The organism is Escherichia sp. E10V10, assembly GCF_004211985.1.
Taxonomy (GTDB): domain Bacteria; phylum Pseudomonadota; class Gammaproteobacteria; order Enterobacterales; family Enterobacteriaceae; genus Escherichia.
The window spans coordinates 1-102141 of record NZ_RHJO01000016.1; the positions used below are offsets into that span (position 1 = coordinate 1).

Below are 102141 nucleotides of genomic sequence, written 5' to 3' on the forward strand. Positions count from 1 at the left end.
GTAGGGAACTGCCAGGCATCAGATAAAGCAGAAGGCCATCCTGACGGATGGCCTTTTTGCGTTGGTGCAAAAAAAATGCCGGGTGCGACGCTGGCGCGTCTTCTCCAGCCTACTCTTGCTTATCCGTTCTGCTTTTGCATCCACTCCACCACAAAATCAGCCAGCCCCTCAACATCATTAATATCCAGTAATGCGACATCAAGATTAAGCGGCACATCACTGGCTACAGCAATAACATGCCTGTCTATCACTAATTCTTCAGGTCGATGTCCGGCTCCATCGCGAAACAGCACAATCTTTGCGATCTCTTCATGCTTAAACCCTTCGACCAGAATCAAATCCAGCTTTGAGGTATCCATTCGACTTGCGAGAAACTGTAGATCCAGCTCTTCTTCGTCTGGTGTTTCCGTCATCAAGGCCCATCGTTGCTGGCTGGCAACGATGGTTTGTGCCGCGCCAGCCTTGCGCAGCTCATAGCTATCTTTGCCTGGCTTATCAACATCCATATCATGGTGCGTATGCTTAATCAGCCCTGGACGGATCCCTCTGGCGCATAATGCCGGGATCAGTTTTTTCAAAAGCGTAGTTTTTCCGGTACCACTCCACGCGGCAAAGGCGAGTAACGGTATCATCGTTTTTCCTGCCATCGGGCAAGCTCCTCTGGCGTATTAACGTTAACAAATGCATCTTTATGATCGCTGAAATCAACCGCATGACCACCAGCCAGACGCATAAATGCCATTACCCGGCGTTCTCCTGCTTGCAGATATTCCAGTAATAAAGGCTCAATAGCGCGGTTTACCAGAGCAATAGTCGGGTGATCGCGTTCACCGTCATGGACCCACACGACAGGCGCATCTTTGCGCTGATGATTAAGCCGGGCTGCTAAATCAGGGGGAATGTAAGGCGTATCGCACGGGCAAAACAAAAACCACTCACCAGCTTCCTGCTGCATTACTGAAAGCATTCCTGCCAGAGGGCCTGGGTAATCCGCCAGTGAATCTTCAATCACTTTCAGACCGCCTGCCTGATAGATTTCCTGATGACGATTAGCATTAACCACGACGTGAGAGAGCTGCGTCATAAGCGCGTCAGCGACATGTTGCCATAATGGTTTGCCGTTTAATTCAAGCAATCCTTTATCTACGCCGCCCATTCGTCTGGCTTTACCGCCTGCCAGCACAACGCCTGTTATCGTCGTCATCAGATTCACCGATATCGCCTCTTTTATTGTGGGATTGACCCTGCTAACGTGTCTGTCTCAAGAGTAAGGAGCATTACTATGAAATGTAAACGTCTGAATGAAGTTATTGAACTCCTCCAGCCAGCCTGGCAAAAAGAGCCAGACCTTAACCTGTTGCAATTTTTGCAGAAACTGGCGAAAGAGTCAGGTTTTGACGGCGAACTGGCGGATTTGACGGATGACATTCTGATCTATCACCTGAAAATGCGTGATTCCGCGAAAGATGCGGTGATCCCGGGTTTGCAGAAAGATTATGAAGAAGACTTCAAAACGGCGCTGTTACGCGCTCGCGGCGTAATTAAAGAGTAAAAGCTTGTAAGCGGTGCCACCAAAATCATCGTGAAATGATATCCTTCATCATTCGTAATGTTTTCCGGATGATGGGATGAACAACAGCGCTTTTACTTTCCAGACACTACACCCGGATACCATCATGGATGCTCTGTTTGAGCAAGGGATCCGGGTGGATTCCGGTCTTACCCCGCTTAACAGCTATGAAAACCGTGTCTATCAATTTCAGGACGAAGATCGTCGACGTTTTGTCGTCAAATTTTATCGCCCTGAACGTTGGACAGCCGATCAAATCCTCGAAGAACATCAATTTGCGTTGCAACTGGTAAATGATGAAGTTCCGGTCGCAGCACCTGTGGCCTTTAACGGTCAGACTTTATTGAATCATCAGGGATTTTATTTCGCTGTTTTTCCAAGCGTCGGTGGTCGCCAGTTCGAAGCTGATAATATCGATCAGATGGAAGCGGTTGGGCGTTATTTAGGGCGTATGCACCAGACGGGGCGCAAACAGCTTTTTATCCATCGCCCGACCATCGGTCTGAATGAATATCTCATTGAGCCTCGAAAGCTGTTTGAGGAGGCTACACTGATACCTTCCGGGTTGAAAGCGGCATTCCTGAAAGCGACAGATGAGCTGATCGCCGCCGTTACAGCACACTGGCGGGAAGATTTCACCGTTCTGCGGCTACATGGAGACTGCCACGCCGGGAATATTCTCTGGCGCGATGGTCCAATGTTTGTTGATCTGGATGATGCTCGTAATGGTCCAGCCGTTCAGGATTTGTGGATGTTGCTCAATGGCGATAAAGCTGAGCAGCGGATGCAGTTAGAAACTATTATTGAAGCTTATGAAGAATTTAGCGAGTTCGACACCGCTGAAATCGGACTGATTGAACCTTTACGCGCCATGCGTTTGGTTTATTATCTTGCCTGGCTAATGCGGCGTTGGGCTGATCCGGCGTTCCCGAAAAATTTCCCGTGGTTAACCGGGGAAGATTACTGGCTGCGACAGACGGCAACTTTTATAGAACAGGCAAAAGTTCTACAAGAACCCCCTTTGCAATTAACACCTATGTATTAATCGGAGAGAGTAGATCATGAAAAAGATTTGGCTGGCGCTGGCTGGTTTGGTTTTAGCGTTTAGCGCATCGGCGGCGCAGTATGAAGATGGTAAACAATACACCACGCTGGAAAAGCCGGTTGCTGGCGCACCGCAAGTGCTGGAGTTTTTCTCTTTCTTCTGCCCACACTGCTATCAGTTTGAAGAAGTTCTGCATATTTCTGAGAATGTGAAGAAAAAACTGCCGGAAGGTGTGAAGATGACTAAATACCACGTCAACTTCATGGGCGGGGAGCTGGGGCAATCTCTGACACAAGCGTGGGCTGTGGCGATGGCGCTGGGCGTAGAAGATAAAGTGACTGTACCACTGTTTGAAGGCGTACAGAAAACACAGACCATTCGCTCTACGGCCGACATTCGTGATGTCTTCATCAACGCAGGTATTAAAGGTGAAGAGTATGATGCAGCATGGAACAGCTTTGTTGTTAAATCTCTGGTCGCTCAGCAAGAAAAAGCGGCTGCAGATGTACAATTGCGTGGCGTTCCAGCGATGTTTGTTAACGGTAAATATCAGCTGAATCCGCAGGGTATGGATACCAGCAATATGGATGTTTTTGTTCAGCAGTATGCTGATACAGTGAAATATCTGTCTGAGAAAAAATAATTTATTGTAATTCACATAAAGCCCGTGAATATTCACGGGCTTTTTTTGTTGTTTAATCAATATAAATACTTTCTGATAATTCACCTCGTTTCTGGACATTTTAATATCAAGCGCGGATATTAAAAGTTTTGTTGTTTTATCAGGGAATAATAGAAATGATACGTAAGTCAGCCACAGGTGTTATTGTTGCATTAGCCATTATCTGGGGCGGTGGAACATGGTATGAAGGGACTCAAATCCAGTCTGGCGTCGAAAAATTTATTAAAGATTTTAACGACAGTAAAAAGAAGGGAGAGCATGCCTATGATATGACCGCCAGCTATAAAAACTTTGACAAAGGTTTTTTTAGCTCTCATTTTCAAATGCTTATTACCTTTGATAAAGGTGCGTCAGATCTCAATATCAAGCCAGGACAAGGTATTGCATTTGATGTGGATGTCGATCATGGTCCCTTGCCGCTATCAATGTTAAAAAGCGGCAATATCTTACCTGCTATGGCGGCAGCAAAAGTTAAATTAGTCAATAATGAACTGACACAGTCGCTATTTATTGCTGCAAAAGATAGAGCGCCCGTCGAAGCGACATTGCGATTCGCCTTTGGCGGTTCTTTCTCTACAACTCTGGACGTTGCCCCTGCAGAGTATGGAAAACTCTCCTTTGGTGAAGGTCAGTTTACTTTTAATGGTGATGACAGTTCATTGTCTAATCTGGATGTTGAAGGCAAAGTCGAAGATATTGTTCTGGAATTATCGCCAATGAACAAAGTCACGGCGAAAAGTTTTACCATTAATTCTCTGACGCGATTAGAAGAAAAGAAATTTCCGGTTGGTGAAAGCGAGTCGAAATTTAATCAGATTAGCATTGTCAATCACGGTAACGAAGTTGCCAAACTCGACGCTTTTGTCGCGAAAACCACACTAGAACGCGTAAAAGATAAAGATTATATCAATGTCAATCTGACTTACGAAATTGATAAGTTAACAAAAGGGAATCAACAACTCGGTAGCGGTCAGTGGTCATTGATTGCTGAATCTATTGATCCCTTAGCAGTTCGCCAGTTTATCATCCAGTACAACATTGCGACGCAGAAGCAACTTGCTGCACACCCCGAGTTAGTAAATGATGAAGATGCACTGGAAGCAATGAATACTGCATTGTTCAAAGAGTATTTACCGTTATTACAAAAAAGTGAGCCGATCATTAAACTACCTGCAAGCTGGAAGAACGCTGTCGGCGAACTAAATGCTAATCTGGATATTAGTATTGCCGATCCAGCCAAATCTTCATCATCCATAAACAAAGATATTAAATCGTTCAATCTGGATATGAATGTACCGATTAAAGTCGCCACTGAAATAGCTAAACAGCTTAATTTATCTGAAGGAATGGATGCTGAAAAAGCTCAAAAGCTGGCTGATAAACAAATCGGCGGAATGGCAACATTAGGTAAGATGTTTCAGTTAATCACAATTGACAACAATATTGCCTCGCTGCAACTGCATTATTTGCCAGGTAAAGTTGTTTTTAACGGTCAGGAGATGAGCGAAGAAGAATTTATGTCTCGTGCCGGACGTTTAGTGCATTAAAATGATAACTCGCCTCTGCTAATACGGAGGCGAGTTATAACTACTTATCCTGATGCCGTGATGACATCAGTGAAGTCAGAAGTCGGTCTTTTTCCTGCCACAGTGTGTTCAGCCACTGCTGAAAATGACGTTTGAAGCTTTTGTCATTGATATAGTCGCCATGCAACTCTTCAGCAATAGGTTGTAAATCCACATGCACGACAATCCGCGTCAGTTTGCCACTTAACATATCGAAGAATGGCTGGTGGTTATTGTCCGGATAACACAGCGTAACATTAAGTAGTTTATCGAATTGTTTACCCAGCACATTCAGCGCCATCGCGATACCGGCGGCTTTGGGAGGTAGGAGATTTTTAAATGTCGAGTGGGTTTGCTGGTGTTTCTGTTCAGTAAAACGGGAGCCTTCAACAAAATTCACAATCGTGGTGGGATGCAGGCGAAACTTTTCGCAAGATCGGCGAGTGGTTTCAACATCTTTACCGCGCCGTTCCGGATGACGTATCAAATAAGCGCGGGAATAGCGCTTCATAAATGGCATATCCAGCGCCCAGCATGCCAGGCCAAGGAAAGGCACCCAGGCCAGTTGCTGCTTGAGAAAATATTTGTTCATTGGAATATGCTTACGAAACAACACGCACAGTACAACAATATCAGCCCAACTGCGGTGGTTACAAATAAGCAGATACCAGTTCTTCTTACTTAGTTCTTCCAGTCCGCGAACTTCCCATTGCAGGTGCGGGTTAAGGTGCAGTAATAGCGCTAATCCTTCACACCAGCAATACATCATAAAATCACAAAAAAGCGATACCTTTCGCCAAATCACTGGCACAGGTAACAATAGTTTTACGATCCCGGCAATGATGATCGGGACAGAACAAAAAATGGTGACCAAAATGGTCAATACGATACTCACCAAAAGTGTTATCGCAGCGAGTATTCTCGTCATAATTAAATTATTCAAAAGGTTAGCCATAGACAGTGCGCTAAAGAAGCGCAAGGCGCAGATTTTAGCAGAAAACGGCCCAAATAACGGATGATCCTTAGATAGAAAAATAATTCATATCTATCCACATTAGAAAAAATCCCTATTACTCAATCACCAGCAATGTTTTTATTATTAACTTTATGAAAAACAACAACAAATATAATGCTGTAACAAGCATGATAATAAATTAAAAGTGATGTAAATAATTTATACACAAAGTTATCCACATGACGATTTGCGAGCGATCCAGAAGATCTACAAAAGATTTTCACGAAAAGCGGTGAAAAACTCATGTTTTCATCCTGTCTGTGGCATCCTTTACGCATAATCTGATAAACAGGCACGGACATTATGGTTCAGATCCCCCAAAACCCACTAATCCTTGTAGATGGTTCATCTTATCTTTATCGCGCATATCACGCGTTTCCGCCGCTGACTAACAGCGCAGGCGAGCCAACCGGTGCGATGTACGGTGTCCTCAACATGCTGCGTAGTCTGATCATGCAATACCAACCGACGCATGCAGCGGTGGTCTTTGACGCCAAGGGAAAAACCTTTCGTGATGAACTGTTTGAACATTACAAATCACATCGCCCGCCAATGCCGGACGATTTGCGCGCGCAGATCGAACCCCTGCACACAATGGTAAAAGCGATGGGGCTGCCTCTGCTGGCCGTTTCTGGCGTAGAAGCAGACGACGTTATCGGTACTCTGGCACGTGAAGCAGAAAAAGCTGGGCGTCCGGTATTGATCAGCACCGGTGATAAAGATATGGCGCAGTTGGTGACGCCAAATATTACGCTTATCAACACCATGACAAATACTATCCTCGGCCCGGAAGAGGTGGTGAATAAGTACGGCGTACCGCCAGAACTGATCATCGACTTCCTCGCGCTGATGGGCGACTCTTCTGATAACATTCCTGGCGTTCCGGGCGTCGGCGAAAAAACCGCGCAGGCACTGCTACAAGGTCTTGGCGGCCTGGATACGCTGTATGCCGAGCCGGAAAAAATTGCTGGATTGAGCTTCCGCGGCGCGAAAACAATGGCGGCGAAGCTTGAGCAAAATAAAGAGGTGGCCTATCTCTCTTACCAGCTGGCGACGATTAAAACCGACGTTGAACTGGAACTGACCTGCGAACAACTGGAAGTACAACAACCGGCGGCTGAAGAGTTGTTGGGACTGTTCAAAAAGTATGAGTTCAAGCGTTGGACTGCTGATGTCGAAGCGGGCAAATGGTTACAGGCCAAAGGGGCAAAACCAGCCGCGAAGCTGCAGGAAACCATTGTTGTCGACGAAACACCCGAAGTGACTGCAACAGCGATTTCTTACGATAACTACGTCACTATTCTGGACGAAGAAACTCTAAAAGCATGGATTACGAAGCTGGAAAAAGCGCCTGTATTTGCGTTTGATACCGAAACCGACAGCCTCGATAACATCTCTGCCAACCTGGTAGGGCTTTCTTTTGCTATCGAACCTGGCGTAGCGGCCTATATTCCGGTTGCTCATGATTATCTTGATGCGCCCGATCAGATCTCCCGCGAGCGCGCACTCGAGCTGCTAAAACCGCTGCTGGAAGATGAAAAGGCGCTGAAGGTCGGGCAAAACCTGAAATACGATCGCGGCATTCTGGCGAATTACGGCATTGAGCTGCGGGGGATTGCGTTTGATACCATGCTCGAGTCCTACATTCTCAACAGCGTTGCCGGTCGCCACGATATGGACAGCCTCGCGGAACGTTGGTTGAAGCACAAAACCATCACTTTTGAAGAGATTGCCGGTAAAGGTAAAAACCAACTGACCTTTAACCAGATTGCCCTCGAAGAGGCCGGACGTTACGCCGCTGAAGATGCGGATGTCACCTTACAATTGCATCTGAAAATGTGGCCGGATCTGCAAAAACATAAAGGGCCACTGAACGTCTTCGAAAACATCGAAATGCCGCTGGTGCCGGTGCTTTCACGCATCGAACGCAACGGTGTGAAGATCGACCCGAAAGTGCTGCACAATCATTCTGAAGAGCTCACCTTGCGTCTGGCTGAGCTGGAAAAGAAAGCGCATGAAATTGCAGGTGAAGAATTTAACCTTTCTTCCACCAAGCAATTGCAAACTATTCTTTTTGAAAAACAGGGTATTAAGCCGCTGAAGAAAACGCCGGGTGGTGCGCCGTCAACGTCGGAAGAGGTACTGGAAGAGCTGGCACTGGACTATCCGTTGCCAAAAGTAATTCTGGAGTATCGTGGTCTGGCGAAGCTGAAATCGACCTACACCGACAAGCTGCCGCTGATGATCAACCCGAAAACCGGGCGCGTGCATACTTCCTATCACCAGGCAGTAACTGCGACGGGGCGTTTATCCTCAACCGATCCTAACCTGCAAAACATTCCGGTGCGTAACGAAGAAGGCCGCCGTATCCGCCAGGCGTTTATTGCGCCACAGGATTATGTGATTGTCTCGGCGGACTACTCGCAGATTGAACTGCGCATTATGGCGCATCTTTCACGAGACAAAGGCTTGCTGACCGCATTTGCAGAAGGAAAAGATATCCACCGGGCAACGGCTGCAGAAGTGTTTGGTTTGCCACTGGAAACTGTCACCAGCGAACAACGCCGTAGCGCGAAAGCAATCAACTTTGGTCTGATTTATGGCATGAGTGCTTTCGGTCTGGCACGGCAATTGAACATTCCACGTAAAGAAGCACAGAAGTACATGGACCTTTACTTCGAACGCTACCCAGGCGTACTGGAGTATATGGAACGCACTCGTGCTCAGGCGAAAGAGCAGGGATACGTTGAAACCCTGGACGGACGTCGCCTTTATCTGCCGGATATCAAATCCAGCAACGGTGCACGTCGTGCTGCGGCTGAACGTGCAGCCATTAACGCACCAATGCAGGGAACCGCCGCCGACATTATCAAACGGGCTATGATTGCCGTTGATGCCTGGCTACAGGAAGAGCAACCGCGCGTGCGTATGATCATGCAGGTACACGATGAACTGGTGTTTGAAGTTCATAAAGATGATGTCGATGCGGTAGCGAAGAAGATCCATCAGTTGATGGAAAACTGTACCCGCCTGGATGTGCCGTTGCTGGTGGAAGTGGGTAGTGGCGAAAACTGGGATCAGGCGCACTAAGATTTGCCTTAACAAGCCTTTTTTTCGTAACTAAGCAACATAACCAGCCACGATTTGTGATGGGTATTAGAAATTCCTATGCAACAACTGAAAAAAAATTACAAAAAGTGCTTTCTGAACTGAACAAAAAAGAGTAAAGTTAGTCGCGTAGGGTACAGAGGTAAGATGTTCTATCTTTCAGACCTTTTACTTCACGTAATCGGATTTGGCTGAATTTTTTAGCCGCCCCAGTCAGTAATGACTGGGGCGTTTTTTATTGTGCGAAAGAAAAGATCCGTATTGCCGGATACGTTGTGCTTAACAGGCCTACGGTAGGAAAATAGCTCATTGAATTTGCATGATTTTATGTGCCAGATACGCGATATCCGGCACATGCGTAAGGGCTAGAAAATTATTCGCCGCCCTGCGTTTCTTCTACAGGCTGCATCTCGCTGAACCAGGTATCCAGTTTCTGCCGCAGCTTATCCACACCTTGCTTCTTCAGAGAAGAGAATGTCTCTACCTGCACATCACCGTTAAACGCCAGCACTGCTTCACGCACCATATTCAATTGCGCTTTACGTGCACCGCTCGCCAGTTTATCCGCTTTGGTCAGCAACACCAGTACGGCGATATTGCTGTCCACCGCCCACTCAATCATCTGCTGGTCGAGATCTTTCAGCGGATGGCGAATATCCATCAGCACGACCAGGCCTTGTAGACTCTGACGTTTTTCGAGGTACTCACCGAGCGCGCGCTGCCATTTGCGCTTCATCTCTTCAGGAACTTCCGCGTAGCCATAGCCAGGCAAGTCGACCAGACGTTTGCCCTCAGCCACTTCAAACAGGTTGATAAGCTGGGTACGTCCTGGTGTTTTCGAGGTACGCGCCAGGCTTTTCTGGTTAGTCAGCGTGTTCAGCGCGCTGGATTTACCTGCGTTGGAACGGCCTGCAAAAGCCACTTCGATCCCGGTATCGGAAGGTAAGTGGCGAATATCAGGCGCACTCATCACAAAATGCGTCTGTTGATAATTCAAATTAGTCAAAGCGGTCGTCTCCGTCAGTCAAAGCTTTGCGGCGATTATACCTGAACCACAATAAAAGACGGATTTTTCGGCGTGAACGGTGTAAGTAAATACCATGTACTTTGTGAGACATTGCCGATTGTTTTTATGCGAAATCGAAGAGAAATTTCTGCGACACATGTCAAATAGGCTAAATAAATCATGTGATTAGTTTTATACAATAATCTGAAAATGAGTAAATACTGATGATAGTTTATTGTTTGTTTAACACAGAAGCGTAAAGTAGCACCCATAGAGCGAGGACGCTAACAGGAACGATGACTCAGGATGAGGGTCAGGAGCGCCAGGAGGCGAAGACAGAGGATTGTCAGGAAGACAAACGTCCGGAGACGTCACTAAAGGGAAATGGAATCAACACGGAATGTTCCGGCTAATGGAAAAACAGGGTGTGTTGGCGGCCTGCAAGGATTGTAAGACCCGTTAAGGGTTGTGAGTCAGGAAAAAAGGCGACAGAGTAATCTGTCGCCTTTTTTCTTTGCTTGCTTTCTGTTAGATTCCGCCGCAAATCTATACTAAATAAAACGGCTAAAAGACGAATTGATATGAAACCATCATCTTCAAACTCACGCAGCAAAGGTCATGCAAAAGCGCGTCGTAAAACCCGCGAAGAGCTGAATCAGGAAGCTCGTGATCGCAAGCGCCAGAAAAAACGCCGTGGTCATGCACCAGGCAGCCGCGCAGCGGGCGGTAGCGCTACTTCGGGTAGCAAGGGCCAGAATGCACCGAAAGATCCACGTATTGGCAGTAAAACCCCTATTCCATTGGGCGTGACTGAAAAAGTCACCAAACAGCACAAACCGAAGAGTGAGAAACCTATGCTTTCACCGCAGGCGGAGTTGGAGTTACTGGAGACGGATGAGCGTCTGGATGCGCTGCTGGAACGTCTGGAAGCAGGCGAAACCCTGAGTGCCGAAGAGCAATCCTGGGTAGATGCCAAGCTGGATCGTATTGATGAGCTGATGCAGAAACTCGGCCTCTCTTATGACGACGACGAAGAAGAGGAAGAAGACGAGAAGCAAGAAGACATGATGCGTCTGCTGCGGGGCAACTAACGGATTGCCGCCGTGGGCCTTCCCGTTCTGCTGATAACCCTTCCGGTTATATGTTATCTGGTGTGGTTATTCGTTAAACTACAGCGGTTGTCGCGGCGACAAAAGTGGCTGCGCAACCGGCTGATGACCCGAAACGGGCATCCGCCGGTACGCCGTAGCCGCCAGAGACGCCATCGGAAGGAGTGAGCATGTCTGTACAGCAAATCGACTGGGACCTGGCCCTGATCCAGAAATATAACTATTCCGGGCCACGATACACCTCGTACCCGACCGCGCTGGAGTTTTCAGAAGACTTCGGTGAACAGGCGTTTTTACAAGCCGTGGCGCGCTACCCAGAGCGTCCCTTATCTCTCTACGTACATATCCCGTTCTGCCACAAACTTTGCTACTTCTGCGGTTGCAACAAGATTGTGACTCGTCAGCAGCACAAGGCCGACCAGTATCTGGACGTGCTTGAGCAAGAAATCGTTCATCGTGCTCCGCTTTTTGCCGGGCGCAAGGTGAGCCAACTGCACTGGGGCGGCGGTACGCCGACGTATCTGAATAAAGCGCAAATCAGCCGCCTGATGAAGCTGCTGCGCGAAAACTTCCTGTTCAATGCCGATGCGGAGATTTCGATCGAAGTCGATCCGCGCGAAATCGAACTGGATGTACTCGATCATTTACGCGCGGAAGGCTTTAACCGCCTGAGCATGGGCGTGCAGGACTTCAACAAAGAAGTACAGCGTCTGGTTAACCGCGAGCAGGATGAAGAGTTCATCTTTGCGCTGCTTAACCATGCGCGTGAGATTGGCTTTACCTCCACCAACATTGACCTGATTTACGGCCTGCCGAAACAGACGCCGGAGAGTTTCGCCTTTACCCTGAAACGCGTGGCGGAACTGAACCCTGACCGTCTGAGCGTCTTTAACTACGCGCATCTGCCAACTATTTTTGCCGCCCAGCGCAAAATCAAAGATGCTGACTTGCCGAGTCCGCAACAAAAACTCGATATTCTGCAGGAAACCATCGCCTTCCTGACACAATCGGGCTATCAGTTTATCGGTATGGATCACTTTGCCCGTCCGGATGACGAGCTGGCGGTGGCCCAGCGTGAAGGCGTGCTGCATCGTAACTTCCAGGGCTACACTACTCAGGGCGATACCGATCTGCTGGGGATGGGCGTTTCCGCCATCAGCATGATTGGCGACTGCTACGCGCAGAACCAGAAAGAGTTGAAGCAGTACTATCAGCAGGTGGATGAACAAGGTAATGCGCTGTGGCGTGGTATTGCGCTAACGCGCGATGATTGTATTCGTCGCGATGTGATTAAGTCGCTCATCTGCAACTTCCGTCTGGATTACGCCCCCATTGAGCAACAGTGGGATTTGCACTTCGCTGATTACTTTGCGGAAGATCTCAGGCTGCTGGCCCCATTAGCAAAAGACGGGCTGGTGGATGTGGATGAGAAGGGGATTCAGGTGACGGCGAAAGGTCGCTTGCTGATCCGCAACATTTGCATGTGCTTTGATACGTATCTGCGCCAGAAAGCGCGAATGCAGCAGTTCTCACGGGTGATTTAAATAGTGAATGGCGCTTCGTTTACAACGGTGATAAACGAAAGCGCCATCAATGTGCTGAGAACAAGGTTGCCTGATGCGCTACGCTTATCAGGCCTGCAAAACCTGTTGAAATTATTGCTTTTGTAGGCCGGATGCGGTGTTCACGCCGCATCCGGCATGAACAAAGAGCACTTCATCAGCAATCTGAAACTCAGCTAAACAGCCCAATCATTGCGGCACACAGCACGGCAGCAACGGCAGTTTGCGGCGTGTGGCTGTTAACTGCGCCACTTGATAGCAGATTAATTATTGATTCCAGCATAATGACACTCCCCCCGTTTTTCGGGCATGATCATACTGAACTTACCGGAACAGTAAAGCGCAAAATACCAGCAATTTGCGCTCAATAATCAATCTTTACATGGCGAGCCTGAATCACTCCATCCCCAGCTCTTTTAACTTACGCGTCAGGGTGTTACGCCCCCAGCCAAGTAAGCGCGCTGCTTCCTGTTTATGCCCCTGCGTATGTCGCAACGCGGTAGTCAGTAACGTCCGCTCCAACTCTGGTTGCGCTTCAGACAGCAAGTTTTGATGACCGGAACGTAGCGCCCGATCTGCCCACTGTGCTAACAGCGTTGCCCAACTGTCCGGCTGCATTTGTGAAGTGCTTTCCGGTACGGTTGATTCAAACAGTTCGCCAGGCAAATCCTGAATCAACACTTCCTGTCCGGCAGCCATTACCGTTAGCCAGCGGCAGGTGTTTTCCAGCTGGCGCACGTTGCCTGGCCACGCCAAACGCGTCAGAGCGGCTTCAGTTTCCGGATGCAGCAACTTTGCTTCTACGCCCAGCTCGCGAGCGGCAACTTGTAAAAAATGGCGTGCCAGACGGGGAATATCTTCCCGACGCTCACGCAGCGGCGGCAGATGAACACGGATAACGTTCAGGCGGTGGAACAAATCCTCACGGAACTTGCCTTCCTGCACCCGCTGTTCGAGATTCTGGTGAGTGGCAGCGATAATCCGCACATCCACTTTCACCGGCGCATAGCCGCCAACGCGATAAAACTGACCGTCTGCCAGCACGCGCAGCAAACGCGTCTGCACATCCAGTGGCATATCGCCAATTTCATCGAGAAATAACGTGCCGCCATCGGCCTGTTCAAAACGCCCCTGACGAATGGTATTCGCGCCGGTAAACGCGCCTTTCTCGTGACCGAACAGTTCTGATTCGATCAAATCCTTCGGGATAGCAGCCATATTGAGCGCGATAAACGGCGCTTTGGCTCGCGGGCTGTGGCGATGCAGGGCATGAGCAACCAGTTCTTTACCAGTGCCGGATTCGCCGTTGATCAGCACGCTAATGGAAGAGCGCGAAAGCCGACCGATAATACGGAACACGTCCTGCATGGCTGGCGCTTCGCCGATGATATCGGTCGTTGGGCCGTTAAGCTGAACATTACGCGGCTGCTGCTGTTCCTGGTAATGACTGATGGCGCGCTCAACCAGCGCCACGGCTTCGTCGATATCAAACGGTTTAGGCAGATAATCAAACGCCCCTTGTTGATAGGCGCTGACGGCAGCATCCAGATCGGAATGTGCGGTCATAATGATGACCGGAAGCATCGGATGGCGCTGTTTAATCTGCTTGAGCAGCGCCAGCCCGTCCATTCCCGGCATACGGATATCTGAAAGCAGCACATCCGGCGTTTTGCTCGCCAGCGCCTCCAGTACCTCCGCACCGTTCTCAAACGTCGTACAGGTTAAACCTGCCCCAGCGAGCGCACGTTCAAGCACCCAACGGATGGAACTATCGTCATCGACTACCCAGACTATCCCTCGTTGCATAAACGTCACCTTTATTTCCTGATAGGCAGGTAAACCGAGAACTCGGTATGACCTGGCCAACTGGTAAATTCAATTTTGCCTGAATGCTGATCAATCAAATTACGGGCGATGGATAAGCCAAGCCCGGTGCCACCTTCGCGGCCGCTGACCATCGGGTAAAACAGCGTATCCTGCAAATGAGGCGGAATGCCCGGCCCGTTGTCTTCCACATCAATCCGCGCCGCCAGCCGATAGCGTTCGCCGTGTAAGGTCAGTTGAAACGCGGTGCGGGTACGCAGAATGATTTCACCACCTTCCGGCCCCAGCGCCTGTAGCGCATTGCGCACAATATTCAGCAGCACTTGCTCAATTTGATCCGGGTCGTGCGCCAGTTCCGGCAGGCTGGGGTCGTAATCACGAATCAACCGCACGTTGTCCGGCAGTTCCATCGACACCAGCGTCACCACGCGTTCAGCCACTTTGTGAATACTTTCGGTAACGCGCGTACCGGGCAGCTGCGGCCCCAACAGACGGTCGACCAGATTTCGCAGCCGGTCCGCCTGTTCGATAATCACTTTGGTATATTCCAGCAGCGACGGGTCAGGTAACGCTTTGCTGAGCAGCTGCGCCGCGCCACGTAAACCGCCAAGCGGATTTTTAATCTCATGCGCCAGGCCGCGCACTAAATCACGGGCAGCAACCTGCTGGGCGTGCTGTAGCTGTTCCTGACTTAAGCGGCGCTGGTTATCCATCGGTGCCATCTCCAGCAGGATCATGCCGTCTGGCATGCGCTGAGCCGTCACAGAAAGGATATGCGAGCGACCGTCGATGACCAGCGTCACTTCGTTATCGGTAAAACCTTGCCCCGCCTCCAGACTTTCTTGCATCAGCTCGATATTTAATGAGAAGTAGCTCAATAGTTCCGGTAACGGTGTACCAAACAATTTGCGGGAGCTTTGGGCGAGCAGTTGTTGCGCGGCGGGGTTGGCGTAATGGATCGCCAGGTTGTCATCAATTAACAAAATACTGTTAATCAGCGAGTTGAGGATCTGCCCAGCATCGGGCTGCGTGCCTGTTGCCATAAAGCAGTCTCCTGAACAGGTTGCACCATTTTAGTGCATTATAGCTTTTTACGGATAAAAAGCGCGAAGCATCACAGAAGTTACGGAGAAAAAAGCCCATGCAGAGATGGGCTGAAAGTTTCCACGGCAACTAAATCCCGGCGTTGTTCGCGCCGGGTAGTACAACTTCAACTATTAGACGCTGTAGTACAGCTCAAACTCTACCGGATGCGGAGTCATACGCACGCGGTCATCTTCTTCGCGACGCAGAGCGATGTACGCATCGATCGCTTCATCAGTGAACACGCCACCGGCTTTCAGGAACTCGCGGTCCAGATCCAGTTCGTTCAGTGCTTCTTCCAGAGAGCCTGCAACCTGTGGGATCTCTTTCGCTTCTTCTGGCGGCAGGTCATACAGGTTTTTGTCCATGGCTTCGCCCGGATGGATCTTGTTTTTGATGCCATCAAGACCGGCCATCAGCAGGGCAGCAAAGCACAGGTACGGGTTAGCCGCCGGGTCCGGGAAACGCACTTCGATACGACGTGCTTTCGGAGAAGAAACCACCGGAATACGGATAGACGCAGAACGGTTACGCGCAGAGTAAGCCAGCATTACCGGTGCTTCGTAACCCGGGACCAGACGCTTGTAAGAGTTGGTGGTCGGGTTTGCCAGGGCGTTAATTGCTTTAGCGTGTTTGATTACGCCGCCAATGTAGTACAGCGCCTGTTCAGACAGACCTGCGTATTTGTCGCCCGCGAACAGGTTAACGCCGTTTTTAGACAGCGACATGTGGCAGTGCATACCGGAGCCGTTATCACCGAACATCGGTTTTGGCATAAAGGTCGCGGTTTTGCCGAAGCGGTGCGCCACGTTGTGCACAACATATTTGTAGATCTGAATTTCGTCAGCTTTTTTGGTCATGGTATTGAAGCGGGTAGCCACTTCGTTCTGACCTGCAGTCGCTACTTCGTGGTGATGTGCTTCAACCACCAGACCCATCTGTTCCATCACCAGACACATTTCAGAACGAATATCCTGAGCAGAGTCTACCGGCGGCACCGGGAAGTAACCGCCTTTCACTGCCGGACGGTGACCTTTGTTACCACCTTCGTATTGGGTGGAGGAGTTCCATGCGCCTTCGATATCGTCGATAGCAACGTGGGAACCGGAGATAGATGATCCGAAACGGATGTCATCGAACAGGAAGAATTCAGGTTCTGGCCCGAACAGTACGGTGTCGGCAATGCCAGTGGAACGCAGGTAATCTTCGGCGCGCTTCGCAATAGAGCGCGGGTCACGGTCATAGCCTTGCAGGGTGCCAGGTTCAAGGATGTCGCAACGGATAATCAGGGTAGAGTCGGCGAAGAACGGATCAATCACTGCGGTGGATGCGTCTGGCATCAGCACCATGTCGGATTCGTTAATGCCTTTCCAGCCGCCAATCGAGGAGCCGTCAAACATTTTGCCTTCTTCGAAGAATTCAGCATTCACCTGATGAGCAGGGATAGTGACGTGCTGTTCTTTACCTTTGGTATCGGTGAAGCGCAAATCAACAAACTTCACTTCGTGCTCGTTCAGCATCGTCAGTACGTGTTCAGCGGACATACTTTAACTCTCCTGGATTGGTCATTGTCGTCGTGGTAACGAAATCTGCAATTATTTTGGCCGTGTCGCCGTAAAAAAGATAAAGCGAAATCTGTGCCAACTTTTAAATTGCCCCTAAAAGGCGTTATCATGCTTAACATCGTGCAAAAGGGCTGCACCATGATGTGAATGTTGCACCAATATAGTGCTTCAATGGAAACATTAAGCACCATGTTGGTGCAATGACCTTTGGATAACCCTTTTTATGCTCCGTGAAAGCGATCACAAAGGGACTCTGCAATACTTGTTTGCGGAGGATGTTTGTGATCCTGTTTTGTAGTGCGATTAATCCGTGTACAATAACGCGCTATTTCTAATGCCTGAGGCAAAGTTGTGATCGAAAAATTGCGTAATATCGCCATCATCGCGCACGTCGACCATGGTAAAACCACCCTGGTAGACAAGCTGCTCCAACAATCCGGTACGTTCGACTCTCGTGCCGAAACCCAAGAGCGCGTGATGGACTCCAACGATTTGGAGAAAGAGCGTGGGATTACCATCCTCGCGAAAAACACCGCTATCAAATGGAATGATTACCGTATCAATATCGTTGATACCCCGGGGCACGCCGACTTCGGTGGTGAAGTTGAACGTGTAATGTCCATGGTAGACTCAGTGCTGCTGGTGGTTGACGCATTTGACGGCCCGATGCCGCAAACGCGCTTCGTAACCAAAAAAGCGTTTGCTTACGGCCTGAAGCCGATTGTTGTTATCAACAAAGTTGACCGCCCTGGCGCGCGTCCTGACTGGGTTGTGGATCAGGTATTCGACCTGTTCGTAAACCTCGACGCGACCGACGAGCAGCTGGACTTCCCGATCGTTTACGCTTCTGCGCTGAACGGTATCGCGGGTCTGGACCACGAAGATATGGCGGAAGACATGACCCCGCTGTATCAGGCGATTATTGACCACGTTCCTGCGCCGGACGTTGACCTTGACGGTCCGTTCCAGATGCAGATTTCTCAGCTCGATTACAACAGCTATGTTGGTGTTATCGGCATTGGCCGCATCAAGCGCGGTAAAGTGAAGCCGAACCAGCAAGTTACTATCATCGATAGCGAAGGCAAAACCCGCAACGCGAAAGTCGGTAAAGTGCTGGGCCACCTCGGTCTGGAACGTATCGAAACCGATCTGGCGGAAGCTGGCGATATCGTGGCGATCACGGGCCTGGGCGAACTGAACATTTCTGACACCGTTTGCGACACGCAAAACGTTGAAGCGCTGCCGGCACTCTCCGTTGATGAGCCGACCGTTTCTATGTTCTTCTGCGTTAACACCTCGCCGTTCTGCGGTAAAGAAGGTAAGTTCGTAACGTCTCGTCAGATCCTGGACCGTCTGAACAAAGAACTGGTACACAACGTTGCGCTGCGCGTAGAAGAAACCGAAGACGCCGATGCGTTCCGCGTTTCTGGTCGTGGCGAACTGCACCTGTCTGTTCTGATCGAAAACATGCGTCGTGAAGGTTTCGAACTGGCGGTATCCCGTCCGAAAGTTATCTTCCGTGAAATCGACGGTCGTAAACAAGAGCCGTATGAAAACGTGACTCTGGACGTTGAAGAACAGCATCAGGGTTCTGTGATGCAGGCGCTGGGCGAACGTAAAGGCGACCTGAAAAACATGAATCCAGACGGTAAAGGCCGCGTACGTCTCGACTACGTGATCCCAAGCCGTGGTCTGATCGGCTTCCGTTCTGAGTTCATGACCATGACTTCCGGTACTGGTCTGCTGTACTCCACCTTCAGCCACTACGACGACGTACGTCCGGGTGAAGTGGGTCAGCGTCAGAACGGCGTACTGATCTCTAACGGTCAGGGTAAAGCGGTAGCGTTCGCGCTGTTCGGTCTGCAGGATCGCGGTAAGCTGTTCCTCGGTCACGGTGCAGAAGTTTACGAAGGTCAGATTATCGGTATTCACAGCCGCTCTAACGACCTGACTGTAAACTGCCTGACCGGTAAGAAACTGACCAACATGCGTGCTTCCGGTACTGACGAAGCCGTTGTTCTGGTTCCGCCTATCCGCATGACTCTGGAACAAGCTCTGGAGTTCATCGATGATGACGAACTGGTAGAAGTGACTCCGACCTCTATCCGTATTCGTAAACGTCACCTGACGGAAAACGATCGTCGTCGCGCTAACCGCGCACCGAAAGACGATTAATTTCGTTTTTTAGTCATAAAAAACCTGCCAGCGATGGCAGGTTTTTTTTTGCCTGTCGTGAGCACTCACCAATGAGAGTATCTCCCTTATAAGTCTGTGGTTACGTCAATAGAGAGCTTTGTCACAATTATCTGCAAAGTCATACGCCGTTAATTGCTTTCTTTTTTGGCGTAAGCGTAAGATGCCTCATCTGGTTTAAACCAAAAGGATTAAACAATGACGGGAAATCAATCCACCGTAGAAAATGCAAAAGAGAAACTGGATCGGTGGTTAAAAGATGGCATCACTACGCCGGGTGGAAAACTCCCTTCAGAAAGAGAGCTGGGAGAGCTGCTGGGCATTAAACGTATGACGCTGCGCCAGGCGTTGCTGAACCTCGAGGCAGAATCCAAAATCTTCCGTAAGGATCGTAAAGGGTGGTTCGTGACTCAGCCGCGATTTAATTACAGCCCGGAGCTGTCGGCGAGCTTTCAGCGGGCCGCAATTGAGCAAGGGCGGGAACCTTCCTGGGGGTTTACCGAGAAAAGCCGTACCAGCGACATTCCCCAGACGCTTGCGCCACTGATTGCAGTGACGCCATCAACCGAACTCTATCGTATTACCGGCTGGGGGGCGCTGGAAGGACATAAAGTTTTCTATCACGAAACATATATTAATCCTGAAGTTGCCCTAGGTTTTATTGAACAACTTGAAAACCACTCATTTTCTTCAGTCTGGGAAAAGTGCTACCAAAAAGAGACGGTAGTAAAAAAATTGATTTTCAAACCCGTCAGAATGCCGGGCGATATCAGCAAGTATCTTGGCGGTTCTGCGGGTATGCCTGCGATCTTAATTGAAAAGCATCGCGCCGACCAGCAAGGCAATATTGTCCAGATAGATATTGAATATTGGCGATTTGAGGCCGTAGACCTCATCATTAATCTGTAGGTGTTTTATGGTGACAACAAATAACGCAAGAAAGATTCTACAACGTGTCGATACTCTTCCTCTTTATTTACATGCTTATGCCTTTCATTTAAATATGCGGCTGGAAAGAGTATTGCCTGCTGATTTACTTGATATCGCGAGTGAAAATAATCTGCGGGGCGTCAAAATTCATGTTCTGGATGGAGAGCGTTTTTCTCTTGGCAATATGGACGATAAAGAACTCTCTGCCTTTGGTGATAAAGCCCGCCGTCTGAATCTTGATATTCATATTGAAACCAGCGCCTCAGATAAGGCATCTATTGACGAAGCCGTCGCCATCGCGTTGAAAACCGGGGCATCGTCCGTACGTTTTTATCCACGTTATGAAGGTAATTTGCGCGACGTATTATCGATCATCGCTAACGACATTGCCTATGTACGGGAAACGTATCAGGACAGCGGCCTGACTTTTACGATCGAGCAGCATGAAGATTTAAAAAGCCATGAGCTGGTGTCGCTGGTCAAAGAAAGTGAGATGGAGTCTCTTTCCTTACTGTTTGATTTTGCGAACATGATCAATGCAAATGAGCATCCCATCGACGCTTTAAAAACGATGGCGCCACATATTACCCAGGTGCATATCAAAGATGCATTGATTGTTAAAGAACAGGGTGGTCTGGGCCATAAAGCCTGTATTTCAGGTCAGGGAGATATGCCATTCAAAGCGTTATTAACGCACCTTATCTGCCTGGGCGATGATGAGCCGCAGGTGACGGCATATGGCCTGGAAGAAGAGGTTGATTATTATGCTCCGGCGTTCCGCTTTGAAGACGAAGATGATAATCCGTGGATCCCTTATCGCCAGATGAGTGAAACACCACTACCAGAAAATCATTTACTGGATGCGCGGTTACGTAAAGAAAAAGAAGATGCGATTAATCAGATAAATCATGTGCGTAACGTACTACAACAAATCAAACAAGAGGCAAGCCATCTTCTGAACCACTAATAAGTTTTAACTCATACGCAGTTAATAAAACCATTCCATAAGAATGGTCGATATCTTATTGCCTTTAAAACAGTGATTTTAAAAATCGCTTAGGGGATGTTATGCTCACGAAAAAGAAATGGGCGTTATTTAGTCTATTAACACTGTGTGGCGGTACAATTTATAAATTACCGTCGCTGAAAGATGCGTTTTATATCCCGATGCAGGAATATTTCCATTTGACTAATGGTCAAATTGGTAATGCTATGTCGGTAAACTCATTTGTCACCACAGTGGGCTTTTTTCTGTCTATTTATTTTGCTGATAAACTACCGCGCAGATACACCATGTCACTCTCACTCATTGCGACGGGATTACTGGGTGTTTATTTGACAACAATGCCGGGGTATTGGGGCATCCTCTTTGTCTGGGCGCTATTTGGCGTTACCTGCGACATGATGAACTGGCCGGTCTTGCTCAAGTCAGTAAGTCGATTGGGCAATAGCGAACAACAAGGTCGGTTGTTTGGCTTCTTCGAAACAGGGCGTGGCATTGTCGATACCGTGGTGGCATTTTCTGCGTTGGCAGTATTTACCTGGTTTGGCAGTGGCTTATTGGGCTTTAAAGCGGGTATCTGGTTCTATTCCCTTATTGTGATTGCCGTGGGTGTTATCATTTTCTTTGTCCTCAATGACAAAGAAGAGGCACCGTCCGTGGAGGCGAAAAAAGAAGACGAAGCATCGCAAAACACCAGTATGACCTCGGTGCTGAAAGACAAAACCATCTGGCTTATCGCTTTCAACGTTTTCTTCGTTTACGCGGTTTACTGTGGCCTGACGTTCTTCATTCCATTCCTGAAAAACATCTATCTACTGCCCGTTGCGCTGGTGGGGGCTTACGGCATCATTAACCAATACTGTCTGAAAATGATCGGAGGACCGATTGGTGGCATGATTTCAGATAAGATCCTGAAATCGCCGAGTAAATATCTATGCTACACCTTTATCATCAGTACCGCTGCGCTCGTACTGTTGATTATGCTGCCGCACGAAAGCATGCCGGTCTATTTAGGGATGGCCTGTACATTGGGCTTTGGTGCGATTGTCTTTACTCAGCGCGCCGTATTCTTTGCTCCTATTGGCGAAGCAAAAATTGCTGAAAATAAAACAGGCGCGGCGATGGCGTTGGGTAGCTTTATCGGTTACGCCCCGGCGATGTTCTGCTTCAGTCTGTATGGCTACATTCTGGATTTAAATCCGGGGATTATTGGCTACAAAATCGTGTTTGGCATTATGGCCTGCTTCGCATTCTGTGGTGCGGTGGTTTCCGTAATGCTGGTTAAGCGAATTAGCCAACGTAAGAAAGAGATGCTGGCGGCTGAAGCTTAATTAATGGCCGGATGTGCTTAATCCGGCCAACGAAAACCGTATCAACCGTAGGCCGCATCCGGCAAAATAAAATCCGCTGAATCCCCAGCGGATTTTTCGAAGTTTCAATTTCAGGAAACTTCCTGCTCGGCAACCACCAGTTCAACATTCTCTTCACTTAACAACTGGCAGAAAGAATTGGGAGGCGGGGCATCAGTAAAAAAAGCCCTGACATTCCGCGCATTGCCAATTGAAACCGCAGCCGAAGCGGCAAACTTAGTATGATCTGCCACTAGCAATGTATTCCGCGCATGTTTAATCATCGTTCTCGCGACTAACGCTTCATTGACATCAAATTCCAGCAGGGTGCCGTCATGCTCAATGGCACCAATACTGGTGATTAAATAGTCTGCGCGAAAACCTTCAATAAAATCCACGGCTCCAGGGCCGATAATCCCACCGTTATGGGCGCGTAAAGTGCCTCCCGGCACCATCACTTCAATATCCTGATTCTTATAAAGAATCTGTGCCACACGCAGGCTGTTAGTGATAATGCGTAAATCACGACGGTTGAGTAATGCCCTGGCAACGGCTTCTACGGTTGTACCGATGGTGATGAAGACAGTACAGCGTTCGGGAAGGTAATCGGCGACCGCCTCAGCGATCGCCCGTTTCTCGGCGGTGAGCGAAAGTTCCCGTTGCTCAAAAGCGGTATTCATGACGCTGGAGACGCGCCCGGCTCCTCCATGATGACGGGTGATCAACCCCTGCTCACTGAGTTTTCGGATATCCCGGCGCACGGTTTGCGTTGAAACATCCAGCAGTTGTGCCAGTTCTTCAATATTCATATAACCGCGTTCTGCGATTAGATGAACGAGTTGGTCATGGCGTGGATTACCTGTCACTTCGATGATACTCATGAATACTCCCTTGCCCCTCCTCGGTAGATGTTTACCATTTTACGCATAAAGTGACAAAAATGATTCGGTTTGCTCACGATTAGGAATGCCAGCCCGACCGCCAGGCTGGGTACATTTCATCGCGGCAACCGCACTGGCAAAACGAATAGCCTCTTTTGTTGGCATTTTTTCTGCCAACGCTACCGCGAGTGCACCGTGAAAAACATCGCCTGCTCCAGTGGTATCAACCACATTGACAGAAAATGCCTCCTGTTGACACAAATGATCATCTTCAATCCACAACGAACCTTCAGAACCCAGCGTGACATACACTTTACCTGCTGTTTGTGTCGTTGCCTGGTACAAGCTTTCTTCAGGTGACTGAAGGCCAGTCATACGTTTCAGGCCTGGCGTAGAGAACACAGCATGATCGGCAAGCGCGACAAGTGGAGAAATATCCTGCGGTGTCATATCGGCGTCTAAAAGCGTTGTCACCCCCGCAAGGCGCGCTAGCGAGAATGCTTTTTCAGTACCGCTATGCCAGCGAACATCGGCCAGAATCAGATCATAACGAGAGAAATCGATCGCTTCTAACCATTCGGCATCAGTACCGAGATCGGGACTTGGATAATTAACGATAATCCGTTCGCCATGCTGATCAACGAGGATCGCTGATTGCGACGAACGGGCGTTAGGATATCGGCGGCAAAATGCGGTATTGACGCCCCAACCCTCAAGTTCTGCAAGTAAGGTATTTCCACAACTGTCATCGCCGACGCGACCGATGAAATCAACCTCCACGCCAAGTTTTGCGATTGCAACACCGGCTGTTGCTGCCGGGCCGCCACCAATCTCAAGATAATGATTTGCCTGATATTTCCCGCCGCCCTCCGGCAGAGTGGGCAAAGAATAAATCCTGTCCTGAACTGTGATACCCACGCATGCAATCCTGGTCATATTTGTCTTGTCCTGTTTAATTTTGTCGTCTTTGGTCAATTTAAATGACACAAATGATCAAATTAGTGATGCGTGTCGTGTTTTTGAACATAAATTACAAATATGCTCAAAAACAGACGAAAACGAATTTTCAATTGTCATTATTTTGTCAATGTCAGACAGGAGAGCATTCATGGCAACCATTGCATTTCTCGGGCTGGGGCAGATGGGTAGCCCTATGGCTAACAATCTATTGCAAAAAGGGCATTCATTGCAGGTATTTGATGTCAATGCACAGGCCGTCGATGCGCTAGTTACGCAGGGGGCCACTGCGGCACAAACCCCAGCGGAAGCGGCAGCAGGCGCTGAATTTATCATCACTATGCTTCCCAATGGTGACATTGTTCGACAGGTGCTGTTGGGGGAAAAAGGCGTCTGTGAAACTGTTTCATCTGACGCGTTATTGATTGATATGTCGACTATTCATCCCTTACAGACCGATGCATTAATACGGGAATTACAAGAAAAAGGCATCAGTATGATGGACGCCCCCGTGGGCAGAACGTCCGTGAATGCGATTGATGGCACATTGCTGATTTTAGCGGGTGGCACTGATGAGCAGATTGCGCGTGCACGCCCGATTCTCATGTGCATGGGTAATGAGCTGGTCGAGGCTGGCGGCCCAGGAATGGGGATCCGCGTGAAGCTAATTAACAACTATATGAGCATTGCGCTTAATGCGCTGTCCTCCGAAGCCGCTGTGTTATGTGAGTCACTGGGATTAAATCTTGATGTCGCAATTAAGGTGATGAGTGGTACGGCAGCAGGGAAAGGACATTTTACGACCACCTGGCCTGGCAAAGTGCTGAAAGGCGATCTTTCTCCCGCCTTCATGGTGGACCTGGCATTGAAAGATCTGCGTATTGCAGTTGACGTCGCTCGGGAAACGGGGGCGCCGCTCAATATGGGGATTGCAGCAGAAAGTTATTACGCCGCAGCAAGTCAAGACGGCAAAGGGCGGCAGGACTGGAGCGCCCTGCTAAATCAGGTTCGCCAGCAGGCTGGTCTTTAATTTTATCTATTAACAGGAGTTTCTATGTCATCCCACTTCACCCCATTTACGCTGAAAGATATCTCCCGCCCAGGTGGTGGATTCGCCATGTTAGCTGTCGATCAGCGTGAGGCCATGCGCCTGATGTTTGCGGCAGCAGGGCAGCCCAAACCCATTGCCGACAGTGTACTCACCGATTTTAAGGTTGCCGCGACCCGAATCCTTTCTCCTTATGCTTCTGCCGTTCTGGCGGATAAACAATTTTGTCTTGAGCAAATAGTCGAGCAGGGCGCTGTTGCTAATTCTTGCGGCCTGATTGTCGCTGCCGATCTTTTTATCCCAGGTAATGGCATCCCGGTTGATAGCGTTGAAATAGATATGTCCGTCGACCCGCATAAAGCCCGTGAAATGGGGGCTAAGGCAATGAAATTACTTGTACTCTGGCGTGAAGATGAACCCGCAGAGGAACGTCTGGCAATGGTTGATAAATTTGTTCGTCGCTGCCGTAGTGCCGGGCTGGTTAGCATTATTGAACCTGTGGTGCGTCCACCTCGTCGCGGTTGGGACTTTGATCGTGAAAGCGCCATTGTTGCCGCCGCCGCAGAGCTTGGTGGAACAGAGGCTGATCTTTACAAAGCCGAGATGCCATTAGGGGGCAAAGGCGATGAAAAAACCTTACTTGCCGCCTGTCAGCAACTTAACGATCAGATGAAGATGCCGTGGGTAATTCTTTCTTCTGGCGTTGATGCCGATATTTTTGGCCGTGCAGTAAGTATTGCCATGAAAGGTGGTGCGTCGGGCTTCCTGGCTGGACGAGCGGTTTGGGCGTCGGTTGTTGGTGCACAAGATCCACAAACTATGCTGCGCGATGTCTCTGTTCCTCGTTTACAACGGTTGGCAGAAATTGTCGATGAAGGTATCGCGCAACGCTAATCCCCTATGGATATCGATTCTGGAGAATAACAATGGATAAAATTACCCAGGTTTTATTTTCAGATATTGGGAAAGTCACCACTCAATATGTTGAAGTACCACACCAGGAACTTAAACCGCACGAAGTACGGATTGCGCCCGTGTTCTACGGGATATGCGGTTCGGATCTGCATGTTCTGAAGGGCGGTCATCCGTTTGCCAAACCGCCTGTCGTCCCCGGTCATGAAATTGCAGCGTGCGTTACGGAAATTGGCAGCGACGTTAAAAATGTACAGCCGGGCGATCATGTTGTGGTCGATCCCATCATGGCTTGCATGGAATGCCGGGCCTGCAAAGCAGGACGTTTTAATCTTTGTGAACCACCGCAGGTTGCCGGTTTTCGCGCGCCGGGCTTTGCTCGCTCACAGCACATTGTTCCTGCGCGTAATTGCCATGTTGCACCAGCCTCTTTACCGCTAAAAGTGTTGGCCTTTGCCGAACCGGCGGCTTGTGCTCGCCATTGCGTTAACCGGATGCCGAAGGCTTCTCTGGAAAGCGTACTGGTTATTGGTGCCGGAACGATTGGATTATCTATCGTGCAGGCACTGCGCATTATGGGAGCAGGGAAGATCACCGTGATTGAACCTGACGCTGCCAAACGCGCCCTGGCGTTAAAGCTGGGCGCAGCAGAAGTTTGGGCTCCAGGGGAACTGGCCGCAGATGTGCGATTTACGGGGGCGATTGATGTTGTTGCAGCGCAGGCCACGCTTAATGATGCCTGTACCCGTGTGTATGCCGGAGGCACCGTCGTGTGCATGGGCGTACCGAGTGGGCCGCGTGAAATACCGCTACCGATGATGCAACGTTTCGAGCGTGACTTGCTCAACTCTGGCATGTACATCCCTGAAGATTTCGATGCCGTTATCGAATGGCTGGCGGATGGGCGGTTTGATACCAGTGAACTGGTTACCGATTTATTTGCCATTGAGGATGCAGCGGCAGCGTTCGAACGTGCGCAGCAAAATGATTCCATAAAAGTCATGCTGCAATTTGCGCCGGAATGATTTTCTAAATCTCTGTCTGGCGCTGCGCCACGCTAGCGCCACCCTACAACAATTAAAAAGGACACTGCGATGAGTCAAATCACCAGTCCTGCAACTTATTCAATTAGTCGGCCACAGGACGTAATTGATATTGTTAATAAGAACTCTGCAATCAACACCAGCATCGGCGTTATTTTTATCGCTTTAGGCGGCATATTGATTGATGCCTACCAGGCGGCGATGGTGGGGTTTGGTAATAAATATATTGCCGCTCAATTTGGCATTTCGCCGGGCCTTGCCGCAACCGTTAATGCGTCAGTATTAATCGCCGCGTTAATTGGCGGTTTATTAGCGAACCGAGTAATAAACCGCTTTGGGCAAAAGCGGGCATTTATTATTGGCATGGGGCTGTGCACCATCGGGGCTGCTGCGGTAGCTATTGCGCCCAGTATCTGGTGGGTGCTGGTGTGCCGCGTCATCATGGGCTTTGGCTTAGGCATCGACTTCCCTTTGGCAACCAATGCCGTGGCAGAGCTTCGTGGTTCAACGTCGAAGAAAACCGGAACGTCGGTCAACCTCTGGCAAATGGCCTGGTATGTTTCGACAACCGTTGTTTATTTGGTGCTTTTGCCGCTGCTTCTGTCGGGTATCGCTGAAGAACAGTTGTGGCGTTACGGAATATTCATCGGAGCTATTTTCGCAGTCATCTTCATGGTTTTGCGTTACTTCTTTATTGGTGAATCCGCAATGTGGGCCGCTCGCGTCGGGCGTTACCAGGAAGCCTGCGACATTCTGGGAAAACGTTATGGTGTTCAGGCTCGCGTTGCGGCACCGGGTACAGCAGAAGCCAGATCTTCGCAAAAAGCAGAGAGTAAATACAGTGGTGGATATGGCATCTTATTTAATGATCGTTACCGCAAACGCACCATTCTTGGCTGTGTCGTGGCAACCATGCAGGCGTGGCAATATAACGCCGTAGGTGTTTATCTTCCTCTTACGTTGGCGGGAATAATAAGTGGCGGGCTTACTGGTGCGTTGACGGGTTCTGCCGTCGTGAATGCCCTTTGTGGGGTGACTGGCGGGATGATCGGCTCGTTTATTCTCCAACGACTGGGTACTCGCCGACAATCGATGTATGGATTTGCCGTTGTGACCTTAGCATTACTGTCGTTAGGTGCGCTGGCAACGACTAACCCCTGGCTGTCTTTAGGGTTATTGGGATCAATTATTTTCTTCCATTCAGCGGGTCCTGGTGGGCTGGGTATGACCATTGCCACACTCTCTTATCCTCCTGCTATTCGCCCTACAGGGGTCGGATTTGCCCGCGCGATTATGCGCACCGGTGCGATTGCCGGGCTTATTTTCTGGCCGATGCTGTGGGGTGCGTTGAAAACTGAAGCGTTTTACTGGTTGGCAATTGTGCCATTCCTGGGATTCCTGACCTGCGTATTGATTAATTGGGAACCTTTGGGGGCGAATGTGGATGCCGAAGACGCGGAAGTTCTGGCGGAATTGAACAAATAAACATAACGCGTATCGACATCAGGCCGATGCGCGTATTTATCAGACTGCCCACTTTGTAGTGGGTTATTCCCCAATTTCTCGCCGACCAGGAGAGGAAAATGATGTCTGAAACGTTACCCACACCGCGAGAAGGACTTTCCGGTAAAGCCATGAGACGTGTCGTAATGGGCAGTTTCGCGGGCGCGTTGATGGAATGGTATGACTTCTTTATTTTTGGCACGGCAGCAGGGCTGGTATTTGCTCCGCTTTTTTTCCCGAACAGCGATCCTTTTATAGGTCTTATAGCCTCCTTTGCGACCTTTGGCGTTGGTTTTTTGACTCGTCCCTTAGGTGGCATCGTCTTTGGCCATTTTGGCGATAAAATTGGGCGAAAAATAACACTTATCTGGACACTGGCTATTGTCGGTTGCTCCACATTTTTGATTGGTTTTATTCCGACGTATCAGGAAATTGGGATCTGGGCACCGCTCATATTAATGGCGCTGCGTTTAATTCAGGGCTTTGGTCTTGGTGGCGAGTATGGCGGAGCGGCATTGATGACCATTGAATCTGCGCCCGAATCCCGGCGCGGTTTTTTAGGTTCGCTCCCACAAACGGCTGCATCAGTGGGGATTATGCTGGCAACCGGTGTTTTTGCGCTTTGTAACCATTTACTGACTCAGGAACAGTTTCTCTCCTGGGGATGGCGTATTCCGTTTTGGCTTTCTGCGGTGATGTTGATCGTTGGATTATTTATCCGCCTGCATACTGAGGAGACACTGGATTTTCAAAAGCAAAAAACGACGAATAATAAAGAAAAGTCTGTTCCTCCGTTGATTGAATTATTCAAAAAACATCCGCGAAATATTTTATTGGCACTGGGCGCGAGGCTGGCGGAGAGTGTCTCTTCCAATATTATTAACGCCTTTGGTATTGTTTATATTTCCAGCCAATTAGCATTATCGCGAGATATTCCCCTGACGGGTATGTTGATTGCCTCGGCGATCGGTATTTTCAGTTGCCCATTGGTTGGATGGTTATCAGATCGTATAGGTCAAAAATGTCTGTATTTATCAGGCGCGGGATTTTGTGTCCTGTTCGCGTTTCCTTTCTTCTTATTGCTGGATAGTAAAAGTACGCTCATCATCTGGTGCAGTATGATCCTCGGCTATAACTTAGGCCCGACGATGATGTTCGCCGTGCAGCCGACACTCTTCACCCGCATGTTCGGCACCAAAGTACGATATACCGGCCTTTCTTTTGCCTATCAATTTTCCGCGATTCTTGGCGGATTAAGCCCTCTTATCGCCTCAAGTTTGCTGGCGCTAGGGGGAGGAAAGCCGTGGTATGTCGCTCTGTTTTTATTTGCTGTCTCAGTTCTTTCTTTTGTTTGCGTCTGGCTGATTGAGCCGACTGATGAACAAGAAACCGCTTCTTACCGCTACATCAGGGAACAATCTCATGAAAACTGAACGGAAAAACGAACATCACCTGGCGCTACAGCTCGCATTTGACGCGCCCTGGCCTGGGCCTGTAGGAGAGTTAGTTACGCTGGAAAAAGGCAATATTCGCCTGCAGATTTATCCGCATGATGGTGCCAGGATAACCTCGTTACAGGCATTTGGTTCTGAAGTATTACGCCAATGGCAGCCACAGCGCAGAGCTTTTCAGTACGGCTGTTTTCCAATGGTGCCGTGGGCAGGGCGACTGGGGAATGCGACGCTGAATGTTGGTGGGCAATGTTATTCTTTACCCGCCAATAAACCACCACATGCGTTGCATGGTATGGCTTGTTACTCAACGTGGGAAATCATCGACAAAACAATAGATTCCCTGACTTTACGTATGCCCCTGGCTTCACCGTGGCCCTGGCAAGGGGAAGTGATTCAGACTTTTTTGCTGGAGAATGATGCGCTGGTTTTGCAACTGGAAATCCATTCACATGCCGATACATTCCCGGCCTCTGCAGGCTGGCATCCGTGGTTTGCGAAAAAGCTGACCCCGCAAAGCACAGAATCGTTGCAGGTGCTTTTTGATGCGGACTGGCAAGAAGAAGCGGGTAGTGATGAACTGCCAACAGGAAATCGCATCTCTCCTCAAGCCGGTCCCTGGGATGACTGTTTTGGTTTTTATGACGGGGTGAAGGTTAAGCTACTGTGGCCTGGTAAACTCGCGATGACCATGACTTCTTCTGCAAACAGTCTGGTGGTATTTGATAAACAGCCTGATGCTACCTGTGTTAATCCGCTTACCCAGGCACCTAACACAATAAATTTAACGCCAGAATTGGTGATGCCAGAGAAGCCGCTGGTCATCGAAACTCGTTGGCAATTTACACCTGAATCTTAACCATTCATCTATTGCGAAAAAGCCAGTGAAATTACTCTGCTTTTTCGCAATCAGCATCACAAGATTACCCTTATTGCCACATAGCCAAACCCATCCTTTCCCGCTACAGTTAATTTCTTGTGGCGAGAAAGGAGGCAAAAATGCTCTATATCTTTGATTTAGGTAATGTGATTGTCGATATCGACTTTAACCGTGTGCTGGGAACCTGGAGCGATTTAACGCGTATTCCGCTGGCATCGCTTAAGAAGAGTTTTCATATGGGGGAGGCTTTTCATCAGCATGAGCGCGGGGAAATTAGCGACGAAGCGTTCGCAGAGGCGATGTGTCATGAGATGGCTCTACCGCTAAGCTACGAGCAGTTCTCCCACGGCTGGCAGGCGGTGTTTGTCGCGCTGCGCCCGGAAGTGATCGCCATCATGCATAAACTGCGTGAGCAGGGGCATCGCGTGGTGGTGCTTTCCAATACCAACCGCCTGCATACCACCTTCTGGCCGGAGGAATACCCGGAAATCCGTGATGCTGCTGACCATATCTATCTTTCGCAAGATCTGGGCATGCGCAAACCTGAAGCACGAATTTACCAGCATGTTTTGCAGGCAGAAGGTTTTTCACCAGACGATACGGTCTTTTTCGACGATAACGCCGATAATATAGAAGGAGCAAATCAGCTAGGCATTACCAGTATTCTGGTGAAAGATAAAACCACCATCCCGGACTATTTCGCGAAGGTGTTATGCTAAAAACCATCCATGAAAAAGCCAGGCATCGTACCCGTCCGCTATGGGCCTGGCTGAAACTACTCTGGCAACGCATTAATGAGGACAACATGACCACCCTGGCAGGTAATCTTGCCTATGTGTCGTTGCTCTCATTAGTGCCGCTGGTTGCCGTTGTTTTTGCACTTTTCGCCGCTTTTCCCATGTTTTCCGACGTCAGCATTCAGTTGCGTCACTTTATTTTTGCCAACTTTCTGCCTGCCACTGGCGACGTTATCCAGCAATATATTGAACAGTTTGTTGCCAATTCCAACAAGATGACCGCCGTCGGGGCATGTGGCCTGATCGTCACGGCGTTATTGCTGATGTATTCCATTGATAGTGCATTGAATGCCATCTGGCGAAGTAAACGGGTACGGCCAAAAATTTACTCGTTTGCTGTGTACTGGATGATTTTAACGCTGGGGCCGCTGCTGGCAGGGGCCAGTCTGGCGATCAGTTCCTATTTGCTCTCCCTGCGCTGGGCGAGCGATCTCAATACTGTCATCGACAATGTGCTGCGTATTTTTCCGCTGCTGTTGTCGTGGATCTCCTTTTGGTTGCTTTACAGCATCGTTCCCACCATCCGCGTACCGAATCGTGATGCTATTGTCGGCGCGTTTGTCGCCGCACTCCTGTTCGAAGCAGGAAAGAAAGGTTTCGCGCTTTATATCACCATGTTCCCGTCATATCAGCTCATTTACGGCGTGCTGGCGGTGATACCCATTCTCTTTGTCTGGGTCTACTGGACATGGTGTATCGTCTTGCTTGGCGCGGAAATTACTGTCACTCTCGGGGAATACCGCAAACTAAAACAAGCAGCTGAACAAGAAGAAGACGACGAACCATGATTGCATTAATTCAACGCGTAACCCGTGCCAGCGTCACCGTGGAGGGAGAAGTGACGGGCGAAATTGGCGCGGGACTTTTGGTGTTATTGGGTGTCGAAAAGGATGACGACGAACAGAAAGCAAACCGTCTGTGCGAGCGTGTGCTCGGCTACCGCATCTTCAGCGATGCCGAAGGCAAGATGAATCTCAACGTGCAACAGGCGGGCGGTAGTGTGCTGGTAGTTTCCCAGTTTACCCTCGCCGCAGATACCGAACGGGGGATGCGCCCAAGTTTCTCCAAAGGCGCATCACCGGATCGCGCAGAGGCGTTATATGACTATTTCGTCGAACGCTGCCGTCAACAAGAGATGAACACGCAAACAGGACGCTTCGCTGCGGATATGCAGGTATCGCTGGTCAATGATGGTCCCGTGACATTCTGGTTGCAGGTATGAGCCAGCTTCCAGGGGTGTCACGGGAAACAAGAGAGAGTATCGCTATGTATCACCTTCGGGTTCCACAAACAGAAGAAGAATTAGAGCGCTACTATCAGTTCCGCTGGGAGATGTTGCGTAAACCCCTGCATCAACCAAAAGGTTCGGAACGCGACGCGTGGGATGCGATGGCGCATCACCAGATGGTCGTCGACGAGCAGGGTAATCTGGTGGCAGTAGGGCGGCTGTATATTAATGCCGATAACGAAGCATCCATTCGCTTTATGGCCGTTCATCCCGACGTGCAAGACAAAGGGCTGGGAACGCTGATGGCGATGACCCTGGAGTCAGTGGCGCGCCAGGAAGGCGTTAAGCGCGTGACCTGCAGCGCCCGTGAAGACGCGGTGGAGTTTTTTGCCAAGCTGGGGTTTGTTAATCAGGGGGAGATCACCACGCCAACCACCACGCCAATTCGCCATTTTTTGATGATTAAACCCGTCGCCACTCTGGATGACATTCTGCATCGCGGCGACTGGTGCGCGCAGTTGCAACAAGCGTGGTATGAACACATCCCGCTTAGTGAAAAAATGGGCGTGCGCATTCAGCAATATACCGGGCAAAAATTTATCACCACCATGCCGGAAACCGGCAATCAGAATCCGCATCATACGCTGTTTGCCGGGAGTTTATTCTCGCTGGCAACGCTTACCGGTTGGGGGCTAATCTGGTTGATGCTGCGCGAACGCCATCTCGGTGGAACGATTATTCTGGCGGATGCGCATATCCGCTACAGCAAGCCGATTAGCGGTAAACCTCATGCGGTAGCCGACCTCGGTGCCTTAAGCGGCGATCTTGACCGTCTGGCGCGCGGACGAAAAGCACGGGTACAGATGCAGGTCGAAATCTTTGGCGACGAGACGCCGGGGGCAGTGTTTGAAGGCACGTATATCGTTCTTCCCGCGAAGCCATTTGGCCCGTATGAAGAGGGCGGGAACGAAGAAGAGTAGGGGCGTTTTACTTGACTGAAAAGGTTTTCAATCTGAAAACCTTTTCAGGGCCCAGGTCCGAAGTTACCCTCCCGCTCTCCAGGCAACATCCCGTAGTGCCGATCGCGCGGCCTCACTGATACCACCTAACTGAAAAAATCCGTGGATAACGCCAGGGTAGCGTTGGCAGGTACATTGCACTCCTTGCTCGGTCATGTGGTGATACAACGCTTCGCCTTCATCACAAAGCGGATCATATTCTGCGGTAATGATATGAACAGTCGGCAAGCCATTAAAATCATCGCGCCATAGAGGACTGGCTTCAGGATGCTTGCGATCAATATCTGGCAGGTACATCTCAAAGCCGCTCAGTAGAGTATCGCGTGTAATGATGTAATCGTGACCATTGCGTATGTAGCTTTCGAAATGCGCAGTCGCATCAAGCATGGGATAAATTAAGATGAGTTGTGCTGGTTGCCACTCGCCAGCACGCTTTAATCGCAAAGCAGTTACCAGCGCCAGATGTCCGCCCGCACTGTCACCGGCAAGAGTTATCCGTTGTTTATCAACGCCGAGTCGTTCGGCGTGTTGCCAGACTAATTCTGCACCTTGTTGCGCATCATCATGGGCGGCGGGGAAAGTATGTTCCGGTGCCAGCCGATACTGGACGGTAATAACACGACATTGCCCGTAATAGGCTAACTGGCGCAGCTGGTTGTCGTGAGTTGCGAACCCGCCGCTAACAAAACAGCCACCGTAGTAATAAATTATCGTCGGGAGTAATGTCGGGGCATTCAGCGGTGACACTATTCGTAAGGTCATCCCTTCAAGTTCGATAGTCTGAATATCTACCCGCGTTTCTGTCTCATCCGCAAGGACAGCGCTGGCGATATAGCCCTCCCTGCGCTGCGCAATACTTTGTTGACGCAATGAGGGGCGACCCGCAGCGATAAATTCTTCGACTAACTCTGCAATTCCTTTTTCCAGTGTCATAGTAGAACTCATTTTGCTGTATGAATGTACAGTTTTATACACCCGTTTTTGTTGGATGGATACAGGGAAATTCACGGGCGTGAAAAATCTGGAAAGCGTCTCGCAAATGTAAAGACAAACCCGGCAGAGACATGGTTTTGCTGGAGCACTATCAGTAAGCTAGTGGTTTCAAGGGTACGTCAATGACGTACAAAAAGGATTGTTACTCTAAGCCAATGGCGTATAATTATGCTCTTCATCGAAACGGAAATTTTTACTGAAGATGTTCAAAAACTGCTGAACGACGATGAATTCAGTCGTTTTCAGTTTTTCCTGGCCTTGAATCCTGACTATGGTGAGGTAATACCTGAAACTGGTGGGTTAAGAAAGGTTCGATGGGTGGCAGGAGGAAAGGGGAAACGTGCTGGAGTCAGGGTTATTTACTTTCATCAGGTTAAACGTTATGAGATCAGATTGCTGCTTATTTATCGTAAGGGTATTAAAGATGATCTGTCTCCCCAGGAAAAAGCAATGCTCCGGTTGTTAAATACGAGGTGGTAAATGGATAAGGCACTTTTTGAGCGGTTGACTCACAGCATGGCCCAGATGAATGAAATTATTGAAGGAACGCGACAGCCTTCGCGGACTTTTGAAGTTGATGCTATGAAAATCAAAGAAATACGCCGCGCTTCAGGGTTGTCACAATCTAAATTTGCCGATCTTATTTCTGTAAGCGTAGACACGTTGCGTAACTGGGAGCAGGGGCGGCGTTCACCGACCGGGCCTGCAAAGGCTTTGCTGCGAGCGATTGCCAATGATCCGCAACATGTGCTGCAAGCACTTAACCGTTAGAGGCATGGTTATGCCATACAGAAAGCACCAGCATTCAGAACTCCTATGAAAGCGGCATAGTGCCGCCTGCTCAGGAGTTTTGCTATGACCCGTAATCGTGCTGAACGTCGCCATCATATGGCGCGATTAAAAAAAATCCGCTGTCGTTATCGCACTGCAGGCGATGGAAGCAAAAAAGCATCAGGTGTTTGCTTTCGTACTCCCTGTATTTGTTCTTGTTGGATGTGTGGGCATCGACGCTATCATAATGGTCCCCGCGTATCGGAAATTCGTGCAAAAGCACGCTATGCGAATTAAGGGAAAATGATGAACTATTTTAAGGAAGCACATTTTTAGAACTCTCAACAGGAGACTAAAAATGTCCACCTTTAATACGCGTAAAGATAGGGATCGTAATGGTAAAGCGAAGCCGCATAAGCATTCAGGGATCCCAACACTGACAGGTAAATGGCGTCACCCTTCAATGGATTGTTGGGTAAACTACAGTATACCGGGCGATCATGAATGGAAGCGGCTCTATACTACGCTTCGCCGTCGCGCCGATGATCGACGCCAATGCTATAGAGTGATGCGGGGGGATGATCCGGACGGAATCGTTTGGTTCCCGGACTGTTATCCGCAAATTTACTACTACTAGCAATCAAAGACCAGTTGGTGGCAGCACTGACTGGTCTGCGATGGATGATAAATTTTACCTTAAACCTGGTGCGGTAAAGACACTGACTTTTTTCGGGTACACCATGCGAATAAGGCAACCGAAGACCCATGCAAAACAGATCAAAAAATAAATATTCTTGAATGTGATATATCATAAGAATTCATAGTTCATCCTTATTGTTTGTCTTTTTTCTGTGGGTGCGCCAGCATCTGATTAATAATAAATTATCCCGGACGATAGCTGAACCGTGTTTCAATAATAATTTAAATAAGTGCAACTGTTGCATTATTTCTGGAAAACGTCTCGCAAAAACAAAACAATATGAAAAAATCCGCTTTCGGTAATTAACTTTCTGGCGTAATTTTCGCACATACATTAATGAGAAATATATGTAAGGTGGTGAAAATGGCGATGAATACGGTTTTTCTTCATTTATCAGAAGAGGTAATTAAAAGGCTGAATAAGCTCAGGGGCTGGCGTAAAGTTTCGCGATCTGCAATTTTACGCGAAGCGGTAGAGCAATATCTGGAGCGGCAGCAATTTCCGGTGCGTAAGGCAAAAGGCGGCAGGAAAAGGGACGAGGCAGTTGGTGTTGAAGAACTATGTAAGCAGCATAAGGAATGACAAAAAGATTTTTTCATTCTTGAATATAAAAACAAAAAGCCAGATGCTCTTATTCTGGCATTAACACAAGGCTGTTTTACCTGAACTTATAATAACTGCAACTGTTACATCATATCTGGAAAACGCCTCGCAAAAATAAAAAGTGATGCGTAAATGAGCTTTCTTTAAAGGTTTTGCAAGAGTATTTTGCTCATCATGCATTCAAAAATGATATACTGGAGGTATATATGAGCGCTATGGCAGGTATGGATATGGGCAGAATTTTACTCGATTTATCCGATGAGGTGATTAAGCGACTTGATGATCTCAAAGTGCAGCGCAATCTTCCTCGCGCAGAGCTGTTACGAGAAGCGGTAGATCAATATCTGGAAAATCAATCGAAAACGACAATATCCAGTGCTCTTGGTATCTGGCAAGGGTGTGATGAAGATGGTGTCGAATATCAGCGTAAGCTGCGCGAGGAATGGTAATGGCAAAAAGAACTGCGCTTTTTGATACCAATATCCTTATCGATTTGTTCAGCGGACGAATTGAGGCAAAACAGGCACTGGAGGCATGGCCCCTACAGAATGCGATTAGTCTGGTCACCTGGATGGAGGTGCTAGTTGGCGCTAAAAAATATGATCAAGAACATCGCACACGGATTGCAATGAGTGCGTTTAACGTTATTGGGATTTCGCAGGATATCGCGGAACGAAGCGTTGCTTTAAGGCAGGAGTATAGAATGAAACTTCCAGATGCCATTATTCTGGCAACAGCACAGATTTATGGCTTTGAACTAGTAACGCGAAATACGAGAGATTTTGCGGGAATAGCAGGTGTCCTCACACCTTATGAGCTGTAATCCGGGCGACCTGCGCCACCCGGAAAACGTCAGAGATTACTCCCCTTCACCCGGAAACAGGAACGGGTTGATGGAACTACGGGCGTAGCCTTCTTGCTCCATTCGCGCGTCCAGGACCAGAGAGGCGAGGTCATCTGCCACGGCTTCAACTTTTGGTTCTTTTTCCTGATAAAGAATCTTCAGGTAAGTGCCGCAGTCATCGCAGCTTTCGGCTTTAATCGCGGCCTGTTCGTCATCCAGCGACCAGTAATGCAGTTTGCCGCTCTGTTCACAGTTGCTGCATTTTACGCGCACTACGTGCCATTCGGTTTCACACAGGTTGCAGTGCAGGTAACGCAGACCCTGAGTGGTGCCAATTTGCACCATGCTGGACACAGGCATAGAACCACAAACCGGGCAATATTGACGTTGTTCGCCGTATTCAGCGCGGGCCTTGCCGGGAATCAGATTGGCCATCTGCGCCCAGTAGAGCGACAGTGCAGCCCAGATAAACGGCGCTTTATCGCTGCTGACGGACGAGAAATCAGAGGCAAACAGTGCGCTGGCCATATCTTCCAGCTCCTGGGTCGATGCCTTCTCCAGATTCTCAATCACTGCCAGCGCCGGGCCGCTCATTTCAGGTTTCAGTTCAGCAATCAGCGCCATCAGCAGTTTTTGCCAGTGCTTATCACGCGGCAGAACGTGAATATCCAGCGGGGGCTTGCCCTGTGCGCTGGCTTCTTTAATGCGTGCAGTCAGATCCATCTCCAGCGGATGGTCGTACAGCACCACTTCCTGGGCGTGGGCGATAAGCGCAGCAAAGCGCAGGTAATCACCCAGCGGATTATTTTCTGCCAGCTCGCGCAGACGCTCGGCGCGGCGGTTGTATAAATTCTTGAGCCGAGGGAACAATAACGGCGGAATCATATCCGCCGTACGTTTCTCGCTCGAACCCAGCTCATCTTGCGGGATTATGCGAATACTCATTCAGCTTTCTTTTCCGTTGTCTTGCGGACCTCACGGTACCAGCGCGGGTGATGTTTCTTCGCCCAGGCGCTGGTAACCCATCCTTCCACCATGGCGGTAATCGTGCCTTTCACCCAAAGGGCGGCATAGATATGCACCATGATAACCACAATTAACGCCACTGCGGCAAATGAATGCAGCATTAACGCGAATCGGATCACCGGGATTGAGAAAGCAGGCGCAAAATAAGGACGCCAGATAATCACGCCGCTCACCAGCAGCAGAACCAGGAAAATAATCGCCGCCCAGAAAACGCATTTCTGACCGAAGTTATAACGCCCGGTGTCACCTACTTCCTCGTTGACGACGATCTTACGAATATTCTTTGCCCAAAAGATATCATCCCGATTGATTAGGTTGTGATGCCAGTAACGGAAAAACATGATGATGAACGAGGCAAACATAACCACGCCGACAAACGGGTGCAGAATTCGCGCCAGCTGCGGTGTGCCCATGATTTGCATCAACCAGTTGAAGGAAGGGAAGAAAAAGCCCAGCCCGCTCACCGCCGCCAGGATGAAGCAGAAGGCGGTGATCCAGTGGTTGATACGTTCCGGCGCGGTGTAGCGCACGATGGTGTCACGTCGTTTCATTTGCGCTCCTCGTCTTTCTCTTCGTGCAGATTGTTCTCTTCCTCATCCGCACGGTTCGGACCGACACCCACGTAGTGGAAGATACTGGCCGCAAAGGTAGCCGCAAAGCCAACAGCCGCGAGCGGTTTCCAGATGCCTTTCCAGAATTTCACGGTTTGGCTGATTTCCGGGTTCTCCGGCAAGCCATGATACAGATTTGGCTTGTCAGCATGGTGCAGCACGTACATGACGTGTGTACCACCAACGCCTGCCGGATCGTACAGACCCGCATTGTCGTAACCACGGGTTTTCAGCTCAGCCACGCGCTCGCTCGCCAGCGTTTTCATCGACTCTTTCGTACCGAAGTGAATCGCACCCGTCGGGCAGGTTTTCACGCAGGCCGGTTCTTGCCCAACCACCACGCGGTCAACGCACAGCGTACATTTGTAGACGCGGTTGTCTTCCGGGTTGAGGCGCGGAATATCGAACGGGCAGCCCGCAATGCAATAACCGCAGCCAATGCACTGCTCGGACTGGAAGTCGACGATACCGTTGGCATACTGAATAATTGCCCCTTCCGCCGGGCACGCTTTCAGGCAGCCTGGATCGGAACAGTGCATACAGCCGTCTTTGCGGATCAGCCATTCCAGTTTGTCGTTCTGCTCCACTTCCGAGAAGCGCATTACCGTCCACGATTTGGCGCTTAAATCATTGGGGTTGTCGTACACCCCAATGTTATTGCCGACGGTATCGCGAATGTCGTTCCACTCTGAACACGCCACCTGACAGGCTTTACAGCCGATGCAGGTGGTGACGTCGATGAGTTTCGCCACTTCTTCCTGGAAGTCCCGCGCCTGAGGCGCGGGGGTCAGACCGTTAGTCGCGGAGCGACGAATAATGTCTTGCGATTGATAAGCCATATGTCGTCTCCGTTATACCTTTTCCACATTCACAAGGAAGGACTTAAACTCTGGCGTCTGCGTGTTCGCATCACCAACGAATGGCGTCAACGTATTGGCAATAAAGCCTTTTTTCGCAACACCTTCATAGCCCCAGTGAATCGGAATACCGATGGTATCGATATCTTTGCCGTTCGCTTTCAGCGTGCGAATGCGTTTGGTCACCACCGCTTTGGCTTTGATATAGCCACGGTTGGAGGAGACTTTCACGGTATCGCCCTGGGCAATGCCAAGTTTATTCGCCAGCGACTCCCCGATTTCCACAAACTGCTCTGGTTGCAAAATCGCGTTCAACAGCGCGTGTTTGGTCCAGTAGTGGAAGTGCTCGGTCAGACGATAGGTGGTTCCGACATACGGGAACTTATCGGCTTTACCCAATGCTTCGGCGTCGTCTTTAAAGATACGCGCAGCCGGGTTCGAGATAACGTTTGGATGCAGCGGGTTAGTTCCCAGCGGCGTTTCAAACGGCTCGTAGTGTTCCGGGAATGGACCTTCCGCCATCTTATCGAGGGCAAACAGACGCCCCATGCCTTCCTGCTGCATGATAAACGGCCCGACGCCACTGCCCGGAGGTGCTGCGCTGTAGTCCGGAATATCCCAGCCGGTCCACTTAGTGCCGTCCCATTTCAGTAACTGACGCTTCGGATCCCACGGGTTACCCTGCGGATCTGCGGAGGCGCGGTTATACAGAATGCGGCGGTTAAGCGGCCATGCCCATGCCCAGCCCAGCGTGTTACCGAGGCCAGACGGATCGGCGTTATCACGACGCGCCATCTGGTTGCCTTCCGGCGTCCAGCTACCGGCGAAAATCCAGCAGCCACAGGAGGTTGTACCGTCATCGCGCAGTTGGGCAAACGAGCTAAGTTGTTGGCCTTTCTTGACGATAACCGCACCGGTTGCCGGATCGGTAATATCGGCCAGCGCCTTACCGTTGCTCTCCATCGCCACTTCTTCTGAAGATGGCTCATGCGGAATGGCGTAGTTCCAGGTCATGTTCAGCACCTGGTCCGGGTTCGCACCACCCTGTTCGGCATACATCTTGCGCAAGCGCAGGAAGATACCGGAGAGGATCTCGCCGTCAGTCAGCGCAATCCCCGGGGCGTCCGCACCTTTCCAGTGCCACTGCAACCAGCGACCTGAGTTAACGATAGAACCGTTCTCTTCCGCGAAGCAGGTCGATGGCAGACGGAACACTTCGGTCTGGATCTTCGACGAGTCAACTTCGTTCAGCTCACCGTGGTTCTGCCAGAAGTTAGAGGTTTCAGTGTTCAGCGGGTCGATGGTGACGAGGAACTTCAGTTTCGACAGACAACCGATCACTTTGTTTTTGTTCGGGAATGAGGCAACCGGGTTAAAGCCCTGGCAGATATAGCCATTGACCTTGCCCTCTTTCATCATCTCGAAGTATTGCAGGACGTCGTAGCCTTTATCCCACTTCGGCAACCAGTCAAAGCCCCAGCTATTTTCCGCCGTCGCTTTATCACCAAAGAAGGCCTTCATCATGGAGACGAAGAATTTCGGGTAGTTGCTCCAGTAGTTAACCTGTCCTTCCAGCAGCGGTTTCGGCGTGCTGGCGGCGAGGTAGGTTTGCAGATCAGTCTGCTTCTCGCTTGGTAGCGTCATGTAACCTGGCAGGCTCTGCGACAGCAGCCCCAGGTCCGTCAGCCCCTGAATGTTGGAGTGACCGCGCAGGGCGTTAACGCCGCCGCCTGCCATCCCCATGTTGCCGAGCAGCAGTTGGATCATCGCCATCGTACGAATGTTCTGCGCACCAACGGAGTGTTGCGTCCAGCCGAGCGCGTAGAGGAACGAGGCGGTTTTATCGTGAGCACTGGTTTCTGCGATGTATTCGCAGACTTTCAGGAACGCGTCTTTTGGCGTACCACAGATGTTTTCAACCACATCTGGCGTGTAGCGGGAAACGTGCTGTTTCAGCAAGTTCCACACGCAGCGCGGATGTTGCAGCGTGGTATCGCGTTTGGCGAAGCCGTTTTCGTCCAGTTCGTAAGTCCAGCTGGATTTATCGTACTTGCGTTTTTCCGCGTCGTAGCCGGTGAACAGGCCATCTTCAAAGCCGTAATCCTCACGCACGATAAGGCTAGCGTTGGTATAGGCTTCGGTGTATTCGCGGTTGAATTTTTCATTGTTCAGCAGGTACAGCAATACGCCTGACAGGAAAGCAATGTCAGTACCGGAACGAATAGGAGCATAGTAGTCAGCCACCGCCGCCGTACGCGTAAAGCGAGGATCGATCACAATCAGCTTCGCGCCGTTGTGAATTTTGGCTTCCATCGCCCAGCGGAACCCGACCGGGTGTGCTTCAGCGGCGTTACCGCCCATCACCACGACGAGGTTGGCGTTCTTGATGTCGACCCAGTGGTTGGTCATCGCACCGCGACCAAATGTTGGAGCAAGACTTGCTACCGTTGGTCCGTGTCAGACACGCGCCTGGTTGTCGACCGCGAGCATACCCAGCGCGCGGGAGAATTTTTGCGTTAAATAGCCGGTTTCGTTACTCGACGCGGAAGCACACAGCATCCCGGTGGAGAGCCAGCGGTTAACAGTCACGCCTTCGGCGTTTTGCGCAATGTAGTTAGCATCGCGGTCTTCTTTCATCAGTTTGGCGATGCGATCAAACGCCTCTTCCCAACTGATTTGCTGCCATTTATCAGAACCTGGCGCACGGTATTCCGGAAACTTCAGACGGCTTTCGGAGTGGATGAAATCCACCAGGCCAGCGCCTTTCGGACAAAGTGCACCGCGGTTGACCGGGTGATCCGGATCGCCTTCGATATGGAAGATAGATGCTTTGGCGTTTTTTGCTCCGTCACCGAGGCTGTACATCAACAGCCCACAGCCTACGGAACAATAGGTGCAGGTATTACGGGTTTCGCGGGTGCGCAGCAGTTTATACTGCCGGGTTTCCGCGAGTGCTACGCTGGGTGCAAAACCCAGTGCCGCTGCCGTGGTGCCTGCCATACCGCCAGCGCAGATCTTAAAGAACTGCCTTCTGCTGACCTGCATGGATTGCTCCTTGTTTCGACATTGTCACGTCCCATTTACATTCGCTTGCTGAGTGTGCAGGGAGTGGGAGTTATTTTTCTTTGCGGAAGGGGCCGCAAAGGTCCAGAATTGGCTCAATTTCCCTCCATCCAGGAAGGGTTTGTAACAGAATACCATAATGTTGGTGTGTGTGTTCTTATCTGGTTAATATAAAGTGAAAAAAACACGGCAAAAAGAAGTCAAAAATGTGACAAATGTCACAGGCGTTAGCCAAATTGAGTTATGGCGTCGTGACGATTTACAACACCCACGGTTAGATGAGGTAGCGGAAGAAGTTCCCGTTGCGCTGGTGTACAACGGTATTTCGCATGTGGTGATGATGGCATCGCCCAAAGACCTTGAACTGTTTGCGCTCGGTTTTTCGCTTTCCGAAGGAATTATCGAAAGTCCGCGCGATATCTTCGGCATGGATGTCGTTCCTTCCTGTAACGGTCTGGAAGTGCAAATTGAGCTGTCCAGCCGCCGTTTTATGGGGCTTAAAGAGCGCCGTCGCGCGCTGGCCGGGCGCACGGGCTGTGGTGTATGTGGTGTAGAACAGCTTAATGACATCGGAAAACCGGTGCAGCCGCTGCCGTTCACCCAGACGTTTGATCTCAACAAACTGGATGATGCGTTGCGCCAACTCACCGACTTCCAGCCAGTGGGGCAACTGACTGGTTGTACTCACGCCGCCGCCTGGATGTTGCCATCTGGCGAACTGGCGGGCGGACATGAAGACGTGGGCCGCCATGTGGCGCTGGATAAACTGCTGGGCCGCCGGGCGCAAGAAGGTGAAAGCTGGCAGCAAGGTGCGGTGCTGGTTTCCAGCCGTGCCAGTTATGAAATGGTGCAAAAGTCGGCGATGTGCGGCGTAGAGATTTTGTTTGCGGTATCTGCCGCGACCACGCTTGCTGTAGAAGTGGCTGAACGCTGTAATTTGACGCTGGTGGGCTTTTGTAAGCCGGGGCGGGCAACGGTTTATACCCATCCGCAGCGTTTGATTCATAATTAAAGAAATACCGCAATTCTGATTCTGGATTGCGGTTTTATTTTTCTATTAAATAATCCTCAATATATTATTCAGCATTCAAATAATAATTTCATCACAAGAAATTATCTCGTTAACTCCGGTTTATATCGATATACTCCAGTCGCATTAATCCTTTAAGAATTAATCATTATTTATATAAGACATTTTGTTTTAATCATCGCATCAATAAATAAATGTTTCCGATGAGTGAATGAAAATAACAAACCTTGCACCGGTTGTAAAAACAGCAATGTATTTTCAATAGTAGGTGATGGATTATGAGTATTGAAAAATGAGTACATTACAGTTACCTGGCAGTTCATATTCTACAGAAGTTAATTTAAACGGCTTAATTGAGGTGCTCAGCAAGCATCTTTACTCCACTCCCGTGGTTGCCGTGCGCGAGCTGGTGCAGAACGGCCATGATGCGATTGTGCGCCGCAGGATTGAGCAGCCCGATGCGCCAAAGGATAACCAAATTCGTGTGGTGGCTGACGTGGCGAAGTCCACTATCACTATTACCGATACCGGTGCGGGACTGACAGAAAGCGAAATTCACGGCTTCCTGGCTACAGTGGGCGTGGGTTATACCCGAATGTTGCGCCAGCAGGATGACAACACCGGTTTAATTGGTATGTTCGGCCTCGGTTTTTTGTCGGACTTTGTACTGGCAAAAGAGGTCACGGTGTTGACCACATCCTGGCAAACGCCGGATCAGAGCTGGAAATACCACTCTACCGACGGGCAAAAATATACCGTTACGCCGCATCAGTCCTCGGAAACAGGAACGCAGGTGATTCTGACGCTCAAGGAAGAGTACAGCCATCTGGCGAGTAATAATTTGCTGAACCGCGTTCTTTCCCGCTACTGCATATTGCTGCACGAACCGGTCTATGTCGGCGATGCCAGCGAGCCGGTAAATAAACTTCAACCACCGTGGCGTGACGTTGCCCCCGAAGGCGTAACCATGCACCGCGCGCTGGTACAGCGTAAAAATCTCGCCTTTGCCGCCCAGTTTGAATCCTCCTTCGAACCGATTTGCACCATTCCGGTGGTGCCAGCGGGAATGAGCGACGCGGTTGGGATTTTATGGATTCAGGATGGCGCGACCTACGGCACCAGCGATAACCGCAACCTGTCGTTGTTTTTGCGCGGCATGTTACTGGATGATGAAGCGCGTGAGTTGTTACCGCCCTGGGCCGGATTTATTGGCGGCGTGATTGAGTCATCGAAACTGACGCCGACGGCAAGCAGGGAAGATCTCCAGCGGGATGAAACCTGGGTTGCGGTACAAGAGGCGTTAAAAGAGGCGCTGATTTCTGGTTTGTCCGATCTCGCACAAAATCAGCCAGAAATCTGGCGGCGTGTATTAATGCGCCACAACGAAGCGTTGCTGGGTGCGGCCTTGTGTGATGACCGTCTGTTTGATTTGCTCAAAGATCGCTTGCAGGTGCCAACGTCAAAAGGCGCGCTGCTGGCGAAGGATTTACGCGTTAATAACAGCATTCATATTCTGTTAAGCCGCGACGGCGGTTTTGAAGAGATGTTGTTCCACATTCTGCAACGGCCTGTAGCCCGTGGCGATCGCTATGCGGTGGTGCCATTTTTACGCCGTTGGGCGCTGTTATATCACTGCCGGATTATCGAAGTCGGTACGCAAACAGGTAATGAGCAGTTGTTCAGCCTGGCAGAATTACCCGAAGAGCAGGTGGCTTATCTGGAAGAGCATCTCTGCGATGACGAGCAATTAATTATCTCTCGCTTCGAACCAGCGGTTTTACCGCTCGTGGTCACGCCAGACCGCGAAGCAGAATTAAAACAAATTCTCGAACAGGATGACGCAGATAAACGCATCAGTACCGCAGCGTTAATGCTGGCGCGGCAATTTACCTCGCAAATCCAAAAAACGAAAACCTCAAGTCTGTATATCAATCTTAATAACCCCTGTGTCATGCAACTGGTGACGGCCTTACAACAGCATCAGCAGCCAGCGGCAGCATTACGGTTATTAAAATCACTGAAAGTGATTTTGTGCTCCAGCGGTAATAAAGAACAGCAGTGGGATTTACACCAGGCACTGGAAGATTTTACTCAGGTTATTCCTGTCTTAATTAATCAAGGAAAATAAAATGGATACATGGGAGTGGTACAACAAATATAGTCAGGAGTTGCGCGATGCCGGGCAAGAATATATTCCGCAGCTTATTGATGATTTTTCAGAAAGTGTTTTGCACCTGCAAATAGAAAAATGCGATTCGCTATTGCCGGAAATGAAAGCGCTGAATCAAGTAGCTAAAAATCCGTGGCTGGAAATATTTATCGGTCACTGGGAGATGCGTCATCGCCTGACTAACTATGAAGAAGGCGAAAAAGTGCTGCCAGACGTGGTAGCGCTGTTTGAAAAAGCGCACCGGGAAGAGGCGAAGGATTGCCCGCAATCCATTTGCGTTACCCAAGATTTATCAGCCTGCTACGAAAATATCGATGGTCCAGGCTGGGCGAATGAACGCATGGCAGTATGTGAAGAAACCATTGCGCGCATTGATCCGACCTGGAGCTGCTTTATGTGTTTATCCTGCGAGTATGCCAGTGCACTGGTGGACTCCAACAAAACAGAAGAAGCGTTGGTTTATATCGACAGGCAAATCGAGGCGGTGAAAGCAGCGGGGAGTGAATATTTAGAAGCGCTGCTGGCAACACGCGCTGATATTTTGGTTGCCCTTCAGCGCTACGATGAAGCTCGTGAACTGATTGATGAACTGGCAAAAGAGAATGATTACTGGGGCCGTGATCGCATCAATTATCATCTCAAAAAACTGTACATTATGGCGTTATGCGGGCAGGACGAAGAAGTCTGGGAAGAATTACCGCGTTGGTCAGATCTGACCCCCTATTCATGGGGCATGTGGGTAAAGATTATTACCGTACTGCTTCCTCGCCATCCACAGAGAAACCACTGGCAGCTGGCGCGCATCATCCAGACAATGCTGGATCAACGTTCGCAGGCCGGGGCGCACCGCAAAGCGGTTGATCTGGCAAAACTGCAAATCACTCTGGCGCTGGAGCGTGAATCCGTCTGGGTGGCCAAAATGGCGATGAAACAGGCCCAACGGCACATGCCGAAATTACGTTCGTTAGTGGGCGTTGATCGCGAGTTTCTCGAACTTAGTGAAAAAATCGCCGCCAAAGAGGCGGAGTTGCTTGCTCGTCCGGTTGTAGAAGTCCCTGAAAATAGCGATGAAGAAACGCAGCCAGATCCAGAAAAAGACGTAGAGATATTCCGTCGCGCTTATCTGAACACGCCAGATGATGCGGAATTGCTGGGCAAACTGGTCAATGCGTTAAACGCCTGTAATGCGATTAATGAGTCGATCGAACTTCTGCAACGCCACGTTGAAAGCCATCTTCAGGAAGATAACGGCCTTTGCTTCGATCTGCTGGATCTCTTGCTTAACCGTGGCGATCAGCAAGCGATCGAGCACCTGGCGAAGCTGTATGAACAGGCGGGTCTGCTACATATGGCACTGTGGTTCCGTGCGCGGGTGATCAACCAACAGGAAGACTGGAGTGAACTGGAGTCGATTGGGCAACAGTTGCTGGAAAACGAAAAAGGGCGTGAGTGGGTCGGCGTTTATCGCATGTGTTCCTGGGCAGCACAAAAACAGGAAGCCTGGGAGCGACAGCTGGATTATTTACAACAATTGCAGCAACTGATGATTAGCCGTGAAGAAGATATTCGTAATCTCCAGTGGGATATCATGGCGACCGCCAGCATCTTACAACAGTGGGATCTGGTGCGTGCTATTGCTGCAGAACTGGAAATCGAACTCACGGAAGGCGAAGGTTATATCGACGAAAAATGGGGGCTGCTAAACATTCGCTTCCGGGAAAATTACGAATACCGCTATTACTATGCTCAACGCATTGGGCCGGTAACAGCAAGGATTATAGAGCCGACTTACCGGACCGATTTCCCGCAACATGTTGATGAAATAGTGGTTTTCGATGCAGAAATGTTGAATACCCGACCTGAAGACGAAGAAGAGCAGAAGAATTTCACGCCACTTTATGGGTGTCTGAAAACCATTATCCCGACCGAGTACGGCGAGTCCTGGTTCTGCGAAGGTGTTACGCCTGATGAAGAACAGTTTAATGCCTTCCGTGAGGCGCTCCGTGAACGAAACTGGTACTACTGGAGCAACAGTAATGATGACTATACGTTAACCGATAGTCATCAGGGAGAAGGCGCTGATCCGCTGCCCGCATTCTATTTTGTTATTAGCGCACCGCGTTCAGTTTCTAAAGGTGATATCGATAAGACCTTGCACGAATTGACCGCTGACTGGGAACATCCGTTGTGCTGGTGGCGTCTTGCCAAAGAAGCCGGCGCGAATGAAGAGAAACATGCTGCTATTGCCGAACGCTACGGGATGTAGTGCGTGATTAATGGCGGGGGAGATGACACTCCCTCTCGCCAGGGTTGTGCCGTTAATTAAAATAAGTCCTGTGATTTAGAAATTAAATTACAGGACTCATTCATTTTGTGAATATTATCAATTTATTTATAAACAAAACGCGTGTAGTGACATTTTCTTTTTTCATTTATTATATTCACTCTCTTATTTATCTATTTATAAGGCAATTAAATGAAAAGGAATTTATTATCTTCCGCTATTATAGTCGCTATAATGGCCCTCGGTATCACTGGCTGTGATGATAAAAAAACCGAAACAGAAACTCCCCCGCCCGCCAATAGTCAACCTGCCGCACCCGCTCCTGAAGCGAAACCTACTGAAGCCCCCGTTGCAAAAGCAGAAGCTAAACCTGAAACACCTGCGCAACCGGTGGTCGATGAACAAGCGGTTTTCGACGAAAAAATGGATATCTATATCAAGTGCTACAACAAGTTACAGATCCCGGTACAGCGCAGTCTGGCGCGTTATGCCGACTGGCTGAAAGATTTTAAACAGGGGCCTACCGGTAAAGAGAGTACTGTTTATGGCATCTATGGCATCAGTGAATCCAATCTCTCTGAGTGTGAAAAAGGCGTAAAAAGTGCTGTGGCGTTAACACCTGCGCTGCAACCTATTGATGGCGTGGCGGTGGGTTATATCGATGCTGCCGTGGCGTTGGGTAATACTATTAACGAAATGGATAAATATTACACTCAGGAAAATTATAAAGACGATGCGTTTGCCAAAGGGAAAACGCTGCACCAGACATTCTTAAAAAATATTGAAGCCTTTGAACCTGTAGCAGAATCTTATCATGCGGCAATTCAGGAAATTAATGATAAGCGCCAGCTTGCGGAACTGAAAAATATTGAACAAAGAGAAGGGAAAACATTCAACTACTACTCTCTGGCGGTCATGATTTCAGCGAAACAAATTAATAACCTGATATCGCAAGATAAGTTTGATGCCGAAGCGGCAATGAAGAAAGTGACTGAACTTGAAACGCTGGTGGCGCAGGCCAAAGACGCGGATAAAGGTGGCATGAATTTCTCGTTCATTAATTCGGCAGATCAATATCAGCTCGAGGCTAAAAAATATGTTCGCCGCGTCAGAGATAAAGTCCCGTACTCTGACTGGGATAAAGAGCAACTTCAGGATGCAAACTCAAGTTGGATGGTCGAAGACTCTTTCCCGAGAGCGTTACGCGAGTACAACGAAATGGTTGATGACTATAATCGCCTGCGCTAAACATTTTTGATTTTGCTGATCAATGTAATGTCGGATACGGCAGTGGACATCAGCCTGACCGAGCCATCGCAACAGACGAGCTGCTAACCGAAGTGGCAGTGTTGTGCGGATACGGGAGCATATCAATTCATAGTACCGGGGCGATGAAGCCCCGGCGTGAGAGATTATTGCCCGTAATAAGCATTGGCCCCATGCTTACGCAGGTAGTGTTTATCCAGCAGTTCGTTTTGCATGGCAGGAAGCTGCGGCGAGAGCTGGCGTGAGAACAGTCCCATATAGGCGCATTCTTCCAGTACTACGGCATTATGCACCGCATCGGCGGCATTTTTTCCCCAGGCGAACGGGCCGTGAGAATGCACCAGCACCGCCGGAATTTGCGCTGGACTCCTGCCGCGCTCTTCAAAGGTTTCAATGATTACTTCACCGGTCTGGTATTCATACTCGCCGTTGATCTCCTCTGCGGTCATCTGGCGTGTACAGGGGATTGCACCATAAAAATAATCGGCGTGCGTGGTGCCCCAGGCGGGGAGATCCAGCCCGGCCTGCGACCAGATGGTGGCGTGGCGCGAGTGGGTATGCACAATGCCACCGATTTCGGCATAGCGACGGTAGAGTGCCAGATGCGTTGGCGTGTCGGACGAAGGCTTTTTGCTGCCTTCCACCACCTTACCGCTGGCTATCTCAACCACCACCATATCGTCGGCGGTCATCACGTCATACTCGACGCCGGAAGGCTTGATCACCATCCATTGCCGCGTCTCGTCTACCGCGCTGACATTGCCCCAGGTGAACGTCACCAGATGGTGAGCGGGAAGCGCCAGATTCGCCGCCAGCACGTCGGCTTTCAGTTGCTCTAACATAGAAAACCAGCCTCCTGCATACGCGCTTCAATCCACCGCCGTGCCTGAATAATCTCCAGTACCGGCTCGTTGGCTTTTTCGGTCCACATCTCAATCAGAAATGATCCGCGATAGTTCAGCTCATGCAGTGTTTTGAAGATGCCAACGAAATCGACGCAGCCTTCGCCAAACGGCACGTCGCGGAACTGTCCGGGGCTTTGCTCGGTAACGGGTTGAGTGTCTTTCAGGTGGATCGCGGCGATACGGTCAATGCCCAGTTTTAGTTCAGCGGGAACATCATTGCCCCAGGCGCTGAGGTTGCCGACGTCCGGGTAGACGGTGAACCACGGCGAGGCGAGCATCTCGTCCCATTTTTTCCATTTGCTGATGGAGTTCATAAACGCGGTGTCCATAATCTCCACCGCCAGCATCACTTGCGATGCCGCCGCCTGTTCAACCGCCCACGCCAGCCCTTCAGCAAAGCGTTGCTGCGTGCCTTCGTCATGGTCTTCGTAATAGACGTCGTAACCCGCCAGTTGAATGGTACGAATGCCGAGATCGCGCGCCAGGCGAATCGCTTTACTCATGATTTCCCGCGCCCGTTCGCGTACCGCCTCGTCCCGGCTGCCAAAAGGAAAACGGCGATGGGCAGACAAACACATTGACGGAATGGCAACACCCGTTTCGATCATCGCAGTGACCAGCGAAGCCCTTTGCGCGGCGCTCCAGTCAAGGCGTGAGAGCCGTTCGTCGGTTTCATCCACCGACATTTCGACAAAATCAAAACCGCAGCTTTTTGCCAGCACCAGCCGCTCCGGCCAGGAGAGATCTTTCGCCAGTGCTTTTTCATAAATCCCTAACGGATGATTACGCACGTGCGCCTCCCCAGATAGCGTCGATTTGTGCATGGAAATCGCCAGCTACCTGCGCTGGATTTGCTGCGCCTGCCAGCGCCCGCCCGGCTATAAACGCTTTCACGCGGATATCTTTAAACAGCGGCAGGTCAGCAGGGGTAATCCCGCCAGTAATCGAAAGCTCAAGGCCGATATCGGAAAGCGCTTTCATGCGTGCCAGATCGGCCTCGCCCCACTGTTGCCCGCTGGCCTGCGCATCGCGACCGCGATGATAAATGGCCTGCCGCACGCCAATACGATGCCAGTCGCGGGCGTCGTTCAGCGTCCAGTTACCAAACAGCTCTATCTGAATTTCACCGCCGCAGTTCTGCGCCATGGCGTGGCCTTTTTCTACCGTGGCGAGCGGCGCGGCGCAGATGATGGTCATCCAGTTAGCACCTGCGGTAAATGCTTGTTGAGCGAGTGTTTCACCAGCGTCGGCGACCTTCCAGTCAGCAACGATGATTTTCTCCGGGCACTGTTCGCGCAAGGCTTTCACCGCGCCAAGCCCTTCGTTTAAGCAGAGAATGGTGCCCGCTTCAACAATATCGACGCTGTCTTTTAACAGCGTAACGTCGCGCTGTGCGGCCTCAAGTGATGAGTGGTCGAGGGCCAGTTGCAGAAGTGGTCTGCTCATAATGTGTGCTCCTTGATGCGGGTGTGATAACCCTGAAGTGCGGCAATGAGATGCTGATAGCGTTGGTATTTTTGTTGGTAAAGCTGATGCGCGGTCATATCCGGCAGCAGGGTGCGTACCGGGTGCTGTAAGCCTCGTTGGGCTTCGCTGAAGTTGTGATAAACCCCGGTGCCGACGCGGGCGGCAAGCGCCGCGCCAAAACAGCCGGTTTCTTCAACCTGCGGCAATTCGATTCGTAAGCCGCTGACGTCCGCCAACATTTGCATCCAGACATCGGAATGCGCCGGGCCGCCAGTGACGCGCAGGGTGTGAATATCGGTAAAACGTTCGCGCATCCGGTTGAGATGGGTCATATGGCTGAACACCACGCCTTCATAGATGGCCTGCAACAGGTGCGCGCGGGTATGAATGGCCTGCATCCCGTAGAAACCGCTGGTCATCTCGAGTCCGGCGTTGCTGCCGTACAGGAACGGCAGGAAAAAGAGATCGCCACTGGCTTTCGGCAAGCTGGCAACGGCCTGGTTAATCTCATCAAACGAGATTTCTCCCCACTGTGCGGTAAACCATTCGAGATTGCCGGAAGAGGTGGGGCTGGCTTCGTGAACGATAAATTCACCGTCATTAACGTAGCGGCCATAGACATACGGATGCGCTTCACCGTCACCTAAACCGTGGGTTATGCCGCTGGTCACCGCCCAGGTCCCCATCACCGCATTGAGGGTGAATTCGTCTTCGATCCCGGCGCAGAGTGCGGTGGAAACCACATCAAACAGGCCGCCGACAACGGGCGTACCCGCTTTCAGACCGGTCAGGGCGGCTGTCTGGGCGGTGATCTCCCCGCAGATTTCGGCAGATCCGACAACAGACGGCAGGGCGTGATTGATTTCAGCGATCCCCAGCCAGTCGGTGAGGCATGGGTCATATTCCCCAAGACTCATGTTGTAGAGATTGGACTCGGAAATATTGCTCTCTTCGCAACCTTTGACGCCGGTTAAACACCAGCGCAGGTAGTCGTGCGTCATCATCACGCAGCCAATTTGTGTGTAGCGCTCCGGTTCGTGCTCTTTTAGCCAGCGTAACAGCGACACCGGATGCCCGGTCCATAAGGTCTGTCGGGTCAACGGGTAGAGTTTTTCCGGGACGCCATCTTCCTGCCAGCGACGAACGATTTCCATCGCCCGGCGATCCGAGGACAAAATGGCGTTACCGAGCGGCTTGTTGTTTTTATCCAGCAAAAACAAGCCCTTTCCTTGTGCGGAGATGCCGATACCGACAATTTGTTCCCCGCTAACGCCGGAATGGGTAAGCAGGGCGCGAATGACAGCCATGCAGCATTGCCACAGTTCTGCCATATCGCGCTCTGCCCAACCTGGCTGCGGGCTTAATGCGCACAGCGGCAGGCGCTGCACGCCTGCCTCCCGGCCTTTGCGGTCATACAGCCCGGCTTTCAGCCAGCTACCGCCACAATCTAACCCCAGCCAGTATTGCGTCATGGTTTATTGCACCTCATCCACGGCTTTCAGCAGATCGGCGCCCTGCGGAACATCTTTAACAAACATGTCGCGAACCTGGTTCCCCAGCGCATCGCTAAAGGCTTTGCGATCGAGATCGGTGATGACTTCTACGCCCGCGTCTTTCATGCCGTCGATGATTTTTTGCTGATTTTCGGCGACTAGTTTGCGCTGGTAATTACCCGCTTCTTGCGCGGATGAGATAAGCACTTGCTGGAACTCCGGGCTTAAGCCATCAAACTTCGCTTTGTTGATTACCACCAGAAGCGGTGAATAGGCGTGGTGTGTCAGAGAAAGATACTTCTGCACTTCATAAAATTTTGCCGACCAGACGACGTTGATCGGATGCTCCTGGGCGTCGATGGTGCGGGTTTCCAGCCCGGTATAGACTTCGGCAAACGGCATCGGGATCGGGTTAGCGCCAAAGACTTTGAATGCTGCGATATTCATCGGGCTATTGTTGGTGCGGATTTTCAGCCCTTTCAGGTCGGCAGGCGTTTTAACCGGTGCGCGCGAGTTGGTGACATCGCGCCAGCCGTTTTCCCAGTAGGCCAGTACTTTCAGTCCTTTACCTTCAAGGGAGGCTTTCAGGTCATCACCGACTTTACCATCAAGCGTTTTATGCGCATGGGCGGTGTCGCGGAACAGGAAAGGAACGTCGAGCAGGTTCATCACCGGCGACAACCCGGCGAAGTTATTCGAGCCGGACATCTCCATATCAATAGTGCCGCCGCGCACGCCGCTAATCATCGCCTGTGCGTTACCGAGAGTGCTGTCCGGGAACAGTTTTAATTTCAGTTCGCCTTTGGTTCTCTCCTGTAATAATTCATTGAATTTTTTCGCCGCAATATGTTGTGAATCGGTTTGTGAGGTTTCATAACCGAAACGTAATGATTGCGCCGCCAGTGAAGATGTACTGAATGCAGCCAGGCCAGCAATGAATAATGCGTAGGTTACAGAGCGTAATTTCATAATATTTTCCTTTTAATTAATCCATTTCGAAGGGAGGATGATGAGATCGGGAATAAAAATAAATGCGGCTAATAAAGAATATAAAACCAATACGTAAGGGAAAACGCCTCTGACTGCATCATCAAATTTTAATCTCGCCACACCTGAAATAACGTTAAGTACATTACCGATGGGGGGTGTAATTAAGCCGATTGAACAGTTGATGATAAACATGACACCGAAATAAATCGGATCAATGCCAGCCTCTTTAACTAAAGGCATTAATACCGGAGTGAGAATTAACACGGTTGGTGTTAAATCCATAACCATGCCGACGATCAAAATTGCCAGCATAATCACGATAAACAACAAACGTGGTGAATCGACCAACGGTTGCAGTAAATCAGAAACCATCATCGGCAGTTCAGCAATGGTAATCAGCCAGGCGGAAACTTGTGCCGAGGCCACCAGAAACATGACCACAGAGGTCGTTTTCGCTGCGCCAATTAGCACATGCCAAAGTGTGGCGAAGGTCATTTCACGGTAAATAACTGTGGCGACAAACAACGCATAGAAAGCAGCAACGGCCCCGGCTTCGGTAGGGGTAAACAGACCGGAGCGAAAACCCCCAATAATGATGACCGGAAGAAACAGCGCCCAGATACCGGAGACAAAAGAGTGCCAGATTTCCTGCATTGTCGCTTTTTGCTGGCGGGGTAAATTAAGACGACTGGCCTGCCACCACCAGGTGAGCATCAGCGTTGCGCCCATCATAATGCCTGGGGCAATTCCTGCCATAAACAGTTTGCTGATGGACAAACCACTGGAAACGCCAAAAATAATAAATGGAATGGAAGGTGGAATAATGGGAGCGATAATCCCGCCTGAGGCAATTAGCCCCGCGGCCCGGTTGACCGGGTAGTTGGCGCTGCGCATCATCGGCACTAATAGCGCGGCAACGGCGGCGGTATCCGCAACGGCAGAACCGGAAAGACTTGCCATAATCATTGCCGCCAGAACACCCACGTAGCCCAACCCGCCAGGTTTATGCCCAACCAGTTTCATCGGCAGGTCAACAATGCGTTTTGACAAGCCGCCCGCATTCATGATTTCACCCGCCAGCACAAAGAATGGTATCGCCAGCAGGGAGAAACTGTCGGCTCCGTTCACCAGCGTTTGTGCCATGATCTGGACATCAAACATCTCCAGCCAGAACATTAACGCTGCGCCACATAACAAAAGTGCCCAGGCAATAGGCAAACCGATAGCAATGCCACCCAACAGGCAGCCCAGAAAAATCAGCACAGCCATGATTAAGCTCCTTGCGGTGGTGGCGTAACAGAATCGCTGCGCGAGATGAGTTGATATAAATGACGCAGTTCAAAGAAAGCGATAACAAGGCTGGTGGGCAGGCAAGCGGCATACATCAGGCCGATGGGCAAACCGAGGATCGGTGAATAATCGCTCCAGTCCTGAATTGTTTTTAGCGTTGCGCCCCAGGCCAGTGCACCACAAATAAATAAGATTAAGGAATGGGTGACCAGAGCGACTCGTCGCTGCCAGGCTGGAGAGAGTTTCTCTACCAGAAAGGTGACCTGAACGTGGGCGTTATCCATAAAAGCCACAATTGCGCCAATAAATGTTAACCAGACAAATAAATAACGCGATAATTCATCTACAGATAAAATACTTGTCTGAAAACCATATCTTAAAATAATATTTACAAACACAATACAGGAGAGCACGGCGAGATTAATCGCCAGTATTGCTTCAAGTATTTTCTTCATAGCTATTCCTTTAGGCTATACCCGTCATACTTCAGATTGCATGTGATGCGATTTGAAATATTTAGGGTATATATATTTAGCGCAATGACATTACCTTGTCGTTCTGGCGTAGAAGAGTCTTCGGTTAATCCAGCGCCGTTAATGCGACCTTAACCACAACTTTTCGTATCTCAGAGGCTGCTTCCAGAATACAACCTGGTCGATGAACATCCTGAGGGAAGAAAATAGCGTAACTGCCGGGCGTCATTTGAATAAATGATTCGTTTTCGCAATGGTGATAAAAAATAATATCTCGTTGCTCTAATAACGACTCACTGACTTTATTATTTCCCGTATCAATGGCAATGCCAATTTTCTCTTCGCCCCACGCCAGATATTGAATATCAATATAGCGACGATGTACTTCTGGGCGATTTTCCTCCACCTGGCGCGTCGTTAAGTCGATAATTTGCGCAAAAATATTCTTGCCGTCGATTTCGACAACGCCCGGTTCCAGGGCGTTGAAGTCGGTAGCGCGCAGAAAATCGAGCGCCTTTTCAATGGCAGCGGGTAAACGGCACGGATTAGGCTGCGTGATATGTCCAGATATCATGGTCTATCTCCTTATAACGCCTGAATTTTTGCCCATACGCTGTCGTCAACGGTAATACCGTTACGGCGGTTTTCGGCCAGCAGGGTAGTAAATTCGTGGCCGGGTAAGCGAATGGCCTGATTTTCGTCAGCACGCTCGGCACTGGTAACGTAATCCATGATGCGTTGTAGCTTGGCGTCGCGGGTGGTGCCTTCGATCAGTTTGTCTACTTCAATGGCGATAAAGATTTGCGAAATGCCGTATTCGTCGCTGTTATCCTGGGTGACTTCAGCAACTGATGCGCCATCAGAAAGGAGAGTAGCGATCATATCCAGCACAATCGACATGCCCGAACCTTTCCAGTAGCCCATCGGCAAAATGCGGCGATTTTTCTCGATAACGCCAGGTTCTTTGGTCAAATTGCCCTCATCATCAAAGCCACCATCTACCGGGAGCTGACGACCTGCCAGGCGGTTAACTTCTAACATGCCGTAGGAAAACATCGACATCGACATATCGACCATGGTGATCGGCGTGGAAGGAATGGCTACGATCAGCGGGTTAGTGCCGATGCGACACTCTTTTGCGCCCCACGGCGGCATCACGGCGATGGAGTTGGTCCAGCAAATGCCAATATAGCCTTTTTCCGCCGCCTGCCAGCCGTAGCTGCCGCCGCGCATCCAGTGATTGGCGTTACGTAACGCCACCAGGCCAATTCCGTGACTGGCAGCCAGTTCGATGGCGCGATCCATCATCTTTTTCGCCGTCAGGTTGCCGATTGAGCGCTGAGCGTCCCACTGTTCAATCGCACCGAGGCTGGTCACGCGTTTGGGTTGGGCGTCAGGAATGATATCGCCGTTATCCAGTTGTTGAATGAAGCGGGGGAAACGATTTACACCGTGGGAATAAACGCCGGACTCGGTGGTGCGGGCGAACATTTCCGCGCAGGCATCGGCAGTTTCGCTGCTAACGCCACGTGAAATTAAGACCTGATTAAAGGCCGCTTTTAACTGCTCAAATGTCACTTTCATCCCTGGCTTCCTTGTTTTTTTTGATCGCTTTTTTGTCTTTAAATTTCAATATGCGAAATTTGATTTCAAATATATCGATCGCGTTTTAACAAAGCAATCCGCGCCGTGAATTTCAAAAATCATTAAAATCAAATGGTTGCAAATTATCTGCCCAGATCGTGAACTATGACACACTTTGCGCTACCATCAGGACGCGACAAAAGGGGAACCTGGACATGGGGAAAAAAGAGGGCGAGATGACGCAAGAAAAAGAAAGGCCAGCCGGAAGCCAGAGCCTATTTCGTGGTTTGATGTTAATTGAGATCCTCAGCAACTATCCAAACGGTTGCCCGCTGGCGCATCTTTCGGAACTGGCAGGTTTAAATAAGAGTACCGTCCATCGTTTATTGCAGGGGTTACAATCCTGTGGCTATGTGACTACCGCGCCCGCCGCAGGGAGTTACCGCCTGACCACCAAATTTATTGCCGTCGGTCAGAAGGCTCTGTCTTCGCTGAATATTATTCATATTGCTGCGCCGCATCTTGAGACGCTGAACATTGCCACCGGAGAAACCATTAACTTCTCCAGCCGCGAAGATGATCACGCTATTTTGATTTATAAACTCGAGCCCACCACCGGGATGCTGCGTACCCGCGCCTATATTGGCCAGCATATGCCGCTCTACTGTTCCGCAATGGGCAAGGTCTACATGGCGTTTGGTCACCCGGACTACGTGAAGTCGTACTGGGAAAGCCATCAGAATGAAATCCAGCCGTTAACCCGCAATACCATTACCGAGCTGCCCGCGATGTTCGACGAACTGGCGCACATTCGTGAAAGCGGAGCGGCGATGGACAGAGAAGAAAACGAACTCGGCGTCTCCTGTATTGCTGTTCCGGTGTTTGATATTCATGGGCGGGTGCCGTACGCCGTGTCGATTTCGCTTTCGACATCACGTCTGAAACAGGTGGGGGAGAAAAATCTCCTGAAACCACTGCGTGAAACCGCGCAGGCTATTTCTAATGAGCTGGGATTTACTGTCAGGGACGACCAGAGTGCAATCACATAACGCTTTAGACAGGTGACAAAACTTTAACATTTCCTTCGTTGGATCAAAGCAGTAGAGGGGCGCTCTCTGGCACTCTGCTGTTTTAGTGCAAAGGAGTGATCATGAACCGGTTTATTATTGCGGATGCGACGAAATGTATCGGTTGCCGTACCTGTGAAGTGGCTTGCGCAGTGTCGCATCAGGAAAATCAGGATTGCTCTGCGTTGTCGCCGGGCGAGTTTATTTCCCGTATTCGTGTTATTAAAGACCACAGCTGGACCACGGCAGTAGCCTGTCATCAGTGTGAAGATGCACCGTGCGCGAATGTCTGCCCTGTTGACGCGATAAGCCGCGAACATGGGCATATTTTCGTTGAACAATCACGTTGCATTGGCTGTAAAAGCTGTATGCTGGCTTGCCCGTTTGGTGCGATGGAGGTCGTTTCTTCGCGCAAAAAGGCGAGGGCGATTAAGTGCGATCTGTGCTGGCATCGGGCGACGGGACCGGCCTGTGTTGAAGCCTGCCCGACACAGGCGTTGCAATGTATGGATGTCGAGAAAATCCAGCGTCAGCGGCTACAGCAGCAGCCTGTTTGAAACGTTTTTCCGGCGTTATTCAACGCCGGAATTGTGCGCTTTGTTTATGCCGGATGCGGCGTAAACGCCTTATCCGACCTACAAATTCAATTGATTGCAGAAATTATGTAGGTCTGATAAGCGCAGCGCATCAGGCAATTTTTAATGGCTTTCAGCCCAGGCGCGTTCAATCTCTTCCGCCAGAATCTTCACACCCGCCTCAATTTTCTCCGGCTCTGGTACGTAGTTCATGCGCATACATTGATGTGTATGCGGCCACGGTTTATCCAGCCCTGGGAAGAAGTTGTGGCCCGGCACCATCAGCACGCCGCGCGCTTTCAGGCGCTGATAGAGCTGCTCGGTGGTAATCGGCAAATCCTTAAACCATAACCAGAGGAATATTGCCCCTTCTGGTTTATGAATCAGGCAGCGATCTTCCGGTAAATAGCGGCGAATGATAGCGATAGTCTCCTGAACACGCTGGTAATAGAACGGCTTGATGACCGTTTCTGACAGGCGCAGTAGATCGTTACGCTTAATCATTTCACACATTATCGCCGGACCAATGCCGCCAGGCGCGAGGCTGATAATGCCGTTCATATTGGTGATGGCGGTGATGATTTTTTCATTGGCGATGATAATGCCGCAGCGCGAACCTGGCAGACCCAGCTTGGAAAGGCTCATGCATAGCACGATATTCGGATTCCACAGCGGGCGCGCTTCGCTAAAGATGATGCCCGGGAACGGGACGCCATAGGCGTTATCAATCACCAGCGGGATCCCGTGCTGATTCGCCAGCGCATCCAGCTTCAGCAACTCTTCATCGGTTATCACATTACCTGTTGGGTTCGTCGGTCGCGAGACGCAAATCATCCCCGTCTCTTCGCCAATGCGCAGATGTTCGAAATCGACGTGATATTTAAACTGGCCCTCTGGCAGTAGTTCGATATTCGGACGCGTAGAGACAAACAGATCCTCTTCCAGCCCGGCATCCGCGTAGCCAATATATTCCGGTGCCAGCGGGAACAGTACTTTTTTGACCCGGCCATCGGCACGGCGTCCGGCAAACAGGTTAAATAAGTAGAAAAAGGCGCTCTGGCTACCGTTTGTTAGTGCAATATTCTGTGGTTCGATATCCCAACCCAGCTTCTCGCGTAACATACCGGCAAGCAGAGACAGCAGCTCCGTTTTCCCCTGTGGCCCATCGTAATTGCACAGCGCATCAGTGGCTTTGCCACTTTCCAGCATGTCGGTTAGCAGCGTCTGGAAATAGTCCTGCATTTCCGGGATCTGCGCCGGATTGCCGCCGCCAAGCATAATCGCGCCGGGGGTGCGTAAACCGTCGTTCAGATCTTCCATCAGCAGCGTAATGCCGGAGTGGCGGGTAAATTTGTCACCAAAAAGGGAGAATGTCATAGCGGGATATCTGTCGAACTCTGTAGCAAGGAAGGTAACAATAACGCTACATTTGCCGGGGTGCAAATCACGCTGTTGACGGTGGATTGACACTTTATGCTGTGGTTTTCGGTTAGGATGGTATTTTAGGCTGGTGGGCTTCCCGACGCACTGCCGCACGGGAAGCCGGAAAAGTTACTGTTGCCCCGCCCAGACGACCATTACTTTATCGTCGCCGTGTTCACGGACAAATCCGTACCCCTGTTTCAGCGAAAGCGCCGTTTGTTTGCCTGCGCCAATGGCTGGATGCCGTGCGCGGAACTGACTGATGCGCTGCCAGTGCGCGACGCTGGCGGCAGATTTACCACTGATATCCTGCCAGTTCATATCAGAACGTGTGCCTTGTAGGGGATCAGAACCGGTGGGGCCGAACGGACGCGAGGATTCATCACCATAAAAGATTTGTACCGCGCCTGGCGCTAATAATAATAACTCTGCTGCTTTGTCGCCCCCTTCGCGGAACAAGCGGGTATCATGCGAGGAGAGATAGCTCAACACATTGAAATCTTGCAATTTCTCGGCCATTTGCTGCCAGGTGGTATCCATCTGCGCCAGGCAATCGACCGCTTTCGCCGCCTGTTCCTGATAATCGAAATTGATCATCGCGTCGAATCCGTGGCGATAGTAGTCGCTTTGCATTACGCCATGACCCCAGGCCTCGCCGGTCATCCAGAAAGGTGTGTCATCTAATGCTTTGTCGGGGTTAGCTTTTTTCCATTCGCGAAGTGCGGCGCTGGCCTGAGTTTTCAGTTGCTGCCAGGCGGGCAACTCAACATGTTTGGCGGTATCGACCCGAAAACCATCAATACCGTAGTCGCGGACCCATTGACTTAACCAGTGGGTTAAGTAATCGCGCGGCGTATAGCCGTCAATGGCTTTGGCGTGGGTATCCGGTTTGTTTTTATAGAACACCGGCAGACCAGAAGCGGTAGTTGATTCGGTTTTGATATCCGGCAAAAAGGCTAGCGACATGGTGAGATCGTCGAATCCAGGATTGTCGTAATCGCCGATATCGGTACGGATCCAGTTTTTCCCCCACCATTTATCCCAGCCTGTTTTGTCGCTGAAATTAATGTAATCGTTAAAGCTATGCCAGGTTTGCCCGGCGGTAGGTTTCCAGTCGCTCCAGCGTTCACCCAGCGTTTTTTTCACTTCGTCACCTGAAAGGTATAACGCGCCAAACTGATACTCCTGCATATCCGCCAGCGTGGCATAGCCGGTGTGGTTCATCACCACATCAAAAATAATGCGGATACCGCGCTGGTGCGCGCTATCAACCAGCGTCCGTAGATCGGCTTCGTTGCCCATATTGGCATCAAGATTCGTCCAGTCCTGTGTGTAATAACCGTGGTAGGCATAATGTGGGAAATCGCCTTTCGTACCACCGCCGACCCAGCCGTGAATTTGCTCAAATGGGGCGCTTATCCATAAAGCATTGACGCCCAGCTGCTGGAGATAATCCAGTTTGTTGGTCAGGCCGCGTAAATCACCGCCGTGGAAAGTGCCAATTTCCTCCATGCCGTCTTTATGACGTCCGTAGCTCTGGTCATTGCTGGGATCGCCGTTTTCGAAACGGTCTGTTAGCACAAAGTAAACCGTGGCGTTATGCCAGTTGAAAAGGGCAGGTGTGTCAGTTGCCGCGCGTTCCAACAGAAGTAAACCATTGCTGGTGGCGGCAGGTTGTAACGTTATTTGGCCGTTCTTCACCGTCGCGATTTGCTGGCTGTAATAATCCCGGACTACCGTACCTTCCGGGAAAGTGCCGCTGACATTAAGCGTCAGTGGTTTTCCATCCCATTTTGGGCATTCGCGGACCTGGTTTGCTACCGGTTCGGCGGTGTTCTGGACCGAAATCATCAACGTTGGTGTGCCGGAGCGGGTATCTATTTGCAGCGTATATTCACCGTTCCTGAACAATCGCCACTGAGGGGGCGTGCTGTCGCAAGGTTTGAGAGAAAGCATCTGATTGAGTTTTATCGCATCCGCAGACTGCCAGCATTGTTGGTTAAAATTTAGCGTCAGCGGTCGCGTACCTTTGGTCAGCTGGGCATGACTAACAAATGTTCCTGCACTTTGTTCAGCAAAGGTGGGAAATCCCTGAGATGTCCAGTCGGCGGCAATGGCAACACTGGGCAGGAGTATCAGAAAACAGGCGGCAAGTTTCATAACGGATGAGTCCTTGTTGCTGTGAATTTCACCAGTTTGCCAGTGATAATACTGGTAAAACTCATCCCTGATGAGGATTGCGCCAGGATGAGACGAAAGGGGGAGTATTTCACCTGAGATTTAAGTTTATTTTTTGCGATAAACCCCACATTTTCTGCGATTTAGCGCCAATCTGAACGGTTAACACGTGACATAGTTTCAGATTTGGACTATTCCTTGGGGTGCTCTTGACAGCTATTTTTGATATGATTTGAGATTCAACTCTCAAATTTGTGAAAAATATAAGGTGTTGGAATGATTAAATCCGACCAGGAGAACTGATGATTTTGACTCCCATACGACGATATGGGGCGATGATTCTTATGTTACTCACTCTGATGTTTTCGAGTGAGGTGTTAGCGAAAACGCACACGACAACAGCGAGTCAAAAGTCCCACATAACCAAAGCTAGTAATAAACAGGTAAGCAGTAAACAAGAGTATTCTCGCAATAGTGCAAAGAGCAGTTCACTTCCTGATTTGCGAAAATACCCTTCCGGAACACCAAGGAAAAAAGCGTTTCTCCGGACCGTAATGCCTTACATTACCAGCCAAAATGCAGCCATTACGGCGGAACGTAACTGGCTGATTTCAAAACAGTACCAGGGCCAATGGTCGCCTGCAGAGCGTGCGCGTCTGAAAGACATCGCCAAACGCTATAAGGTGAAGTGGTCTGGTAATACACGAAAAATCCCGTGGAATACGCTGCTTGAACGCGTAGACATTATCCCGACCAGTATGGTGGCGACGATGGCTGCGGCAGAAAGTGGTTGGGGGACGTCGAAGCTGGCGCGTAACAACAACAACCTGTTTGGCATGAAGTGTGGCAAAGGTCGTTGTAATAATGGTCCGGGTAAAGTGAAAGGCTATTCTCACTTTGATTCTGTCAAAGAGTCGGTGAGCGCCTATGTTACTAACCTGAATACGCACCCGGCTTACGCTTCGTTCCGTAAATCACGTGCACAATTGCGTAAAGCTGATCAGGAAGTCACCGCCACAGCGATGATTCACAAGCTGAAAGGTTATTCAACGAAGGGACAGAGTTATAACAACTACCTGTTCGCGATGTACCAGGATAACCAGCGGTTAATCGCTGCGCATATGTAATTGCATTCCCTCGAGCCTTATCCGACTTGTTGGTCGGATAAGGCTTTTGCTCGCATCAGGTGGTTGTGCTGCGTTACCTGATGCGACGCTGGCGCGTCTTATCATGCCTGGCGGCTTTTCCCCTCCTGCTACAGCAGGACCTCGCTGTTTACATCGCGATACTCTTTCGGCGTTGTGTCATATGCTTTTTTAAATACAGAGTAGAAATATTGCAACGATGGATAACCGCACATTTGCGATATTTCGTTGATTGATAAGGTTGTTGAAATTAGCAGGCTGCGCGCTTTCTCCAGCTTCTCGGCATGAATCATTGCGTGTATGGTTTCGCCCACCTCTTCTTTAAAACGCTTCTCAAGATTGGAGCGTGATATGCCGACAGCGTCCAGCACCTGATCCACTTTAATCCCTTTACAGGCATGATTGCGGATGTAATGCATGGCCTGAATAACAGCCGGGTCGGTCAACGAACGGTAATCTGTAGAACGCCGTTCAATGACGCGTACTGGCGGGACCAAAATCCGCTGCAACGGCATCGCTTCTTTATCTAACAACCGATGCAGAAGTTTTGCCGCCTGATAGCCCATTTGCCGTGCGCCCTGGGCAACCGAAGAAAGCGCGACGCGAGAAAGATAGCGGGTTAGCTCTTCGTTATCGATGCCAATTACGCATAGTTTTTCCGGTACGGGAATATGCAGATGCTCGCAAACTTGCAGAATATGCCGCGCCCGGGCGTCAGTAACGGCAATAATCCCGGTTTGCGGTGGCAGCGTTTGCAACCAGTCGGCCAACCGGTTTTGCGCGTGCTGCCAGTTTTCTGGTGCAGTTTCCAGTCCCTGATAAACGACACCACGGTACTTTTCTTCGGCGACAAGCTGGCGAAAAGCATATTCGCGTTCGGCTGCCCATCTTTTGCCACTCGACTCTGGCAGACCATAAAAAGCAAAGCGGTTAACGCCTTTTTCTTTTAAATGCAAAAATGCGCTTTCAACCAGCGCATAGTTATCAGTGGCAATGTAATGTACGGGCGGATAGCTTTCTGCCAGGTGATACGAGCCGCCAACCCCGACAATGGGGACGTCGACATCAGCCAACGCTTGCTCGATTTGTTTATCGTCAAAGTCGGCAATAACGCCATCTCCTAACCAGTCCTTGATTTTATCAATGCGGGCGCGGAAATCTTCTTCAATGAAAATATCCCATTCCGATTGTGACGCCTGTAAATATTCCCCCACACCTTCTACAACTTGACGGTCATAGGCTTTATTAGCATTGAACAGTAATGTGATTCGGTGACGTTTAGTAAACATGGTTCTTTTCCTGCTGAATCATGCAAAAACTCAAAACCGGCAACACGTTACCGGTTTTGAGAAAATTTTTATCAAAATCAGGAACGGCGTTTGGTTGCGGAGTCCATCCATACTGCCAGCAACAGAATCGCACCTTTGACGATATACTGCCAGAAGGTCGGAACATCCATCATACTCATGCCGTTATCCAGCGAAGCCATGATGAATGCCCCCATCACAGCCCCCGCAACACTCCCTACGCCGCCAGCCAGACTGGTGCCGCCAATCACGCAGGCTGCAATGGCATCCAGTTCGGCGATATTACCGGCAGAAGGCGAGCCTGCACCAAGCCGTGAACTGAGGATTAACCCCGCGATGGCCACCATCAAACCGTTGATAGCAAACACGACAAGTTTGGTGCGTTCTACGTTAACCCCGGAGAGTCGCGCCGCTTCCAGATTGCCGCCAATAGCGTAAATGCGCCGCCCGAAAGCTGTCCTTGTTGCCATAAACATGCCGCCGAGTAACAGCAACGTCAGCAGCAGGACAGGAGTAGGAACGCCACGGTAATCATTCAGTAGCCAGATTGCGCCTAATACGATGATGGCGGTCAAAGCCTGGCGACCGACCACCGCTGTAGATGCCGGAGACTGTAAACCCAAAGCTTGTCGGCGCATTCTTCCACGCCATTGCCAGCCGACAAAAGCCATTAAGCCAAGTGCGCCAATAATGAAACCGGTGCTGGCGGGTAGATAGCTCTGTCCAATTTGTGACATCGCGGCGCTGGTGGGTGAAACTGTCGTACCGTTGGTGATGCCAATGAGGATGCCGCGAAATGCCAACATGCCCGCCAGGGTGACAATAAATGAAGGCACTTTGCGGTACGCAACCCACCAACCATTCCATGCGCCGAGAAGCAGGCCCAGAACCAGCGTCACAATAATGGTGAGTGGCAGAGGCCAGCCTAACCAGACGTCGCAGATAGCGGCGACGCCGCCTAATAGCCCCATCATCGAGCCGACCGAGAGGTCGATTTCGGCAGAAATTATGACGAACACCATCCCTACCGCAAGGATGCCGGTAATCGCGGTCTGGCGCAGCAAGTTGGAGACGTTACGGGCGCTTAAATAGGCGCCGTCAGTAGTCCAGGTAAAGAACAGCATGATGGCGATGATTGCTGCAATCATCACGAAAACTTGTAAATTCAGTGACTTCAGCACAGAGAAGCCACCGGATGTCGGTACGGCTAATTTCACTTCAGACGGATTGCTTTTCGACATGATGTTCGCTCCTCAATGCGGCTTCCATCACCTGCTCCTGAGTCAGGTTATGATTTATCAGGTTGGCTTTTAGTTTTCCTTCATGCATCACCAGTACGCGATCGCTAAGACCAAGTACTTCAGGTAATTCAGAAGAGATGACAATAACGGCGATACCCTGCTGGACGAGTTGGTTAATTAATTTGTAGATCTCGTATTTCGCGCCAATATCGATACCCCTGGTAGGTTCATCAAGAATGAGAATGCGCGGGTTGAGTAACAGACAGCGTGCCAGGATCGCTTTTTGTTGATTGCCGCCGCTTAAACGTCCAATAGCAAGTTCCGGAGACGACGTTTTCACTTTGAGTCGCTGGATAGATTCCAGAATACATTTTTGCTCTGCGGCATCATCAAGCTGGCTAATACCCCCGGTAAATTTGTTGAGTGCGGCGAGGGTAATATTTTTACCAACCGCCATTACCGGAACGATGCCATCACGCTTTCTATCTTCTGGCACCATTGCAATACCCTGGGCGATGGCTTGCTGGCAATTACGAATATCCACTTGTTTGCCATCAATATAGATTTTCCCTTCCCATTGTCCGGGCCAAACGCCAAAAAGGCATTGAATAGTTTCGGTGCGACCAGCGCCGACCAGTCCAGCAATCCCCAGTATTTCGCCACGTTTCAGGGAAAACGAGACATCGTTAACCCGTTTAATATGACGATTAACCGGATGCCATGCCGTCAGATGTTCTATGCGTAATATTTCATCGCCAGTGGTATGTGGTTCGTTTGGGTACAGTGCCGTTAATTCTCGCCCAACCATCATGGTGATAATATCGTCTTCGCTCATTCCGGCTGCATCACGCGTACCTATGTGTTGACCGTCGCGAATAACACAAATTGTGTCGGAAATCGCTTTGACTTCGTTGAGCTTGTGAGAAATATAGATACATGCGATGCCGTGTTGTTGCAGATCGCGAATAATATCCAGTAAAACTGTGGTTTCCAGCTCAGTTAATGAGGCGGTTGGTTCATCGAGAATTAATAAACGCACCTGTTTATTTAGTGCCTTGGCAATTTCAACGAGTTGTTGTTGCCCAAGCCCTAAATCACCAACGCGGGTATCCGGTGAAATGGATAAGCTGACTTGCGCTAACAGTTTCTGACAGCGTAGCGTCATCTGGTCATAATCCATGACCCCATTGCAGGTTATCTCATTGCCAAGAAAGATATTTTCCAGCACGGTCAACTCTTTCACCAATGCTAATTCCTGGTGAATGATGGCAATACCTTTGCGTTCGGTATCGCGGATGTGACTTGCCTGTATTACTTCACCAGCAAAAGTAATTTCGCCTTCGTAACTGCCAAAGGGATAAATTCCGCATAGCACTTTCATTAATGTTGATTTACCAGAACCGTTCTCACCGCAAAGTGAGACGATCTCACCAGCATTTAGCCGCAAACTGACGTTATCTATCGCCTTTACGCTGCCGAAAGTTTTGGTAATGCTCTTCATTTCAAGTAGATAAGACATAACGACTCCACCTAAGCCAATCAGTTCATGCGGCATGGAGAGAAATCACGTCCCCGTTGTCGACAGGGACGTAACGCTTAAAGCTCGCTCTCCTTGTGGAAACCGTCTTTAATCACCGTGTCTTTGATGTTGTTTTTATTCACATCAATAGGTGTCAGCAGGCGGGATGGAACATCTTTCAGCCCATTATTCAGCGTGGTATCTGCTTTAGGTTGTTGATCGTTACCCAGTTCAACGGCAATTTCCGCGGCAGTATTTGCCAGTAGAGTAATCGGTTTATACACCGTCATGGTTTGCGTACCCGCAGCAATACGTTTAATGCCGGCGAGATCCGCATCCTGACCGGAAATGGCGACTTTCCCTGACAAACCTTGCGCGCTTAATGCCTGAATAGCCCCGCCAGCAGTAGCATCGTTAGAAGCAACAACAGCGTCAATTTTGTTATTGTTGGCGGTCAACGCGTTTTCCATAATTTTCAGCGCGTTTTCTGGTAACCAGCCATCAACCCATTGGTCGCCTACGACTTTAATTTTCCCGGAGTCAACGTAAGGTTTTAATACTTTCATTTGCCCGGCGCGGAAAAGCTTAGCGTTGTTATCCACCGGAGAGCCGCCCATCAGGAAATAATTTCCTTGCGGGACGATATCGACCAGCGCTTTTGCTTGTAGTTCGCCCACTTTTTCGTTATCGAAAGAAATATAAAAGTCGATATCAGCATCATTAATCATGCGGTCGTAAGCTAATACTTTAATGCCTTCTTGTTTTGCTTCTTTTACAACGTTACTTAATACCTGTCCGTTATACGGAATAATGACAAGAACATCGACTCCCCGGTTAATCATGTTTTCAATCTGCGACATTTGAGTTTCTTCGTTGCCATTTGCAGACTGCACAAATACTTTTGCGCCGAGAGATTCAGCTTTTTTCACGAAAATATCCCGGTCTTTCTGCCAGCGCTCAAGACGGAGATCATCAATAGCCATACCGATTTTGACTTCTTTAGCATGTGCCGCAACGTTGGTTAGCAGAAGTGAGGTGCACAGGGTGAGTAAAATGTTCTTTATTTTCATGGTTCAGAGGCCTTCTTTTGTTAGAGGGTAGCTTTAAAAAGTAACAATCACCGCGTTAAACGTGACCAATTTTTAGCAACTAAATGGGGGAAAACAATTACAGATTTTTATCTTTCGATTACGATTTTTCGTTTATTTCTTGATTTATGACCGAGATCTTATTTTTGTTGGTTAATCGAATTTGTTGCATTTTTCTCTTCGAGTAATTACCCAATTTCATCATTCCCTTTTATTTTGCGAGCGAGCGCACACTTGTGAATTATCTCAATAGCAGTGTGAAATAACATAATTGAGCAACTTAAAGGGAGTGCCCAATATTACGACATCATCCATCACCCGCGGCATTACCTGATTATGGAGTTCATTATGCAAGCTTATTTTGACCAGCTCGATCGCGTTCGTTATGAAGGCCCGAAATCCTCTAACCCGTTAGCATTCCGTCACTACAACCCCGACGAATTGGTGTTGGGTAAGCGTATGGAAGACCATTTGCGTTTTGCCGCTTGCTACTGGCACACCTTCTGCTGGAACGGGGCGGATATGTTTGGCGTAGGCGCGTTTAACCGTCCCTGGCAGCAACCTGGCGAGGCGCTGGCATTGGCGAAGCGTAAAGCAGATGTCGCATTTGAGTTTTTCCACAAATTACATGTGCCTTTTTATTGCTTCCACGATGTGGACGTTTCCCCGGAAGGCGCATCGTTAAAAGAGTACATCAATAACTTTGCGCAAATGGTCGATGTGCTGGCAGGTAAACAAGAAGAGAGCGGCGTGAAACTGCTGTGGGGAACCGCTAACTGCTTTACTAACCCACGTTATGGTGCAGGCGCAGCTACGAATCCCGACCCGGAAGTTTTCAGCTGGGCAGCAACACAAGTCGTTACGGCGATGGAAGCGACGCATAAACTGGGTGGTGAAAACTATGTGTTGTGGGGCGGTCGCGAAGGTTACGAAACGCTGCTGAATACCGATTTGCGTCAGGAGCGTGAACAGATTGGCCGCTTTATGCAGATGGTGGTTGAGCATAAACATAAAATCGGTTTCCAGGGTACCCTGCTTATCGAACCGAAACCGCAAGAGCCGACCAAACATCAATATGATTACGATGCCGCGACGGTCTACGGCTTCCTGAAGCAGTTTGGCCTGGAAAAAGAGATTAAACTGAATATTGAAGCAAACCATGCAACGTTGGCGGGTCACTCTTTCCACCATGAAATTGCCACGGCCATTGCGCTTGGTCTGTTCGGTTCTGTCGATGCTAACCGTGGTGACGCGCAGTTGGGCTGGGATACCGACCAGTTCCCGAACAGCGTGGAAGAAAATGCGCTGGTGATGTATGAAATTCTCAAAGCGGGCGGTTTTACCACCGGTGGTTTGAACTTCGATGCCAAAGTACGTCGTCAGAGCACCGATAAATATGACCTGTTCTACGGTCATATTGGCGCGATGGATACGATGGCACTGGCGCTGAAAATTGCAGCACGCATGATTGAAGACGGTGAGCTGGATAAACGCGTCGCGCAACGTTATTCCGGCTGGAATAGCGAACTGGGCCAGCAAATTCTGAAAGGCCAAATGTCACTGGCGGATTTAGCAAAATATGCCCAGGAACATAATCTTGCACCGGTGCATCAGAGTGGTCGCCAGGAGCAGTTAGAAAATCTGGTAAACCATTATCTGTTCGACAAATAACGGCTAACTGTGCAGTCCGTTGGCCCGGTTATCGGTAGCGATACCGGGCATTTTTTAAGGAACGATCGCTATGTATATCGGGATAGATCTTGGCACATCGGGCGTGAAAGTCATTCTGCTCAACGAACAGGGTGAGGTAATTGCTTCACAAACAGAAAAGCTGACCGTTTCGCGCCCGCATCCCCTCTGGTCTGAACAAGACCCGGAACAGTGGTGGCAGGCAACAGATCGTGCAGTGAGAACGCTTGCGCGACAATATTCTTTGCAAGAGGTTAAGGCGTTAGGTATTGCCGGACAGATGCACGGAGCTACGTTACTTGATGCTCGGCAGCAGGTATTACGTCCAGCGATTTTGTGGAATGACGGGCGCTGTGCGCAAGAGTGCGCTTTGCTTGAAGCACGAGTCCCGGATTCGCGCGCTATAACCGGCAATCTGATGATGCCCGGATTTACCGCGCCTAAGCTGCTGTGGGTGCAACGCCATGAGCCAGATATATTCCGTCAGGTAGACAAGGTTTTATTGCCAAAAGATTATTTGCGTCTGCGTATGACCGGAGAGTTTGCCAGTGATATGTCTGATGCGGCAGGCACCATGTGGCTGGATGTCGCGAAGCGTGACTGGAGTGATGTCATGCTGCAAGCTTGCCAGCTGTCCCGTGACCAGATGCCAGCATTATACGAAGGCAGTGAAGTTACCGGGACTTTGCTACCCGAGGTGGCAAAAGCATGGGGAATGGCGGCAGTGCCTGTTGTCGCGGGCGGCGGCGATAATGCGGCTGGCGCGGTTGGTGTGGGTATGGTTGATACCAACCAGGCAATGCTGTCGCTGGGAACTTCTGGTGTTTATTTTGCGGTGAGCGAAGGGTTCTTAAGCAAGCCGGAAAGCGCCGTACACAGCTTTTGCCATGCATTACCACAGCGTTGGCATTTAATGTCGGTGATGTTGAGTGCGGCATCGTGTCTGGATTGGGCTGCGAAATTAACCGGCCTGAGTAATGTCCCAGGCTTAATTGCAGCTGCGCAACAGGCAGATGAAAGTGCCGAGCCAATCTGGTTTTTGCCTTATCTTTCCGGCGAGCGTACCCCGCACAATAATCCACAGGCGAAGGGGGGGTTCTTTGGCCTGACCCATCAACACGGCCCTAATGAACTGGCGCGAGCAGTGCTGGAAGGCGTGGGTTATGCGCTGGCCGATGGCATGGATGTAGTGCACGCCTGCGGCATTAAACCGCAAAGTATTACCCTGATTGGTGGTGGAGCGCGTAGTGAGTACTGGCGTCAGATGCTGGCGGATATCTGCGGTCAGCAGTTGGATTACCGCACGGGTGGTGATGTAGGGCCTGCACTGGGCGCAGCAAGGTTGGCGCAGATTGCGGTGAATCCAGATAAATCGCTCAGTGAATTGTTGCCGCAACTGCCGTTAGAGCAGTCGCATATGCCGAACGCGCAGCATCATGCCGCTTATCAGCCACGACGCGAAACATTCCGTCGTCTCTATCAGCAACTTCTGCCACTAATGGCGTAAACTTATCCCCCGCCTGACCGGGCAGGGGATAATTCTCGTCTATATATATTATCAATTCATTAATATTTCATATGAATTTATTCTGAAAATCATTTGTTAATGGTGTTTTTCAGTTTTGTCTTTCGTTGGTTAATCGTAATGTATCGCTGGTAGATACGGAGATCATTATGAAAACCTCAAAGACTGTGGCAAAACTATTATTCGTTGTCGGGGCGTTGGTTTATCTGGTTGGGCTAGGGATCTCATGCCCATTGTTAAGCGGCAAAGGCTATTTTCTCGGCGTGTTAATGACGGGAACGTTTGGCAATTATGCTTATCTTCGTGCTGAAAAACTCGGGCAACTGGATGACATGTTTATTCGCATCTGCCAGTTAGTTGCGTTAATCACTATCGGTCTGTTGTTTATCGGTGTTTTAAATGCACCTATCAATGCTTATGAAATGGTGATCTACCCCATCGCCTTTTTTGTCTGCTTGTTTGGTCAAATGCGTTTGTTTCACTCGGCATGAGCAACATAAAGCTCTTACACATTCAGGAATGAAAGGAATACTGTGATGGAAAAAAAATATCAACCTATTCTCCAGCATTTAGCATTGTGTCATGGATAGCGCTTGGCGGCGGTATTGTTACCTATTTATTAGGGCTATGGAATGCGGAAATGCAGTTAAATGAAAAAGGATATTACTTTGCTGTTCTGGTGCTAGGACTATTTTCAGCCGCATCTTATCAAAAAACTGTGCGAGACAAATATGAAGGCATCCCCACTACATCCATTTATTATATGACCTGCCTGGTTGTCTTTATCATTTCTGTCGCATTACTGATAGTTGGTCTGTGGAATGCAACATTATTACTCAGCGAAAAAGGGTTTTACGGCCTGGCCTTCTTTTTAAGTTTGTTTGGTGCAGTAGCAGTGCAGAAGAATATTCGTGATGCTGGAGTTAACCCATCAAAAGAAACAGTGGTTGCTCAGGAAGAATATAGCGAATAATCCTTGTAAGCCCGGTCAATGTGACCGGGCTTTTGCTCAACTTACGAATCTGTTTCGGTCGATTCGTTGCACCAGCACAGAAAGTAATAAGCTTGTGGCCAGCGTGGCGCAGAAGATCCAGATAATATCCAGTATTGGCCAGTTTTTAAGCTCAATCCCCCGGGTACGCAGCGCATGGATAATCAATGCGTGGAACCCGTATATACCTAAAGAATGGCGTGATATCAGCCCAAGCCCGGGAACAGTGTGTGTATCCAGCGTATTTTTTACCAGAGTCAGTAACGCGATTGCGCAGATAAAAACCATCGGTCCGCAATAGAGATACCAGGTATCGGCAAAATTTCCGCGCCACTGTAATTCATATAATGTCCCGCGAGAGATAATAAATACCCCCGCAACAAACAGTACGGCGCTCACCCACGACAGTGATTTATGTTGCGTATCCACCATGCCAATGGCGCGGCCCAACATGCCATACAGGATGTAGTAAAAAGTATCGCCATTGATATATAAATTAATCGGTAGCCATTCGAAGCCGTCGATCTTCTGTGGCACAGTGTTTGGGTTAGCGATGATGCCAATCACCACCATGAGTACCAGCAACATTTTACCGCTAACATTTTTCACCTGAACCAGCGGCGAAACCAGATAAATCACCGCAATCGCGAAGAAAAACCATAAGTGATAAAACACAGGCTTTTGTAGCAGGTTTTTCAGCGCTAACTCCACATTGATAGCGGTAAAAAGCGCAATGTAGATCAACGCGATGACACTATAAAACAGCAGACATAAGCCAATACGCAAGAAATGACGGGGCTGGGCGCTACGTTCGCCAAAAAAGAGATAGCCTGAAATCATGAAAAATAGCGGCACGCTGACACGGGAGGCAGAATTTAGAACATTCGCGATATCCCAGGTTATGGGGCTGACGCTATGGGCGTTGGTTACATACCAGGTGGTGGTATGAATCATCACCACCATTAAACAGGCTATCCCTCGCAGGTTATCAATCCAATAAATTTTGGGCTGCATCTGTGTCTCTGTAACTGGTTAAAAAAGGTCTGACCGATAAATCATTCAGCTGGTGCACTGGAATAATCCGAGTTTTATCTCTACAGCTTATAGAGGCTTGAGGAAATTCGTTAGATTCAGCCACTATACCGATATTAATAATAAGACTCACCTGCAAATAAGACGGTAATTTAATGATGATGAACTATTTCTTTCCAGCAATGGCACTTATTGTGTTAGTGGGATGCTCGACACCGCCGCCCGAGCAGAAAGCACAGCGGGTAAAGGTTGAGCCGCTGCGTTCATTGAATATGGAAGCGTTGTGCAAGGATCAGGCAGCAAAACGTTATAACACCGGTGAGCAAAAAATCGACGTCACCGCATTTGAACAGTTCCAGGGGAGCTACGAAATGCGTGGTTATACCTTCCGGAAAGAGCAGTTTGTCTGTTCTTTTGACGCAGATGGCCATTTTTTGCATCTTTCCATGCGTTAAGCCCTGCTTTTTCCCGTTTCGTACTGTATATCTTCCATCCAGCGGGTATACTGATCCCTTCCTTTAAATCCACACGTATCCAGCACGAAATAATATGCAAAAGTTTGATACCAGGACCTTCCAGGGCTTGATCCTGACCTTACAGGATTACTGGGCTCGCCAGGGCTGCACCATTGTTCAACCATTGGACATGGAAGTCGGCGCGGGAACCTCTCACCCAATGACCTGTCTGCGCGCGCTGGGGCCAGAACCGATGGCGGCTGCTTATGTCCAGCCTTCTCGTCGCCCGACCGATGGTCGCTATGGCGAAAACCCCAACCGTTTACAGCACTACTATCAGTTCCAGGTGGTCATTAAGCCATCGCCGGACAATATTCAGGAGCTGTACCTCGGTTCTCTGAAAGAGCTGGGCATGGACCCGACTATCCACGATATCCGTTTCGTGGAAGATAACTGGGAAAACCCGACGCTGGGTGCCTGGGGGCTGGGCTGGGAAGTGTGGCTGAACGGCATGGAAGTGACACAGTTCACTTACTTCCAGCAGGTTGGTGGTCTGGAGTGTAAACCGGTTACCGGCGAGATCACCTACGGTCTGGAACGTCTGGCAATGTACATTCAGGGCGTAGACAGCGTATACGACCTGGTCTGGAGCGACGGCCCGCTGGGTAAAACCACCTACGGCGACGTGTTCCATCAGAACGAAGTGGAGCAGTCCACTTACAACTTCGAATACGCGGATGTGGACTTCCTGTTCACCTGCTTCGAGCAATACGAGAAAGAAGCGCAGCAGCTGTTGGCGCTGGAAAATCCGCTGCCGCTGCCAGCCTACGAGCGTATTCTGAAAGCCGCCCACAGCTTCAACCTGCTGGATGCGCGTAAAGCCATCTCCGTCACCGAGCGTCAGCGCTACATTCTGCGCATTCGCACCCTGACCAAAGCAGTGGCAGAAGCATACTACGCTTCCCGTGAAGCCCTCGGCTTCCCGATGTGCAACAAAGATAAGTAAGAGGCGGCTATGTCTGAGAAAACTTTTCTGGTGGAAATCGGCACTGAAGAGCTGCCACCAAAAGCACTGCGCAGCCTGGCTGAGTCCTTTGCTGCGAACTTTACTGCGGAGCTGGATAACGCTGGCCTCGCACACGGTACCGTTCAATGGTTTGCTGCTCCGCGTCGTCTGGCGCTGAAAGTAGCTAACCTGGCGGAAGCACAGCCGGATCGCGAAATCGAAAAACGTGGCCCGGCAATTGCCCAGGCGTTCGATGCTGAAGGCAAACCGAGCAAAGCGGCAGAAGGCTGGGCGCGTGGTTGCGGTATTACCGTTGACCAGGCTGAGCGTCTGACTACCGATAAAGGCGAATGGCTGCTGTATCGCGCCCATGTGAAGGGCGAAAGCACCGAAGCACTGCTGCCGAATATGGTTGCGACTTCGCTGGCGAAACTGCCGATCCCGAAACTGATGCGTTGGGGCGCAAGCGACGTGCACTTCGTGCGTCCGGTCCATACCGTGACCCTGTTGCTGGGCGACAAAGTCATTCCGGCAACCATTCTGGGCATTCAGTCCGATCGCGTGATTCGCGGTCACCGCTTTATGGGCGAGCCGGAATTCACTATCGACAATGCCGATCAGTATCCGGAAATTCTGCGTGAGCGCGGTAAAGTCATCGCCGATTACGAAGAACGTAAAGCGAAGATTAAAGCCGATGCTGAAGAAGCGGCGCGTAAGATTGGCGGTAACGCTGACTTAAGCGAAAGTCTGCTGGAAGAAGTGGCTTCTCTGGTTGAATGGCCGGTTGTTCTGACCGCGAAATTCGAAGAGAAATTCCTCGCTGTGCCGTCTGAAGCCCTGGTTTACACCATGAAAGGTGACCAGAAGTACTTCCCGGTGTACGCAAACGACGGCAAACTGCTGCCGAACTTTATCTTCGTTGCCAACATCGAATCGAAAGATCCGCAGCAAATTATCTCCGGTAACGAGAAAGTCGTTCGTCCACGTCTGGCAGATGCCGAGTTCTTCTTTAATACCGACCGTAAAAAACGTCTGGAAGATAATCTGCCGCGTCTGCAAACCGTGCTGTTCCAGCAACAGCTGGGTACGCTGCGCGACAAAACTGACCGCATTCAGGCGCTGGCTGGCTGGATTGCTGAACAGATTGGCGCAGACGTTAACCACGCTACCCGTGCGGGCCTGCTGTCTAAGTGTGACCTGATGACCAACATGGTCTTCGAGTTCACCGACACCCAAGGCGTAATGGGGATGCACTACGCGCGTCACGATGGCGAAGCGGAAGATGTCGCGGTAGCGCTGAACGAGCAGTATCAGCCGCGTTTTGCCGGTGATGACCTGCCGTCCAACCCGGTAGCTTGTGCGCTGGCGATTGCTGACAAGATGGACACCCTGGCGGGTATCTTCGGTATCGGTCAGCATCCGAAAGGCGACAAAGACCCATTTGCGCTGCGTCGTGCCGCACTTGGCGTGCTGCGTATTATCGTTGAGAAGAACCTCAACCTTGATCTGCAAACGTTGACCGAAGAAGCGGTGCGTTTGTATGGCGATAAGCTGACTAATGCCAACGTGGTTGATGATGTTATCGACTTTATGCTCGGTCGCTTCCGCGCCTGGTATCAGGACGAAGGTTACACCGTTGACACCATCCAGGCGGTACTGGCGCGTCGTCCGACCCGTCCGGCAGATTTTGATGCCCGTATGAAGGCGGTATCGCATTTCCGTACCCTGGATGCAGCTGCTGCACTGGCGGCGGCGAACAAACGTGTATCCAACATTCTGGCGAAATCTGACGAAGTGCTGAGCGACCGCGTGAATGCCTCTACCCTGAAAGAGCCGGAAGAAATTAAACTGGCGATGCAGGTGGTTGTTCTGCGAGACAAACTGGAGCCGTACTTTGCTGAAGGTCGTTACCAGGATGCGCTGGTCGAACTGGCCGAGTTGCGTGAACCTGTCGATGCTTTCTTCGATAAAGTGATGGTCATGGTTGATGATAAAGATCTGCGTATCAACCGCCTGACCATGCTGGAAAAACTGCGCGAATTGTTCCTGCGCGTTGCGGATATTTCGCTGTTGCAGTAATAACAGCGTTATTAAATAGCCTGCCACTTGGCAGGCTTTTTTTATCGCTAATAATACAGCTACCTTTAATAATTTTCTGCTGAATAAAAATTATCTCATATATTAATTTCATGAGATTTTTTTAGGATTTTATTAAAGAGAGGAAAGAAATTTATTACGCTAGAATAGCTGCGGGTGCTTGAGACTGTTTGTCTCAGGTATCACCGAAAGGCAGACAGAGAAAAGCCCCACCTGACTATAAATCAAAGTGAGGCTACCCTATGCCTGAACACCATAAGGTTAGCCTCTTACTCGTTGGAAATCAACACAGGAGGCTGGGAATGCCGCAGAAATATAAATTGCTTTCTTTAATAGTGATTTGTTTTACGCTTTTATTTTTCACCTGGATGATAAGAGATTCACTGTGTGAATTGCATATTAAACAGGAGAGTTATGAGCTGGTGGCATTTTTAGCCTGCAATTTGAAAGAGTAAGAGTCTTCGGCGGGAAGTTATTCCCGCCTTTCTTACGGTGTTGGGTATTCTCAATGCACCCTAATTTATTTCTTTGATGAATATTATTTAAAAAATACGAACGGATTTGGCTATTAAATAGGTTTTTAATTGAGAACAGGAATGGTTCGGAGCCTTCATGAATAAACTGCTTTTACTGTTGATAATGCTTTATCAACGACATCTTTCTCCTCGCAAAGGATATCGCTGTGCTTACAGCGTGTTGTACCAAACGCAGGGATGTTCGGGGGCAGTCAAAGAGATTATTCAACAGAAAGGTGTTATTGCAGGCTGGGGCGAGATACGTCAGCGTTTTGCAGATTGCCGACTTGCGGCACAGACAATCAGGCAGAAGCAACACCTGAACGAGGTTATACGTAAAAAGAAGAATAATGAGTGTAATGATTGTGATTGTTCCGGGTGTGATGGTACGGTCTGTCGTGATTGCCACATCCCGATGCCGGATCTGGATTGTTCCTGGGACTGTTCTTCTCTACATATAAAGCGGTTTTTCCAATAAAAAAATCCCCGCCAAATGGCAGGGATCTTAGATTCTGTGCTTTTAAGCAGAGATTACAGGCTGGTTACGTTACCAGCTGCTGGGCCTTTAGCGCCGCTTTCGATGGTGAAGGACACTTTCTGACCTTCGTCCAGAGATTTGTAACCATCGTTCTGGATAGCAGAGAAGTGTACGAACACGTCTTTAGAGCCATCGTCAGGAGTGATGAAGCCGAAGCCTTTGTCAGCGTTGAACCATTTTACGATACCAGTCATTTTACCGGACATAGTGTATTACCTTTAATAATTAAGTGTGCCTTTCGGCGATATGGCGTGCTTTACAGATTTTGAAGCGTTAAAGGAAATGTGCACTACGAGGGGTATCAACGATAACTCTTGAAGGGACTTGCCTTACTACACTGCTTTAATGGTCTGTACGTCAAACCGTTGATGTGCATTAAGCCACGCATTGGAGGTGGATGCAACAATTATTTTTCAAATTTATGATTAATCGGTCGGAAAACGGCCCTGTCATCAGGACCGTAAACATCAAAAAAGTTAATAAAACTCTATTCCATCAACTGCTTACTTAATGCCGGATTGGCCTGAATCAGACGCATTAATTTTAGTTCAGCACTGGAAGGCTTCACTCGTCTGGATTCCCATTCCTTTACCATCGCAACGGATACGCCCAAAACACGGGCGAAATCATCAATTTTTAACCCCGTTCCTTTGCGTAATTGCTCAATCTCGGTACAGGGCGTAGGTCTGTGCGTCAGGGTAATCTTCTGTGTTTCATCTTTAAAAACAATTTGTTCCAGGCTGCTCAACAGCTCAAGCATTGGATCTTTATATTCCATTGAAAACTCCTCAAATCACACTGCGGGATCGTGAATTGCATTGAAGCTCATTAAGAATAGTCGGGAAAAACTGACTCAGCGGGAAGCAGCCGGAGTGTGATTCGATTCAGCTTATCAATAACTGTGACTTATAGTTGCCTAACGATATGATTAATGCCGATATATTTCGCAGAATCCCGAATTGTAAAGATTCCGAAAATTTCACTTACCGAAGAGAAGTAAGGTTCTGGCTAAAAAACGCAATAGCAATGCCTGTTTTTAACAATGAAACAACAAATTAACCTTCCTTCATTTTCTACATCATTTTCCCAGGAAGATTATGCATAAAGGGTATCTTGCAAGCTTGTCCTGGACTATCCTTGTCACGTCAGACACGCGTGTGTCGTTGTGCGCTTTTTTTGGGTGAAAGGAGTAAGAAAATGGCGACAGGAAAGTCCTGCTCTCGCTGGTTTGCGCCTCTTGCGGCGTTATTAATGGTAGTTAGCCTGAGTGGGTGTTTTGATAAAGAAGGCGATCAGCGTAAAGCGTTTATCGACTTCCTGCAGAATACAGTGATGCGTAGCGGTGAACGTCTACCAACCCTGACTGCCGATCAGAAAAAACAATTTGGTCCTTTTGTCTCTGATTACGCGATTCTGTATGGCTATTCCCAACAGGTGAATCAGGCGATGGATTCCGGTCTACGTCCGGTTGTAGACAGCGTTAACGCAATTCGTGCACCACAGGATTATGTCACGCAAAGTGGTCCGCTGCGTGAAATGAACGGTTCGCTGGGTGTACTGGCGCAACAGCTACAAAATGCGAAGTTGCAGGCCGATGCTGCGCACTCTGCGCTGAAACAGACTGATGATCTGAAGCCGGTCTTTGATCAGGCATTCACCAAAGTGGTGACGACACCGGCTGATGCGTTACAACCGTTGATTCCGGCGGCACAAACCTTTACACAACAACTGGTAATGGTTGGGGACTATATTTCCCAGCAGGGTACTCAGGTAAGCTTTGTGGCGAATGGCATTCAGTTCCCGACTTCGCAGCAGGCGAGTGAATATAACAAACTGATTGCGCCATTACCGGCACAACATCAGGCGTTTAATCAGGCCTGGACCGCAGCAGTAACTGCAACCCAATAAAGAGTAAAAGCCCGGGAGATTTTCGGGCTTTTCTCCACGCAGTCGCGGTTATTCCGCGACTTGCGGATTCACACAGTTCTTCTCGACATTCCCTTGTAACGCATTAATCAAATTATCCACCGCACAGGCGGCCATGCCATAACGCGTCTCATGAGTAGCAGAACCAATATGTGGGACTGCGACGACATTTGCCATTGAGAGCAGCGGTGAATCTACTGACAGTGGCTCTTGTTCGAAGACATCCAGTCCGGCGGCGTGAATTTCCCCTTTCTGCAATGCCGCAATCAGTGCATTTTCGTCAACCACCGGTCCACGTCCTGCATTAATGAAGATGGCGGAGGATTTCATTTTGGCGAATTGTTCAGCGCCAAACAGGTGATGCGTTTCTTCAGTTAGCGGCAGGATCAGGCAAACGAAATCCGATTCTTGTAACAGCGTATCCAGATCGCAATAACGGGCGTTAAAGCGTTCTTCGGCTTCTTTATGGTGGCGGCGAGCGTTATAGAGGATAGGCATGTTGAAGCCAAAGTGTGCCCGTTGTGCCAGTGCCATGCCGATCCGTCCCATCCCGACAATGCCAAGTGTTTTATGATGCACGTCGCTGCCGTACCAGTCCGGGCCAATGCTCGCGGTCCATTCGCCTGCTTTTACGCGTTCTGCTACCTCGACAACCCGACGCGCGGTACACAGCATCAACGCCATCAGCGTATCGGCCACCGTTTCCGTTAATACGGTTGGCGTATGCATTAGCAGGATTTTTCGGGTGGTAAGCGCATCGACATCGAAATTGTCGTAGCCTACAGAGATAGTTGATGTGGCACGCAGTTTCGGCATTTTTTCCAGCAACACGGCATCAACATTTTCATTTGAACCCAACAAGCCCTCGGCTTCGGCAAAAATATCCGCGTTTTGTGCAACGGTCTGTGGGGTGAGATCTGTCACCTGGTGAACGGTGAAATGTGCTTGCAGGCGTTGCAGTAAATCATCAGGTAAGGCTTTGTAGAGGATAACGGGCGGCTTCATGCTTCTCTCCATTCACTGATAAGGCGATCACCTTAGCCTGAAAAAAGAAGCAGGAAAACCTAAGAATACCAGGTGATTGAATCACCACCTGGCATGAAAGTGATTACAGCGGGCTTAAGGTAATTTCTACGCGACGGTTTTGGGCTTTGCCTTCTGCGGTGCTGTTGCTGGCGATCGGGTTAGCCGGGCCAAGACCCTGGGTACGAATACGGCTGGCGTCAACGCCCTGGGTAATCAACGCGCTGGCAACGGAATCTGCACGCTGCTGCGACAGACGCATGTTCAGGTCATGACCGCCAGTGCTGTCGGTGTAGCCAATCACGTTAACCGCCGTTTTCGGGTACTCTTTCAGTACCATTGCAACACCGGTCAGGGTATTAGCACCTGCTGGTTTCAGAGTGGCGCTGCTGCTGTCGAAGGTCACATTGTTCGGCATGTTGAGGATAATGTTGTCCCCGCTGCGCGTTACGCTTACGCCAGTGCCGCGCATTTTGTCGCGCAGTTTCGCTTCCTGCACATCCATGTAATAGCCAACGCCGCCGCCCAGTGCCGCGCCTGCTGCTGCGCCAATCAGTGCGCCTTTACCACGATCTTTCTTCGAAGAAGAGAGTGCGCCAATGCCCGCGCCAACGAGAGAGCCCAGACCCGCGCCAATAGCAGATTTACCCGCTTCGCGTTCGCCGGTGTAAGGGTTAGTTGTACAGCCAGATACCGCCAGAGCGCCACTCACAACGGCGGCAATAAGATAAACACGTTTCTTCATTGTTAATCCTTAATAACCTTTTTATTCTTTGCCACGGGTTTCGTGGCGGAAGATTATGCCGTGTGAACATGAAGATTATTCCTGGGAATACTCGGAAATTTGTAAGTAATATTTAACTGCTCAATACATCTAACTTTTCAGGAGCCTTCGGTTTGGCCAACTCATCCTCACGTTATTCTGTTCTGACTGCCGCCCACTGGGGGCCCATGCTGGTTGAAACCGACGGTGAAACAGTTTTCAGCTCGCGTGGTGCGTTAACCACAGGAATGGAAAACTCCTTGCAGAGTGCGGTTCGCGACCAGGTTCATAGCAATACGCGGGTGCGATTTCCGATGGTGCGTAAAGGCTTTCTTGCGTCACCAGAAAATCCACAAGGGATTCGCGGGCAGGACGAATTTGTTCGCGTGAGTTGGGATGATGCACTGGATCTTATTCACCAACAACACAAACGCATTCGCGGAGCTTATGGTTCAGCGTCGATTTTTGCCGGTTCCTACGGCTGGCGTTCAAATGGCGTGCTGCATAAAGCGTCAACCTTGTTACAACGCTATATGGCGCTGGCAGGCGGCTATACCGGCCATCTGGGGGATTATTCGACTGGCGCAGCACAGGCGATCATGCCGTATGTTGTGGGTGGCAGCGAAGTTTATCAGCAGCAGACCAGTTGGCCGCTGGTGCTTGAACATAGCGATGTGGTGGTGCTGTGGAGTGCTAACCCTCTAAATACACTGAAAATTGCGTGGAATGCATCCGATGAGCAGGGGCTTTCTTACTTTTCCGCACTGCGTGATAGCGGGAAAAAGCTGATCTGCATTGATCCCATGCGATCGGAAACCGTTGATTTCTTTGGCGATAAAATGGAATGGGTAGCACCGCATATGGGAACAGATGTGGCGCTGATGCTAGGGATCGCCCATACGCTGGTGGAAAACTGCTGGCACGACGAAGAGTTTCTGGCACGTTGTACTATCGGCTATGACGCCTTCGCTTCTTATTTACAGGGCGAGAGTGATGGCATAGCGAAAACTGCCGAATGGGCGGCGGAGATTTGTGGTGTTCCGGCAGATAAAATCCGCGAACTGGCGGCTATTTTCCATCAAAATACCACCATGCTGATGGCAGGATGGGGAATGCAGCGTCAGCAGTTTGGCGAGCAAAAGCACTGGATGCTCGTCACGCTGGCGGCAATGTTGGGGCAAATCGGTACACCAGGTGGCGGTTTTGGGCTTTCTTATCATTTTGCCAACGGTGGTAATCCCACGCGCCGTGCTGCGGTGCTTTCATCCATGCAGGGCAGTTTGCCGGGTGGTACGGATGCGGTAGATAAAATCCCCGTTGCCCGTATTGTCGAGGCTCTTGAAAATCCTGGTGGCGCATACCAACACAACGGCATGAATCGTCACTTTCCGGATATACGATTTATCTGGTGGGCGGGCGGCGCCAATTTTACACATCATCAGGACACTAATCGTCTGATTCGAGCCTGGCAAAAACCGGAACTGGTGGTCATTTCAGAATGCTTCTGGACGGCGGCGGCGAAACATGCCGATATCGTCCTGCCTGCAACCACGTCTTTTGAGCGTAACGATCTCACCATGACCGGAGATTACAGCAATCAGCATCTTGTTCCGATGAAACAAGTCGTGCCGCCGCGTGACGAAGCGCGTAATGATTTCGATGTCTTTGCTGAATTAAGCGAACGTTGGGAGAAGGGTGGCTACGCGCGGTTTACGGAAGGGAAAACTGAGCTGCAATGGCTGGAAACTTTTTATAACGTCGCCCGACAACGAGGGGCAAGTCAGCAGGTTGAATTACCATCGTTTGACGCGTTTTGGGAAGCAAACCAATTCATTGAGATGCCGGAAAACCCAATCAGCGAACAGTTTATCCGGTTTGCTGATTTTCGCCGCGACCCACAGACGCATCCGTTAAAAACGGCCAGTGGTAAGATTGAAATCTTCTCGCAGCGTATCGCGGATTACGGTTACCCGGATTGTCCGGGGCATCCCATGTGGCTGGAGCCGGATGAGTGGCAGGGCAATGCCGAACCGGAACAGTTGCAGGTACTTTCTGCCCACCCCGCACATCGTTTGCACAGCCAGCTAAATTACAGTTCTCTGCGTGAATTATATGCGGTGGCAAACCGTGAACCTGTCACCATTCACCCTGATGATGCACGAGCGCGAGGCATAAAAGAGGGCGACACGGTACGAGTGTGGAACTCGCGCGGGCAAATTCTTGCCGGCGCGGCCATTAGCGAAGGTATTAAACCTGGCGTGATTTGCATTCACGAAGGGGCATGGCCCGATCTGGATTTAACCGCTGGCGGCATTTGTAAAAACGGCGCTGTGAACGTGTTGACGAAAGATCTCCCCAGCTCGCGGCTGGGGAATGGATGCGCGGGTAACACGGCGTTAGCGTGGCTGGAGAAATACACTGGCCCGGAGCTGCCGCTTACGGCGTTTGATCCGCCTGCCAATCCATAATCCAGGTGGGAAGTTGGGTTTCTTCCTGCCAGGCGCAGTCGACAATATGGAATCCTTGCGCATGGTAGAAATTTATCGCGGGCTGGTTTTTCTGGTAAACCTCCAACAATAAATGGGGATGGCGTTGTTGCACATGTTGCATCAGCGCCTTACCAATACCGCGCCTGACGGCCTTTGGTGTGATAAACATCGCAGCTAAAAATCGTCCTTCCATCACGCTGACAAAACCGAGAAGCTTGCCATCTTCTTCCCACACCCAGTTTTGCGCGTTGGCAAGATAAGCATCACGCACCAGCGGAATGCAGTCACGCCAGTAGCTTTCTTCTATGAAAGGATGTCCCCAGGTTGTACTTTCCAGCCATAATTCAAGGATCGCAGGTAATTCCAAACGTTGCGCTTCTCGAATCATTATTTCCTCCCCGGATGGCAACAGCAGCCAACGACATGATCGTTCACCAGTCCGCATGCCTGCATAAAGGAGTAACAAATCGTCGTGCCAACAAATTTGAAGCCGCGTTTTTTCAGTGCTTTGGAAAGCGCATCAGAGGCGGGTGTTGAGGTGGGGATTTCGCTCAACGTTTTGGCTTGTGTCACCTGTGGTTGATGGTTTACGAACGACCAGACAAAGTCGGCAAACGGTTCGCCGTTCTGCTCCATTTGCAGGTATGCCCGTGCGTTACCAATTATCGCCTGAATTTTCCCACGATGGCGGATAATCCCGGCATCAAGCACCAGTCTTTCAACGTCCTCTTCCTGCATAGCCGCGACTTTTACCGGATCGAACTGATGAAAACAGGCGCGATAGTTTTCACGTTTTTTGAGAACGGTAATCCAGGATAACCCTGCCTGTTGTCCTTCAAGGCAGATCATTTCGAATAGTTTATTACTATTGGTTTCAGGCACGCCCCACTCATTATCGTGGTAGGCAATATAAAGCGGGTCCTGACTCACCCAGCCGCAACGTTCCATACTTTCCCTCGCTATGTACCAGATCGTAAATATTTCACCCTCTTGTCTTGACGCATCGGTGAAAAAGTCAATATTTAATACAGGGCTAAGATGCCCGATATCCTACATACAATGACAATAATATTGCCGAATTCGGCTCTTCCATGGAGTCGTGTTAATGATCATAAAAAAATGCGGTGGTCGCTGGCACTTAAGTCTGCTGGCGAGCGTGGTAATCAGTTCTTTTTTTCTCAACACAGCTTACGCCTGGCAGCAAGAATATATCGTTGATACGCAACCAGGACATACCACTGAGCGTTATACCTGGGATAGCGATCACCAACCGGACTACAACGATATTTTGTCGCAACGTATTCAAAGTAGCCAAAGAGCGCTGGGACTGGAAGTTAATCTGGCGGAAGAAACCCCTGCGGATGTGACCAGCAGTATGAGTATGGGCTGGAATTTTCCTTTATATGAGCAGGTTACAACGGGTCCAGTCGCCGCATTACATTACGATGGCACAACCACCTCCATGTATAACGAGTTTGGCGACAGTACTGCAACGCTGACTGATCCGTTATGGCATGCCAGTGTCAGTACGTTAGGATGGCGTGTTGATTCCCGACTTGGCGATTTCCGTCCCTGGGCGCAAATCAGCTACAACCAGCAATTTGGTGAAAATATCTGGAAGGCTCAATCAGGCCTAAGTCGCATGACGGCGACAAATCAGAATGGTAATTGGCTTGATGTGACCGTAGGAGCCGATATGTTGCTTAACCAACATATTGCTGCCTATGCCGCGTTATCCCAGGCGGAGAATAGCGCCAATGATAGTGATTATTTATATACCATGGGCGTTAGCGCCAGATTTTAACGTATTTTTTACAACTATGGACTACTAATAACAACCATTGCAATGATAGTGGGTGCTAACTGACCAAATAATTATTGTGGTGAATATTTGTCACGTCATTCATTCCTGAACTAAGGCATTTCATTCCGTTTTGATGGCATTTCATGCCGTTTTTTCCCCTGCATAAAATGCACTTCGTTATGTTTGTCGGCAGAGAATTTTCCTTTTTACTACCGCAGGAATACTGCCATGACACCTTCAAACTATCAGCGTACGCGCTGGCTTACCCTTATCGGTACCATTATCACCCAGTTTGCGCTGGGGTCAGTTTATACCTGGAGCCTGTTTAATGGCGCGCTCTCTGCCAAACTGGATGCGCCGGTCAGTCAGGTTGCTTTCTCCTTCGGCCTGTTGAGTCTGGGACTGGCAATTTCTTCTTCTGTTGCTGGCAAGTTACAGGAACGTTTTGGTGTCAAGCGCGTCACAATGGCTTCCGGTATTCTGCTGGGGGTAGGTTTCTTCCTTACCGCGCATTCCAACAGCCTAATGATGCTGTGGTTAAGCGCCGGTGTGCTGGTTGGTCTGGCAGATGGTGCGGGTTATCTGCTGACCCTTTCTAACTGCGTGAAGTGGTTCCCGGAGCGTAAAGGTCTGATCTCCGCATTCGCCATTGGTTCTTATGGCCTGGGAAGCCTGGGTTTCAAATTTATCGACACACAATTGCTGGAAACGGTCGGTTTGGAAAAAACCTTTGTAATTTGGGGCGCGATTGCGTTGGTGATGATTGTCTTTGGCGCGACGTTAATGAAAGATGCGCCGAAACAGGAAGTGAAAACCAGTAATGGCGTAGTAGAGAAGGACTACACCCTGGCAGAGTCTATGCGTAAACCGCAATACTGGATGCTGGCGGTCATGTTCCTCACGGCCTGCATGAGCGGTCTGTATGTGATTGGTGTGGCGAAAGATATTGCTCAGAGCCTGGCGCATCTTGATGCAATTTCCGCGGCCAACGCAGTAACGGTTATTTCTATTGCTAACCTTTCTGGTCGTCTGGTATTGGGCATTCTGTCTGACAAAATCGCCCGTATCCGCGTCATCACTATTGGACAGGTGATTTCGCTGGTGGGTATGGCGGCCCTGCTGTTTGCACCATTGAATGCAGTGACGTTCTTTGCAGCAATTGCCTGCGTGGCGTTTAACTTCGGTGGCACAATTACCGTTTTCCCGTCACTGGTCAGTGAGTTCTTCGGTCTCAATAACCTGGCGAAAAACTACGGCGTGATTTATCTCGGCTTCGGTATCGGTAGTATCTGCGGTTCGATTATCGCCTCACTGTTTGGCGGCTTCTATGTGACTTTCTACGTCATTTTTGCCCTGCTGATTCTGTCATTGGCGCTTTCAACGACCATTCGCCAGCCTGAGATCAGAGTGTTGCGCGAAGTACATGGTTAAGTTTAGCGACAGGTTTTAGATTTGTTCTGAGATTAAAAGGGCCATAAAGCTGGCCCTTTTAAGCGTTCAGTTACCGCATAAGTCTCCTTTCATACTTGTATTTTTGTAAATTTGTGCTTCAAGTACATTCTTTCCCCACACTTTTTCCCTTTGCTGTGGTCTACTTATCAGCGTGTGCAGATTTTCCTTATCTGACGACCTTCGCACTTTTCCCTTGCCTGGCTTGAAAGGCCATAATGCAGGGTGTTATCACCTGTTTTTCCAGGGTTTGTTTGCATGAGATATATCAAAACGATAACGCAGCAAAAGCTAAGTTTTTTGCTCGCTGTCTATATCGGTCTGTTTATGAATTGCGCAGTCTATTTCCGTCGGTTTGACGGTTACGCGCATAACTTCACTTTTCTTAATGGCGTCTCGGCGGTTATCGAACTGGCAGGGACGGTTCTGGCAACCTTCTTCTTTTTACGTTTAATTTCACTCTTTGGCAGAACGGCCTGGAAAGTGCTGGCGTCATTGCTGGTGCTGATTTCTGCCGGGGCCAGCTACTACATGACATTTATGAATGTCATGATTGGCTACGGGATTGTTGCTTCGGTGATGACCACCGACATTGACTTATCGAAAGAAGTGGTTGGCTGGACGCTTATCGCATGGGTTGTACTGGTGAGTATTATCCCGTTGCTATTTATCTGGATGAACCGCTCACAAGACACTTTCTGGCGTCAACTTTGTACCCCGAAAACTCGCTGGCGTAGTGCGCTTACCGTGCTTTTGGCGGGCTTGTTGGTATGGGGGCCAATCCGTCTGATGGATGTAGTGCAAAAGCGTGCAGACCGTATGGCCGGAGTGGATATGCCGAGCTACGGCGGCGTGCTGGCGAACTCTTATCTGCCTTCGAACTGGCTTTCTGCGTTGGGTCTCTACGCCTGGGCGCAAGTGGATGAATCGTCAGACAATCGGTCGCTGATGAATCCGGCAAAAAAATTCACCTATACCCCGACGCAAAATCTCGACGATACCTATGTGGTTTTCATCATTGGAGAAACTACGCGTTGGGATCATATGGGGATGCTGGGCTACGAGCGCGATACCACGCCGAAGCTGGCCAAAGAGAAAAACCTGGTGATGTACCGTGGTTATTCTTGTGATACCGCGACTAAATTATCACTACGCTGTATGTTTGTGCGTGAAGGTGGAACGGAAGATAACCCACAACGTACGCTTAAAGAGCAGAACGTATTTGCGGTTCTCAAACAGCTGGGCTTTAGCTCTGATTTATACGCCATGCAGAGTGAGATGTGGTTCTACAGCAACACCATGGCTGACAACATTGCCTATCGCGAGCAAATTGCAGCAGAGCCGCGTAACCGTGGGAAAGCGGTGGACGATATGTTGCTGGTCAATGAGATCGAGCGTTCTCTGGAGAAAAAACCAGAAGGTAAGCATCTGATTGTGCTGCATACCAAAGGGTCACACTACAACTATACTCAACGTTATCCCCGTGAGTTTGCCCAGTGGAAGCCAGAGTGCTATGCCATTGACCGCAAATGCCCACGAGCGCCGATGATTAACTCATATGATAACTCCATCACCTATGTTGATCATTTTATCGACACTGTAATCGACAAATTCCGCGATAAGAAGGCCATTATTTTCTATGCAGCGGACCACGGTGAGTCAATTAACGAGCGTGAGCACTTGCATGGCACACCACGCGAATATGCGCCACCGGAGCAGTTCCGCGTACCGATGATGGTCTGGATGTCGGATAAATATCTGGAGAATCCGGCCAACGCGCAGGCATTCGCGCAATTGAAGAAAGAAGCGGATATCAAAGTGCCACGCCGTCATGTAGAACTGTACGACACTATTTTAGGTTGCCTTGGTTATACTTCACCGGACGGTGGTATCAACGAAAACAACAACTGGTGTCGAATCCCTCAGGCGAAGAAGGCAGAAGCTAACTAAATGCACTGCTGAGTTTCTCGCCGATCAAAAGGCATTTTGCTATTAAGGGATTGACGAGGGCGTATCTGCGCAGTAAGATGCGCCCCGCATTCGGTGATTGGCGCAGCCTGGTAGCGCACTTCGTTCGGGACGAAGGGGTCGGAGGTTCGAATCCTCTATCACCGACCAAATTCGAAAAGCCTGCTCAGCGAGCAGGCTTTTTTGCATTTGTAGCCCATGAGGATGAGAACCTCCGGGGGCAGGGAGGTTCGACTCGACGTAGGCCTGATAAGACGCGGCAGCGTCGCATCAGGCAACGGCACCGCACTTATTGTCGGATGCGGCGCGACCGCCTTATCGACCTACACACCACACATTTCCCTGCCAAATTTGCGCCCCATATCTCACTATCCATTAACGGATTTGTGACAGAATCCATTGTCTTTTTCTATATTTGCTTAAATCTTTTTTTGCGTTACTTATGGCTGGCGCTGGCATTTTCCGCTGTGCGGTTTAGCGTTCATGGTATTAATCGCTCAGATATCCACCTTTTCCTCAGATTTTTTTCACTAAATGCATAAAACTTAATCACCAATTGTTGCCAAATATTAAGCTGATTGTTCTGGTTATGTTGGCGTAGCACAAATTTCTCTGCTGCAAATAGTTGTTTGAAGTTTTTTTAATCTTTGTTTGTGGATTCTCACCGTTGGTGTAAATCCCGGTGGGCTGTATTGACGTTTTCACATTCTGTTGACAGATTGTAGGTCACGAGGGGCATTTTATGGAGGATCCGCACTGTAACACTGATGTTAATTAGTACGGCATCCCCACCTCATAACGTTGACCCGACCGGGCAAAAAACAAAAAAGGTCAGGCAGCGACAACCCACTGCAAAGGGTTAAAACAACAAACATCACAATTGGAGCAGAATAATGCGTATTTCCTTGAAAAAGTCAGGGATGCTGAAGCTTGGTCTCAGCCTGGTGGCTATGACCGTCGCAGCAAGTGTTCAGGCTAAAACTCTGGTTTATTGCTCAGAAGGATCTCCGGAAGGGTTTAACCCGCAGTTGTTTACCTCCGGTACCACCTATGACGCCTCTTCCGTACCGCTTTATAACCGTCTGGTTGAATTTAAAATCGGCACCACCGAAGTGATCCCGGGCCTCGCTGAAAAGTGGGAAGTCAGCGATGACGGTAAAACCTATACCTTCCACTTGCGTAAAGGTGTGAAGTGGCACGACAACAAAGAATTCAAACCGACGCGCGAACTGAACGCCGATGACGTGGTGTTCTCGTTCGATCGTCAGAAAAACGCGCAAAACCCGTACCATAAAGTTTCTGGCGGCAGCTACGAATACTTCGAAGGCATGGGCTTGCCGGAGCTGATCAGCGAAGTGAAAAAGGTGGACGACAACACCGTTCAATTCGTGCTGACTCGCCCTGAAGCACCGTTCCTGGCTGACTTGGCAATGGACTTCGCTTCTATTCTGTCAAAAGAATATGCAGACGCGATGATGAAAGCCGGTACGCCGGAAAAACTGGACCTCAATCCGATCGGCACCGGCCCGTTCCAGTTACAGCAGTATCAAAAAGATTCCCGTATTCGCTACAAAGCGTTTGATGGCTACTGGGGTACCAAACCGCAGATCGATACGCTGGTCTTCTCTATTACCCCTGACGCTTCCGTGCGTTACGCAAAATTGCAGAAAAATGAATGCCAAGTGATGCCGTACCCGAACCCGGCAGATATCGCTCGCATGAAGCAGGATAAATCCATCAACCTGATGGAAATGCCGGGGCTGAACGTCGGTTATCTCTCGTATAACGTGCAGAAAAAACCACTGGATGACGTGAAAGTTCGCCAGGCTCTGACCTACGCAGTGAACAAAGATGCGATCATCAAAGCGGTTTATCAGGGCGCGGGCGTGGCAGCGAAAAACCTGATCCCGCCAACCATGTGGGGCTATAACGACGACGTTCAGGACTACACCTACGATCCTGAAAAAGCGAAAGCCTTGCTGAAAGAAGCGGGACTGGAAAAAGGTTTCTCCATCGACCTGTGGGCGATGCCCGTACAACGTCCGTATAACCCGAACGCTCGCCGCATGGCGGAGATGATTCAGGCAGACTGGGCGAAAGTGGGCGTGCAGGCCAAAATCGTCACCTACGAATGGGGTGAGTACCTCAAGCGTGCGAAAGATGGCGAGCATCAGACGGTAATGATGGGCTGGACTGGCGATAACGGGGATCCGGATAACTTCTTTGCCACCCTGTTCAGCTGCGCCGCCTCTGAACAAGGCTCCAACTACTCAAAATGGTGCTACAAACCGTTTGAAGATCTGATTCAACCGGCGCGTGCCACCGACGACCACAACAAGCGCGTTGAACTGTACAAACAAGCACAGGTGGTGATGCACGATCAGGCTCCGGCACTGATCATCGCTCACTCCACCGTGTTTGAACCGGTACGCAAAGAAGTTAAAGGCTATGTGGTTGATCCATTAGGCAAACATCACTTCGAAAACGTCTCTATCGAATAATTAAAAGCCATACAAGACTGATGGCAAAGGCAAAACTGCCTGATGCGCTCCGCTTATCAGGCCTACGAAAATTCTGCAATGTATTGAGTTTGCAAGATTTTGTAGGCCGGATAAGGCGTTAACGCCGCATCCGGCATAAACAAAGCGCACTTTGTCAACAATCTGCATACCCGGTGGTGCTGTGCCTCTGCGCGCAGCGCCATCCGGCAGCAATACTTCATTCTCTGTCCGGCACGGGCGGGAATTGATTTGTGAGCAATACAGACACGCAGTTCCAGGCTGCGGGTCACTACAGAGAATCCGGGTTATGTTGCAGTTTATTCTCCGACGTTTGGGACTCGTCATCCCCACGTTTATCGGTATTACCCTTCTCACATTTGCCTTTGTCCACATGATCCCGGGCGATCCGGTGATGATCATGGCGGGTGAACGTGGGATCTCCCCAGAGCGTCACGCGCAATTGCTGGCAGAACTCGGCTTGGATAAACCGATGTGGCAGCAGTATCTCCATTACATTTGGGGCGTAATGCACGGCGATTTAGGCATTTCGATGAAAAGCCGCATCCCGGTTTGGGAAGAGTTCGTGCCGCGCTTCCAGGCCACGCTGGAACTTGGTGTCTGCGCGATGATTTTTGCTACGGCAGTCGGTATTCCGGTCGGTGTACTGGCAGCGGTTAAACGTGGTTCCATTTTCGATCACACTGCGGTTGGCCTGGCGCTGACCGGCTACTCAATGCCTATCTTCTGGTGGGGCATGATGCTGATCATGCTGGTTTCGGTGCACTGGAACCTGACGCCTGTCTCCGGTCGCGTGAGCGACATGGTGTTCCTTGACGACTCCAATCCGTTAACCGGTTTTATGTTGATCGACACCGCTATCTGGGGTGAAGACGGTAACTTTATCGATGCCGTCGCCCATATGATCTTACCGGCGATGGTGCTGGGCACAATTCCGCTGGCGGTTATCGTTCGTATGACGCGCTCCTCAATGCTGGAAGTGCTGGGCGAGGATTACATCCGCACCGCGCGCGCTAAAGGGCTAACCCGGATGCGGGTGATTATCGTCCATGCGCTGCGTAACGCGATGCTGCCGGTGGTGACCGTTATCGGCCTTCAGGTGGGAACATTGCTGGCGGGAGCGATTCTGACCGAAACCATCTTCTCGTGGCCCGGTCTGGGGCGCTGGTTGATTGACGCACTGCAACGCCGCGACTATCCGGTAGTGCAGGGCGGCGTATTGCTGGTGGCGACGATGATTATCCTCGTCAACCTGCTGGTCGATCTGCTGTACGGCGTGGTGAACCCGCGTATTCGTCATAAGAAGTAAGGGGACATCATGTCACAGGTTACTGAAAATAAAGTGATTAGCGCACCGGTGCCGATGACCCCGTTACAGGAGTTCTGGCACTATTTTAAACGCAACAAAGGCGCGGTTGTCGGGCTGGTTTACGTCGTCATCGTGCTGTTTATCGCGATCTTTGCCAACTGGATTGCGCCGTATAACCCGGCAGAACAGTTCCGCGATGCGCTACTCGCCCCGCCAGCCTGGCAGGAAGGCGGCAGCATGGCGCACTTGCTCGGTACAGATGACGTCGGTCGTGACGTTATGTCGCGCCTGATGTACGGCGCGCGCTTGTCGCTGCTGGTTGGCTGTCTGGTGGTTGTGTTATCGCTGATTATGGGCGTTATTCTCGGCCTGATCGCCGGTTACTTCGGCGGCCTGGTTGATAACATCATCATGCGCGTGGTCGATATCATGCTGGCGCTGCCAAGTCTGCTGCTGGCGTTGGTGCTGGTGGCGATTTTCGGCCCGTCGATTGGTAACGCCGCGCTGGCGCTAACCTTCGTTGCCTTGCCACACTATGTGCGCTTAACTCGCGCCGCCGTGCTGGTGGAGGTGAATCGCGATTACGTCACCGCGTCTCGCGTGGCAGGTGCCGGGGCGCTGCGCCAGATGTTTATCAATATTCTTCCCAACTGCCTTGCACCGCTGATTGTTCAGGCGTCGCTCGGCTTCTCTAACGCCATTCTCGATATGGCTGCTCTTGGTTTCCTCGGCATGGGGGCGCAGCCGCCAACACCGGAATGGGGCACCATGCTCTCCGATGTGTTGCAGTTCGCGCAAAGCGCCTGGTGGGTCGTGACCTTCCCTGGTCTGGCGATCCTGCTGACGGTGCTGGCATTTAACCTGATGGGTGACGGTCTGCGTGACGCGCTCGATCCCAAACTGAAGCAGTAAGAGGTTCGAGATGGCGTTATTAAATATAGATAAATTATCGGTGCATTTCGGCGACGAAAGTGCACCGTTCCGCGCCGTAGACCGCATCAGCTACAGCGTAAAACAGGGCGAAGTGGTCGGGATTGTGGGTGAGTCTGGCTCTGGTAAGTCGGTCAGTTCACTGGCGATTATGGGGCTGATTGATTATCCGGGCCGCGTGATGGCAGAAAAACTGGAGTTTAACGGCCAGGATTTGCAGCGTATCTCAGAAAAAGAGCGCCGCAATCTGGTGGGTGCCGAAGTGGCAATGATCTTCCAGGACCCGATGACCAGCCTTAACCCGTGCTACACCGTGGGTTTCCAGATTATGGAAGCGATTAAAGTGCATCAGGGCGGCAACAAAAGTACCCGCCGTCAGCGGGCGATTGACCTGCTGAATCTGGTCGGCATTCCCGATCCGGCATCGCGTCTGGATGTTTACCCGCATCAGCTTTCCGGCGGCATGAGCCAGCGTGTAATGATCGCTATGGCGATTGCCTGTCGGCCAAAACTGCTGATTGCCGATGAACCGACTACCGCGCTGGACGTGACCATTCAGGCGCAAATTATCGAACTGCTGCTGGAGCTACAGCAGAAAGAGAACATGGCGCTGGTATTGATTACCCATGACCTGGCGCTGGTGGCGGAAGCGGCGCATAAAATCATTGTGATGTATGCCGGCCAGGTGGTGGAAACGGGTGATGCCCACGCCATCTTCCGTGCGCCGCGTCATCCGTATACTCAGGCATTGCTGCGTGCGCTGCCGGAATTTGCTCAGGACAAAGAACGTCTGGCATCGTTGCCTGGCGTCGTTCCCGGCAAGTACGACCGCCCGAACGGCTGCCTGCTTAACCCGCGCTGCCCCTATGCCACTGACAGATGTCGCGCTGAAGAACCGGCGCTGAATATGCTCGCTGACGGGCGTCAGTCCAAATGCCATTACCCACTTGATGATGCCGGGAGGCCGACACTATGAGTACGCAAGAGGCCACCCTGCAACAACCGCTGTTGCAGGCTATCGACCTGAAAAAACATTACCCGGTGAAGAAAGGCATGTTCGCGCCGGAACGTCTGGTTAAAGCGCTGGACGGCGTTTCGTTTAACCTTGAACGTGGTAAAACGCTGGCGGTAGTAGGTGAATCTGGCTGCGGTAAATCGACCCTCGGTCGGTTGCTGACAATGATTGAAACACCTACCGGCGGTGAACTGTATTACCAGGGGCAGGATCTGCTCAAGCACGATCCGCAGGCGCAGAAGCTACGTCGGCAGAAAATCCAGATCGTCTTCCAGAATCCCTATGGTTCGCTGAATCCGCGTAAAAAAGTCGGGCAAATTCTTGAAGAGCCGCTGCTGATTAATACCAGCTTAAGCAAAGAACAGCGTCGGGAAAAAGCCTTGTCGATGATGGCAAAAGTTGGCCTGAAAACCGAGCACTATGACCGCTATCCGCATATGTTTTCCGGCGGTCAGCGTCAGCGTATCGCCATTGCCCGAGGTCTGATGCTTGACCCGGACGTGGTGATTGCCGACGAACCGGTTTCCGCGCTGGACGTCTCGGTGCGTGCGCAGGTGCTCAACCTGATGATGGATTTGCAGCAGGAGTTGGGGCTGTCTTATGTCTTCATCTCGCATGACCTGTCGGTGGTGGAGCACATTGCTGATGAAGTGATGGTGATGTACCTGGGCCGCTGCGTGGAGAAGGGGACGAAGGACCAAATCTTCAATAACCCGCGCCACCCGTACACTCAGGCGCTGCTCTCCGCTACACCACGCCTGAACCCGGACGATCGCCGCGAGCGCATCAAACTCACCGGTGAACTGCCAAGCCCGCTGAATCCACCGCCGGGCTGCGCCTTCAACGCCCGCTGTCGTCGACGCTTCGGCCCCTGCACCCAGTTGCAGCCACAGCTAAAAGACTACGGCGGTCAACTGGTTGCCTGCTTTGCTGTTGATCAGGATGAAAATCCGCAGAAGCCAGCTGTATAACCCACCCGATGAGACCGGTTGTCATGCTGGTCTCATGTCAAATATGACCCTCTTGTGCTTTAACTATCACTTATAGATCTTTTTTGACCATCTTTGTTGCCTATGGATTATATATGAGCTAAATTATAACCATTAATAAAAAATGGTTCATTTATGATGCTTAACGAATTCATTTAACCATAAATGATCTTTTTTTTGTCTTTTATCAATTGAAAGGTTCTTTAATGATCTACACAGGGTCACAGAATCTGGCTCAAGAGTTGAAAGCGATCGGCGACCAGCTCCAGGAGTTGCAGAAGAAACTTATTCAGGGGCCGAATATTAGTCAACCACGCCCCCTCCTGACCATTGAGACTCCCCGTCATTTGGGGGAACAACTGAACGCACGTCGCAAAGAATTGGGCATTGATTTATACACACTTGAACTACAAACAGGGATCTCAACGTCCACGTTAAAGCGACTTTTTAAGGATCCTGAACAGGTTAAATTCGGCAGTGTGTTCGCTGTGGCGAATGTTCTTGGAGTGAAACTATGCATCGGCGAGTGAAAGTGTTGCTCTATGGTCAGGTAGTGGGTGAACTCTCTCAGAACGACAGTGGTTTTTTGTTCCAGTACGCCCCGGATTACCACGGACCGGCAATCTCAATCAGCCTGCCCGTCGCACAGCGTCAGTTTCCCAGTGAGACGTTGCATCCTTATTTTGCCTCACTGGCGCCAGAAGGATGGCTGCGTCAACGCTACAGCCAGATACAGCATCGTGACGAAAACGATCCACTGGGAATGCTTATTGATAACGGCAAGAATCTGCTGGGGGCAATCCAGATTTTACCTTGGGAGGAATAATGGCGAATTGTCGCATTCTGTTAACGCCACTGAATGAACGTGACGAACAGCGCGGATATTCGACACAGGGGTTGAAGCGCCTGAGCGGCACTGCAAAATTGAATCCTCGGCTGGGGTTTACGCGAACTCAGTTTGTGCAGGAACTTCCGCGTCAACAAAAAGGGATGAGTATTTCCGGTTACCAGCCCAAATTGCAATTAGTGCTGGATGAAGGAGAGTTCCGCGTCGTAGATCATCAGGGAAATTTTATCCTTAAGCCCTCTCCAGCCGACTTTCCCGGCTTGGCCGAAAATGAACACGCAACAATGACATTGATGTCTCGTTTGGGATTTGACGTACCTGTGCATGGCCTGCTGAGTTTTGCACCACAATCAGAGGAGAAGCTTGAATACGCGTTTGTTATCCGGCGCTATGACCGGGATGACAAGGGGCAGCCAGTGCATCAGGAGCAACTTGATGGCGCGATGCAGATTACAGATAAATATGGCAAGACGGGAAATGATAACGAGCAATACGTCAGCTATGAAACGCTGGCCCGATTTTTAATTGCCCATGTTAACGACAACATCGCATTTAAAATCGATCTCTTTCGTCGCATTGTTTACGCCTGGTTGCTGGGTAATAACGACATGCATTTACGAAACTTTGGCTTAGTGTACTCCGATGGTTTGATGCCAGCGTTAGCGCCGGTGTATGACTTTGTTTCTGTCGCTCCCTATCCGGAATATTTTCACTCAAACTATCTGGCGCTGCCGTTATTGATGCGAGAAGAAGGCGGTCGGGAACTGGCTCCTGGATTTGACAGTGGTTATGGCGAGTATATCGGGCAGGACTTTTTGCTGTTGGGTGAATCGATGGGATTAGCGCCCAGATTGCTGGAAAAAATCTTTCAGGATATACGTAAAGAAAATACCATTGTTATGGAAACGTATGAACAGTCCTTTATGACTCAGGAGCATATCCAGGCTGTACTGAAATGCTATCGACATCGTCTGGGGCTGCTGTGAGCAGCCCCCGTTACTTTTACTCAATCAGCTTCAACAGCGGCGAAAAGCACAGCAAAATGCCATAAAACAGGATAAGCCATGTTTTTAGCCCGCGTAGTTTTTTCAGTTGTGAAACTTTAGAGATCAGGAAAAACGGAATCAGGCACGACACAATGCCATATAACGGGCTTCCTAACTGAAAGAACACCAGCACCGATACACGAAACGAAACCCAAATCGTCAACGTAATGACGATAAAAGCGCAAATTGCCAGAGTCAGCATACGCGAGTTAATTTTCTGGGTATCAATAATTCGGCTTAACAGATTGAGAATAATGCCTTTAATGGCCTCGTGGAAACCGAGGTAAATGCCAAAGAATGCGGTCAGTACGGCAAAGATATTCAGCACCGTAGAGGTGATATGAATGATATGCCCGGGGATCACCTGCGCGGCTAGTGCCAGTGCCGAGATATTTTGTTCAAAGGCAGAAACGGCTTCTTCGTGGCTTATTGAGAAGGTAAACGAAAAGGCAAAAAACAGGATCACCGCGATGAGCGTGATATAGCTAATCCGGTGGGTACGCAGCGCGAGCCGAGTTGCCAGTATTTTATCTGTTTCCCGTTTACGATAGGCAATATTCATCGGGTTAAGCACCTGAATAAATACCGCAGAGAAGAAACAAAATGGAATGGTGAGCAGGACGTCGCGGAAAAATACGGAGGCTTGTGGGAAGGCGGTTATATTGGCGAAATTCCAGTGCGGGATCATCGCAAAACCGAACACGACAATAATGCCGACTTTGACCACCACCATTGGCCCGGAGATCTTAAACAGCAACCTTTCACCACCAGACGCAATCGCCACCAGTACGGCGAAAATAGCGACTTTATAAAGTAGAGATTGTGAAAGATCGGCATCGGTTAAACCGAAGGTTTTCAGGTATGAGGCACTGTCGAAAACCACGGAGAGAGAGTAGATAAAAATCCCGTGGATAATCATCAAAAAGTAGATAACCCCGAGGAAAATTCCCCAGTTTTTGCCCAGGTAATGACTGATAATATCTGTATAGTCATTACAGGAATCACTTTCTGAAAGTGTCTTTAAATAAATGTCCTGCACTATCCAGGTTGCCGGATAAGCAATGATTGCAGCGGTAATAAATACCCAAATCCCCTTCAGGCCAATTTGTACCGGCATCAGCACGGTTCCGGCACCAATCGCCATTCCTATACATAATAAAACCCAGCCGAAGTCGTAGCGCGTAAACGGCAATTTGTGATCGTGTAATGGTTGTGTGTTGTGCTGCATAAAGTCCTGTCCAGAAAGAAGTCAGCCTCGTAAAAATGAATAACCCCAGCTTCTCTTGCGCAACTGGTAGAGAAGTTGAATACGCAGTGTGTAACGAATGAGACAACAGATTCACTGGGGAGATTGCGAGGAGGCGCAATTCTACAAAATTGCGCATTTCACTACCAGTCTGGAGTCAGCTCGGATATGAACTGCAACTATTGTAAACAAAGAAATTAAGTTGGAAGGCATCACGCAATGAGGAAAATTGCCGAATGCTGACGATAAAAAGCAATCGTAAAATCAGCGGCAAGCCGGAAGGATTCCGGTGAGGCGCAATGTTGCGGGGGCTTTATCCCCGGCGGCATTGGTTGCTGGAGAGAGAAAACCCCCGCACGTTGCAGGTATGCACCTGACAACATCACGGGGGACATTCTTGCATCTAGACCATTCAAGAATAGCCGCGAAACGTTGTCATTACAACAGAGGCGGCTATATGACGCTCGCAGAGTTGGGCATGGCCTTCTGGCATGATTTAGCGGCTCCGGTCATTGCTGGCATTCTCGCCAGCTTGATCGTGAGCTGGCTGAATAAGCGGAAGTAATATGTCATGCGGGCGTCAGGCTGCCGTAATGGCAATTTGCGCCCGGACCAGGCCGCAGGGGGAAACTCTGCGGCCTTTTTCGTAAGAAAAATGCAACGGTTGCAAGCGGATAATA

94 protein-coding genes, 1 tRNA gene and 1 pseudogene are annotated in these 102141 nt (G+C 49.9%); 58 read left to right on the forward strand and 38 right to left on the reverse strand.

The window, feature by feature from the left end; translation table 11 throughout:
* Positions 1-119 precede the first annotated feature (119 nt).
* Positions 120-647, reverse strand: a complete 528-nt coding sequence (gene mobB / locus D9736_RS16815) for a molybdopterin-guanine dinucleotide biosynthesis protein MobB (protein WP_000907622.1) — start codon at positions 645-647, stop codon at positions 120-122.
* On the reverse strand, positions 629-1213 hold the full coding sequence (mobA, locus tag D9736_RS16820; protein ID WP_001052169.1) for a molybdenum cofactor guanylyltransferase MobA: 585 nt from the start codon (positions 1211-1213) through the stop codon (positions 629-631). Before mobA ends, mobB begins: the two co-directional genes overlap by 19 nt.
* 69 nt (positions 1214-1282) lie before the next feature.
* On the opposite strand from mobA, the gene D9736_RS16825 reads away from it, so the two are divergent.
* From D9736_RS16825 to D9736_RS16840, 4 genes are all read left to right on the forward strand, one after another.
* Entirely contained in the window at positions 1283-1552 is a 270-nt protein-coding gene (locus tag D9736_RS16825; RefSeq protein ID WP_001295263.1) for a YihD family protein, read from the forward strand.
* Positions 1553-1628: 76 nt separating this feature from the next.
* Positions 1629-2615, forward strand: a complete 987-nt coding sequence (gene srkA, locus D9736_RS16830) for a stress response kinase SrkA (RefSeq protein WP_130258771.1) — start codon at positions 1629-1631, stop codon at positions 2613-2615.
* A 16-nt stretch (positions 2616-2631) separates the two neighbouring features.
* On the forward strand, positions 2632-3258 hold the full coding sequence (dsbA, locus tag D9736_RS16835; protein WP_064527999.1) for a thiol:disulfide interchange protein DsbA: 627 nt from the start codon (positions 2632-2634) through the stop codon (positions 3256-3258).
* Positions 3259-3413: 155 nt separating this feature from the next.
* Positions 3414-4844, forward strand: a complete 1431-nt coding sequence (locus tag D9736_RS16840; protein WP_130258772.1) for a DUF945 family protein — start codon at positions 3414-3416, stop codon at positions 4842-4844.
* Positions 4845-4884: 40 nt separating this feature from the next.
* Here D9736_RS16840 and D9736_RS16845 read toward each other — a convergent pair whose 3' ends face one another.
* Positions 4885-5817, reverse strand: coding sequence for an acyltransferase (locus tag D9736_RS16845; RefSeq protein WP_130258773.1), 933 nt, complete (start codon positions 5815-5817; stop codon positions 4885-4887).
* Between the two features lie 363 nt (positions 5818-6180).
* Here D9736_RS16845 and polA point away from each other — a divergent pair, with 363 nt between their 5' ends.
* The gene (gene polA / locus D9736_RS16855; protein WP_130258775.1) at positions 6181-8967 is read left to right on the forward strand and encodes a DNA polymerase I; all 2787 of its coding nucleotides are present in this window, start codon (positions 6181-6183) and stop codon (positions 8965-8967) included.
* Positions 8968-9358: 391 nt separating this feature from the next.
* Here the strand turns inward: polA and yihA are convergent, their stop codons facing one another.
* Positions 9359-9991 carry a ribosome biogenesis GTP-binding protein YihA/YsxC gene (yihA, locus tag D9736_RS16860; RefSeq protein ID WP_130258776.1) on the reverse strand — a complete coding sequence of 211 codons (633 nt, stop codon included), beginning with the start codon at positions 9989-9991 and terminating at the stop codon, positions 9359-9361.
* Between the two features lie 296 nt (positions 9992-10287).
* Between yihA and D9736_RS16865 the strand changes: the two are divergent.
* From D9736_RS16865 to hemN, 3 genes and pseudogenes are all read left to right on the forward strand, one after another.
* A pseudogene (locus tag D9736_RS16865) lies at positions 10288-10454 on the forward strand (hypothetical protein).
* 118 nt (positions 10455-10572) lie between these two features.
* Complete coding sequence (yihI, locus tag D9736_RS16875; protein ID WP_130209972.1) at positions 10573-11082, forward strand: Der GTPase-activating protein YihI; 510 nt, start codon at positions 10573-10575, stop codon at positions 11080-11082.
* A gap of 188 nt (positions 11083-11270) precedes the next feature.
* The gene (gene hemN / locus D9736_RS16880; protein ID WP_130258777.1) at positions 11271-12644 is read left to right on the forward strand and encodes an oxygen-independent coproporphyrinogen III oxidase; all 1374 of its coding nucleotides are present in this window, start codon (positions 11271-11273) and stop codon (positions 12642-12644) included.
* 190 nt (positions 12645-12834) lie between these two features.
* Here hemN and D9736_RS16885 read toward each other — a convergent pair whose 3' ends face one another.
* The 4 genes from D9736_RS16885 to glnA all read right to left on the reverse strand — a co-directional run bounded on the left by D9736_RS16885 (position 12835) and on the right by glnA (position 17113).
* A complete protein-coding gene (locus D9736_RS16885; protein WP_064527982.1) occupies positions 12835-12945 on the reverse strand; it encodes a YshB family small membrane protein in 111 nt (36 codons plus the stop codon).
* A gap of 113 nt (positions 12946-13058) precedes the next feature.
* Complete coding sequence (gene glnG / locus D9736_RS16890; protein WP_088563506.1) at positions 13059-14468, reverse strand: nitrogen regulation protein NR(I); 1410 nt, start codon at positions 14466-14468, stop codon at positions 13059-13061.
* Positions 14469-14479: 11 nt separating this feature from the next.
* Positions 14480-15529: a nitrogen regulation protein NR(II) gene (glnL, locus tag D9736_RS16895; protein WP_000190577.1), complete on the reverse strand. Its 1050-nt coding sequence runs from the start codon at positions 15527-15529 to the stop codon at positions 14480-14482.
* A 174-nt stretch (positions 15530-15703) separates the two neighbouring features.
* Complete coding sequence (glnA, locus tag D9736_RS16900) at positions 15704-17113, reverse strand: glutamate--ammonia ligase (RefSeq protein ID WP_001271717.1); 1410 nt, start codon at positions 17111-17113, stop codon at positions 15704-15706.
* A gap of 372 nt (positions 17114-17485) precedes the next feature.
* Here glnA and typA point away from each other — a divergent pair, with 372 nt between their 5' ends.
* From typA to D9736_RS16920, 4 genes are all read left to right on the forward strand, one after another.
* Positions 17486-19309, forward strand: a complete 1824-nt coding sequence (gene typA, locus D9736_RS16905) for a ribosome-dependent GTPase TypA (RefSeq protein WP_001514692.1) — start codon at positions 17486-17488, stop codon at positions 19307-19309.
* A gap of 216 nt (positions 19310-19525) precedes the next feature.
* Positions 19526-20236 carry a GntR family transcriptional regulator gene (locus tag D9736_RS16910; protein ID WP_130258778.1) on the forward strand — a complete coding sequence of 237 codons (711 nt, stop codon included), beginning with the start codon at positions 19526-19528 and terminating at the stop codon, positions 20234-20236.
* Between the two features lie 7 nt (positions 20237-20243).
* The gene (locus tag D9736_RS16915) at positions 20244-21224 is read left to right on the forward strand and encodes a TIM barrel protein (RefSeq protein ID WP_130216175.1); all 981 of its coding nucleotides are present in this window, start codon (positions 20244-20246) and stop codon (positions 21222-21224) included.
* A 101-nt stretch (positions 21225-21325) separates the two neighbouring features.
* The gene (locus D9736_RS16920) at positions 21326-22591 is read left to right on the forward strand and encodes an MFS transporter (protein ID WP_130258779.1); all 1266 of its coding nucleotides are present in this window, start codon (positions 21326-21328) and stop codon (positions 22589-22591) included.
* 110 nt (positions 22592-22701) lie between these two features.
* Here the strand turns inward: D9736_RS16920 and D9736_RS16925 are convergent, their stop codons facing one another.
* On the reverse strand, positions 22702-23490 hold the full coding sequence (locus D9736_RS16925) for a DeoR/GlpR family DNA-binding transcription regulator (protein WP_000022286.1): 789 nt from the start codon (positions 23488-23490) through the stop codon (positions 22702-22704).
* Positions 23491-23529: 39 nt separating this feature from the next.
* Complete coding sequence (locus tag D9736_RS16930) at positions 23530-24426, reverse strand: sugar kinase (protein ID WP_130258780.1); 897 nt, start codon at positions 24424-24426, stop codon at positions 23530-23532.
* A 172-nt stretch (positions 24427-24598) separates the two neighbouring features.
* Between D9736_RS16930 and yihU the strand changes: the two genes are divergently transcribed.
* From yihU to fabY, 10 genes are all read left to right on the forward strand, one after another.
* Positions 24599-25477, forward strand: a complete 879-nt coding sequence (gene yihU / locus D9736_RS16935) for a sulfolactaldehyde 3-reductase (protein WP_130258781.1) — start codon at positions 24599-24601, stop codon at positions 25475-25477.
* 24 nt (positions 25478-25501) lie between these two features.
* Positions 25502-26389, forward strand: a complete 888-nt coding sequence (locus D9736_RS16940) for an aldolase (RefSeq protein ID WP_000094544.1) — start codon at positions 25502-25504, stop codon at positions 26387-26389.
* A 32-nt stretch (positions 26390-26421) separates the two neighbouring features.
* Positions 26422-27432, forward strand: coding sequence for an alcohol dehydrogenase catalytic domain-containing protein (locus tag D9736_RS16945; protein ID WP_130258782.1), 1011 nt, complete (start codon positions 26422-26424; stop codon positions 27430-27432).
* A gap of 69 nt (positions 27433-27501) precedes the next feature.
* Complete coding sequence (locus tag D9736_RS16950; RefSeq protein ID WP_130258783.1) at positions 27502-28935, forward strand: MFS transporter; 1434 nt, start codon at positions 27502-27504, stop codon at positions 28933-28935.
* A gap of 101 nt (positions 28936-29036) precedes the next feature.
* Positions 29037-30386 carry an MFS transporter gene (locus D9736_RS16955; RefSeq protein WP_105283807.1) on the forward strand — a complete coding sequence of 450 codons (1350 nt, stop codon included), beginning with the start codon at positions 29037-29039 and terminating at the stop codon, positions 30384-30386.
* Complete coding sequence (locus tag D9736_RS16960) at positions 30376-31263, forward strand: aldose 1-epimerase (protein ID WP_130258784.1); 888 nt, start codon at positions 30376-30378, stop codon at positions 31261-31263. Before D9736_RS16955 ends, D9736_RS16960 begins: the two co-directional genes overlap by 11 nt.
* Before the next feature lie 140 nt (positions 31264-31403).
* Positions 31404-32003, forward strand: coding sequence for a glucose-1-phosphatase (yihX, locus tag D9736_RS16965; RefSeq protein WP_130223056.1), 600 nt, complete (start codon positions 31404-31406; stop codon positions 32001-32003).
* A complete protein-coding gene (locus D9736_RS16970) occupies positions 31997-32869 on the forward strand; it encodes a virulence factor BrkB family protein (RefSeq protein ID WP_000920721.1) in 873 nt (290 codons plus the stop codon). The genes yihX and D9736_RS16970 overlap by 7 nt, the downstream gene beginning before the upstream one ends.
* Entirely contained in the window at positions 32866-33303 is a 438-nt protein-coding gene (gene dtd / locus D9736_RS16975; RefSeq protein WP_000560983.1) for a D-aminoacyl-tRNA deacylase, read from the forward strand. Before D9736_RS16970 ends, dtd begins: the two co-directional genes overlap by 4 nt.
* A gap of 44 nt (positions 33304-33347) precedes the next feature.
* Positions 33348-34289 (forward strand): fatty acid biosynthesis protein FabY, encoded by a 942-nt coding sequence (fabY, locus tag D9736_RS16980; RefSeq protein WP_001297068.1) that lies wholly within the window; start codon positions 33348-33350, stop codon positions 34287-34289.
* 63 nt (positions 34290-34352) lie between these two features.
* Here fabY and D9736_RS16985 read toward each other — a convergent pair whose 3' ends face one another.
* Positions 34353-35261, reverse strand: a complete 909-nt coding sequence (locus D9736_RS16985) for an alpha/beta hydrolase (protein WP_130258785.1) — start codon at positions 35259-35261, stop codon at positions 34353-34355.
* Positions 35262-35489: 228 nt separating this feature from the next.
* On the opposite strand from D9736_RS16985, the gene D9736_RS16990 reads away from it, so the two are divergent.
* From D9736_RS16990 to D9736_RS17025, 5 genes are all read left to right on the forward strand, one after another.
* The gene (locus tag D9736_RS16990; RefSeq protein ID WP_130258786.1) at positions 35490-35801 is read left to right on the forward strand and encodes a type II toxin-antitoxin system RelE/ParE family toxin; all 312 of its coding nucleotides are present in this window, start codon (positions 35490-35492) and stop codon (positions 35799-35801) included.
* The gene (nadS, locus tag D9736_RS16995) at positions 35802-36092 is read left to right on the forward strand and encodes a NadS family protein (protein ID WP_000356397.1); all 291 of its coding nucleotides are present in this window, start codon (positions 35802-35804) and stop codon (positions 36090-36092) included. It begins immediately after the preceding gene.
* A gap of 1063 nt (positions 36093-37155) precedes the next feature.
* The gene (locus D9736_RS17015) at positions 37156-37374 is read left to right on the forward strand and encodes a CopG family transcriptional regulator (RefSeq protein WP_130223048.1); all 219 of its coding nucleotides are present in this window, start codon (positions 37156-37158) and stop codon (positions 37372-37374) included.
* Positions 37375-37601: 227 nt separating this feature from the next.
* Positions 37602-37844: a CopG family transcriptional regulator gene (locus D9736_RS17020; protein WP_130216196.1), complete on the forward strand. Its 243-nt coding sequence runs from the start codon at positions 37602-37604 to the stop codon at positions 37842-37844.
* Complete coding sequence (locus D9736_RS17025; RefSeq protein WP_130258788.1) at positions 37844-38218, forward strand: type II toxin-antitoxin system VapC family toxin; 375 nt, start codon at positions 37844-37846, stop codon at positions 38216-38218. Before D9736_RS17020 ends, D9736_RS17025 begins: the two co-directional genes overlap by 1 nt.
* 36 nt (positions 38219-38254) lie before the next feature.
* On the opposite strand, the gene fdhE is transcribed toward D9736_RS17025, so the two are convergent.
* The 4 genes from fdhE to fdnG are packed head-to-tail and all read right to left on the reverse strand — an operon-like array spanning position 38255 to position 43778.
* Positions 38255-39184: a formate dehydrogenase accessory protein FdhE gene (fdhE, locus tag D9736_RS17030; protein WP_000027708.1), complete on the reverse strand. Its 930-nt coding sequence runs from the start codon at positions 39182-39184 to the stop codon at positions 38255-38257.
* Positions 39181-39816, reverse strand: coding sequence for a formate dehydrogenase cytochrome b556 subunit (fdoI, locus tag D9736_RS17035; protein WP_130216200.1), 636 nt, complete (start codon positions 39814-39816; stop codon positions 39181-39183). Before fdoI ends, fdhE begins: the two co-directional genes overlap by 4 nt.
* Positions 39813-40715, reverse strand: a complete 903-nt coding sequence (gene fdoH / locus D9736_RS17040; protein ID WP_000331381.1) for a formate dehydrogenase O subunit beta — start codon at positions 40713-40715, stop codon at positions 39813-39815. The genes fdoI and fdoH overlap by 4 nt, the downstream gene beginning before the upstream one ends.
* A 12-nt stretch (positions 40716-40727) precedes the next feature.
* Positions 40728-43778 carry a formate dehydrogenase-N subunit alpha gene (gene fdnG / locus D9736_RS17045; RefSeq protein ID WP_130209998.1) on the reverse strand — a complete coding sequence of 1017 codons (3051 nt, stop codon included), beginning with the start codon at positions 43776-43778 and terminating at the stop codon, positions 40728-40730.
* A 193-nt stretch (positions 43779-43971) separates the two neighbouring features.
* On the opposite strand from fdnG, the gene fdhD reads away from it, so the two are divergent.
* The 4 genes from fdhD to D9736_RS17065 all read left to right on the forward strand — a co-directional run bounded on the left by fdhD (position 43972) and on the right by D9736_RS17065 (position 50528).
* On the forward strand, positions 43972-44808 hold the full coding sequence (gene fdhD, locus D9736_RS17050; RefSeq protein WP_130258789.1) for a formate dehydrogenase accessory sulfurtransferase FdhD: 837 nt from the start codon (positions 43972-43974) through the stop codon (positions 44806-44808).
* Positions 44809-45118: 310 nt separating this feature from the next.
* Positions 45119-46954, forward strand: coding sequence for an ATP-binding protein (locus D9736_RS17055; protein WP_130258790.1), 1836 nt, complete (start codon positions 45119-45121; stop codon positions 46952-46954).
* A gap of 1 nt (position 46955) precedes the next feature.
* Positions 46956-49262, forward strand: a complete 2307-nt coding sequence (locus D9736_RS17060) for a hypothetical protein (RefSeq protein WP_130258791.1) — start codon at positions 46956-46958, stop codon at positions 49260-49262.
* A gap of 210 nt (positions 49263-49472) precedes the next feature.
* Positions 49473-50528, forward strand: a complete 1056-nt coding sequence (locus tag D9736_RS17065; protein ID WP_130258792.1) for a YiiG family protein — start codon at positions 49473-49475, stop codon at positions 50526-50528.
* 164 nt (positions 50529-50692) lie between these two features.
* Here the strand turns inward: D9736_RS17065 and araD are convergent, their stop codons facing one another.
* The 9 genes from araD to yiaK all read right to left on the reverse strand — a co-directional run bounded on the left by araD (position 50693) and on the right by yiaK (position 58748).
* Complete coding sequence (araD, locus tag D9736_RS17070; RefSeq protein WP_130258793.1) at positions 50693-51388, reverse strand: L-ribulose-5-phosphate 4-epimerase; 696 nt, start codon at positions 51386-51388, stop codon at positions 50693-50695.
* Positions 51382-52242: an L-ribulose-5-phosphate 3-epimerase gene (locus D9736_RS17075; protein WP_130258794.1), complete on the reverse strand. Its 861-nt coding sequence runs from the start codon at positions 52240-52242 to the stop codon at positions 51382-51384. Before D9736_RS17075 ends, araD begins: the two co-directional genes overlap by 7 nt.
* Positions 52235-52897, reverse strand: a complete 663-nt coding sequence (gene ulaD, locus D9736_RS17080; RefSeq protein ID WP_130258795.1) for a 3-keto-L-gulonate-6-phosphate decarboxylase UlaD — start codon at positions 52895-52897, stop codon at positions 52235-52237. The genes D9736_RS17075 and ulaD overlap by 8 nt, the downstream gene beginning before the upstream one ends.
* Positions 52894-54390 carry an L-xylulokinase gene (gene lyxK, locus D9736_RS17085; protein WP_130258796.1) on the reverse strand — a complete coding sequence of 499 codons (1497 nt, stop codon included), beginning with the start codon at positions 54388-54390 and terminating at the stop codon, positions 52894-52896. The genes ulaD and lyxK overlap by 4 nt, the downstream gene beginning before the upstream one ends.
* Positions 54391-54393: 3 nt before the next feature.
* Positions 54394-55380, reverse strand: a complete 987-nt coding sequence (gene yiaO / locus D9736_RS17090) for a 2,3-diketo-L-gulonate TRAP transporter substrate-binding protein YiaO (protein ID WP_130258797.1) — start codon at positions 55378-55380, stop codon at positions 54394-54396.
* A 12-nt stretch (positions 55381-55392) separates the two neighbouring features.
* The gene (yiaN, locus tag D9736_RS17095) at positions 55393-56670 is read right to left on the reverse strand and encodes a 2,3-diketo-L-gulonate TRAP transporter large permease YiaN (protein WP_130258798.1); all 1278 of its coding nucleotides are present in this window, start codon (positions 56668-56670) and stop codon (positions 55393-55395) included.
* Between the two features lie 2 nt (positions 56671-56672).
* Positions 56673-57146, reverse strand: coding sequence for a 2,3-diketo-L-gulonate TRAP transporter small permease YiaM (gene yiaM, locus D9736_RS17100; protein WP_130210018.1), 474 nt, complete (start codon positions 57144-57146; stop codon positions 56673-56675).
* 124 nt (positions 57147-57270) lie between these two features.
* On the reverse strand, positions 57271-57738 hold the full coding sequence (locus tag D9736_RS17105; protein WP_130258799.1) for a YhcH/YjgK/YiaL family protein: 468 nt from the start codon (positions 57736-57738) through the stop codon (positions 57271-57273).
* An 11-nt stretch (positions 57739-57749) separates the two neighbouring features.
* On the reverse strand, positions 57750-58748 hold the full coding sequence (yiaK, locus tag D9736_RS17110; RefSeq protein ID WP_130258800.1) for a 3-dehydro-L-gulonate 2-dehydrogenase: 999 nt from the start codon (positions 58746-58748) through the stop codon (positions 57750-57752).
* 215 nt (positions 58749-58963) lie between these two features.
* Here yiaK and yiaJ point away from each other — a divergent pair, with 215 nt between their 5' ends.
* Positions 58964-59797 carry an IclR family transcriptional regulator YiaJ gene (gene yiaJ, locus D9736_RS17115; RefSeq protein ID WP_130258801.1) on the forward strand — a complete coding sequence of 278 codons (834 nt, stop codon included), beginning with the start codon at positions 58964-58966 and terminating at the stop codon, positions 59795-59797.
* A 101-nt stretch (positions 59798-59898) separates the two neighbouring features.
* Positions 59899-60372 carry a 4Fe-4S binding protein gene (locus D9736_RS17120; RefSeq protein WP_130258802.1) on the forward strand — a complete coding sequence of 158 codons (474 nt, stop codon included), beginning with the start codon at positions 59899-59901 and terminating at the stop codon, positions 60370-60372.
* A gap of 141 nt (positions 60373-60513) precedes the next feature.
* On the opposite strand, the gene avtA is transcribed toward D9736_RS17120, so the two are convergent.
* Both avtA and malS read right to left on the reverse strand, forming a co-directional pair.
* Positions 60514-61767 (reverse strand): valine--pyruvate transaminase, encoded by a 1254-nt coding sequence (avtA, locus tag D9736_RS17125; RefSeq protein ID WP_130216234.1) that lies wholly within the window; start codon positions 61765-61767, stop codon positions 60514-60516.
* A 174-nt stretch (positions 61768-61941) separates the two neighbouring features.
* Entirely contained in the window at positions 61942-63972 is a 2031-nt protein-coding gene (malS, locus tag D9736_RS17130) for an alpha-amylase (protein ID WP_130258803.1), read from the reverse strand.
* A gap of 320 nt (positions 63973-64292) precedes the next feature.
* On the opposite strand from malS, the gene D9736_RS17135 reads away from it, so the two are divergent.
* Positions 64293-65117 (forward strand): protein bax, encoded by an 825-nt coding sequence (locus D9736_RS17135; RefSeq protein ID WP_130216238.1) that lies wholly within the window; start codon positions 64293-64295, stop codon positions 65115-65117.
* Between the two features lie 128 nt (positions 65118-65245).
* On the opposite strand, the gene xylR is transcribed toward D9736_RS17135, so the two are convergent.
* The 4 genes from xylR to xylF all read right to left on the reverse strand — a co-directional run bounded on the left by xylR (position 65246) and on the right by xylF (position 70272).
* On the reverse strand, positions 65246-66424 hold the full coding sequence (xylR, locus tag D9736_RS17140; RefSeq protein ID WP_130210034.1) for a D-xylose utilization transcriptional activator XylR: 1179 nt from the start codon (positions 66422-66424) through the stop codon (positions 65246-65248).
* Between the two features lie 77 nt (positions 66425-66501).
* Positions 66502-67683: a xylose ABC transporter permease XylH gene (gene xylH, locus D9736_RS17145; protein ID WP_130258804.1), complete on the reverse strand. Its 1182-nt coding sequence runs from the start codon at positions 67681-67683 to the stop codon at positions 66502-66504.
* Entirely contained in the window at positions 67661-69202 is a 1542-nt protein-coding gene (gene xylG / locus D9736_RS17150; protein WP_130258805.1) for a D-xylose ABC transporter ATP-binding protein, read from the reverse strand. The genes xylH and xylG overlap by 23 nt, the downstream gene beginning before the upstream one ends.
* A 77-nt stretch (positions 69203-69279) precedes the next feature.
* The gene (gene xylF / locus D9736_RS17155; RefSeq protein WP_130210040.1) at positions 69280-70272 is read right to left on the reverse strand and encodes a D-xylose ABC transporter substrate-binding protein; all 993 of its coding nucleotides are present in this window, start codon (positions 70270-70272) and stop codon (positions 69280-69282) included.
* Positions 70273-70638: 366 nt separating this feature from the next.
* Between xylF and xylA the strand changes: the two genes are divergently transcribed.
* The 4 genes from xylA (at position 70639) to yiaA (ending at position 74477) form a co-directional block, all read left to right on the forward strand.
* The gene (gene xylA, locus D9736_RS17160; RefSeq protein WP_064527882.1) at positions 70639-71961 is read left to right on the forward strand and encodes a xylose isomerase; all 1323 of its coding nucleotides are present in this window, start codon (positions 70639-70641) and stop codon (positions 71959-71961) included.
* Positions 71962-72031: 70 nt separating this feature from the next.
* A complete protein-coding gene (xylB, locus tag D9736_RS17165) occupies positions 72032-73486 on the forward strand; it encodes a xylulokinase (protein ID WP_130258806.1) in 1455 nt (484 codons plus the stop codon).
* A gap of 167 nt (positions 73487-73653) precedes the next feature.
* Entirely contained in the window at positions 73654-73995 is a 342-nt protein-coding gene (gene yiaB / locus D9736_RS17170; protein ID WP_130223009.1) for an inner membrane protein YiaB, read from the forward strand.
* Positions 73996-74051: 56 nt separating this feature from the next.
* Positions 74052-74477: an inner membrane protein YiaA gene (yiaA, locus tag D9736_RS17175; RefSeq protein ID WP_130258807.1), complete on the forward strand. Its 426-nt coding sequence runs from the start codon at positions 74052-74054 to the stop codon at positions 74475-74477.
* A 36-nt stretch (positions 74478-74513) separates the two neighbouring features.
* On the opposite strand, the gene D9736_RS17180 is transcribed toward yiaA, so the two are convergent.
* Positions 74514-75509 carry an acyltransferase gene (locus D9736_RS17180; protein ID WP_130216249.1) on the reverse strand — a complete coding sequence of 332 codons (996 nt, stop codon included), beginning with the start codon at positions 75507-75509 and terminating at the stop codon, positions 74514-74516.
* A gap of 173 nt (positions 75510-75682) precedes the next feature.
* Here D9736_RS17180 and D9736_RS17185 point away from each other — a divergent pair, with 173 nt between their 5' ends.
* The 5 genes from D9736_RS17185 (at position 75683) to yidD (ending at position 80078) form a co-directional block, all read left to right on the forward strand.
* Positions 75683-75982 (forward strand): YsaB family lipoprotein, encoded by a 300-nt coding sequence (locus D9736_RS17185; protein WP_130216250.1) that lies wholly within the window; start codon positions 75683-75685, stop codon positions 75980-75982.
* Between the two features lie 94 nt (positions 75983-76076).
* Positions 76077-76988, forward strand: coding sequence for a glycine--tRNA ligase subunit alpha (gene glyQ, locus D9736_RS17190; RefSeq protein ID WP_001168544.1), 912 nt, complete (start codon positions 76077-76079; stop codon positions 76986-76988).
* A 9-nt stretch (positions 76989-76997) separates the two neighbouring features.
* A complete protein-coding gene (glyS, locus tag D9736_RS17195) occupies positions 76998-79067 on the forward strand; it encodes a glycine--tRNA ligase subunit beta (protein WP_130216252.1) in 2070 nt (689 codons plus the stop codon).
* A 320-nt stretch (positions 79068-79387) separates the two neighbouring features.
* Positions 79388-79540, forward strand: coding sequence for a type I toxin-antitoxin system toxin HokA (gene hokA / locus D9736_RS17200; RefSeq protein WP_130216254.1), 153 nt, complete (start codon positions 79388-79390; stop codon positions 79538-79540).
* A 157-nt stretch (positions 79541-79697) separates the two neighbouring features.
* Positions 79698-80078, forward strand: a complete 381-nt coding sequence (yidD, locus tag D9736_RS17205; RefSeq protein ID WP_130216256.1) for a membrane protein insertion efficiency factor YidD — start codon at positions 79698-79700, stop codon at positions 80076-80078.
* A 53-nt stretch (positions 80079-80131) separates the two neighbouring features.
* On the opposite strand, the gene cspA is transcribed toward yidD, so the two are convergent.
* Both cspA and D9736_RS17215 read right to left on the reverse strand, forming a co-directional pair.
* Entirely contained in the window at positions 80132-80344 is a 213-nt protein-coding gene (gene cspA / locus D9736_RS17210) for an RNA chaperone/antiterminator CspA (protein ID WP_000014594.1), read from the reverse strand.
* A 281-nt stretch (positions 80345-80625) separates the two neighbouring features.
* A complete protein-coding gene (locus D9736_RS17215) occupies positions 80626-80916 on the reverse strand; it encodes an HTH-type transcriptional regulator (RefSeq protein WP_130216258.1) in 291 nt (96 codons plus the stop codon).
* Between the two features lie 419 nt (positions 80917-81335).
* Here D9736_RS17215 and D9736_RS17220 point away from each other — a divergent pair, with 419 nt between their 5' ends.
* Entirely contained in the window at positions 81336-82046 is a 711-nt protein-coding gene (locus D9736_RS17220; RefSeq protein WP_130210058.1) for a DUF3053 domain-containing protein, read from the forward strand.
* 48 nt (positions 82047-82094) lie between these two features.
* Here D9736_RS17220 and ghrB read toward each other — a convergent pair whose 3' ends face one another.
* Both ghrB and D9736_RS17230 read right to left on the reverse strand, forming a co-directional pair.
* Positions 82095-83069, reverse strand: coding sequence for a glyoxylate/hydroxypyruvate reductase GhrB (gene ghrB, locus D9736_RS17225; protein ID WP_130258808.1), 975 nt, complete (start codon positions 83067-83069; stop codon positions 82095-82097).
* A gap of 103 nt (positions 83070-83172) precedes the next feature.
* On the reverse strand, positions 83173-83832 hold the full coding sequence (locus D9736_RS17230) for an OmpA family lipoprotein (RefSeq protein ID WP_000747625.1): 660 nt from the start codon (positions 83830-83832) through the stop codon (positions 83173-83175).
* A gap of 152 nt (positions 83833-83984) precedes the next feature.
* Here D9736_RS17230 and bisC point away from each other — a divergent pair, with 152 nt between their 5' ends.
* Positions 83985-86318 carry a biotin sulfoxide reductase gene (bisC, locus tag D9736_RS17235; protein WP_130258809.1) on the forward strand — a complete coding sequence of 778 codons (2334 nt, stop codon included), beginning with the start codon at positions 83985-83987 and terminating at the stop codon, positions 86316-86318.
* On the opposite strand, the gene D9736_RS17240 is transcribed toward bisC, so the two are convergent.
* Both D9736_RS17240 and tag read right to left on the reverse strand, forming a co-directional pair.
* Positions 86287-86727, reverse strand: a complete 441-nt coding sequence (locus tag D9736_RS17240; RefSeq protein WP_130258810.1) for an N-acetyltransferase — start codon at positions 86725-86727, stop codon at positions 86287-86289. The genes bisC and D9736_RS17240 overlap by 32 nt on opposite strands.
* Positions 86727-87287, reverse strand: coding sequence for a DNA-3-methyladenine glycosylase I (tag, locus tag D9736_RS17245; RefSeq protein WP_130216268.1), 561 nt, complete (start codon positions 87285-87287; stop codon positions 86727-86729). The genes D9736_RS17240 and tag overlap by 1 nt, the downstream gene beginning before the upstream one ends.
* A gap of 157 nt (positions 87288-87444) precedes the next feature.
* Here tag and D9736_RS17250 point away from each other — a divergent pair, with 157 nt between their 5' ends.
* From D9736_RS17250 to D9736_RS17310, 12 genes are all read left to right on the forward strand, one after another.
* Positions 87445-88143, forward strand: coding sequence for an autotransporter outer membrane beta-barrel domain-containing protein (locus D9736_RS17250; RefSeq protein ID WP_130216270.1), 699 nt, complete (start codon positions 87445-87447; stop codon positions 88141-88143).
* A 228-nt stretch (positions 88144-88371) separates the two neighbouring features.
* Positions 88372-89574 (forward strand): MFS transporter, encoded by a 1203-nt coding sequence (locus tag D9736_RS17255; protein ID WP_130216272.1) that lies wholly within the window; start codon positions 88372-88374, stop codon positions 89572-89574.
* A 276-nt stretch (positions 89575-89850) separates the two neighbouring features.
* Positions 89851-91542, forward strand: coding sequence for a kdo(2)-lipid A phosphoethanolamine 7''-transferase (eptB, locus tag D9736_RS17260; protein WP_130216274.1), 1692 nt, complete (start codon positions 89851-89853; stop codon positions 91540-91542).
* 91 nt (positions 91543-91633) lie between these two features.
* Positions 91634-91710: transfer RNA gene (locus tag D9736_RS17265), tRNA-Pro, on the forward strand.
* A 743-nt stretch (positions 91711-92453) separates the two neighbouring features.
* Positions 92454-94061, forward strand: coding sequence for a dipeptide ABC transporter substrate-binding protein DppA (dppA, locus tag D9736_RS17270; protein WP_016262652.1), 1608 nt, complete (start codon positions 92454-92456; stop codon positions 94059-94061).
* A 307-nt stretch (positions 94062-94368) separates the two neighbouring features.
* Positions 94369-95388 carry a dipeptide ABC transporter permease DppB gene (gene dppB / locus D9736_RS17280; protein ID WP_000938857.1) on the forward strand — a complete coding sequence of 340 codons (1020 nt, stop codon included), beginning with the start codon at positions 94369-94371 and terminating at the stop codon, positions 95386-95388.
* 9 nt (positions 95389-95397) lie between these two features.
* Complete coding sequence (gene dppC, locus D9736_RS17285; protein ID WP_130258811.1) at positions 95398-96300, forward strand: dipeptide ABC transporter permease DppC; 903 nt, start codon at positions 95398-95400, stop codon at positions 96298-96300.
* Between the two features lie 10 nt (positions 96301-96310).
* Positions 96311-97294, forward strand: a complete 984-nt coding sequence (gene dppD / locus D9736_RS17290; protein WP_130258812.1) for a dipeptide ABC transporter ATP-binding protein — start codon at positions 96311-96313, stop codon at positions 97292-97294.
* A complete protein-coding gene (gene dppF, locus D9736_RS17295; RefSeq protein WP_130258813.1) occupies positions 97291-98304 on the forward strand; it encodes a dipeptide ABC transporter ATP-binding subunit DppF in 1014 nt (337 codons plus the stop codon). The genes dppD and dppF overlap by 4 nt, the downstream gene beginning before the upstream one ends.
* 224 nt (positions 98305-98528) lie before the next feature.
* Complete coding sequence (locus tag D9736_RS17300) at positions 98529-98852, forward strand: helix-turn-helix transcriptional regulator (RefSeq protein ID WP_130216280.1); 324 nt, start codon at positions 98529-98531, stop codon at positions 98850-98852.
* Complete coding sequence (locus D9736_RS17305; RefSeq protein ID WP_130210092.1) at positions 98837-99148, forward strand: HipA N-terminal domain-containing protein; 312 nt, start codon at positions 98837-98839, stop codon at positions 99146-99148. The genes D9736_RS17300 and D9736_RS17305 overlap by 16 nt, the downstream gene beginning before the upstream one ends.
* Positions 99148-100155, forward strand: a complete 1008-nt coding sequence (locus D9736_RS17310; protein ID WP_130258814.1) for a HipA domain-containing protein — start codon at positions 99148-99150, stop codon at positions 100153-100155. Before D9736_RS17305 ends, D9736_RS17310 begins: the two co-directional genes overlap by 1 nt.
* Before the next feature lie 16 nt (positions 100156-100171).
* Here the strand turns inward: D9736_RS17310 and D9736_RS17315 are convergent, their stop codons facing one another.
* Positions 100172-101443, reverse strand: a complete 1272-nt coding sequence (locus D9736_RS17315; RefSeq protein ID WP_130258815.1) for an amino acid permease — start codon at positions 101441-101443, stop codon at positions 100172-100174.
* Positions 101444-101918: 475 nt separating this feature from the next.
* Here D9736_RS17315 and D9736_RS17325 point away from each other — a divergent pair, with 475 nt between their 5' ends.
* A complete protein-coding gene (locus D9736_RS17325) occupies positions 101919-102026 on the forward strand; it encodes a type I toxin-antitoxin system toxin Ldr family protein (protein ID WP_002431793.1) in 108 nt (35 codons plus the stop codon).
* Positions 102027-102141: the final 115 nt, after the last annotated feature.

Coding starts and splice junctions, on each gene's coding strand:
- mobB (WP_000907622.1), bottom strand. CDS start 647: ATGGCAGGAAAAACGATGATACCGTTACTCGCCTTTGCCGCGTGGAGT.
- D9736_RS16825 (WP_001295263.1), top strand. CDS start 1,283: ATGAAATGTAAACGTCTGAATGAAGTTATTGAACTCCTCCAGCCAGCC.
- srkA (WP_130258771.1), top strand. CDS start 1,629: ATGAACAACAGCGCTTTTACTTTCCAGACACTACACCCGGATACCATC.
- dsbA (WP_064527999.1), top strand. CDS start 2,632: ATGAAAAAGATTTGGCTGGCGCTGGCTGGTTTGGTTTTAGCGTTTAGC.
- D9736_RS16840 (WP_130258772.1), top strand. CDS start 3,414: ATGATACGTAAGTCAGCCACAGGTGTTATTGTTGCATTAGCCATTATC.
- D9736_RS16845 (WP_130258773.1), bottom strand. CDS start 5,817: ATGGCTAACCTTTTGAATAATTTAATTATGACGAGAATACTCGCTGCG.
- polA (WP_130258775.1), top strand. CDS start 6,181: ATGGTTCAGATCCCCCAAAACCCACTAATCCTTGTAGATGGTTCATCT.
- yihI (WP_130209972.1), top strand. CDS start 10,573: ATGAAACCATCATCTTCAAACTCACGCAGCAAAGGTCATGCAAAAGCG.
- hemN (WP_130258777.1), top strand. CDS start 11,271: ATGTCTGTACAGCAAATCGACTGGGACCTGGCCCTGATCCAGAAATAT.
- D9736_RS16885 (WP_064527982.1), bottom strand. CDS start 12,945: ATGCTGGAATCAATAATTAATCTGCTATCAAGTGGCGCAGTTAACAGC.
- glnG (WP_088563506.1), bottom strand. CDS start 14,468: ATGCAACGAGGGATAGTCTGGGTAGTCGATGACGATAGTTCCATCCGT.
- glnL (WP_000190577.1), bottom strand. CDS start 15,529: ATGGCAACAGGCACGCAGCCCGATGCTGGGCAGATCCTCAACTCGCTG.
- glnA (WP_001271717.1), bottom strand. CDS start 17,113: ATGTCCGCTGAACACGTACTGACGATGCTGAACGAGCACGAAGTGAAG.
- D9736_RS16910 (WP_130258778.1), top strand. CDS start 19,526: ATGACGGGAAATCAATCCACCGTAGAAAATGCAAAAGAGAAACTGGAT.
- D9736_RS16915 (WP_130216175.1), top strand. CDS start 20,244: ATGGTGACAACAAATAACGCAAGAAAGATTCTACAACGTGTCGATACT.
- D9736_RS16920 (WP_130258779.1), top strand. CDS start 21,326: ATGCTCACGAAAAAGAAATGGGCGTTATTTAGTCTATTAACACTGTGT.
- D9736_RS16925 (WP_000022286.1), bottom strand. CDS start 23,490: ATGAGTATCATCGAAGTGACAGGTAATCCACGCCATGACCAACTCGTT.
- D9736_RS16930 (WP_130258780.1), bottom strand. CDS start 24,426: ATGACCAGGATTGCATGCGTGGGTATCACAGTTCAGGACAGGATTTAT.
- yihU (WP_130258781.1), top strand. CDS start 24,599: ATGGCAACCATTGCATTTCTCGGGCTGGGGCAGATGGGTAGCCCTATG.
- D9736_RS16940 (WP_000094544.1), top strand. CDS start 25,502: ATGTCATCCCACTTCACCCCATTTACGCTGAAAGATATCTCCCGCCCA.
- D9736_RS16945 (WP_130258782.1), top strand. CDS start 26,422: ATGGATAAAATTACCCAGGTTTTATTTTCAGATATTGGGAAAGTCACC.
- D9736_RS16950 (WP_130258783.1), top strand. CDS start 27,502: ATGAGTCAAATCACCAGTCCTGCAACTTATTCAATTAGTCGGCCACAG.
- D9736_RS16955 (WP_105283807.1), top strand. CDS start 29,037: ATGTCTGAAACGTTACCCACACCGCGAGAAGGACTTTCCGGTAAAGCC.
- D9736_RS16960 (WP_130258784.1), top strand. CDS start 30,376: ATGAAAACTGAACGGAAAAACGAACATCACCTGGCGCTACAGCTCGCA.
- yihX (WP_130223056.1), top strand. CDS start 31,404: ATGCTCTATATCTTTGATTTAGGTAATGTGATTGTCGATATCGACTTT.
- D9736_RS16970 (WP_000920721.1), top strand. CDS start 31,997: ATGCTAAAAACCATCCATGAAAAAGCCAGGCATCGTACCCGTCCGCTA.
- dtd (WP_000560983.1), top strand. CDS start 32,866: ATGATTGCATTAATTCAACGCGTAACCCGTGCCAGCGTCACCGTGGAG.
- fabY (WP_001297068.1), top strand. CDS start 33,348: ATGTATCACCTTCGGGTTCCACAAACAGAAGAAGAATTAGAGCGCTAC.
- D9736_RS16985 (WP_130258785.1), bottom strand. CDS start 35,261: ATGACACTGGAAAAAGGAATTGCAGAGTTAGTCGAAGAATTTATCGCT.
- D9736_RS16990 (WP_130258786.1), top strand. CDS start 35,490: ATGCTCTTCATCGAAACGGAAATTTTTACTGAAGATGTTCAAAAACTG.
- nadS (WP_000356397.1), top strand. CDS start 35,802: ATGGATAAGGCACTTTTTGAGCGGTTGACTCACAGCATGGCCCAGATG.
- D9736_RS17015 (WP_130223048.1), top strand. CDS start 37,156: ATGGCGATGAATACGGTTTTTCTTCATTTATCAGAAGAGGTAATTAAA.
- D9736_RS17020 (WP_130216196.1), top strand. CDS start 37,602: ATGAGCGCTATGGCAGGTATGGATATGGGCAGAATTTTACTCGATTTA.
- D9736_RS17025 (WP_130258788.1), top strand. CDS start 37,844: ATGGCAAAAAGAACTGCGCTTTTTGATACCAATATCCTTATCGATTTG.
- fdhE (WP_000027708.1), bottom strand. CDS start 39,184: ATGAGTATTCGCATAATCCCGCAAGATGAGCTGGGTTCGAGCGAGAAA.
- fdoI (WP_130216200.1), bottom strand. CDS start 39,816: ATGAAACGACGTGACACCATCGTGCGCTACACCGCGCCGGAACGTATC.
- fdoH (WP_000331381.1), bottom strand. CDS start 40,715: ATGGCTTATCAATCGCAAGACATTATTCGTCGCTCCGCGACTAACGGT.
- D9736_RS17055 (WP_130258790.1), top strand. CDS start 45,119: ATGAGTACATTACAGTTACCTGGCAGTTCATATTCTACAGAAGTTAAT.
- D9736_RS17060 (WP_130258791.1), top strand. CDS start 46,956: ATGGATACATGGGAGTGGTACAACAAATATAGTCAGGAGTTGCGCGAT.
- D9736_RS17065 (WP_130258792.1), top strand. CDS start 49,473: ATGAAAAGGAATTTATTATCTTCCGCTATTATAGTCGCTATAATGGCC.
- araD (WP_130258793.1), bottom strand. CDS start 51,388: ATGTTAGAGCAACTGAAAGCCGACGTGCTGGCGGCGAATCTGGCGCTT.
- ulaD (WP_130258795.1), bottom strand. CDS start 52,897: ATGAGCAGACCACTTCTGCAACTGGCCCTCGACCACTCATCACTTGAG.
- lyxK (WP_130258796.1), bottom strand. CDS start 54,390: ATGACGCAATACTGGCTGGGGTTAGATTGTGGCGGTAGCTGGCTGAAA.
- yiaO (WP_130258797.1), bottom strand. CDS start 55,380: ATGAAATTACGCTCTGTAACCTACGCATTATTCATTGCTGGCCTGGCT.
- yiaN (WP_130258798.1), bottom strand. CDS start 56,670: ATGGCTGTGCTGATTTTTCTGGGCTGCCTGTTGGGTGGCATTGCTATC.
- yiaM (WP_130210018.1), bottom strand. CDS start 57,146: ATGAAGAAAATACTTGAAGCAATACTGGCGATTAATCTCGCCGTGCTC.
- D9736_RS17105 (WP_130258799.1), bottom strand. CDS start 57,738: ATGATATCTGGACATATCACGCAGCCTAATCCGTGCCGTTTACCCGCT.
- yiaK (WP_130258800.1), bottom strand. CDS start 58,748: ATGAAAGTGACATTTGAGCAGTTAAAAGCGGCCTTTAATCAGGTCTTA.
- yiaJ (WP_130258801.1), top strand. CDS start 58,964: ATGGGGAAAAAAGAGGGCGAGATGACGCAAGAAAAAGAAAGGCCAGCC.
- D9736_RS17120 (WP_130258802.1), top strand. CDS start 59,899: ATGAACCGGTTTATTATTGCGGATGCGACGAAATGTATCGGTTGCCGT.
- avtA (WP_130216234.1), bottom strand. CDS start 61,767: ATGACATTCTCCCTTTTTGGTGACAAATTTACCCGCCACTCCGGCATT.
- malS (WP_130258803.1), bottom strand. CDS start 63,972: ATGAAACTTGCCGCCTGTTTTCTGATACTCCTGCCCAGTGTTGCCATT.
- D9736_RS17135 (WP_130216238.1), top strand. CDS start 64,293: ATGATTTTGACTCCCATACGACGATATGGGGCGATGATTCTTATGTTA.
- xylR (WP_130210034.1), bottom strand. CDS start 66,424: ATGTTTACTAAACGTCACCGAATCACATTACTGTTCAATGCTAATAAA.
- xylH (WP_130258804.1), bottom strand. CDS start 67,683: ATGTCGAAAAGCAATCCGTCTGAAGTGAAATTAGCCGTACCGACATCC.
- xylG (WP_130258805.1), bottom strand. CDS start 69,202: ATGTCTTATCTACTTGAAATGAAGAGCATTACCAAAACTTTCGGCAGC.
- xylF (WP_130210040.1), bottom strand. CDS start 70,272: ATGAAAATAAAGAACATTTTACTCACCCTGTGCACCTCACTTCTGCTA.
- xylA (WP_064527882.1), top strand. CDS start 70,639: ATGCAAGCTTATTTTGACCAGCTCGATCGCGTTCGTTATGAAGGCCCG.
- xylB (WP_130258806.1), top strand. CDS start 72,032: ATGTATATCGGGATAGATCTTGGCACATCGGGCGTGAAAGTCATTCTG.
- yiaB (WP_130223009.1), top strand. CDS start 73,654: ATGAAAACCTCAAAGACTGTGGCAAAACTATTATTCGTTGTCGGGGCG.
- D9736_RS17180 (WP_130216249.1), bottom strand. CDS start 75,509: ATGCAGCCCAAAATTTATTGGATTGATAACCTGCGAGGGATAGCCTGT.
- D9736_RS17185 (WP_130216250.1), top strand. CDS start 75,683: ATGATGATGAACTATTTCTTTCCAGCAATGGCACTTATTGTGTTAGTG.
- glyQ (WP_001168544.1), top strand. CDS start 76,077: ATGCAAAAGTTTGATACCAGGACCTTCCAGGGCTTGATCCTGACCTTA.
- glyS (WP_130216252.1), top strand. CDS start 76,998: ATGTCTGAGAAAACTTTTCTGGTGGAAATCGGCACTGAAGAGCTGCCA.
- hokA (WP_130216254.1), top strand. CDS start 79,388: ATGCCGCAGAAATATAAATTGCTTTCTTTAATAGTGATTTGTTTTACG.
- yidD (WP_130216256.1), top strand. CDS start 79,698: ATGAATAAACTGCTTTTACTGTTGATAATGCTTTATCAACGACATCTT.
- cspA (WP_000014594.1), bottom strand. CDS start 80,344: ATGTCCGGTAAAATGACTGGTATCGTAAAATGGTTCAACGCTGACAAA.
- D9736_RS17215 (WP_130216258.1), bottom strand. CDS start 80,916: ATGGAATATAAAGATCCAATGCTTGAGCTGTTGAGCAGCCTGGAACAA.
- D9736_RS17220 (WP_130210058.1), top strand. CDS start 81,336: ATGGCGACAGGAAAGTCCTGCTCTCGCTGGTTTGCGCCTCTTGCGGCG.
- ghrB (WP_130258808.1), bottom strand. CDS start 83,069: ATGAAGCCGCCCGTTATCCTCTACAAAGCCTTACCTGATGATTTACTG.
- D9736_RS17230 (WP_000747625.1), bottom strand. CDS start 83,832: ATGAAGAAACGTGTTTATCTTATTGCCGCCGTTGTGAGTGGCGCTCTG.
- D9736_RS17240 (WP_130258810.1), bottom strand. CDS start 86,727: ATGATTCGAGAAGCGCAACGTTTGGAATTACCTGCGATCCTTGAATTA.
- tag (WP_130216268.1), bottom strand. CDS start 87,287: ATGGAACGTTGCGGCTGGGTGAGTCAGGACCCGCTTTATATTGCCTAC.
- D9736_RS17250 (WP_130216270.1), top strand. CDS start 87,445: ATGATCATAAAAAAATGCGGTGGTCGCTGGCACTTAAGTCTGCTGGCG.
- D9736_RS17255 (WP_130216272.1), top strand. CDS start 88,372: ATGACACCTTCAAACTATCAGCGTACGCGCTGGCTTACCCTTATCGGT.
- eptB (WP_130216274.1), top strand. CDS start 89,851: ATGAGATATATCAAAACGATAACGCAGCAAAAGCTAAGTTTTTTGCTC.
- dppA (WP_016262652.1), top strand. CDS start 92,454: ATGCGTATTTCCTTGAAAAAGTCAGGGATGCTGAAGCTTGGTCTCAGC.
- dppB (WP_000938857.1), top strand. CDS start 94,369: ATGTTGCAGTTTATTCTCCGACGTTTGGGACTCGTCATCCCCACGTTT.
- dppC (WP_130258811.1), top strand. CDS start 95,398: ATGTCACAGGTTACTGAAAATAAAGTGATTAGCGCACCGGTGCCGATG.
- dppD (WP_130258812.1), top strand. CDS start 96,311: ATGGCGTTATTAAATATAGATAAATTATCGGTGCATTTCGGCGACGAA.
- dppF (WP_130258813.1), top strand. CDS start 97,291: ATGAGTACGCAAGAGGCCACCCTGCAACAACCGCTGTTGCAGGCTATC.
- D9736_RS17300 (WP_130216280.1), top strand. CDS start 98,529: ATGATCTACACAGGGTCACAGAATCTGGCTCAAGAGTTGAAAGCGATC.
- D9736_RS17305 (WP_130210092.1), top strand. CDS start 98,837: ATGCATCGGCGAGTGAAAGTGTTGCTCTATGGTCAGGTAGTGGGTGAA.
- D9736_RS17310 (WP_130258814.1), top strand. CDS start 99,148: ATGGCGAATTGTCGCATTCTGTTAACGCCACTGAATGAACGTGACGAA.
- D9736_RS17315 (WP_130258815.1), bottom strand. CDS start 101,443: ATGCAGCACAACACACAACCATTACACGATCACAAATTGCCGTTTACG.
- D9736_RS17325 (WP_002431793.1), top strand. CDS start 101,919: ATGACGCTCGCAGAGTTGGGCATGGCCTTCTGGCATGATTTAGCGGCT.